Consider the following 95631-nt stretch of genomic DNA (forward strand, 5'->3'; position numbering starts at 1 on the left):
TGAACCCCTCGGCAGCCTGGTCGGGCGTGTTCTTCCCGAACAGCACCTGTTCGGTGTACTGCTTCACGAGCGCCTCGATCGCGCTGCCACCGGCGGGCGTGACGGTCGGCGGCTCACCGATGTCGTCGGCGAGGCCGTCGAGGAACTCCACGACCGCCTGGTCCGTCTCGGCCAGCTTCGGCGTGATGTACTCGCGGATCTTCGTGTTCGCCGGGACACCACGCTCGGTGAGGAGCGAGTCGGCGGCCGTCTCGCTGTTCGCGAGGAAGTCGATGAACAGCGCGGCTTCGGCCGGGTGGGCGGTCCGGGCGGACGCCGACCAGTACATCGACGGCTTGTAGTAGGCGGAGCCGTCGGCGCCGCCGTCCACGGTCGGGATGCGCAGCAGCTCGAGCGGCGAACCGCTCGCCTCGGTGAGTGCCGTCAGCTGGCTGTTCCACCAGGGGGCGAACGCCGCGGCGTTGGTCGCGGTGAAGGACTCCGCCAGACCGCCGGCCTGCTTCTCGACGATCGCCGAGGCGGACGGCGTCGCGCCGTCGTTCACCAGCTCGAGGAGGTAGCTCCACCAGGACGCGAGCGTCTCGGGCTTGATGGAGACCTCGCCCTTGTCGTTGTAGAGCTCGTCGCCGTGCTGGCGTGCCCAGTTGTTCAGGCCGCCGTCCTCGAAGCCGAAGGGCTGGAACCCGTAGATCGATCCGCCACCGGCCGCCGACACCTGCTCGCTCAGCGCGGTGAAGTCGTCCCAGGTCCAGGTCTCGTCGTCGGGCATCTCGATGCCGGCCGACGCCAGCAGGGTCGGGTTCACCACGATGGAGTAGCTCGTGATGCCGGACGGCACGCCGTAGAGCGAGTCGTTGACGGTCCCCGAGGTCAGCGTCTCCTTGGGGAAGTCGCTGAGGTCGAGCTGGTCGCCGACGGTCTTGAGGTCGAGCAGTGCACCCCGGTCGCCGTAGGTGGCGATGTACTTCTCGTCCATCTGGATGATGTCGGGGGTGTCGTTCGCCGCCGTCTCGGTGGCGAGCTTGTCCCAGTACCCGGCCCAGTCCGTGAACTGGGGCTCGATGGTGATGTTCGGGTACTCCTTCTCGAAGGCCGCGATGACCTCCTGGGTGGCCGCCGTGCGGGCGTCGTTGCCCCACCAGGTGAACCGGAGGGTGACGGGCTCGTCGGACAGTTCGGTCGCGGCGTCGCCTCCGGCGCTGCAACCGGCGAGGAGGAGCGCGGCGACGGCTCCCGTCGCGATGAAGCCGGCGGCTCTGCCGTGCTTGCTGATGCTCATGCTGTTCCCTTTCGAATCGATCGATGCGGATCCGGTGTCGCTGGATCCGGTGCTGCTGGGTCTGGTGCTGGTCGGGCTGGTACAGGTGTTCTGGTGCCGTCGGTCGGTGAGGACCGCGTCACTTGCCGCCGGTCGTCGCGATGCCCTTGAGGAGGAACCGCTGACCGAAGAGGAAGACGAGGAAGATCGGGAGGAGCGACACGACACTCATCGCGAACATCGGCCCCCACGAGGTCGACGATTGCGCGTCCATGAAGGCCCGCAGCGCGAGCGGCACCGTGTACATCTCGGGCTTCGTCAGGTACAGGAGCTGGCTGAAGAAGTCGTTCCACGTCCAGATGAAGGTAAAGATCGCGGTGGTCGCGAGCGCCGGGACCATGAGGGGCAGGATGATGACGCCGAAGATGCGGGGGTGGCCGCAGCCGTCGATGCGGGCGGCCTCGTCGAGCTCCTTCGGGATGCCGCGGATGAACTGGACCATGAGGAAGACGAAGAACGCGTCGGTCGCGAGGATCTTCGGCAGGATGAGCGGCAGGTACGTGTTCACGAAGCCGAGCTGGGAGAACATGATGTACTGCGGCACGATGATGACGTGGATCGGCAGCATCAGCGTCATGAGCATCGCCGCGAACCACCACCGCTTGCCGCTGAACTTCAGCCGGGCGAAGGCGTACGCCGCCATCGAGCAGGACACGAGGTTGCCGACGATGCAGCCGAGGACGATGAGCACCGAGTTCAGCAGGAAGACGTGGAACGGTTCCGAGAGGGTGTTCCAGCCCTCGCTGTAGTTGCTCACCTCGAAGCTGTCGAGGACGATGCCCGGGTTCCGGAAGATCTCCTCCGTGGGGCGGAGCGAGGAGACGACGAGCCAGATCACCGGGTAGAGCATGATGAACCCGACGAGGATGAGCCCGACGTGCTTCAGCACGGACTTCCAGGGCGACCACCCGCGTGCGCGGCGGTACTGGCGTTCGGCCTGCTTGGCCTCGCGACTGCGGTTCTTGCTGTCCGTCGTGATGGACCGTGTGGTCAGCGTGTCAGTCATCGTAGTTCACCCAGTATTTCGAGGCCCAGAAGTTGATCGCGGTGAAGACTCCGATGATGAGGAGCAGGAACCAGGCCATGGCCGAGGCGTAGCCCATGTCGAAGTTCGAGAAGCCGCGGTTGTAGAGGTACAGCGTGTAGAACAGCGTCGAGTCGGCTGGGCCGCCCGTTCCGCCCGACACGATGAAGGCCTGCGTGAAGGCCTGGAACGCGTGGATGATCTGCAGCACGAGGTTGAAGAAGATGATCGGCGTGAGCAGCGGCAGGGTGATCTTGGTGAAGCGCTGCCACTTCGACGCCCCGTCCATCTGCGCCGCCTCGTGGTACATGACGGGGATCTGCCGGAGGCCGGCGAGGAAGATCACCATCGGCGCACCGAAGGTCCACACGTTGAGCGTGATGAGGGTGGAGAGGGCCGTCGACGGGTCGGCGATCCAGCTGCGTCCTTCGATGCCGAAGATCGCGATGAACTGGTTCACGAGGCCCTCGCCGCCGAACACCTGCTTCCACAGCACGGCGATCGCGACGGAGGATCCGAGGAGCGACGGCAGGTAGTAGACGGACCGGTAGATCGCGAGGCCGCGGAGCCCGCGGTCGAGGAGCGCCGCGAGCGCCAGTGCCGCCGCGAGTTGGAGCGGCACCGAGACGAAGACGTAGACGAAGGTCACGCCGAGCGAGTTGTGGAGTCGCTCGTCGCTCATCATCCGGATGAAGTTGTCGAACCCGATGAAAGTCGGCGCCTGCAGCAGGTTGTACTTCGTGAAGGACAGGGCGAGCGAGGCGACCATGGGGCCGACGGTGATGACCGCGAGGCCGATGAGCCAGGGCAGGAGGAACAGGTACGCCGCCTTGTTGTCGCGGCGGTTGTCCTTCTTGATGAAGGCCTTCTCGGCCGCGGTCTGTGGGCGCTTGCCTGCGCTGAGCTTGCGGAGCTCGCCGAGCGCGCTCACCGAGTGCCCCTCGTGAACGTCGTCCTGGGCGCCGTTGCAACTGCACGGTACACGTCGGACCTCCTTGTCGATCGTCGTTGATGACACTGCCGGAAAGCGTTTCCCGGCTGAGCTGCATCAAGTTCTATCACGGCCCCGACGACCGATGCAACGATTCATCCGGCATCGTTGCGCGAATCCGGATCGGTTCCGCGGCGATCGCAAGAATCCCTTGCCACGTCGTCGCCTCTCGTTCTACAGTGACCGGTAAACGCTTTCCTGACGGCATCGTCGCCGCAGGGCTACAACGCGATCGAGAGAAAGAGCCACCGTGTCAGAGCAGACCATCGGGATCATCGTCAACGGCGCCACCGGGCGCATGGGCTACCGGCAGCACCTCGTGCGGTCGCTGCTCGCGATCCAGGAGCAGGGCGGCGTCCAGCTCTCCGACGGCAGCCGTCGTCAGATCGAACTCATCCTCGTCGGCCGCAACCAGGCGACCCTCGACGAACTCGCCGCGAAGCACGGTGTCGAGCACACCTCCACCGACCTCGACGCAGTCCTCGCCGACCCGCGCTGGGACGTCTACGCCGACTTCCTCGTCACCAAGGCCCGCGCGACGGCACTCCGCAAGGCGATCGACGCCGGCAAGACGATCTACACCGAGAAGCCGACGGCCGAGACCTTCGAGGAGGCCCTCGAACTCGCGCGCCTCGCGGCCGAGGCCGGCGTCAAGAACGGTGTCGTGCACGACAAGCTGTACCTGCCCGGCCTCCGGAAGCTCAAGCGACTCATCGACTCCGGCTTCTTCGGCCGCATCCTCTCCGTCCGTGGCGAGTTCGGTTACTGGGTGTTCGAGGGCGACTGGCAGCCGGCGCAGCGCCCCAGCTGGAACTACCGCTCCGAGGACGGCGGCGGCATCGTCGTCGACATGTTCCCGCACTGGAGCTACGTGCTCGAGAACCTCTTCGGCCGGGTCGAGTCCGTCTACGCGAAGGCGACGACCCACATCCCGGAGCGCTTCGACGAGCGCGGCTCGGCATACGCGGCGACGGCGGACGACGCCGCCTACGGCATCTTCGAGCTGGAGGGCGGCGTCGTGGCCCAGCTCAACTCCAGCTGGACCGTCCGCGTCGACCGCGACGAGCTCGTCCAGTTCCAGGTCGACGGCACGCACGGTTCCGCCGTCGCCGGACTGTTCGGATGCAAGGTGCAGCCGCGGAACGTCACCCCGAAGCCGGTGTGGAACCCCGATCTGGCCGACGACCACGACTACGCGGCCGACTGGCAGGACGTCCCGACGAACGACGTGTTCGAGAACGGCTTCAAGACGCAGTGGGAGGAGTTCCTCCGCCACGTCGTCGAGGACGGCCCGTACGAGTTCGACCTGCTCGCCGGCGCGCGCGGTGTGCTGCTCGCGGAGCTGGGGCTCGAGAGTTCGCGCACCGGTCGTCGTCTCGACCTGCCGGAGGTCACGCTCGGAAGCACTGGCGACATCGCCCGCGCGGACGAGGAGCTGGCGTCCCTCGAAGCGTCGGTCGCCCGATGACCAGCGTCCGCCTGCTCTCGGCGGAGGGCGAGGTCACGTCCCTCGACCTCCGCGAACCGGTCGCCGCCTCGCGCCCCACCGCCCCGCTGTCGAGTCGCACCGCATATGCGGCCGCCCACGTCGTGCCGAAGGCCTGGGGCGAGAACGTCCCCGGTGCCCCGGCGGACCTCGACTGGGATGCGACCCTCGCCTACCGGCACCACGTCTGGTCCTTCGGCCTCGGCGTCGCCGACGCGATGGACACCGCCCAACGCAACATGGGGCTCGACACGGCCGCCACCCGCGAGCTGATCACGCGGAGCGCCGCCGAGGCCGGATCGGTGGGCGGGGCGCTCGTCGTCGGCGTGAACACCGACCACCTCGCCGAGGAGCAGGTCTCGCTCGACGCGGTCGCCGACGCCTATCTCGAACAGCTCGCCTTCGCGGAGGACACCGGGGCCGGGACGGTCCTCATGGCGAGCCGCCACCTCGCGCGCGCTGCTCAGGGTGCCGACGACTACCGTCGCGTCTACGACCGCGTCCTGTCCGCGGCGCAGTCGCCGGTGGTCCTCCACTGGCTCGGCACCGCGTTCGATCCGAGCCTCGCCGGATACTTCGGGTCCACGGACGTCGCAGCCGCCTCGGACACCCTCCTGCGGATCATGGCCGACAACGCCGATCACGTCGCCGGGGTCAAGATGAGTCTGCTCGACGCGGACGCGGAGATCGCCGTACGCCGCCGACTCCCCTCCGGGACCACGATGTTCACGGGCGACGACTTCAACTACGTCGACCTCATCGCCGGCGACGAGCAGGGCCACTCCGACGCCCTGCTCGGCGCGTTCACGGCGATCGCCCCGGCGGCCTCCGCGGCGATCCAGGCCCTCGACGCGGGCGACCCCGCCGGGTACGAGCGGATCCTCCGCCCGACCGAGGCCCTGTCCCGTCAGATCTTCGCCGCGCCCACCTATTACTACAAGACGGGCATCGCCTTCCTCAGCTGGCTGAACGGACACCAGCCGGCGTTCTCGATGGTCGGTGGCCTGCACGCGGCGCGCAGCCTCCCGCACCTGTCCGAGATCGTCCGCCTGGCCGACGCCGCCGGAGCACTCGAGCACCCGGAGCTCGCCGCCGAGCGCTGGACAGGCCTGCTGCGCACGGCCGGGGTCGTCGGCACGCTGACCACGGCGGGAGGAGCCCGATGAGCACCACCGCCCTTCGACAGGCTCAGGGACCGGTGAGCGGCGGCACCACCCCGCACGCGCGACTCTCGGTCAACCAGGCGACCATCAAGTACGCGACCCTGCCCGAGGCCGTCGCGGCCGTCGCAGCCGCCGGCGTCACGAGCTTCGGCGCCTGGCGGGAGCCGGTGCAGGAGTACGGCGTCGCCGCGTCCGCCCGACTCCTCACCGATGCGGGCCTGCGTGTCTCGAGCCTCTGCCGCGGCGGGTTCTTCACCATGCCGGAGGCGCCGGCCCGCCGCGCCTCGATCGACGACAACCGCACGGCGGTCGACGAAGCCGCAGCGCTCGGCGCCCCGGCCCTCGTCCTCGTCGTCGGCGGCCTCCCCGAGGGGTCCCGCGACATCCTCGGCGCCCGCGAACTCGTCCGCGACGCGATCGGTGAACTCGCCGACCACGCCCTCGAGTCCGGGGTCCAGCTCGCCATCGAACCGTTGCACCCCATGTACGCGTCGGATCGCGCCGTGGTCTCGACGCTCGGTCAGGCGCTCGACATCGCCGAGCAGTTCGCCCCGGAGGCGGTCGGCGTCGTCGTCGACACCTTCCACCTCTGGTGGGACCCGCAGGTCCTCGAGCAGATCGCCCGTGCTGGCGCGACCGGCCGGATCTCCAGCTACCAGGCCTGCGACTGGGCGACCCCGCTGCCGGCGGACGTCCTGCTGGCCCGGCACTACCCGGGTGACGGCGTCGTCGACTTCGCCTCGCTCACCCGGGCCGTCGAGGCGGCCGGGTACACCGGCGACGTCGAGGTCGAGCTGTTCAACCAGGAGATCTGGGACGCCCCGTTCGACGCGGTGGTCGCGCGCACCGTCGAGACGTTCCGGTCGGCGGTCGTCCCGCACCTCGATCCCCCTGATGCCGCGGATCTCCACCCCTGATCCCCACGGCCGCGCTGTGGCAGAGTGTGTCTCAGCAGCCGCCAGTACGAAGGAGCACCATGACGGTCGACGACCACCGTGCGACGCCGGTCCCGCCGACGCTGCACGACGTCGCCCGTGAGGCGGGGGTGTCCCTCGCCACCGCGTCGCGCGCCCTGAACGGCAGCACCCGCACGGTCAACGAGACCTTCCGTCGCCGCGTGCTCGACGCCGCACTCCGGTTGAACTACACGCCGAACCTCTCCGCCCAGGCGGTCGCGAAGGGCCTGTCGACGACGATCTCGCTCCTCGTGAGCGACATCGCCGACCCGTACTTCTCGTCGATCGCGGCGGGGGCGATCCGTGCGGCCGACGAACAGCGCATCGCCACCACGATGGCCGTCACGCATCGCGATGCGGAGCGGGAGCTGGAACTCGTGCGGGTGCTCCGGGGGCAGCGACCGCGGGCGATCATCCTGACCGGCAGCCGGTGGGACGGTGTCGCCTCCGAACATCGGCTGGCCGAGGAGCTCGCGGCGTACGAGTCCACGGGCGGCCGGGTGGTGCTCGTCTCGCAGCGCACGCTGCCGTTCGCCACGGTGCAGCTCGGCAACGCCACCGGCGCCCGGGAGCTGGCGCGCGCCCTCGTCGCCGCCGGGTACCGTCGGTTCGCCGTCATCGCGGGTGACGACCGGCTCCTCACCGCCCGCGAACGCGTGCGCGGCTTCGCCGACGGCCTGGCCGAGCACGGGATCGCGATCCACCCGTCGAGGATCGTCCGGGCGGACTTCAGCCGCGACGGCGGGCGCCACGGTGCCGAGCAACTCCTCCAACAGGGACTCGACGGCGTCGAGCTGGTCTTCGCCGTCAGCGACGTCATGGCCATCGGGGCGATGTCCGCGTTCCGCGCGGCGGGACTCTCACTGCCGGCGGACCTCGCGGTCGCGGGCTACGACGACATCGCGACCTCGCGCGACGTGACGCCCGCGCTCACCACGGTCGCGGTGCCGCTCGAGGCGGTCGGCGAGCATGCGGTCCGGCTCGCGCTCGACCCGGCGACGGACAGCACCACGGTCGAACCGGTCGGCGCGACCGTCGTGCTCCGCGAGAGCACCCCGCCCCGCACCTGAGCGGCCAGTCCTTGCCCCTGTCCGGTTCACCATTCAGGAGCGCGGCGGTGAGCCGTGCGTGACCGTCGTCGGATACGGCCGACGCGCCGCCGGCGTCCTGAGTTGCGAACGCGGACGGACGAGTAGCGCTCCGAGCTACTCGGCGACGTGCTCCTGGAACCAGGGCGTGTAGGCGGCGACCTTCGTGCGGAGGCCGGCGGCGGCGACGAGCCGCTTGACGTGTTCGCGGACGTTCACGGTCGCGACGCCGATCACGGTCACACGGTCGAACGGGACGGCGTCCTCGATGAGCACCTCGGCCCGGCGGAGGGCGCCAGTGTCCTCGTCGGTGGCGAAGCGCTGCACCATGCGGTCGGCGGTCATCGCGTTGGCGCCGATGCTCGTGAGCACGTGGGACGCGTCACCGTCGGCGACCACGACCCGTGCGCGGGACGGCCGGCCGGTGTCGGCGTCGAACTCGCCGGGGTGCACCGAGGCGCCGTCGATCGTGGTGACGAGCACGACGTAGTCGTTCACCGCGGAGGCGAGCGCGTCGGCGGACAGGCGGATGTCGCCCTCGCCGGCGCGGATCCCGGCCCAGAGGTCGGCGTCCGGCGTGAGGAAGAAGGGGACGAAGTCGGCCGGAGTCAGGCCGTCCGTGCCCGCGAGGACCATGGTGCGGCGTGCGTCGCGGTGGCTGGGGGCGGCGATGTCGACGACGGGGCCGTCGGGGAGGGCCGCGGACGCGACGGGGAGGATGCTCCCGGTCTCGAGGATGCGCTCGAGGTTGCGGATGTGGGTGACGTGGTACAGGCGCTGTTCGCCGACGCGCACGACCGGCAGCGCGGCGGCGGCACGGGTGGCCGTCTTCGTGGTCGCGGCGGCGCGGACGCGGGTCGGGGCCGGCTCGCGCAGGGAGGGCGCGACGGTCGATCGACGGACCTTGGGGGCCGGCGCTTCCGCCACCGGCACCTCACGCGGCGGGGGTGGGAAGCAGGTCGCGCAGAGGCCGTTGTCGAAACCGTGTTTGCATTCGTCGCTCAAGAGAGTCCTTCTGCAGTCTCCGGCTCCGAGACACGAGGAGCGGTCACTGGGGGGACGAGCCGAGACGTACGCATCAAGGGTACGCGGCTTCGGCGCCCTTCGCGCACGCGGTCGGCACCGGAGGGGGTCCGACCGGAGTCCCCTGGGCACTGCAGCGATGCGTGGGCGACGCTACCCCCCACGCACCGCAGCACTACCCAGGCGACGGCGGTCCCACTCACCCGTCCGCGCGGGACGGCTCCGGCCGACGCACGCGTCGCGCGACGACGACGGCCGCGACACCGGCGAGCAGCGCGATCGCGAAGCATCCGGCGAAGGCGACCCCACCCGAGGCGACCCACCCCGCACCCGCGAGGCCGACGGAGCCGTCGAGCGCGGTGAACGCCAGCCCGGTCGCGGCGAGGGCGAGCGCACCGCCGATCGCATCGCCGATCGACATGGCCGCGCTGTTGAACCCCTGCGAGCGCTCGTCCGAGTACGCGAGCGTCATGACGCTGAGCCGCGGGAACATGAGCCCCATCCCGCCACCGCTCACCACCCAGGCGGCGATCGGCACCACCGGCGGCAGGCCCAGGAGCGCGGCGAGCAGGGCGACCGCGACGGCGACCGTCACGAGGGACGAGCCGATCTGCACGGCGTTCGCGTTCGACAACCGGTCCCCCAGTCGTCCCTGCAACCAGGAGGACACCGACCACGCGATGGCCCCACCCGTCAGCGCGAGTCCGGCGAGCGCCGGGGTGAGCCCGTGTTCGCGGGTCAGCAGGTACGGCACGTAGACCTCGGCGCCGAAGAACGCGGCGGAGGTGAGGCCGCGGACGAGGATGACGGTCGGCAGACCCCGCCTCGCCGTCAGCGTGCCGAGCGGGACGAGCGGACGGAGGGCGAGGATCGCGACCACCGCGCCGACGATCGGGAGGAGCCAGGCGGTCCAGCCGGAGAACTCGGTCGAGACGTTGACCGCGAGCACCGCCGCGGCGACGAGGACGGCCCAGCCGAGCCGTCGGACGTCGGCCGCGTTCGTCGATCCGGGCGCCACCGTCCGGCCGCCGGTCGCCGCCGCTTCCGCCGCCTGCCGGTCGGCGCGCTCGACCGTCGCCGCGCGCAGCATCCGCAGGGCCGGGAGGAGCAGGACGGTCGCGATCACCACGAGCCCGACTACACCGAGGAACACCCAGTGCCAGGTGAACTGCTCGGCGACGACGCCGGCGAGGAACGGTCCGATGAGCGAGGGGACGACCCACGCGGCGGCGAACCCGGCGAAGATCCGCGGGTGGAGCGCGGGCGGGTAGATGCGAGCGACGAGGACGTAGAGCGCGACCGTCATCGCCCCGGAGCCGAGGCTCTGCACGAGTCGCCCGGCGACGAGCGTCCACATCGTCGTCGCCGTCCCCGCGAGCAGCAGCCCCACGATGAACAGGGCGACCGAGGCGAGGAGCGGCTGGACCGGTCCGATGCGGTCGGCGACGGAGCCGGCCGCGACCATGCCGATGACACTCACGGCGAGCGGGCCGGCGAAGGCGAGGGCGTAGAGCTGCTCACCGTCGAGCTCGGCACTCACGAGCGGCATGATCGTCGTGACGGCGAGCGATTCGAACGCGCCGAGGAAGACGAGCGCACACGCGCCGATGGTGATCAGGAGGAACCGACGTCCGAAGATGCCGTCGTCGGTGGTCTCCGTCGGCACGGGTGTCGGGGAGGTCTGCGGGGAGGCTGCGGTCACGGATCCGAGCCTAGAACCTCAAGTCGAGTTGAGGTCAAGCCGTGATCCGGATGGGTACCCGCTCCCCGCTCCCGTCCACAATTCAGGACGCGCCCGGCGCGCCGCGGGCAGGCGGCTTCGTCAGCGCCGGACACGCCGAGGCGGTCCTGAATTGCGAACGGAGACGAACGGGACGGGAACGGGGGCTCTGACGACGGCTAGTGCTTGGCGCTCGCCTTGACGACCTTGGCGAGGGCTCGGTCGAGGTCGGCGATGAGGTCGGAGACGTCCTCGATGCCCACCGACAGTCGGACGACGTTCTCCGGCACGGCCAGCTCGGTGCCCTTGACCGAGGCGTGGGTCATCTGCGCCGGCAGCCCGATGAGGGACTCGACGCCACCGAGCGACTCCGCGAGCGCGAACAGCTTTGTCTTCTCGACGAGCCGCTTCGCCGCAGCGGGGCCACCGACGAGCGCGAGCGAGAGCATGCCGCCGAACCCGGACATCTGCTTGGCGGCGAGCTCGTGGCCGATGTGGCTCTCGAGACCCGGGTAGTACACGCGCTCCACGGCCGGGTGGCCCTCGAGGTGCTCCGCGATCGCCTGCGCGTTCTCGCTGTGCTGGCGCATGCGGACCGCGAGCGTCTTGATGCCGCGCGTCGTGAGCCAGGCGTCGAGCGGCGCCGAGACGGCTCCGGCGGCGAACTGCACGAAGCCGAGCTGTTCGGCGAGCTCGTCGTCGTTCATGATGATGGCGCCGCCGAGGACGTCGGAGTGTCCGCCGATGTACTTGGTGGTGGAGTGCACGACGATGTCCGCACCGAGCGAGAGCGGCTGCTGGAGCGCCGGGGACGCGAAGGTGTTGTCGACCACCGAGAGCACCTCGTGCCGGTGGGCGAGGGCGGCGAGCGCCGCGATGTCGCTGATCTTCATGAGCGGGTTGCTCGGCGTCTCGACCCACAGCAGCTTCGTGCGGCCGGGGATGATCGCCGCTTCGACGGCCGCGAGGTCGCCGAGGTCGACGACGGTGTGCTCGATCCCCCACGCGCCGTGCACGCGGTTGATGAGGCGGTAGGTGCCGCCGTAGACGTCGTTGCCGATGACGATGTGGTCGCCGGGGCGGAGCGCGGTGCGGATGAGCGCGTCCTCGGCGGCCAGGCCGGAGGCGAAGGAGAAGCCGTGCTTGGCGCCCTCGAGGGCGGCGAGCTGGGTCTCCAGCGCGGAGCGGGTCGGGTTCGCGGAGCGGCTGTACTCGTAGCCGCCGCGGAGCCCGCCGACGCCGTCCTGCACGAAGGTGGAGGTCTGGTAGATCGGCGGGATGATCGCCCCGGTGGTGGGGTCGAACTCCTGGCCGGCGTGGATGCTGCGGGTGGCGAAGCCGTGGTCGTGCTTGCTCATGGGTGACTCTTTCGGTTCAGGATGCGGGGGTGTCGGATGGGGCCGTCGGACGGGCCGGGGTCAGGCGCAGGCCCGACATCGTCCGGCGTCCGGCAGGCGGCGTGGCATGCCGTCCATCGTCAGCCCGCCAGGTAGGTGAGCAGGTCGTGCCGCGTGATGACGCCGACGGGCTTGCCACCGTCGGTCACGAGGAAGGCGGGCGCTGAGCCGAGGGCCGTGCGGGCCGCTGGGATGGACGCACCGACGCCGATGAGCGGCAACGGCTCGCCGACGAAGCCGCTCACCGCGTCCGTCATCGAGGCGGTGCCGCTGAACACAGCGGCCATGAGGCTGGCCTCGTCGATCGCGCCGGCGACCTCACCCATCACGACGGGCGGTTCGGCGCTCAGGACGGGCAGCTGGGAGACGCCGTACTCGGTCATGATGTCGATGACGTCGCGGACGGTGTCGCTCGGGTGCACGTGCACGAGACCGGGCATCGTGTCGCCCTTGCCTCGGAGGATGTCGCCGACGGTGCGGTCGTCCGCGACCTCGCTGAAGCCGTACGACTCCAGCCACGAGTCGTTGAAGATCTTGCCGAGGTAGCCGCGGCCACCGTCCGGCAGGAGCACCACGACGACGGCCGACGCCGGGAGCTCGCGGGCGGCGACGAGCGCCGCCTGGACGGCCATGCCGCTGGACCCGCCGACGAGCAGCCCCTCCTCGCGGGCGAGGCGACGCGTCATCGCGAACGACTCGGCGTCCGTGACGGCGATGATCTCGTCGGGGATGGACGGGTCGTAGGCCGACGGCCAGAAGTCCTCGCCGACGCCCTCGACGAGGTACGGGCGTCCGGTGCCGCCCGAGTAGACCGAGCCCTCCGGGTCGGCGCCGATGATGCGCACGCCGCCCTCGGAGACCTCCTTGAGGTACTTGCCCGTCCCGGAGATGGTGCCACCGGTGCCGACGCCGGCGACGAAGTGGGTGATCTCACCCTCGGTGTCGCGCCAGATCTCAGGACCGGTGGACTCGTAGTGGCTGAGCGGCCCGTTGGGGTTCGCGTACTGGTTGGGCTTGAACGCGCCAGGGATCTCGGCCGTCAGGCGGTCGGACACGCTGTAGTAGGAGTCGGGGCTGTCCGGTGCGACGGACGTCGGGGTGACGACGATCTCGGCGCCGTAGGCGGTCAGCACGTTGCGCTTGTCCTCGCCCACCTTGTCCGGCAGGACGAACACGCACCGGTACCCGCGCTGCTGGGCGACGAGCGCGAGGCCGACGCCGGTGTTGCCGGAGGTCGGTTCGACGATCGTGCCGCCCGGCTGCAACTGCCCGGACGCCTCGGCGGCGTCGATGATGCGCGTCGCGATGCGGTCCTTCGAGGAGCCGCCCGGGTTGAGGTACTCGACCTTGACGAGCACCGTGGCGGCGATGCCCTCGGTGACCCGGTTGAGCTTCACGAGTGGCGTGTTCCCGATGAGATCGAGGACGGAGTCTGCGTAGTTCATGTCTGCAATCTGTTCCTGTGGTGCGTCACCGCACGACTCTCGCGTGCGTCACCGGATGGCTGGGACGGCTGAGGCGGCATCCCGGAGGGGACGGTTCAGCGGGGACAGCAGGAACACGACAGGCGGAGACGCATGTCGCCCAGCCTACCCGGAGCGTCTGCGGAGTGCAGCCTGATGACGCGGCCGATCCCGTCAGCCGGCGGAGGGCGTCAGCGGAGGGCGACGAGGTGTGGCCGCGGGCCGAGTGCCGCGACACCGGCGGCGAGCACGCGCACGACGAGCGAGAGCACGACGAGCACGCCGATGACCGCGAGGATGACGACGGCCAGCAACAGCACGGCGACGATCGCGGGCAGCCGGCGGAGGGTGAGCTCGACGGGCCGACGGGTGGTCGTGCCGTCCTGCCCGGCCGGCGTCCGGTGGCCGTCCCCGGCCATCGCCGCAGCGACGAGTTCGAGCGTCGCGCGCGCACCGGATCCGAGTCGAGCGGTCGAGCTGCTGAGCGCCTGAGGCATCGCATGGCCCTTCTCGTCGAGTGGATCGGTGTGCGGGTGGCTGGGGAACTCGACCGTAGCAGCCGGGTGCCCCGTTCGGGGGTGTCGGAGATCATTCTGCCAGGCGGACCTGAACGGCCGGTGACCCGCTCGCGGCCACCCGGTGGACCACCGCCGGCCTCCGTAGACTGGACACATGTCCGTCTCCGGCCTCTCCTCCGTGTCCCAGGACTACCTCAAGACGATCTGGACGACCTCGGAATGGGCGGACGAGTCCGCCACCGTCAAGCTGCTCGCGGACCGCATGGGCGTCCGGCCGGCGACCGCCTCCGACGCCGTGAAGCGATTGGCGGCCCAGGGGCTCGTCGTGCACGAGCCGTACGGCAGCATCGAGCTCACGCCGGCCGGCCAGGCGCACGCCGTCGCGATGGTCCGTCGGCACCGGCTGATCGAGACCTTCCTCGTCGAGATGCTCGGCTACGGCTGGGACGAGGTGCACGACGAGGCGGAGATCCTCGAGCACGCGGCGAGCGACACCATGATCGAGCGCATCGACGCCGCGCTCGGTCACCCCATTCGCGATCCACATGGTGACCCGATCCCCTCGGCGGACGGCACCCCGCACCGGCCGGACGCCATCCGGTTGAACGAGGCCCCGTCGGACAGCGCCCTGACGGTGTGCCGCATCTCCGACGCCGACCCGGAGACGCTCCGCCACCTGAGCACGCTCGGCATCGTCCTCGACACCGAGCTCGCCGTCGACGACCACCGCGCCTTCGCCGGCGAACTCGAACTCCGCCTGACCGCGACCGGCACGCGTCTCACGCTCGGACGCCTCGCCGCCGACGCCGTCTGGGTCACCGTCGCCGGCTGATCGTCCAGCACCCCACCGCCGCGGCTGGCCGCCCCAGCCACCCGACGGCGATCGTCGATGCGACCGTCAGCCGAAGAACGTCAGCACGATGAGGGCGACGTTCAACGCGACGATGAGCCCGACGACGACCCAGGCGAGCACCCTCGTGACGAGCTGGTCGACGTGGACGCCCATGATCCGTCGGTCGCCGGTGTACCGCACGAGCGGGATGAGCGCGAACGGGATCCCGAGGCTGAGGAACACCTGGCTGAGCACGAGGGCGGTGGTCGGGTCGATGCCCGCCGCCAGGATGGCGAGCGCCGGGATGAGCGTGATCACCCGTCGAGCGAGCAACGGGATGCGCACCTTGAGGAGCCCGCCCATGATCGACGCTCCCGCGTAGGCGCCCACCGAGGTCGAGGCGAGACCTGAGGCGAGCAGGCCGATGGCGAAGATCACGCCGATCACCGGCCCGAGCGCTGCGGTGATCGCCGCATGCGCGCCCTCGATCGAGTCCGTCCCCTCGACACCGCCGAGCGATGCGGCCGCGAGCAGCAGCATCGCGATGTTCACCGCCCCGGCGAGGACGAGTGCCGCCGCGACGTCCCAGCGGGTCGCCACGATGAGTCGACGGATGGCGCCGTCGCTCGTCTGGACGCCGTGCCGGTCCCGGCTGAGCGAGGAGTGGAGGTAGATCGCGTGCGGCATGACCGTCGCGCCCAGCATGCTCGCGGCGAGCAGGACCGTCGCCGTGCCCTCGAACCGCGGCACCAGGCCGCCGGCCGCGGCGCCCCAGTCCACGGGACTGACGAACAGGCCGGCGAGGAAGCCGACCGCGATGACGGCCAGGAGTGCCAGGATCGCGAACTCGAAGTGCCGCTGGCCGTACCAGTTCTGCACGGCGAGGAGCACGATCGAGAAGACCCCGACGATGACGCCGCCGAGCACGAGCGGGATCCCGAAGAGCAGGTACAGCGCCACCGCGCCACCGATCACCTCGGCGAGGTCGGTCGCGGCGGCGACGAGTTCCGCCTGCACCCAGTAGAGCCGACGTGGCCCGGTGCGCAGTCGTGAGCCGAGGAGCTCCGGCAGGCTCTTGCCGGTGACGAGTCCGAGCTTCGCCGAGAGGTACTGCACGAGCACGGCCATCGCGTTCGCGGCGACGAGCACCCACACGAGCAGGTAGCCGTACTGCGCTCCCGCCGTGAGGTTGGCCGCCACGTTGCCGGGGTCGACGTAGGCGATGGCGGCGACGAAGGCGGGGCCGAGGAGGAAGAGGAGCCTCGGGCCACGGGGTGCGCGGGTCTTCGGAGCGGAGAGGTCGGTGGTCACACGGGCCATGTTAGCAAGGCCGATCTACATTTGTTAGACCGCCCTAACACTGGGATTCCTCCAGCGTCTGCTTGGATGAGGCTGAGAATCGACTGCGCATCATCGGGTGCCCGGACGGCACCGAGAACGCCGTCTGGTTCGATAGTTACGCATACAACTTTTCGAGAGGCCCCCGTGACCCCCGCAGCAGACCGCCCCAAGAACGCTCCCGTCCCGCCCGCCGTCAAGCAGCAGAGCGCGAAACAGGAACGCGAGGCCCAGCGCCAGGCGAAGGTCGCCGCGTTCAAGCAGGCGCAGAAGCGCAAGAACCGCAACCGTCGCATCGGTGTCTGGGCCGGCGTCGTCGGCGGCGTGGCCGTGATCGCGGTCCTCATCACGAGCGTCATCCTCACCCTGCCGAAGAACGCCAGCTACCCGGGCGGTGGCACCGGCACGGGAGCCGACATCGCCGGCGTCGAACTGTTCACGAACACCTCCGAGCACGTCGAAGGCACCGTCGACTACCCGCAGAACCCGCCGGCCGGCGGCCCGCACAACCAGTACTGGCTGAACTGCGGTGTCTACACCGAGGAGCAGACCAACGAGAACGCGGTCCACTCCCTCGAACACGGCGCGATCTGGGTCACCTACGACCCGTCCATCAGCGACGCCGAGCTCACGAAGCTCAAGGAGCTGCTCCCGACCACGTACGTCGTGCTGTCGCCGAAGTCCGACCTCCCCTCCCCGATCGTGCTGAGCGGCTGGAACTCGCAGCTGCAGGTGAACAACGCGAGCGACTCGCGCATCGCCGACTTCTTCGAGGAGTTCTGGAAGAGCAACAACGTCCCGGAGCCCGGCGCGGCCTGCACAGGCGCGATCGACGGACCCGGCAAGGTCTGATCCGGTGACGACCGAGCCCTCCGCAGCAGTCCCGCCGGACGAGATCGAGGACGACGGCGGCGTCAGCGACGAGGAGCTCGCCGCGTTCGACGCCGAGCAGGCCTCGGGGGGCTCGAGCCGCACCCGCATCGTCATCGCTGCGATGGCGATCGTCGCGATCGTGGTCGCCGCGGCCATCGGGTTCTCCGTCGGCCGGCTGAGCACGCTCGCCGATCCGACCCCCACGACGACGAGCGCGGAGGCCGGCTTCTCGCGCGACATGCAGGTGCACCACAACCAGGGTGTCGAGCTCGCCATGATCATCCGCGATCGGACGGACGCCGTGGACGTCCGCACCCTCGCGTACGACATCGCGACCACGCAGGCCCAGCAGTCCGGGCAGCTCTACGACTGGCTCGTGCAGTGGAACCTGCCGCAGGGCTCACGCCAGCCGGACATGACCTGGATGACGCTCCCCACCCTCGCGGGCGCCAGCGGCCACGCCCACGGCGGTGACTCGTCGACGCCCGGCACGAGTCACACCCCTGGCGATCCGATGCCCGGCCTCGCCACGCCGGCGCAGATCGACCAGCTCACGGCGTCGTCGGGTCTCGAGGCCGAGCGGCTGTTCCTCACCCTGATGATCGCCCACCACCGTGGCGCGGTCGAGATGGCGGAGGCGCTGCAGCCGCGGACCACGAACGCGACCGCCCTCGCGTTCGCCAGTGCGGTCATCGCGAGTCAGCAGGCCGAGATCGACCTCATGACCCGCATGCTCGACGACCGCGGAGGCCCGGTCCCCCTCGCCGACTGACCCTGCGCGGGAGCGATGGAGGTCCTGGGAGCTCTCCGACGAGGTCTAGCCAGAATCCGCCAGAGGGCCGAGAATGAGCGGTACGCCCGAGTGGGCCCGACGAACAGGAGCGACGCATGGGAATCGAAGACATCACCAAGAAGGCTCAGGAGTTCCTGAACGACAACAAGGTCAAGGACGCCCTCACGAGCCAGCAGGCCGAGGACATCAGCGACAAACTGCTCGGCGGCGTCGCCGACGCGGCGAAGAAGGTCACCGGCGGCAAGTTCGACGAGCAGATCGACGGTGCCCGCGACGCGGCCGACAAGGCCGTCGGCACGGAGTAGTCCGAGCTCGCACCACCCGATCGGTCGGCCGACGCACCACGTGCGGCCGGCCGATCCGTGTGTCCGGCGTCAGACGCGACGTCCGACAACCCCGGCGGCGTCAGCTCGCTTCGGCGTCCGTGTCGACGGCCGTGCTCCGGAACCGGTCGAGGGCGATCGCCACGAGCTCCGGTGCCGACAGATGCGTGTCCTGCATGAGGTCCGACAGCACCGCCGAGGCCCGGCCCGTGAGCGTCAACTGCACGTTGGTGGAACGGTCCTCGTCGACGCCGCTCAGGGTGCGACGGCGTTCGCCCAGGCTGAGGATGGCCGAGCGCAGGTAGGTGCGGCTCGCGACCGTGTCGATCTCCCAGCGGCCGGACCGACGGCTGGCGATCACGTTGCCACGACGGATGTTCGTCATGAGCGACGCCCGACTCACGTGGAGCCGTGCTGCGAGTTCGGCCGTGCGCACGGGACGCGGGAGGTCGTCGATGAAGTCCTCGACGAGCGCCTCCTGCAGCAGCTCCCAGGCGACGTCCGCGGGGAGCGGTGCATCGGCCGTGCCACTGTCGGTCGTCAGCGGATCCGCCCACCTGGTCGTGGGGGCGTCGCGTTCGGTCATCGTCATCGCCCCTCCAAGGATCTGGCGCTCGAACCTCAAGCATGGACGGTGCCTCGGGAAAGCGCGTCCCCCAATGCGGGTTGCCCGCGTTCGCGGGGTGCCGCCCGCGAACGACGCACCCCGCCTGCCTCGGGCAGACGGGGTGCGGGTGGCGATCGGCGGGATCAGCCGCGGTTCGCGACGGGCCGCGCGGCCGCCGGACGCGTCCCCCCGAACAGGATCCGGTAGCTGAATCCGGCGATGAGGGCGCCGATGACCGGGAACACGATGAACACCCACACCTGCGCCAGCCAGTCGCCACCGGCGAAGACGGCCGTCGCGATCGAGCGGGCCGGGTTGACCGATCCGTTGTCGATGGGGATCGCCACGAGCAGCAGCAGCGTCAACGTGGCGCCGATCGCGATGGGCGCGAAGCCCGGCGCCGCCCGGTTGTGGGTCACGCCGAGGATCACGTACAGGAAGACCGCGGTGATGACGACCTCGACCACGATGGCCGACACCAGTCCGAACCCGCCCGGAGAGAGCTCACCGAAGCCGTTCGAGACGAAGCCGCTCGAGACCGCGCGGTCGAGGAAGCCGTCCGGCCCGCCGGCCGCCAGGCCGAACACCGCGAGCGCGCCGAGGAACGCGCCGACGAGCTGGGCGAGGACGAAGGTCCAGGTCGCGCGCCAGGGGAACCGGCCCGCAGCGGCGAGGCCGAGCGTCACGGCCGGGTTGAAATGCCCGCCGGAGATGGGGCCGAAGGCGTAGGCCGCGATCGTCACCGAGAGCCCGAGAGCGATCGCCACCCCGAGGAACCCGACGCCGAGGGGGTTGGAGGTCTCCTCCCCGAAGAACGCGGAGAAGGTGGCGGTGCCGACGAGGCCGAAGACGAGGAGGAAGGTGCCGGCGAGCTCGGCGACGAGCTGCGCCATGGTGGTCGGTTCGACAGAGGGTTGGACTTCCGGTGAGGACATCTGGTCTCTTCTCGCTCGGGGTGACGACGGGGACACGGTCGGCTGGCGGGAACCGCGTCATCAGCAGACTATTGCCACCCGTCCCGAGCGGCACAGTCCTGAGCGTCGCGCGGGGCCGTCGGTCAGTGGACTTCGAGGTCGTGCAGCGGCACCTGCAGCCGGAAGACGTGTTCCATCGCGAGCTCCGCGCCCACGGCGTCACCGGCGGCGATGGAGGACCGGAGGTGCGGGTACCCGACGCGGAGGTCGGCCCATTCGACCGTCTCGGCGGAGCGGGTGGCCGCGAGCCGATAGGCGAGCGCGCCGATCACGTCCGCGGTCGCCGCGACGAGCACCGGGTTCGCACAGTGCTTCAGGAACCGGTCGACGAGGCCCCAGATGCACCGGCCGTGCGCGTCGGCGTCCTCGGCCTCGACCGTCGCCATCGTGTGCTCGACGAAGGCGATGAGCTCGGCCCGCTGCCCCGCCGTGAGCGTCGGCACGGTGACCCGGACGACCCCGCTCACGAGGGCTCCGAGCGTCTGGAGCACGGCGGTCCGGTCCTCGACCCGTGGCTGCGCGACCCGCGTGTGCCGCTGCGGGGCGGTCTCGACGAGCCCGAGGTGTTCGAGCGCCAGCAGGGCGGCGCGCACGTCCTGCGCCGGCACCCCGAGCCATCCCTGCAACTCCTCCTCGATGAGCAGCTCGCCCGAGGCGAGCGTGCCGTCGAAGATCGCGGCGCGGATCCGGTCCGTCGCGTCACCGGGTACGGCACGGGTGCCCTGCGGCTGGACGGGGTTCGACATCTGGTTCACGCTCCGGTGGTGACGACGGCTGGCTATCGGCCGATGGTACCGCGGACGATCCCGGCTTCGGCGAGCGCCGCCTGCGCCTGCCGGTGCTTGTGGTCGATCGAGGCGCCGATCTCCTGGGCGAGCCGGGGTCGGGTGCGGACGAGCCGGTCGATGGTGGACAGGGGCATCCTCAGGACGAGCGCGGTCCCGTCAGCGATCGCGGCGGCCATGGCGACCTCCCGGGTCAGGGCCGTCTGGCCGATGACGTCGCCTGTGCCGAGACGCTGGAAGGTGATGAGCCCGTCCTTCGTCGGGACCGCGAGGTGCACGCCACCCTCGATGAGGAAGCGGATGGCGTCCGGGACGGCCCCGGCGGCCTGGACGGTCTCCCCCGGCCCGTACCGCTCGAGCGTGCAGCTCCCGGCGAGCTGGTCCAGGTCCTCCTCGCGTGCGTGGAGGGTGGGGGCGAGGGTGCCGAGCGCCGCACCCAGTCGTTCCGGGGTCGCGATCGGGTCGGTGCCGTCGCCGTCGAGCGCGAGGCCGCGGCGTCTGGCCGCGTACCAGAGCCAGGCGCGGAAGCGGGCGACGGCCTCGTCGGCGGTGGACGGGCCGGACACCGGCAGCGTCACCGTGAACCGTGCTGCGCCGAGGTAGGCGGCGGACACCTCGTCCGACGGTTCGAGCATCGGGAGTGCCGATGCGACCTCCCGGAGCAACCGCAGCACCTCGTCGGGCGGGTCGTCGGTTGCGAAGGTCACCTCGACACTCGCCGTGAACGCGCCGACGGGCTGGCTGAGGTTCGTGAACGAGGCCCCCGCGAGCGAGGAGTTCGGCACGATCTGGATGCCGTTGCCGGTGTCGAGGTGCACGGCGCGCCAGTTCACCTCGACCACCCGGCCACGGACACTGCCCGTGTCGAGCCAGTCACCCAGGCGGAACGGCTGCTCGAACAGGAGGAGCAGCCCGGAGATGACCCCGCCGACGGCGTTCTGGAGGGCGAGGCCGATGACGATCGAGGTGACGCCCAGCGCGGTGACGAGCCCGCCGATGTCGGCTCCCCACACCCAGGAGAACAGGATCGCCAGGCCGATGAGGATGAGGGCCAGTCTGGCGAGGTCGACGAAGATGGACGGGATCCGATCGCGCCAGGATCCCTCCTCGGCGTTCGCGAACAGGGCGACGTTGAACGCCGACAGGATGAGCAGGATCAGCAGGAAGCCGAGGAGCGTCCCGACGATACGCACCCAGGTGATGTCGTCCGCCCGCGCCGTCGCGAACACCACCAGGGCGAAGACCGCGCCGACCGGGACGACGAAGTTGCGCAGGAGGCGGACCGGTTTCGCCGCGGCACTCCCGCGACGGCTGAGCGCCCCGAGCACCTCGGTGAGGACGATCAGCAGCACGGGGACGCCGACCGCGAGCCCGACGGCCCACGGGAACCACGGTTCCTGCCACACCTCGGTCACGACGTCGGCCCTGCGACGACCCGCCAGACGGCCTGCGGACCCTCACGTGTCTCGACCGTGCCGGCGGCCTCGAACGTCACGGTGTCCTGCAACCGGTCCCTGACGCGCTGACTGACGAAGATGCCCGCCGTCCCGGCCACGGACTGCACCCGGTTGGCGAGACTCACCGCGTCGCCCCACATGTCGTAGGCGAGACTCGTCCGACCGACGAGCCCGCTCGTCACCACGCCGGCGTCGACGCCGACCCGCAGGGTCAGGTTCGCCTGGTGCTGCGCGTTGAACCGTTCGACGATCGTGCGCATCTCCAGCGCGAAGTCGAGGGTGCGCCGGACGTTGTCGACGCGCGGGACGATCAATCCGCAGCTCGCCAGGTACCCCTCCCGCAGCGTCCGCACCTGCTCGATACCGAGGCGTTCGGCGGCTTCGTCGAAGCTGCGGACGAGACCGTTCAGGAGGGAGAGCTCCCGTTCGGAGTCGAGCCCCCTCGTGAGGTCGTCGAACCCGACGAGGTCGGCGAAGATGACCGACACGTCCTGGTGGACCTCGGAGATGGTCTCCTCCCCCTCCTTGTACCGCTTCGCGACGGTCGCGGGCATCAGGGTCAACAGCAGCCGCTCGTTCTCCGCACGCTGCTCGTCGATGAGCTCCTGCTTCACCCGGAGGCTCCGGCTCATGTCGTTGAACGCCGCACCCAGGTCGCCGAATTCGTCACGCCTCGTGTTCGGCACCTCGACGCTGTAGTCACCGCCGGCCACGCGCCGGACCGCACCGACGAGCGATCGCACCGGGCGGGCGAACACCTGGGCGAGCAGGAGCGAGAGGAGCGACACGACGACGATGATCGCGAGCACCGAGATGATGAGGTTCCGGGTGAAGTCGGTGACCGGGGCGAAGGCCTCGGCGGAGTCGATCCGGGCGACGAGCACCCACTGGAGCCCGTCGATGTCGACCGGTGTGTAGGCGGTGAGGTTCTCCTCGCCGAGATAGCCGCGCCCGATCGTCGTGCCCGTCTCCCCGGCGAGGGCCCGCTCGACCGAGACGGTGCGGGTCGGTTGGATCTGGATGGTCCCCGCGACGGCGACCGCGCGGGCTGCCGTCTCGGGCGGTGTCCCGGCGGCGATGGCGGTGCGTTCGTAGGCTTCCGGGTCCTCGATCAGCAGGCGGGACGTCGAGCGCATGAGCTGGTCGGGGCCGGCGAGGTAGGTCTCGCCGGTCTGGCCCAGGCCGTCCTGTTCCCATTCGCCGGACCCGGTCATGATGTCGTTGATCGCCTCGATGGGGACCTGCAGCGCCATCACCCCGTCGATCCGCCCGTTCTCGCCGACCGGGGAGAAGATCCACTGCGTCGGGACGTTGAGTGACGGCTGGTACCGCTCGAAGTCCGTGATGCCGACGTAGTCGATCGCGTTCGACCGGAGCGCAGCGGTGAAGCCGTCCTCGAGGACGCCGCCACGGTAGGGCCCGGTGAGCACGTTCGTGCCGAGGTCCGGCCCCTTGTACGCGCTGTAGACGACGTCGCCCTCGTCGTCGATGAGCAGCGCGTCCTCGTACCCGAAGCGGTCGATGATCTCGCGGAAGTAGTCGTGGTATCGGGCGTGGACGGCCGACCAGGCGCTGCCGTCGCCCGCGTCGTCGACGGTGATGGCGGTGTCGTAGTCGAGGTCCTCAGGCGTGTAGACCGACTGCAGGTAGGTCTCGGCCGGATTCGTCGGGATGAACGCCGACGGGTCGGCTTCGTCCCCGGTTCGCTCGGCGAGCTCCGGTGCGAAGGTGTCCTCGTAGAACGACGTCACCGTGGCTGTGCGCGCCGGGTCCTCAGGCTGCTCCTCCAGTTCGTGGAAGGCGTCGTGGAAGCCGTTCATGGCGTCCACCACCGTGGTGCCACGGGTGTAGACGACGAGCGAGTCGCGCGTCTGCTCGTAGTAGTTGGTGATCTCGCGGGCGCGGGACTCCCGTACCTCGGTGAGCCGCTCGAACGACGCCTGCCGGAGCGAGTCGCTGCCGGACAGGTAGCCGACGATCCCGGTGACGACCGATGCGCCGACGCTGACGAGCAACAGCATGACGAGCAGCTTCGACTGGATGCTGAAGCCCGGGCGACCGAACCGACCACGACCGAGTCCACGGCTGCGGGCCGCGGAGGACGGCACCGGCGGGATCGGCGGCCCCGGCGGGTCGGTCGGCGCGGTGGCGTCGGGCGAGGATCCGGATGGTGCGTCCACAGCTGCGGTCATCGACGAGTCCCCTACTCGATCCGGCGGTGCGCGGTCGGACCCCCTCCTTCGGGGGTCACGATGGCGCTCACTCTAGCCACCCGCGACCCGGGCCCACAATGGCTGGACCACGGTTGTCCGAGAACCGCACGATGGCGGCCAGCGCGCGTCCGAACGGTCCGGCGCGGCGGGCGCTCGGTGTCCGTGCCGTGCGTCGCGTGACGCCCGGATCAGGCGGTGACGGCCTGCTGCGCGTAAAGGGTCGCGTACACGCCACCGGCCGCGAGAAGCTCCAGGTGCGTGCCCTGCTCGACGATGCGCCCGCGGTCGAGGACGAAGATGACGTCGGCGTGCACGATCGTCGACAGGCGGTGGGCGATCGAGACCGTCGTGCGTCCGCGGGTCGCGTCGTCGAGGGCGATCTGCACCACCCGCTCCGAGATCGTGTCGAGGGCGCTCGTCGCCTCGTCGAGGATGAGCACCTCGGGATCCTTCAGCAGCACGCGCGCGATGGCGATGCGCTGCTTCTCCCCGCCCGACAGGCGATATCCGCGTTCACCGACGAGCGTGTCGTAGCCGTCTTCGAAGCGCATGATCGCCTCGTGGATGTTCGCCGCCCGGCAGGCCGCCTCGAGCTCCTCGGCGGTCGCGTCGGGCTTCGCGTACCGGAGGTTCTCCGCGATCGTCGCGTGGAAGAGGTAGGTCTCCTGGCTGACGATCCCGATGCGTGACACGAGCGACGCTTGGGTGACGTCGCGGACGTCGGCCCCGGCGACGGTGACCCGGCCGCCGGAGACCTCCTGGAAGCGCGGGATCAGGTAGGAGATGGTGGTCTTCCCGGCACCCGACGGCCCGACGAACGCCGCGAACTGTCCGGGTTCGATCGTGAACGAGACGCCGTCGAGCGTCGGGGTGGAGTCGTCCTGTGCGTCCGCGTACCGGAAGGTGACGTCGTCGAAGCGGATCGCGGGGGCGGTGTCCGGAAGCGGCGCGGCCCCTGGGCGGTCGGCGATCGACGGTTTGAGGTCGAGGTACTCGAAGATGCGCGCGAACAGGGCGCCGGAGGTCTGCAGGTCGAGGGCGACGCGCATGACGCCCATGAGCGGGAACAGGAGGCGCGCCTGGATCGTCGTGAACGCGACGATGGAGCCCGCGGTGACGTCGGTCACGCCCCCGGTGATGAGGTAGCCGGCGACGAGGTAGACGATCGCCGGGATCGACGACAGGAAGATGTTGACCATCGCGAAGAACCACTGGCCGCTCATCGCCTGGCTCACCTGGAGGCGGATCTGGGTGCGGTTCTCGGCGCTGTAGCGTTCGACCTCGGTGTCCTGGCGGTTGAAACTCTTCGCGAGCAGGACCCCGGAGACGCTCAGCGCCTCCTGGGTGATCGCCGTCATCTCCGACAGGGACTCCTGCGTCTTCGTCGCGATGCGCGCACGCACCTGGCCGACCCGACGCTGGGCGACCACGAGGATCGGCATGAGGATGAGCGCCACGATCGTCAGCTGCCAGTTGAGGATGAGCATGGCGACGAGGGCGGAGATGACGGTGACGGTGTTGCCGAGCACACTCGACACCGTGTTGGTGAGGACGTTCGCGACGCCACCGACGTCGTTCTGCAGCCGCGACTGGATGATGCCCGTCTTCGTGCGGGTGAAGAAGCTCAGCTCCATCGCCTGGAGTTGCGAGAACAGTTTGATGCGCAGGGCGCCCATGACGCTGTTGCCGACGGTGGCGGTGAGGTAGGTCTGCCAGACGCCGAGGAGGGCCGCGATGATGAACAGCGCGATCATGACCCCGACGATCTCCGCGAGGGCGACGAGGTTCGGCGCGCCGCCGTCGGTGGGGAACAGCCCGACGTCGAACGCCTGCTTCACGAGGAGCGGCGGCAGCACCGCGAGGGCGGCGCCGACGACGACGAGCACCATCGTGAGGATGATCTTCGCGCGGAACGGGACGAACAGGGCGACGATGCGCTTCCCGAGGTCGGGGATCCTCGGAGCCTCGGCGTTGAGCGCCTTCTGCGCCTCGGTGTCGCCGCCGCTCACGCGGCTGCCGGCGCGGGGCCCGCCACCCCCGGGGGCACCACCGCGTGGTCCGCCCCGTCCCCCGTGCATGCTCATCCCGCCACCTTATCCCCGCCCACCGACCTCCCCGCCCCCGGTCCTCGCCCGCCGGTTCACAACTCAGGAGCGACCCGGCGTTTCGCCTCCGTTTGTGTGCCCACTGGCCGACGCGCCGCGCCCGATCCTGAATTGTGGACCGACACGAGGGCGCTCCACAGCCGGTCGATCTGCCCCGATCGATACGCCGACACGAGGACGCTGGCCGCCTCCGGAGGTGAGACGACGACGCTGAGGTGATGATCGGACTCGCGAGCGCAGTCGAGCGCCTGGGACAGGTGGTGACTCGGCGTGAACTGATCGACCACGGTTTCACGGGACGACAACTGACCTTCGCAGTGGCGACCGGCCTGCTCATTCGTCCGCGCCGAGGCTGGTACGCGGCTCCCGACGCAGATCCCGCCTTGATCCGTGCCGTCCGGGTGGGTGGCCGCCTGGGCTGCGTCTCCGCCGCGGAGCGTCATGGCTGGGCCGTCGCACGGAGGGGCGAGCTGCATGTGAGCCTTCCGGAGAACGCCTCACGACTCCGCCACCCCGACGATCGGACGACGTACCCCAGTGCCGAGGAGTTCCGAGACCTGCAAGGTCTCGTCCTGCACTGGCACTCGCCCCTCTCCAGACATGACCGCCCGAAGCTCCTGACCTCGCCGTACGAGACCACCCTGCAGATCGCGGCCTGCCAGCACCCGGACATCGCCGTGGCCGCGTTCGACTCCTTCATCAACGTCGATCCGCGCGGTGCAGCACATCTCGAGGACTGGTTGCGGGAGCTCCCCCGCCGCTTCTTCGACGCCCTCCCCCGACGAGAGAGCGGCTGCCACAGCTTCCTCGAGACCATCGGTCGGATCCGCCTCGAGCGCGTGGGCATCCGCGGAGTACATCAAGTACCCATCGCAGGAGTTGGGCGGGTCGACCTCGTCCTGGGAGGGCGGGTCGTGATCGAGTGGGACGGACGCGAGTTTCACGACACACCCGATGCCCACGAGCAGGACCGGTGGCGGGACGCGATGCTCGCGATCCGCGGGTACCGCGTCCTCCGCTTCACCTACCGGATGGTCATGGACGACTGGTACGCCGTCGAAGGCGCCGTTCGTTCGGCTCTCGCCGAGTCGTGAACTTCTCCGGCCGTTCAATGCGCCGCTGCAGGTGTCAGACGGTCCGCAACTCAGGAGCTTCACCGCGTGTTGCGACCACCATCCGTTCAAACGGGCGGGGCACGCCGCACCTTGCCTGAATCGTGAACACTGCCGCCGAACTCCCCCACCCACGTCTCTGTTCACAACTCAGGACGGACCCGGCGCGTCGACCGTCGTAACCCGGCGACAGACCCGACACGCGGACATCGTCCTGAATTGTGAACCACAGAGCGGCCCGCAGACGCACGGACGCCCCGGGAGCGTGAGCTCCCGGGGCATCGGCACACCGACGACGCTGTCGATCGGAGGATCGAACCGCGGCGTCGGGTCAGCCCTTCGTCGAACCGGCGAGGAGCCCGCGGACGAAGTAGCGCTGCAGGGCGAAGAACACCACGAGCGGCACGAGGATCGAGATGAACGCACCGGCCGTGAGGAGGTGCCACTCGTTCCCTCGGGTACCCGTGATCTCGGCGAGCAGCTTCGTGATCGGCGCGACTTCACCGTCCGCGAAGATGAGGGCGACCAGGAGGTCGTTCCACACCCACAGGAACTGGAAGATCGCGAAGGACGCGATGGCCGGCATCGTCAGCGGGAGCACGATCCGGAAGAAGATCTGGCCGTGACCGGCACCGTCCACCCGGGCCGCCTCGATGACCTCGCCGGGGATCTCCGCGACGAAGTTGTGCAGCAGGAAAATCGCCAGCGGCAGCGCGAACATGGTGTGAGCGATCCACACCTGCGCGAACGTGCCGCTCGCGTCCAGACCCTCACCGACCTGCAGACCGAAGACGTTCAGCCCACGGGAGAACGTCGACAGCAGCGGCACGAGGGCCATCTGGATCGGCACGACCTGCAGGGCGAACACCATGATGAACAGGAAGTTCTTGCCACGGAAGTCGATCCACGCGAACGCGTACGCCGCGAGGCTCGCGATCACGAGCGGGAGGAGCGTCGCCGGGATGGCGATGGCGATCGAGTTGACCCACGACCCCGCCAGGTTCAGCGTCGAGTTACCCGCCTGGAGCACCTGCACGTAGTTGTCGATGGTGACCTGGAAGTCGGCGAAGATCGTCCACCAACCGGTGGTCTTCACCTGCTGCTCCGGCCGGAACGAGGAGACGAAGAGTCCGAACGTCGGGATCGTCCAGAGGACGGCGATCACGACCGCGGCGATGGTCGCGCCACGGCTCGTGAGGCGCTTCTTCGTCCGGCGGCTCGCGGCCTCGATGCCGCGCTCACCCTGCTCGAGCTGCTTCTTGGTGGAGTCGTCGATCGGTAGTTCGATCGGCTGCACAGCACTCATCGGATCTCCCTCTGCTTCTTGATCTGCCGCGCGTTGTAGATGACGATCGGCAGCACGAGGATGAACAGGATCACGGCGAACGCCGCACTCCGGCCGTTCTCGAAGTTCTTGAACTGGGTGTACATCTCATTCGCGATGACCGAGGTGCCGTTGTTGCCGGCGGTCATGGTGCGGACGATGTCGAAGACCTTCAGCGACGCGATCGAGATCGTCGTCACGACGACGACCAGCGAGGAGCGGATACCGGGGACGATGACGTTGGTGAAGCGCTGCCAACCGTTGGTGCCGTCGAGCTCGGCGGCTTCGATCTGCTCGGTCGGGACGCCCTTGATCGCGGCGGACAGGACGACCATCGCGAATCCGGTCTGCACCCAGATGAGCACGACGATGAGGAACAGTGTGTTCCACGGTTCGTTCTGCAACCACTGCACCGGGGTGCCGCCGAACCAGACGACGATCTGGTTGAGCAGACCGATCTGGGTGGCGTCCGCCTCGCGGTAGGCGTAGATGAAGCGCCAGATGATGGACGCTCCGACGAAGGAGATCGCCATCGGCATGAAGACGAGGATCTTGAAGTACTTCTCGCCGCGGGACTTGTCGATGAACACCGCGTACGCGAGACCGAACGCCGTCGACAGCGCGGGGACGAGGAGCACCCAGATGATCGTGTTGACGACGGTCCGGATGGCGCTCGGCTGGGTGAACAGCCAGATGAAGTTGTTCAAGCCGACGAAGTTCTTGCCCGAGGCCGACATGAACGCGGCGATGGTGGTGTTGATCGTCGGGAGGATGAGGCCGATGAGGAGCAGCAGGAACGCCGGTGCGAGGAAGCCGACGAGCTGCACGAGGTAGCCGACGCCCTTCTTCGACCGGTAGTCGAGCAGGAAGAGCACCCCACCGAGGACAGCGGCGACGGCCGCGGCCCAGAGGAAGGAGCCGAAGAACAGGACGACGATGACGGGCACCAGGACGCAGAACGCCAGGCGGATGACCGTGTAGAGCGTGCCCTTGCGCGGAGCGATGTCCACGAAGAAGAGGAGGAGGGCGACCACCGCGGCGAAGGCGATGACGACGATCGGGATCTGGGCGAGCGGTGGGAGTCCGCCCAACCAGTTGAGGAAACCTGACATAGCTAGCCTTTCGAGTACGGCGTTGGACCCTGAGTGAACCCTAGGGGGATCCACTGCCGAGGCGGAAGCGTCGGAGGGTGATCACCCTCCGACGCTTCCGCTCATGAGCAGCAGTTCCGGTTGTCGACTACTCGGCGGACGGCCAACCGGCTTCGATGTCCTTGAGCACCTGGTCGGTCTCGTCGCCGTTGATCCAGTTCACGAGGCCCTTCCAGAAGGTTCCGGCGCCGACGGCACCGGGCATCAGGTCGGAGGCGTCGAAGCGGAACGTGGTCTTCTCGTCCTGCAGGATCTCGATCGCCTGGCTGAGGATCGGCGTGGAGGCGTTGGCCGGGTCGAGGCCGTTGTTGGCGGAGATGACGCCACCCAGCTTCACGCGGCTGTTCGCCCACTCGGCGCTCGACAGGTACTCCTGGACCTTGACGGTGCTCTCGTCGTCGCTGAACGCGCCGACGATCTCGCCACCACCGGTGACGGCGGTCTCGCCCTCTTCGATGCCGGGGGTCACGAAGGCCCACACGTCACCGTCGGGAGCGACGGTCGCGCCGGCGTCCTCGAGGAAGCCGGAGAAGAACGACGCCTGGTGGTGCAGCGCGCAGGCGCCGGACGCGAGTGCCGGGGCGACGTCGCCGAACTCCGTGGAGTTGATCGAGGTCACGTCACCGAAGCTGGCGTTGACGTATTCCGGGTTCTTGAGGATCTCGCCGGCCGAGTCGAAGGCTTCCTTGATCTTCGGGTCGGTGAACTTGACCTTGTTGGCCACCCAGTCGTCGTAGACGTCCGGGCCCTGCTGACGCAGGACGAGGTCTTCGATCCAGTCCGTGCCGGGCCAGCCCGACGCGTCGCCGGAGCCGAAACCGGCGCACCAGGGAGCCGCACCGGTCTTCTCCTGGATGGTCTTCGTCACGGCGAGCAGCTCGTCCCACGTCTTCGGGACCTCGACGCCCCACTCGGCGAACTTCGACGGCTGGTACCAGATGAGACCCTTGACGCTCGCCATGAGCGGAGCGCCGTACAGGGTGTCGTTGACGGTGCCGTAGCGGGCCCAGTCCTTCGACCAGTACTTCTCGACGTTGGCGGTGACGCCCTCGGGCGCGGGCTTCAGGTAGTCGCGCTTGGCGAGGTCGGCTAGGAGGCCGGGCTGCGGGAAGATCGCGAGGTCGGGCGGGTTGCCGCCCTGCGCGCGGATACCGATCTGCGACTCGAACTCCTTGGAGGACTCGTACTTGATCGTGATGCCGCTCTCCTTCTCGAAGTCGGCCCAGCTCTGCTCGAGCAGCTCCGCCTCGGTGTCGGCGATCGTGCCGTAGATGGTGACGGTCTTGTCGTCGTCGCCACCGCCACTGCTGCCGGATCCGCCTGAACAGGCGGTGAGCGCGACGCCCGCGACGGCCAGGACGGCCAGCGGCAGGGCCGTCCGGCGGGTCCGAATGAAACTCATCTGTGTCCTCCTCATTGAGTGCTGCAGGTTCGAACGACTCCAGGGTCGAGCCGTTCCGATGATGCACTGGTGCGGAATCGTTCCGGATGCGGAACCGTTTCCATGCGTCAAAGTACTTCACCGCGGACCAGGATGCAAGCACGAGAACATAACGAAATAGACAGTGAGAGCGCTCCCACCGAAATCACGCGGATTTGCGCCGGAATCGTGGCCGAGCCGTTATGGATCCGTTCCATGCCCGTGTTCCAGGTCCGTTCCAGATTCGCTATGGTGGTGCTACCCAACGGAGGGAGTCGGCATGAGTGGTGCCATCAGCGATGTCGCGGCCCTCGCCGGCGTTTCGAAAGCGACGGCCTCGCGAGCGCTCACCGGACGCGGATACGTGTCGACCGAGACGCGCGAACGCGTCGTCCAGGCGGCGGCCACGATCGGCTATGTCGCGTCACCGATCGCCGCGAGCCTGTCCACCGGACGCACCCTGGCGATCGGGGTCCTCACCTCGTTCCTCAACCGCTGGTACTTCGGGGAGGTGCTCGAGGGGGCTGAGAGCGCACTGCGCGCCAGGGGCTACGACCTGACCCTGCACCACCTGCCGCCGGACGCCGCGGACCGCGACCGCATCTTCGACTCGTACCTCACGAACAAGCGCTTCGACGGCATGATCTCGATCGGCATCGAGGCCTCGCAGGACGAGATCGCCCGCCTGCTCGCGAACCCGAGGCCGCTGGTCTCGATCGGCGGGAACATCCGGGGAGCGCACTCGATCAACATCGACGACCAGGCGATCGGGCGGGAGGCGACGGAGCATCTCATCACGCTCGGGCACACCCGCATCGCGCACATCACCGGTCACGACGCCGAGTTGCAGACGGACACCGTCCACGGCCGACGGCTCGCCGGCTACCTGGCGGCGATGGAGGAGGCCGGCCTCGCCTCCACCGTGCACGTCCTGCCGGCGGTCCACTCGCTGCCCGGCGGCTACGAGGCCGCGGCCCAGCTGCTCCGCGACGCCCGGATCCGGCCGACGGCGGTCTTCGCGTCGACCGACGAGGTGGCGATCGGCATCATCATCGCCGCCAGACGCCTCGGGATCACCGTTCCGGCGGAGCTCTCGGTGATCGGCATCGACGGGCACTCCTACGCGGAGATGTTCGCGCTGACGACCTTCGAGCAGGAACCCAGGGCGCAGGGTCGTCGCGCCGTCGAGATCCTGCTCCAGGATCTCGAGGAGGGCCGTCGTCCCCAGGACCCCGACGGCGAGGCCGGTGGCGACGCGGTCACCGAGGTGCAGTGGCCGACGCGGCTGATGATCCGGCAGACCACGACGCGGCCCGAAGGGGCGGAGTGAGCCTCCAGTCCACCTCCGGGCCTGCCGGAGCGGTCAGCTCGCGTCGGCTGCGGTGATCGCGATGGCCTCGTCGACGTCGCTCTCCACGGGTCCGTCGACCCGGGCGAGGTGCTTGCGGCCGATGACGACGATGAGCAGGGCGACCACGATCGACGCGGCGGCCACGTAGTACGGCGCGGCCGGCGAGACGAGCTTCGCGATCTCCGCGGCGGCCGGAGGGGCGATCGCTCCCCCGAGGAACCGCACGGACGAGTAGGCGGAGGACGCCACGTTGCTCGGCAGGTCCGTCGCCTCCATCACGGCCTCGGTGAGGACGGTGTTCATCACGCCGAGCAGGAGCCCGCCGACGACGATGCAGACGATGAGACCGGCCGTCGACTCGACGAGGAGGCCGCCGACCACGAGGTCGAGTGCCAGCAGTGGCAGCACCAGCTTGATGACCGAGGTCCGGCGCATCCGGGCGGTGAGCAACGGCGCCACGAAGACGCTCGTGATCGCCAGCGCGACGCCCCATCCGAAGAAGGTGAACCCGAGTCCCATCGCGTCGAGCCCGAGCGGGAACGGCGAGTACGCCAGGAGGGTGAAGAAGCCGATGTTGTAGAAGAGCGCTGCCGCGGCGAGGATGCCGAGCGACGGGATCGCCAGGGCACGGAACGGCGCGGACAGTTTCAGCGGCGTCGGCTTCGGCCCCTCCGTCTTCAGTAGGACCACGATCGCGATGAACCCGACGGCCATGAGGGTCGCGGTGCCGAAGAACGGCCACTTCCACCCGATCCCGCCGAGGAGGCCACCGAGGAGCGGGCCGATGGCGATGCCGAGCCCGAGCGCCGCCTCGTAGAGGATGATCGCGTTCGCACGACCACCGCTGGCCGCACCGACGATGGTCGCCAGCGCGGTCGAGATGAACAGGGCGTTGCCGAGTCCCCAGCCGGCACGGAAGCCGATGACGGCGCCGACGGAGTCCGACAGCCCGGCGAGCAGGGCGAACACCACGACGAGCGCGAGGCCGATCAGCAGGGTGCGCTTGGCGCCGATCCGGCTCGAGAGCCAGCTCGTGAAGAGCATCGCGATGCCCGTGACCAGCAGGTAGCTCGTGAAGAGCATCTCGGCCTGTGTCGGGGTCGCCTGCAGGTCTTCGGCGATGGCGGGGAGGATCGGGTCGACGAGGCCGATGCCCATGAACGCGATGACGCTGGCGAAGGCGACGGCCCAGACGGCCTTCGGCTGGTGGAGGATCCCGGCGAGCCCTCCGCCGTGGCCGTGTCCACCGGCGGCGTTCGAGGTGGCGATCGGGGTGACGGGGTGCGCAGCGGTGTCCCGGCTCATGCGGTCAGCTCCGAGGCGACCTCGACGGCCACGCGTTCCTGGATGATCTCGACCGTTCGCGCGATGGCGGCGAGGTCGTCGTCGCCCAGGTCCGTGAAGGCCGGCTCCAGGGCGTCGGTGAGTTCGTCGCGCCAGGCGAGCAGGGCCGCGGTCCCCTTGGGGGCGATGGCGATGAGCCAGGCTCGGTGGTCGTCGACGTCGGCGATGCGCTTGATCCAGTCGCGTTCGTCGAGGCTCTGGACGAGCTTGGTCATGGTGGGCTGCGAGACCCGGCTCTGTCGGGCCAGTTCGCCGACCCGGACCGGTCCGACCGTGGTCAGCACGGAGAGCGTGCGCCAGACTGCTGGCGATTCGGAGGATCCGGTGGCCTGGGCGGCAAGGCGGGTGAGCCGGTGCGATGCCGTGATGAGGTCGCCGAGGATCGTGTGCAGGGGGGAATGCGTGGTGTTCTCGGTCATGATGTGACCAGTATACATAGCTCAGCTATGCATCTCCCACCGGCCGGTCCCCGACGCGGGTTCACGTCGGGGACCGGCTCGTCGTCGGGTCAGCGCATCCAGGTGGTGAAGGACACGGTGACCCGGGGATCCGGAGGACGGGCGTCGGCGGCCCGCTCCGGTCGGTCGGGCACGGATGCGAGCCGCGCCCGGATCCAGGTGGTGATGGCACGCCAGCGTGCGTGGGTGTTCATGGTGATGGGTTCTCCCGATTCGGGCACCGCATCGAACACCACCCTCACGGGGAGTGGGACGACGACGCGGATGCCTGCGTGAACCGTCGACGAACGTCGTCGACGGGTGCAGAGCATCCGCGCGTGCGTGCGGAGAGCGGTACGACGAATCGCGGGCCCTCCGGTTAACGGACGGAGGGCATCGCTCCCGAACGGATCGGGGGCGATGCCCTCCGATCACGGATGTCTCTGCTGAGTGCGTGCAGCACTCGTCAGGAAGATCCGCGATCGTCAGCGGCGACCGACCGGAGTCGGGCGCCAGCCCAGTGGTTGTCCCCCGTAGGGGACCGACTACTTGAGCGTGACGGTGGCGCCGGCAGCCTCGAGGGCTTCCTTCGCCTTGTCAGCGGCTTCCTTGTTGGCGCCTTCGAGGACGGCAGCCGGAGCGCCGTCGACGAGAGCCTTGGCCTCGCCGAGGCCGAGCGAGGTGAGCTCGCGGACCGTCTTGATGACCTGGATCTTCTTGTCGCCAGCAGCCTCGAGGATGACGTCGAAGTCGGTCTTCTCTTCGACCTCTTCAACAGCAGCGCCTGCAGCAGCCGGGCCGGCGACGGCGACGGGAGCAGCAGCGGTGACCTCGAAGGTCTCCTCGAACAGCTTGACGAACTCGCTGAGCTCGATGAGCGTGAGCTCCTTGAAGGCGTTGATCAGTTCTTCGTTTGACAGCTTTGCCATGATTGTTCTCCTTGTTTCATGCCCTGCAACCGCTTCACGCGGCGTACAGGTACGGGGTTGATTGTTCGCGGAACCGAATTACTCGGCCGCGGACTCCTGCTTCTCGCGCAGCGCCTCGACCGTGCGAACGGCCTTCGAGAGCGGTGCGTTGAAGAGGTAGGCAGCTCCGAACAGCGAGGCCTTGACGGCGCCGGCAAGCTTGGCCAGCAGCACTTCACGGGACTCGAGGTCGGCGAGCTTGCCGACTTCTTCAGCGGTCAGCGGGTTACCGTCGAAGTAACCGCCCTTGACCACGAGGAGAGGGTTTGCCTTGGCGAAGTCACGAAGAGCCTTCGCGACGGTGACCGGGTCACCGTGCACGAATGCGATCGCGGACGGACCGGCGAGCTCGTCGTCGAACGACGAGATGCCGGCGTTGTTCGCCGCGATCTTGGTCAGCGTGTTCTTCACCACGGCGTAGGTTGCGTCCGCACTGATGCTCTTGCGCAGGGTCTTGAGCTGAGCAACAGTGAGGCCGCGGTACTCGGTCAGCAGAACGGCGGTCGAGCTCTGGAACTTCTCCGTGAGTTCGGCAACCGAGGCTTCCTTGTTCGCCATGGCCACTCCTTTTCGAATCTTGTATGCGTGCAGCGGAGGCCGCACGCATCAACCGCCGGGCCGGCGAAGGGTTCGGGCATGAAAAAAGCTCCGGCGCAAGCGCACGGAGCTGGGGAGAGGCGAGCCTCGATCAGATCTTCATACACCTGCGCTGGACGTCTCGTCATGAGAACCTTCGACTGTCTCGTTTGCACGCGACAGTGACCGGCGGTCTTTGGTTTCCACCACCGTAGCACACGCCGGAGCACGGCGGAGACGCTCGGAGCACGCCGGACCACCCTCGCCGCGCGATGTCCCCGGTGGCCGACATCATGGAGGCATGCTCCAGACACTCGCCATCGCCGGCTACCGGTCCATCCGCGACACGGTGCTGCCCCTGCACGGTCTCGACGTGGTGACCGGATCGAACGGCTCCGGGAAGTCCAACCTCTACCGCGCGCTCCGACTCCTCGCGAGTGCGGGCGACGGCGACGTGGTCGGCTCCCTCGCTCGCGACGGCGGGCTCTCCTCGACCCTCTGGGCTGGACCCGAGCACGTGCAGCACGCCGCGGCCGACGGCGGGACCCCGGTCCGCGGGACGAGACGCTCGGGTCCGGTCAGCCTGCTCCTCGGCTTCGCGACGGACACCCTCGGCTACCTCGTCGACCTCGGCATCCCACAGCCCTCCTGCACCCTGTTCGGTCGTGACCCCGAGATCAAACGGGAGCAGATCTTCGCCGGCGCGCTGGCCAAGCCGAGCAGCCTGCTCGTCGACCGACAGGGGCCGTCGGTCCGCGTCCGTGACGGGTCCTGGCGCCCGGCCGGCCGGGCGCTCGGGGTGTCGGAGAGCATCCTCACCGAGTTCTCCGACGCCGACGCGACGCCCGAGGTCCTGCGCATCCGGAGCCAGGTGCGCGGTTGGCGGTTCTACGACCAGTTCCGGACCGACCGCGACGCCCCGGCCCGCACCCCGCAGGTCGGCACGCGCACCCCGGTGCTCGGGCACGACGGATCGGACCTCGCGGCCGCGGTGCAGACGATCATCGAGTCCGGTGGTGCCGACCGACTCGACGCCGCCGTCGACGAGGCCTTCCCCGGCAGTCGCCTCCGGGTGCGCGCCGATGACGCGGTGTTCCGCCTGGAGTTCGAGCAGCCCGGCATGCTCCGGCCCCTGTCGGCCGGCGAGCTGTCCGACGGGACGCTCCGCTACCTGCTGCTCGTCGCGGCACTGCTCACCCCGCGCCCGCCGGAGCTCATGGTGCTGAACGAGCCGGAGACCAGTCTCCACGGCGAGCTCCTGCCGCACCTCGCCCGGCTCATCACCGCGGCGAGCGCCGACACCCAGCTCATCGTCGTCTCCCACGCCCGCCCACTCATCGACGCGATGCTGGAGGCCGGCGACGTGCACGAGCACCGCTTGGTGAAGCAGCTCGGCGAGACCCTGGTCGCGGACCAGGGCCTGTTGTCGACGCCGCCGTGGGCCTGGCCGTCCCGGTGACGCCTTCGTGCCCGCCGAAGGCGTCTAGGAGCGGTCGGCCTGCTTGCCGAGGAAGCGGTCCGAGCCGTAGCTGAGGATGAAGAATCCGATCAGCTGGAAGAGGATGAGTCCGAAGACGCGGAACACGGTGCTCTTGTCGAACTGCTTGCCGATGTGCCATCCGACGACCCAGCCGAAGACGATGTTCACGAGCGGGATGAAGTACAGGATCGTGGCGGCACCCGTGAAGCCGGCGAGCTTCACGACGACGTACCAGTTGTAGATCGGGATGAGCGCGGTCCAGCCCGCGCGACCGGACTTCTCGAACATGCCCCATACGGATGCGACGAAGAGCACGTAGCCGATGATGCCGCCGAAGACGTTGGCGGGGGCGTTCATGAACTCGATGGCGGCACGACCGTTGTCGTCCGCGGCGAGCAGGATGGTGTCGATCACGGTGGTGGCGCTCCTCGTCGTCGTCGCGGTCGACCGACCGCCTCATCCGACGAATGTAGCGTGCTGGTCACATCCCGGACCAGCGGGTGCGCATCAGACGCTCAGACCGCCCGGGCGGTGCGGGCGGCGTGCACGAACGACCGGATGAGCTCGGGGGACTTCACCCCGCGCGACGACTCGACCCCACTCGAGACGTCGACCCCCCACGGGCGGAGTTCCGCGACGAGACCGGCGACGTTCGCCGGGGTCAGACCGCCGGCGAGGATCCAGGTGCGGGTCGGCGGATTCGCGGTGAGGGCGATCGTGTCGAAGGTCTTGCCGACGCCCGGGTCGGGTGCGTCGAGGAGGAGCAGTTCCTCCGCGAAGGCGGCGCGCTCTGCGGCGTTCTGGGACGCGTAGCGCACGGCCGAGGTCGCCCGGAGGGTCCGCCACCCCATCGCCTGCAGCTCGTGGAACGCCTCGGGCGGTTCGTCGCCGTGGAGCTGGACCGCCTGCACCCCGGCCTCACCCGCGATGCGCGAGACCTCCTCGACCGACTGCCGCCGGAACACCCCGACGGTGAGCACGTGCTCGGGGACGTCGGCCACCAGCGAGGCGACGATCTCCGGCTCGACGGTGCGGGGCGATCCGGGCGCGAAGACGAACCCGATCGCATCGGCCCCCGCTTCGACCGCCGCCGCGACGCTCGACGGTTCCGACAGCCCGCACACCTTCACCCACATGGGGACCACGCTACCCGGCCGCACGCGCATCACTCCCCCGCTCGGACAGGCCCGGCCGGAGCCGCGGCGGCCGGCAGCTCGACCCGGAACACCGTGCGTCCGGGGACACTCTCGACCGAGACTGAACCGTGGTGCGCGGTCACGACGGCGTGCACGATCGCCAGCCCGAGGCCGGTGCTCCCGGTGGCCCGTGACCGCGAGTCGTCGCCGCGCACGAAGCGTTCGAACAGGTTGGGTTGGAGGGCCTGGTCGATCCCCGGCCCGTCGTCCGCGACGGTCAGGACCGCGAGCTCGCCGCCTGGGCCGCTCTCGATCGCGAGCCCCGTCCGCACGGTCGTCCCGGCCGGGGTGTGCGTCCGCGCGTTCGCCAGCAGGTTGACGATCACCTGCTGCAGGCGCGACGCGTCCCCCGTGACCAGCACGGGCTCCTCCGGGAAGTCGAGTTCGAAGACGTGCCCGGGACCGGCGACGTGGGCGTCGCCGACCGTGTGGATGACGAGTTCGGTGAGGTCGACGGGGCGCTTGGCGAGCTCCCGTCCCTCGTCCAGACGCGCCAGCAGCAGCAGGTCCTCGACGATCGTCGTCATGCGGCCGGCCTCGGAGCGGATGCGGCCGAGCGAGTGCGTCACGTCCTCGGGGAGCGTGTCGGACCTCCGGGCGGCCAGCTCCGAGTAGCCGGCGATGGACGCGAGCGGCGTCCGCAGTTCGTGGCTCGCATCGGAGACGAACCGGCGGACCTTGTTCTCGCTCGCCTGCCGTGCGTTGAGCGCGGAGGAGACGTGGCCGAGCATGCGGTTGATCGCCGAACCCACGCGGCCGACCTCGGTCCGCGGGTCGGTGTCGGAATCCGGCACCCGGACGGCCAGCGCGACCTCTCCACGGTCGAGCGGGAGTTCCGCCACGACGGCGGCCGTGGCGACGACCCGGTCGAGCGGGCGGAGCGAGTACCGGACGATCGCGAATGCGGCCAGGCCGGCGAGGAGGAGGACCACGACGCTCATGATCGCGATGAGCGTGACGAGCTGCATGACCGTCGACGTGACCTCGGAGAGCGGCAGCCCGATGACCCTCGTGGCGCCGCTCGCGTCGGTGACGGCGACGACCCGGTATTCGCCGAGGTAGGCACCGAGGTCGATGGTGGACGGGCGGCCACCGGCGGAGACCGTCAGGATCATCGCATCCTGGCTCTCCGTGCACGGGACGGTACTGCCGTCGGCGTTGAGGTAGCCGGCGTTCACGATCGTGCCGTCGACGACGATCGCTCCGAGCGCCCCAGGCCCGAGCCCCGGGGCGCCGATGAAGGCCGGAGGTTCGCGGGTTCCGCCGCCGTACCCGCCGGGCAGCTCGGAGTCCGGCGCCGCGTCGGGGGTCGACAGCTGGCCGTTCCGGCCGTAGTCGACGATCCGCTCGGCGGCCTTCGTGAGCTGGTTGTCGACACCCTCGGTGAGGAGGCCGTTCACCGCCACGGCACTCGCGACGCCGACGACGACGCTGCCGAGCGCGAGCAGCCCCACGACGACGACCATCAGGCGTCGACGCAGCGTCCAGGGCGCGCGCTTCGGGTGGACGGAGCCGGCGGTCGTCGCTGCCGGGTCGGCGGCCGGGGCGCTCGTGGTCACGAACCGACCGTCGGGATCTTCAGCATGTAGCCCGCGCCGCGCACGGTGTGGATCATGGGCTCGCGCCCGGCGTCGATCTTCTTCCGGAGATAGGAGATGTAGATCTCGACGACGCTCGCCCGACCGCCGAAGTCGTAGCTCCACACCCGGTCGAGGATCTGCGCCTTACTGAGGACCCGACGCGGGTTCCGCATGAGGAACCGCAGCAGCTCGAACTCGGTCGCGGTGAGCTCGATGGACTCGCCGTCTCGGGTCACCTCATGGCTGTCCTCGTTCAGCACGAGGTCGCCGACGATGATGTCGGGGCCGGATTCGTCCGCGGCGAGGAGGGTCGATCGGCGGATGAGACCGCGGAGTCTGGCGACGACCTCCTCGAGGCTGAAGGGCTTCGTGACGTAGTCGTCTCCCCCGGCGGTGAGGCCGGCGATGCGGTCGTCGAGCGAGTCCTTGGCGGTGAGGAACAGCACGGGCACGTCGCTTCCCGAGGTGCGCAGGCGGTTCAGCACCTGCAGCCCGTCGAGGTCCGGCAGCATGATGTCGAGCACGACGGCGTCCGGTCGGAAGTCGCGGGCGATCGTCAGCGCCTCCCGACCGTCGGCGGCGGTCCGGATCTCCCATCCCTCGTACCGCAGAGCCATCTGCAGGAGGTCCGTGAGGGTCGCCTCGTCATCGACGACGAGCACTCGCACGGCGGTGCCGTCGGCCCGCTTGAGTGCGCTTCGCGCCGCACCGGACGCCTGGGTCTGCATGTTCACGCGTTCAGTATTGGCCCCGACCCTATGAGCTGTCCATGAACCGGCCAGACGGATGCTGAGCCTGCTTGGAGCCGACGGAGCGCCCGTCGGGGGCCTGGGCCGATTCATAGCGTCGCCGAGGCGCAGGCCAAGTGAGCCTCCGTAGCGTCCGGTCCGAGTCATCCGCGACGTGCGGATCGTCGGCGCCGCGCAACGGGATGCCGACACGTGGACCAGGAGCAGAAGGAAACGCAGACATGTTCGGAACGTATCTCCGGCGGGAACTCGTCGGTCGTCGCAAACAGACCGTCATCATCGCCATCGGGATGGCGCTCGCCATCGCCCTCGTGATCATCGTCAACTCCGTCGCCACCGGCGTGAAGACGGCTCAGGCGTCCGTGCTGGAATCCGTCTACGGGGTCGGAACGGACATCACGGTCAGTCAGGCCGCCGAGGCGCCGACGGAGGGCGGCGGCCCCGGCCAGACCTTCGACTTCGGTTCGGGCGACGGGGCGACGAGCGACGGGACGACGACCGTCGACCAGTCTCGGCTCGAGGCGGCGCGTGGCACGTCGACCTTCGATGCGACGGCGCTCGACACGATCACCGACGTCGCGAACGTCGAGGCCGCGGCAGCCACGTTGTCGCTCACGAACACGACCTTCACGGGCGAGCTGCCCGACGTCTCCCAGGCGCAGGGCTCCGACGGGACGGCAGGCGTGCCCGGCGGTGACGCGACCGGCGCGACCCCGCCACAGGGCGGTCCGGACGGCGCGGGCGGCAGTTCCTTCGGCATCGACTCCTTCACGGTCCTCGGGCTCGACCCCTCGGGCGACGCCGTCGGTCCGCTCTCGGCCGTCACGCTCAGCGACGGTCGCTCGCTCGCAGCCGACGACGCCGGCGCGGACGTCGCCGTCCTCGACGCCGCCTACGCCACCGAGGCGGGGATCGCCACCGGCGACACGATCGACCTCGCGGGCACCACGTTCACGGTGGTCGGCACGGTGACCGCCTCCGGAGCCGACGCCACGACCGCGTCGAACGTCTATATCCCCCTCGACGTCGCGCAGACGCTCGCCGGGCTCGACGGCCAGGTCAGCGACGTGTACGTGCAGGCCGCCTCGTCGACCGACATCACGCAGGTCCAGACGGACATCGAGACGGCACTGCCCGACGCGACCGTGAGCACCCAGGAGGAGCTCGCGTCCACCGTGTCCGGCTCGCTCGCCTCGGCATCGACGCTCGTGTCGAACCTCGGCACCTGGCTGTCGCTCATCGTGCTCGCCGCCGCGTTCCTCATCGCGATCCTGTTCACGATCTCGGGCGTCACCCGCCGGACCCGCGAGTTCGGCACGCTCAAGGCGATCGGCTGGAGCAACCGGCGCATCGTCGGCCAGGTCGCCGGCGAGTCCGTCGTGCAGTCGCTCATCGGCGGCGCCGTCGGTGTCGCGGTCGGCCTCGTCGGCATCCTCGTCGTGAACCTCGTCGCCCCGACACTCAGCGCGGCGGCGACGACCTCCGGCGGCGGCGGGTTCGGCGGCCCCGGCGGCGCCGCGGGCATGCCGTCGGACGCGACGGCGGGAGCGGCCGGTGGGTTCGGCGGCGCCCCGGGCGCGGCGACCGCGACCACCACCGACATCGTCCTCCAGGCGCCCGTGACCGCCTGGATCATCGTCATCGCCGTCGGGATCGCCATCCTCGGCGGGCTGCTCGCCGGTGCCATCGGCGGGTGGCGCGCCGCACGACTCCGTCCGGCCGAGGCGCTCCGCTCCGTCGCCTAGGCGATGCACCGGCCGCCGCCGGCGGTCCGCTCCCCGCCCATCCGGCGGTCCCACGCAGCACTCCACCCAGCAGAACGAAGGACCCCATGTACACGATCACCGGCCTCACCAAGCAGTACCGCCAGGCGAAGCGCTCCGTCACGGCGCTCGACGGCGTCGACCTCGAGATCCCCGACGGCCAGCTCGTCGCCATCCAAGGCCCGACCGGCGGCGGCAAGTCGACGCTCCTCCAGATGCTCGGCGCGCTGGACCGACCGACCGCCGGCGGCATCTCCCTCGCCGGCGACGACCTCTCGACGCTCAGCGAGACGAAGCTCGGGAGGATCCGCGCCACGGAGATCGGCTTCGTGTTCCAGGGGTTCAACCTCATCCCCACGCTGACGGCGCAGGAGAACGTCGAGATGGCGCTGGTCCCGATCGGCACCCCGCGGGCCGAACGTGAGACGAGGGCCAGAGCGGCGCTCGCGTCCGTCGGACTCGCGGAGCGGGGTTCGCACCTCCCCACCGAACTGTCGGGCGGGCAGCAACAGCGGGTCGCGATCGCCCGTGCGCTCGTCAAGGAACCCCGAGTGCTGCTCGCCGACGAACCCACCGGCAACCTCGACGAGGAGACCCGCGACGAGATCATGGACCTCCTCGAGGGCCTGTGGCGCGACCGCGGGCTCACCGTCGTCATCGTCACGCACGACTCGGCCGTCGCGAAGCGCGCCGAGCGGCGACTGCACATCGCGAACGGAACGCTCAAGGACGTCACGACTCGGCGCTGACCGCTCGGCCGGCTCGGGGAGCGGACTCCCTCCACTCCCCGAGCCGCCCCTCCCCGGCCTCTGTGCCTGTCGCAGGGCAACGGGAATACCCCACCGTCGCGATTGGTTGACACTGATCAACTACTTGTCATATAGTTGACGCATATCAACTACTTGATGTCATCACGATCGCGGAGCCCATGTCTACCAACACCACTGCAACCGTCACGCCCGGGCGGGCGGACAACGGCATGACGCATCGCCAGGTGCTCGAGGCCCTCTCCGGCCTCCTCCTCGGCATGTTCGTCTCGATCCTCGCCGGAACCGTCGTCTCCACCTCGCTCCCCCGCATCATCTCCGACCTGAACGGCGACCAGACCGCGTTCACCTGGGTCGTCACCGCGACCCTGCTCGCCACGACCGTCTCCACCCCGATCTGGGGCAAGTTCGCCGACCTCTTCAACCGCAAGCTGCTCATCCAGCTCGCCCTCGGGATCTTCGTCCTCGGTTCGGCACTCGCCGGCTTCTCGCAGGACACTGGCACGCTCATCGGCTTCCGTGTGCTCCAGGGCCTCGGCGCCGGCGGACTCACCGCGCTCAGCCAGATCATCATGGCCGACATCATCAGCCCGCGTGAACGCGGCCGCTACATGGGCCTCTTCGGCGCCGTGATGGCCGTCGGCACCGTCGGCGGCCCGCTCTTCGGCGGTCTCCTCACCGACTCCCTCGGCTGGCGCTGGAACTTCTTCGTCGGCGTCCCCTTCGCGATCGCGGCGATCTTCCTCCTGCAGCGCACGCTCCACCTGCCGAAGCGGACCGTCGGCAAGGTCAAGATCGACTACCTCGGTGCCGCGCTCATCGCGGGCGGCGTTTCGCTGCTGCTCATCTGGGTCACGCTGGCCGGTACGCAGTTCGAGTGGGCGAGCTTCACCACGCTCGTCATGGTGGGTGTCTCCGTCCTCCTGCTCGCCGCGGCCGTCATCGTCGAGATCAAGGTCGACGAGCCGATCATCCCCATGTCGCTCTTCAAGAACCGCACCTTCACCCTCGCGGTCATCGCGAGCATCTCGGTCGGTGTCGCGATGTTCGGCACCTCCGTCTTCCTCAGCCAGTACATGCAGCTGGCCCGCGGTGCCACGCCGACCGAGTCCGGTCTGCTGACCCTCCCGATGATCGGCGGTCTGCTGATCGCCTCCATCGTCGTCGGGCAGTTCATCTCCCGCTTCGGCCACTGGAAGCCGTACCTCATCGTCGGTTCCATCCTGCTCACCGTCGGCCTGTTCCTCATGAGCACGATCCACTACGACTCGAACTACCTGCTCGTCTCCGTCTACATGTTCGTGCTCGGTGCGGGCGTCGGCATGGTCATGCAGAACCTCGTGCTCGTGGTCCAGAACGACGTCCTGCCGCAGCAGCTGGGTACGGCGAGCGCGGGTGTCGCGTTCTTCCGGAGCCTCGGCGGCACGATCGGCGTGTCGGTCATGGGCTCGGTGCTCGCCACGAAGGTGACCGACATGCTGTCCGACCGCCAGGACGACCTGCAGGCGGCCATCGTCGCCCTCGGTGCTCCCGGTGCCAAGATCGCCGAGACGCTGTCGAGCGGCACGATCCCCAAGGTGAGCACGCTGCCGGAGTCGGTGCGGACGATCATCGAGTCGGTCTACGGGGACGCGGTCGCCGACATCTTCCTCGTCGCCGCGCCGCTCGCGATCCTCACGATCCTCGCCGTGATCTTCCTGCCGAACAAGAAGCTCGGTTCGAAGAACGCGGTGCAGCGCATGGCCGAGCAGGGTGGCGGGGAACCGGCACTCGTCGGTGCCGCCACCGGTTCCGTCTCGACCGCGACCGCATCGACCTCGACCCAGTCGTTCGCGACCGGTGCGCTCGACGTGGCCGAGGCCATGATCGGTGGCGAGGCCGACACGCGGCTGGAGCGCGGACGCGACGAGGACGTCGACTCGCGTGCCGACGCAGGCACCGGGGCGCACAGCCCCCGCCACGGTCGCTAGTCCGTACAATGCGAACGATGTCCATCGATCACGACGCCCAGGCCGGGCCGGCCGCTGCCGACGACGCAGCGGCCGGCACCGCGCACGATCTCGCGATCGGGGCGGTGGAGGAGCAGTTCGCCCTGCTCATCAATCGCATCCGCAACGGCATCCGTGATCGGGCCGAACGGATCTCCCCCGGACTCCAGCCGGCCGGCTACAAGCTGCTCAGCATGGTGTCGCGTTCCGGAGCAGTGCGTGCCGGTGCCCTGGCCGAGATGCTGGCGATCGACAAGAGCGCCGTGAGTCGGCTCGTCCACCAGCTCGAGACCCTCGGCCTCGTGACGAAGACGCCGGACCCGGAGGACGGCCGTGCGAGTCTCGTCGTCGCGACCGCCGAGGGCGAGCGCCGGATGGAGTCGACACGGGCCAACGACCAGGCGATGCTCTACCAGCAGCTCTCGTCCTGGGACGAGGCGGAGGTCCGCCGCCTGGCCGAGCTGCTCGCCAAGCTCAACGACACCCTCTGAAGTCCCGTTCTCAGGAGTCCTCCGGCGCGCCGGGCTCGCGAGCGGGCGACGCGCCGAGGAACTCCTGAGAACGGGTCAGCGCCAGCTGTGCTTCGGGTCGTAGCCGAGGACTTCGCGGGCGTGGTCGATCGACAGCAGCGTCCCGTTGCCCGCGATGTCGCCGTTGACGGGCACGTCCGGGAAGACCTCGGCGACGAGCTCGGTGTTGTCGCGCGACATGACCGTGTCGGCGGCCGCGATGATGAAGCGGTCGAAGCCGGTGGCCTGGTGCTCGAGCGCGAGGCGCACGGCCTGCGCGCCGTCACGGCCGTCGATGTAGCCCCACAGGTTCCACTTGCGGAGCGTGGCGTCGGCGTCGAACGACGGGAACGCCGCGTAGTCGGCCTCGTCCATCACGTTCGAGAAGCGGAGGGCGATGATCTTGAGCTCGGGGTGCCACCGGGTGAGTTCGATCGCGAGCTGCTCCTCGAGGTGCTTCGACAGCGAGTACGTCGACTCGGGTCGGGCGGCGTAGGCCTCGTCGACGGGGATGTACGGCGGCGGGGTGTCGAACGGCAGACCCAGGACGGTCTCGCTCGACGCCGTGACGATGTTCGTGATGCCCGCCTTGATGGCGGCGTTGAACACGTTGTAGGTGCCGATGATGTTGTTCTGGAAGGTCGCCGTGTTCGTCGAGAGCCCTGGCGCGGGGATGGCGCTCAGGTGGACGACCGCGTCGAACCCGTCCGGCGCCTGCTCGTCGACCCCGGTGAGGGCGTCGAACACCTGCCCGGCGTCGCGCAGGTCGATGCGGACGAAGCCGTCACCGCGTTCCCCCGCCTGGTCGAAGTTGATCACCAGGTGGCCGTGTTCCCGAAGATGGCCGACCACTGTTCGCCCGAGCTTGCCCGAGCCTCCCGTCACTGCGATTCTCATGCGCCCATCCTGGTGCATCGGCCCGGAAAGCGGCGACGGGTTGACCGATCACCCAGGAACCGGCGACCGGCGGAATGACGGACGGCCGGTCGGCGTTGGACGAAGCGTGAAGCTCACCCTGTACACCTCCGCCTTCTGCGCCCCCTGCATGCAGGCTCGCGCCGTCCTGGCCGAGGTCCCGGCGCTCGTGGCCGGCGCCGTCGTCGAGGAGCGCGACGTCGCATTCCGGTCCGCGGAGGCCGAAGCCGACGGCATCCGGTCCACGCCGACCGTCATCATCACGAGCGACGACGGCACCGAGGTGTTCCGCGCCACCGGCGCACCCACGCTCAACCAGGTGCTCGTCGCCGCGGCGAAGGCGCTGTAGCCCGCCGACCGCCCTTCGACAGGCTCAGGGACCGGGTGGAAGCTCCAGCGACAACGCCCTACTGCGTGCTGAACGCGGCGTCGAAGGACTGCTCGGGGAGCTTCCAGAGCAGCTTCCGGATGTACCCGACCGCCTCCTCCGCTCCGTGCAGGCGGTCCATGCCGGCGTCCTCCCACTCGATGGAGATCGGTCCGGCGTAGCCGATGCTCGACAGGGCGCGGAACGCGTCCTCCCACGGCACGTCGCCGTGACCGGTCGACACGAAGTCCCAGCCACGACGCGGGTCACCCCAGGGCAGGTGCGAGCCGACGATGCCGGCGTGCCCGGTCGCCGGCCGGATCCGCGTGTCCTTGCAGTCGACGTGGTAGATGCGGTTCGCGAACTCGACGATGAAGCCGACGGGGTCGACGCCCTGCCACATCATGTGCGACGGGTCCCAGTTGAAGCCGAACGCGGGGCGGTGGTCGATCGCCTCGAGGGTGCGGACGCTCGTCCAGTAGTCGTAGGCGATCTCCGAGGGGTGCACCTCGTGGGCGAAGCGGACGCCCTCCGCGTCGAACACGTCGAGGATCGGGTTCCACCGGGTCGCGAAGTCCTCGTAGCCGGCGTCGATGACCGAGGCCGGGACGGGCGGGAACATCGCCGAGTACTGCCAGATCTTCGAGCCGGTGAAGCCGACGACCGTGTCGACGCCCAGCTTGCGGGCGACCCGGGCCGAGCGCTTCATGTCCTCGGCCGCGCGCTGCCGGACGCCCTCCGCGTCGCCGTCGCCCCAGGTGTAGTCGCGGACGATCGCCTGGTGGCGGAAGTCGATCGGGTCGTCGCACACCGCCTGCCCGGTGAGGTGGTTGGAGATCGCGAAGACCTCGAGTCCGTGCCGGTCGAGGATGTCGAGGCGCGACTGCAGGTAGGCGTCGTCCTCGTCGGCCCGCTTCAGGTCGAGGTGGTCGCCGGACGCCGCGATCTCGAGCCCGTCGTAGCCCCAGGACGCAGCCAGTCGCGCGACCTCCTCGAACGGGAGGTCGGCCCACTGCCCCGTGAACAGCGTCACGGGAAGTCGCCTCGCGTAGGGCTTGTCGGTGGTGTCGGTCATGCGGTGATCCTCGTCTCGTCATCGGTGGAGGTGGCGACCGGGGTCCAGGCGCCGGTGTCGGCGGCGTCCAGGACCGCCTCGGTGATACGGGCGGCACGGAGGCCGTCCGCGAAGACGGGCAACCCGTCGGGGGCCTGCCCGGCCATCGCGGCGTAGCTGTCCGCGATGAAGGCGTTGAACGCGTCCTGGTAGCCCATCGGGTGGCCCGCCGGGATGATCGACAGTCGTGCGGCGTCCGGGTGCAGCTGGTCGGCGTCGCGCGGGAGCAGCTGCGTGCCGGAGCGGCGTCCCAACCACAGTGTCTCGGGGGCCTCCTGGTCGAAGCCGATGCTCAGCTCGGTGCCGGCTACCTCCAGGTGGAGACGGTTCTTCCGGCCGGGCGCGAGCTGTGAGACGAGCAGCGTCCCGATGGCCCCGCCCTCGAGGCGGATGACGACCGCGGCGGCGTCCTCGGTGGTGACCTCGGGGGTGTTCGCGCGCTCGGCGAAGAAGGTGCGGACCGTGGAGCTCAGCTCCGTGATGCGCGCCCCGGTGATGAACTCGATGAGGTCGACGAGATGCGAGCCGATGTCCGCGAACGCGCGCGAGCGCCCGCCGGCAGCCGAGTCGACGCGCCAGTTGTCGTCCGTCTGCGCGAGCAGCCAGTCCTGCAGGTAGGACCCGCTGATGGTGAGCAGCGTCCCGAGGTCACCGGCCGCGACGCGCGCCCTGGCCTCGCGGACGAGCGGGTGGAACCGGTACACGAACGGCACGGTGCCGACGACGCCGGCCTCCGCGGCGGCGGTCACGAGCCGCTGCGCGGTCTCGGCGTCGGTCGCGAGCGGCTTCTCGCAGACGACGTGCTTGCCGGCGGCGATCGCCGCCAGGGCCTGTTCCGCGTGGAGGGCGTTGGGCGTGCAGACGTGGACCACGTCGACCGCCGGATCGGCGAGCATGGCGTCGAGCGACTCGTACCCGCGCTCGAACCCCAGCTCGCCGGCCACCTGACGCGACCGCTCGGGTGTCGAGGCGACGACACCCACCAGCCGGGCACCCGCTGCGCGAGCCGCCCGGCTGTGGACGGTGGCCATGAAGCCACCGCCCACCACCGCGATGCCGGGAGCCGTCACGGTCATGCTCCGAGGGAACGGTCCGCCGGGGTCCACGCCTCGGGCAGGGCCGGAGCGAGTTCGACGGTGCTCACGACGTCGACCGAGGTGCGGCTGAGGCCGGACTCGGCGGTCGAGACCATGACGTCGAGCACGTGGTAGGCGAGCTCACCCGAGGCGCGCTCCGGGCGTCCGGCGCGGATCGCCTGCGCGAGTTCGACGACACCGGTCCCGCGACCCTGCGTGGGGCCGGTCGACGGGATGGACTCCGGCTCCTCGCCACCGCCGTAGACGAGCAGCTCGCCTTCGAAGGTGTTGGGGTCGGGGACGACGAGCGTCCCGGTGGAGCCCGCGACCTCGAACTGCGTCCGTCCGAGCTTCGAGTCGAAGCTGAACACGCTCTGCGCGAGCTGGCCGCTCTCGAACTCGAACAGGGCGCTCACGTGCGTCGGCACGGTCACGTCGAACGACTGTCCGGCGCGCGGACCGGAGCCGATGGTGCGCTGCGGGAACGCCTGCGAGGCCAACGCCGTGACGCGGGCGATCGGGCCGAACAGCTGCACGAGGGCGGTGATGTAGTACGGGCCGATGTCGAAGAGCGGGCCGGCACCGTCCTGGAACAGGAAGTCGGGGTTCGGGTGCCAGGACTCCGGGCCGGGGCTCTGCATGAGCGTCAGGGCCGTGAGCGGCTGGCCGATCCCGCCGGCCTCGACCAGACGGCGGGCGGACTGGATGCCGGCACCGAGGAAGGTGTCGGGCGCGGTCGCGACGCGGAGTCCCTTGGCGTTCGCAGCCTCGAGCAACGCCTGGCCGCTCTCGCGGTCGAGCGCGAAGGGCTTCTCGCTCCACACGTGCTTGCCGGCGTCGAGGATCTGCATGGCGACCTCGACGTGCACCTTCGGGATCGTCAGGTTGACGACGATCTCGATCTCGGGGTCGGCGAGGAGTTCGGCGACCGATCCGTGGCCGGGGACACCGTACTTCTCGGCCTGCGTCTTCGCCCGCTCGAGGTCGAGGTCGGCGACGAAGCGGACGTCGAGGTCGGGGAAGGTGACGAGGTTGCTGAGGTACTGGTCGCTGATGACGCCGGCGCCGATGAGGCCGACACCGACCGTTCCGGTGTTGTCGCTCATGCCTGGACTCCGTTCGTGGTGAGGTAGGTGAAGCTCTGTTCGAGCCCCTGGAAGATGTCGCCGTCGAAGGCGTCGAACTCGACGACGCGCAACGCCTGCGGTGCTGCGTTGATGATGTCGAGCACGGGGACGACACCGGCGCCCGCCGGCAGCTGCCTCATCGTGTCGCGCGAGGCGTCGCCGTCCTTGACGTGGATGAACCGCACCCGGTCGCCGATGGTGGCGAGGACGTCGACGGCGCGGCGCCCGCCGACCTCGACCCAGTAGGTGTCGACCTCGAACACGACCGCGGGGTCGGTGATGGCGGCGAGGTGCTCGAGCGGGCTCGTGCCGGCGACGTCGCCCTCGAGCTCCCACCAGTGGTTGTGGTACCCGACCTGCACCCCGTGGCCGGCGGCGACCTGGGCCGCCGCGTTGAGGTCGTCGGCGATCGAGGCGACCGAGTCCGCCGTGGCGAACCGCTCGACGGCGATCGCGGGGTCGATGAGGACGCCGACCTGCTGCTCGGCGGCCGCGCCGAAGACGGCCGAGAGGTCGATGCCCTCGTCGATGACCTTGCCGTGCGCGCTCGGCGTGACGAGGCCCGCATCGTGGATGTCCTGCAGGCTCACACCGGGACCGAAGCCGAACGGCTCCGCCTGGCGGAATCCGATCTCGGTGAGGCGCTGCAGCGCAGCGGCACGGTCCGCGCTCAGCGGCTCCCGTACCGAGTAGAGCTGGACGGAGAGGTGGGAAGTCGACACGATGCTCCTCAATGATGATGGTGTCAGGCAGCCGCTGCTGCGTGATCCAGGCTAGCCACACTTCTGTCGGTGGTCAAACAAAAGTCCATCGCCCATCGTCGCTCGCTCGGCGACGAATACCGCCGGAGGCCGAAGTGTGCGGGACAATGGAGTCGTGAACTCAGCCCTGCTCTCCCGGATCGTCGCTGACTCCAGCGACCGCATCTCGTGGCTGCGGGCACGGTCGCGGGGGATCACCGCGACCGACGTCGCGACCCTCTCCACCCCGGCCTCCATCCAGCGCGCGGCCGACGCGAAGCTCGGCGGCACCGGATTCTCCGGGAACGCCTTCACCGACCACGGGCGTGCCCGCGAACCCGAGATCGCCCGCTGGGTCGCGGCGACCCACGGGATCAACCCCTCCTCGGCGCTCTTCCGGGCGGAGGTCGAGCACCGCCACCTCGCCACGCCCGACGGCATCGCCGTCACCGAACGTGGTGCCGTCGTCCTCGCGGAGATCAAGACCACGACGAAGTCCTGGCGCTCGATCCCGCGCAACTACCTGCGCCAGGTGTGGTGGCAGCAGTACGTGATCGGCGCGGAACGCACGCTCGTCGTCTGGGAGGAGCACAAGGACTTCGTCCCCATCGACGACGAGCCGCTCTGCCGCTGGGTGGAGCGCGACGACACCGAGATCGCGAAGCTCGTCGGCCTGGCGAACGCCCTCATCGATGAGCTGTACCACCGCACCAATCCGGCCGCCCGGCGCCCGGTCCTGCCGGAGCCCAGGCCCGCCGCCCCGGCCCTCCGGGAGCCGCTGCTCAGCCTCGACTTCTGACGACAAGTCGACAGAAGTCGGTCGAGATGGTTGACTGTGCCCCATGAACGAGCCGCAACGCCCCTCCCCCGGAGCACCGGGCGCCGGCGACCTCTTCCAGCTCTTCCGGAGCGGTGAGGCGCGGACGAAGTCCGAGCTCTGCACGCTCACGGGACTCGCGCGCTCCACCGTGTCCCTGCGCATCGACGCCCTCGTCGACGCCGACCTCCTCCGCCCGGCCGGGGAGGCCGCGTCCTCAGGGGGCCGCCCGCCGGCCCGGATCGCGTTCAACCCGCTGGCGCGCGTCGTGGTCGCCGTCGACCTCGGCGCGACGCACGGGACGGTCGCCGTCACCGACCTCGCCGGCTCCATCCTCGCGACGAGTCGAGCCGAACTCGAGATCTCCGCCGGCCCGGAACCCGTCCTGGACTGGGTCGTCGAGGCGGCGACCGCGCTCCTCGCCGACCCGCTCGCCTGGACGACGCCGCAACCCACCGCCCCGCTCGTCATCGGCGTCGGCGTCGGGCTGCCCGGTCCCGTCGAGCACTCCACCGGCCGCCCGACGAATCCGCCCATCATGCCCGGATGGGACCGCTTCGACGTGCCCGCCTACATCCGCCGGACGATCGACGTCCCGGTCCTCGTCGACAACGACGTCAACGTCCTCGCCCTCGGCGAGCACGCGATCTCCTGGCCGGACACGGACGACCTCGTGTACGTGAAGGTCTCGACGGGCATCGGTGCCGGCATCATCGCCGGTGGCGAGCTGCAGCGGGGCGCCCTCGGTGCCGCGGGTGACATCGGTCACGTCCAGGTTCCCGTCGGGCGCGACTCACCCCGGCCGGTCGACGACGAACGCGACCTCGAAGCCATCGCGAGCGGACCCGCGATCGCGACCGCGCTGCGCGCCCAGGGGGTCGAGGCCTCGAGCAGCCGCGACGTCGCCGCCCTCATCCGTGCGGGTGACCGCGCGGCGATCGAGACCACGCGGCAGGCCGGCCGCGAGATCGGCGAGGTCCTCAGCGTCGTCGTCAACCTCCTCAACCCCTCGGTGATCGTCCTCGGCGGCACCATGACCCGGGCGGGCGGTCATCTCCTCACCGGCGTCCGCGAGGTCGTCTACCGTCGCTCCATGCCCCTCGCCACCGGCCACCTCGGCATCGTCACGTCCACGGCCGGCGAGGAGGCCGGTGTCCTGGGAGCCGCGATCATGGTGCTCCGCGAAGCCCTGTCGGCGCCCGCCGTCGACGCGATGACTCAGCCGCGGAGCCCGGACGCCGTGTCGAACTGAGGTGCGTCCTCCTCCATCGAGGTGACGCCCCCGCCGTCGTCCGACCGCCCGACGGTGAGCGCCTCCGCCAGCCCGTACCCGACCAACCAGAGCAACGCGATCGTCATCGCCGCGAACTCCAACCAACTGCCCACCTGCTGCCCGATCTCGGCGAGCGACAGCAGACCGCCGATGCCGGCGACGACCGCGACGGCTGCACCGGCCACCCACGACACGCGCCGGACGACCCGGAGCCGGGCACCGATCGCGGAGCCGATCATGGCGAGGCAGGCGAGCGTGAATCCGAGGACCGCGAAGGAGATGTGCACCGCGTCCTGCACGGTGAACAGCGGGCTCGAGGGGATGGGGCACTCGTAGGTGCAGGTCACCTGCGAGGCGACGAAGAAGCAGACGCTCGAACCGGCGACGAGCAGCCAGGGGACGAGGACGCCTGCGATGCGGGACCGCTGCGGACGTCCACGGCCCGGGCGCGCCGCCCGCTGCAGGGCCACCGCGATGCTGAGACCACCGACCGCCACCATGAGGAGCGCCGCGTTGAACACGGGCGCCGTGACCTCGCCGGTGGCGCCGAGCCCGCTCACGTAGCTGTTCTTGGCCAGGCTCAGCCGCGCGGCCCAGATCAGGATCGCGGCGACTACGACGAGGACGCCACCGACGGTGGCGAACACGAGGGCGGGTCGGCGGCGGGCTCGCGAACGGGTGCCGGCGGCGAGGCCCGGCATGGACGACATCGTGCGGCTCACCCTCGGATCAACCGGGTCCGACTGAGGGCGATCACCGCGCACCCCATGAGGCCGATGAATCCCGCGATGGCGATGATGTACACGATGACCGCACCGACCCCGCCGGGCTGAGCCGGGTTGAGGAACGGGTACGGGTACCAACCGACGATCGCGCCACGGATCATCGTGTACACGGTCCAGACCAGCGGGAACGCGATGATCCCCCACACCTGCCGCCACTCCAGCCGGGACTTCCCGGGCGTGACGATCCAGACCACCACCAGATAGATCGGCGCGATGAGGTGCAACACCTCGTTCGACCACCCGAGGGTGTGTCCCTGGTCGAGCTGGATGCCGCGGAGCAACAGGTTGTAGACCACCCCGGTGGTCGCCATGTAGGTGACGACACTGCCGAGGAGGAGGTTGTACCAGGCGGGATCACGTCGCATCCGGAAGCAGAAGCCGGCGCCGATCAGGAGCACGATCGCACTCAACGCGTTCGAGAGGATCGTGAAGTAGCTGAAGAAGTTCACGACGAAGTCCACCGGCGCATCGCCGAACGACAGCGTGTAGACGAACTGTCCGACGATCGCGGCGATGATCACCCCGCCGGCGAGGATCCTGATGACTCCGAACAGTGCACGCATGGCGCCACTGTATCGGACCGACCGCGCGGCCCCGCAGTACCCGACACCAGTCGTGTCCCTCGAGGTGGGGGAATCGTTTCCACCCAATTGACACCGCCGTAACAGCGCCGACTCATTCGGCGGCTTTGATGAGAACAGAGCCGGACCACGTGCCGGAGCGAGACTCGTCGCCGAGCCGACCTCCGTCGGGTGGAATGTTCGGGGGACGAACGACGAAGGAGTACCCGATGCGTCAAGGAGCCGGACACTCGTGGTCGCTGGCGACCACCACTGATGCGGTCAAGCCGGCACCGGAGCACATGCGGGCCGCGGTGATCGACACGGTCGGCAGCCCCGAGGTGTTCCACATGCAGACGGTGCCGACGCCGAAGCCCGTGATGGCGGAGTTCCTCGTCCGCGTCGTCGCCGCCGGAGTGAACCCCATCGACGCGAAGACCCGGTCGGGGCGAGGGGTCTCCTCGGCCATCGCGACCATGCCCGCCGTCCTCGGATACGACTTCAGCGGCATCGTCGTGGAGTCGCCCTTCCCCGCAGCCGGCCTGCTCCCGGGCGACGAGGTCTACGGGATGACCGCGTTCCCGCGGACCGGCGGCAGTTACGCGGAGTACGTCGCCGTCTCCTCCCTGAGCCTCACGCGGAAGCCGACGACGCTCTCGCACGTCGAGGCCGCCGGGGTGCCCCTCGCCGCGCTCACCGCCTGGGGCATGGTCGTGGACGTCGCGAAAGCGCACGAGGGCCAGCGCATCCTGATCCACGCGGGCAGTGGTGGGGTCGGCCACTTCGCCGTCCAGTTCGCCGCCTACTTCGGAGCGCGGGTGATCGCCACCGGCTCCGGCCGGAACGTGGGCTGGTTGCGGGAACTGGGCGCGCACCAGGCCGTCGACCACGACGCCGTGCGGTTCGAGGACGTGGTCTCGGAGGTCGACGTCGTGATCGACCTCATCGGCAACACGGTCGACGACACGGGGACACGATCGCTGTCCGTCCTGCGTCCGGGCGGCCTCATCGTGAACGCGCCGACGGGGTCGTGGCCGACGCTGGTCGAGGATGCCCGAGCCGTCGGCGTCCGGGCCACGACGTTCCGGGTCGCCCCGGACGGCTCGACGCTCGACACCATCGGGCGTCTGCTCGAGTCCGGCGACGTCCGGGTCTTCGTCGACCAGGTGTTCGAGCTCGACGAGGTGCACCAGGCCCACACCGTCCTCGAGGGCGGTCATGCCAAGGGCAAGATCGTCCTGAAGGTCGCCGACGGCTGAAGCCGCCCTTCGACAGGCTTATGGACCGGGGTGGTTCACCCCGGAGACCCGTTCCATCACGAAGTCGTCGTGCCGCTCGGAGCCGACGAGGAACGTCTTGCGGCCGACGACGACGAACCCGCTCTTCTCGTAGAAGCGGATCGCCCTCGCGTTCTGCTGGTTGACGCCGAGCCAGACCGAGGAGGCGCCGTGCTCGAGGGCGTCGTCGAGCGTCGCCTCCATGAGCACGCGGGCCACGCCGCCACCATGCCCGTCGGCGAGGACGTACAGCTTGCTGAGCTCCACCGTCGGCCGGGGCGTGACCACGGCGAGGACGTCCGGGTCGGTCGGCTCGCCGAACACGAGCATCGTGTATCCGATGGCCGTGCCGTCCTCGGCGAGCAGCAGGCGCACCGCCCGGTCGGGGTTTCCGAGGTACTCCTCGAAGTGTTCCAGGGTGAAGTGCTGCGCGATGAACGCGTCGATGTCCGCCGGCGTCGTCCCAGGAGGGCACGCCAGCCCGAAGGTCGCGGCGGCGAGCGTGGAGAGCGTCGCCGCGTCGTCGGCGGTGGCGGGACGGGTGGAGACCATCCCCGCATCCTACGGGGTCGCCTGACGGTGGGAACGACGCTGCCGGCGGGAACGACGAAGGCCCGGTCGCACTGCTGCGACCGGGCCTTCGTACGGGTGTGACTAGATGGAGTTGACGTCCAGCGGGATGCCGGGGCCGAACGTGGTCGACACGGCGCCCTTCTGGATGTAGCGGCCCTTCGAGGAGGACGGCTTGAGGCGGAGGATCTCCTCGAGCGCGGTGTTGATGTTCTCCTCGAGCTGCGCGGCGTCGAACGAAGCCTTGCCCACGACGAAGTGCACGTTGGAGTGCTTGTCGACGCGGAACTCGATCTTTCCGCCCTTGATGTCGGACACGGCCTTGGCCACGTCCGGCGTCACGGTGCCGGTCTTCGGGTTCGGCATGAGGCCACGCGGACCGAGGACCTTTCCGAGACGGCCGACCTTACCCATGAGCTCCGGGGTCGAGACCGCGGAGTCGAAGGAGGTGTAGCCCTCGGCGACCTTGGCGATGAGCTCGTCGCCACCGACCTCGTCAGCGCCGGCCGCGATGGCGGCCTCTGCTGCCGGGCCCGTCGCGAAGACGATCACGCGGGCGGTCTTGCCCGTGCCGTGCGGGAGGATGACCGTGCCACGGACCATCTGGTCCGCCTTGCGCGGGTCGACACCGAGCTTGAGGGCGACCTCGACGGTGCTGTTGAACTTGGCGGAACCGGTCTCCTTGGCGAGAGCGACTGCCTCGTTCGGCGTGTAGAACTTGTCAGCCTCGATCTTCTCGACTGCGGCCCGGTAGGCCTTCGACTTCTGTGCCATGTGCGTTCTCCTATGAGAAATGTGGTCATCTGCGCCTGGCCGGCGCTGCCACGAGTGAAAAAAGAGTCGTGCGCGGGTGTGGCCTGGATGGCTCACCCGGTGCGGATCGGAAGGACTAGCCCTCGACCGTGATGCCCATGGAGCGGGCGGTGCCGGCGATGATCTTCGCGGCTGCGTCGATGTCGTTCGAGTTCAGGTCGGGAGCCTTCTGCTCGGCGATCTGACGGACCTGCTCCTTGGTGAGCTTCGCGACCTTGACGGTGTGCGGGGTACCGGAGCCCTTGGCGACGCCGGCGGCCTTCTTGATGAGCTCCGCTGCGGGCGGGGTCTTCAGGATGAAGGTGAACGAACGGTCCTCGTAGACGGTGATCTCGACGGGGATGACGTTGCCGCGCTGCGACTCGGTGGCCGCGTTGTACGCCTTGCAGAATTCCATGATGTTGACGCCGTGCTGACCAAGGGCGGGGCCGATGGGGGGAGCGGGGTTCGCGGCGCCGGCCTGGATCTGCAGCTTGATGAGACCCGTGACCTTCTTCTTCGGTGCCATGTTTCTTCCTTCTTCTGGGGTTCGAGCACCATCGGATGATGTGTGCTCTCCCGCGCGCCCGTCGGGCGGCGGTGGACTGGGGAGCCTGGTGAGCTAGAGCTTGGTGACCTGGTCGAAGCTGAGCTCGACCGGGGTCTCGCGCTCGAAGAGGGAGACGAGCACCGTGAGCTTGCCGCTCTCGGGCTTGATCTCGCTGATCGATCCGGGGAGACCCGCGAACGAGCCTTCCTTGATGGTGATCGTCTCGCCGATCTCGAAGTCGACCTCGGCGGGGATGACACGCTGCTGCGTGGCGCTGCCCTTCGTGCCGGAGCCCTTGGCGGGCGCGGTCTCCTTGACCTCGACGAGCGACTTCAGCATGTTGAAGGACTCTTCGAAGCGGAGCGGCGTCGGGTTGTGGGCGTTGCCCACGAAGCCGGTGACGCCAGGCGTGTGGCGGACGACCGACCAGCTGTCCTCGTTGAGGTCCATGCGCACGAGCACGTAGCCGGGGATCCGGACGCGCGTGACCATCTTGCGCTGACCGTTCTTGATCTCGACGACGTCCTCCATGGGGACCTCGACCTGGTAGATGTAGTCCGCGACCTCGAGCGTCGACTTGCGCTGCTCGATGTTGGCCTTCACCTTGCGCTCGAATCCGGCGTAGGAGTGGATGACGTACCACTTGCCCGGCAGGAAGCGGAGTTCCTTGCGGAAGGCGTCGTAGGGGTCTTCCTCGGTCTCTTCAGCGGGCTCGGCGTCGGCGTCGGCTTCGGCGTCGAGCGGCTCGGCCTCTTCCTCGGCGATGGCCTCGGCGGCTGCTTCGACCTCGGCGGCCTCGTCGAGCTCGAGCGCGTCGTCGACGACGGCGTCGGCCTCGGGGTCGACGGCTTCCGCCATCGCGTCGAGCATGGCGTCGAGGTCGACCTCGGTGTCGCCGGTCTCTTCGACGTGGACGGCGTTGTGCTCAGCGGGGTCGACGGAGTGCTCGTCGGCCGAGAGCACGTTGCCCTCCTGGGCCTCGTCGTCCTCCGAGGACTGCTCGGCAGCGGTTGCCCAGTCGACGTCGTTCGAGTTTCGCTCAGACACTGATTTCCATTCCGTTTCTGTTGTGCGGATCACGGTTGATCCCGGCCGCGGCGCCAGAGGCTGGCGCGTGACGGCGGTGTCGCCGTCGGTGATGATGGAGCCCGGGTACCGGGCCGGAGCACCGGAACCTGAGCGGGACTAACTCGCGGTGCCGAACACCAGGGTGACGACCCAGGCGAAGACGAAGTCGATGCCGTAGACGAGGGCCATCATGATGCAGACGAAGATGAGCACGACAGCCGTGTAGCTGAGGAGTTCCTTCCGCGTCGGCGTGACGACCTTCTTGAGTTCCGCGAAGACCTGCTTCAGGAACAGGACGATGCCCGAGAAGAAGCCGCGCCGTTCGGCACGGTCCGCCTTCGCCTTGACGACGACGTCCTCACCGGGCGTGTCGGTACTCTTCGGGGCCACTCGTTACACCTTTCGTGTGCCGGTGCATATGCACCGACTCGCAGGGCGGACAGGACTTGAACCTGCAACCTGCGGTTTTGGAGACCGCTGCTCTACCAATTGAGCCACCGCCCTTCAGTGCTGTTGCACTGGAGGGGTCGAATCTACCCCGACTTGCTGCACCATGCCTGACATCACGAGGATGGAAAACAGGCGCAGAAAATCATGGCAGATTTCAACTACCTCCATCCAGTGTACGGCACGGCTGCCCGGCTGTAAAACCGGCGAACGCCCTTCCCGCGGGACGTGTCGCTCACTGCCGGCCGGCGGCGGCGTGATCGTGCGCCTCCGTAGCCGAGAGGACCTGGTGGGAGATCGCGATCGTGTCGAGGTCTCCGACGAACCAGGAGGACGTCGGGGCGTTCGGCCAGTCCGCGGGCACCTCGTCGAAGCCGATCCGCCAGTACCCCAGCATCTCCCCCGTGAGCGCGGCGGGATCGGTCCCCACGAGGTCGCCGTCGAGGTACAGCGCCATGCCCGTCTCCGGCGACGACGTCGCTGCGACGTGGTGCCAGGCGCCGTCGGCGACGGACTCCGCGGTGGTGATGGCGTGCACACCCGTGTTCAGGATGCCGAAGTTCAGGTGCCCGTCCGGCCCGATGTAGACGTGCCGGTCGCTGACCGCGGACCCCGCCCCGTTCTGGTTCCCGAAGCCCAGCACCTCCCCCTGCGCCTGACTGGTCCGGAACCAGCCCTCGAGACTGAACGCGAGCGGGGCGACGGCCGGCATGTTCATCGTGATCTGCGTGCGGCTCGAGCCATCCAGGCGGACGAACGGGCTGTCGCCACACCCACCCGCGACCCGTGAGGCCTCGCTGCCGAGCGAGGCGGCCCACGGCCCGGTGCCGTGGTTGATGACCTCAGTCCCCGCAGGCTCGTTGAAGTCGAACTGGATCACCGGCGCACTGAGCGGCGCGTTGAAGCAGGAGAAGGTGCCCGCGGCGAGACGGTTCCCCGCCGACTCGGTGCTCGCCGCCCACGTCGCTCCGGCCGTCGGCAGGACGGACGAGACGGCGAGCGCCGCAGCGAGCGCCGCGCCGGCGATGGGGAGTGCGGCGCGGAGCGGATGCTGCAGCGATCGGGCTCCGCCCTCCTCGTCGAGGAGTCGGCGCGTCCCGAGGACGGCGCCACCGACCCCCACCGCGAGGAGACCGGTGAGCGCGAGCGGCACCCAGTCCCCGGCTCGCGCCCAGACGGTCGGAAGGCCGATGAAGGGCACCCGGAGGACGGCGACCCCACGCACGGCCGCGTCGTCGACCAGGAGTCGATCCGGCTGGCGATTGGCATCACCCTGCAAGCGCAGACCGCCGGCCTCCCGCTCCACCAACCGGTGGAGGAGGAGTGACCCGTCGGTGGCCGGATCGTCGACGAGCACCACCTGACCGCTGCTCACGTCCTTGCCGTCGATCGGCATCGAGACGACGATGTCGCCGGTGAGGATGCGCGGTTCCATCGAGCCGGAGGCCACCGTCGTCGGCATCCAGCCCGCGAGCCTCGGTACCGCGGCCCACGCGAGGAGGCACAGCGCGAGCAGGGCGAGGACACGGGCGCCGAGTGCGACGACGGTGAGCACCTGCGGCCAGAGGCGCTGGCGGAGCGATGTGTCGTTCACGAGGACTCCAGGGGTGTCGAGGGCGGCGGGTGGAGGAGGCGACGGCGGGTGCCCTCGGTCTCGGACCGAGGGCACCCCGGTCGGGTCAGGACGTGGCCGTGCGACCCTCCCAGACGAGGTCGACGGTGGCGGATCCGCCCTGGACCGTGTTGGGGGCGTCGGCGGTCAGCGTGTAGGAGACCTTGAAGACGCGCTCCTCGCCACCACCGGCGGACGCCCACGAGCCGATCCCTGAGGCGTGGTCGACGGCGGCGGAGGCGAGAGCGGCCAGGGTGCCGCTGTAGACGGTGGCACCCGACGCCGCCGGGACGAAGTCCTCGCAGGACCCGTACCCGCCGCCCTCGCCTTGCACGATCTCGAGCCGGAGGTACTGGTCGAGGCCCTTCTCCTGAACGGCGTTGTCGGTGTAGAGGCGGATGTCCGACTCGAGCGATCCGTCGGAGGTGATCGCGATGCAGTTCTCGCCGACCGAACCGGGCTGGAGGTCCTCGGCGGCGAACATGGCCGCGCCGGAGTCGTCGTCGGAGAGCGCGATCGATCCGGCACTCCAGGCGTTGCCGGGGTTGTCGGTCGAAGACGTGAAGGCGGAGTAGGACGCGGTCGAGACGATGACGCCGCTCGCCAGGACGGCGACGGGCAGTGCAGCCCAGCGGACGAGGCGGCGGGAGCGGGGGGACAGAACGGTGGTCATGGGGATTCTCCAGAGTCGGGCCGAGATCGGCTTGGGTTGTTGGTATTAATATTTCACATGTGCAACTGAAATACAACACCTGCTGGAGATTTGATAGCGTGGGGATCGTCAAGACGGATTCGACCTCGGGGGGACGATGAGCAGCGCAGACGAACACGGACCGACCACGACCGGCGCGGACGGCGAGCACGACCGCCGGATCCCTGCGCGCTTCGCGGACGACAGCCCGCTTCCGGGAGCCTCACCGCTCCAGGCCTTCGGCAGATTCTGGGCGCGCTACCCGATCTTCACGGGACGCGCGAGCCGCAGTGAGTTCTGGTGGTGGACGCTCCTCAACGCGGTGATCGCCCTGGCACTCCTGGCCATCGGGCGGGCCGTCGACGTCTCCACCGGCATGACCTCGGCGTTCTGGGAGGGCGACCTCTCCGAGGGGCCGGCCTGGGGTGCCCAGAGCGTCCTGTACGGGATCTGGGGACTCGCGACGATCATCCCCGGTCTGTCGCTCGGCGCCCGACGCATGCACGACACCGATCACAGCGGGTGGTGGCAGCTGATCGCCCTGGTCCCGATCTTCGGGTGGTTCTTCTTCATCTGGCTCGCCGCACAACCGAGCGACGAGGGTGGCGCACGGTACGACACCGGGCCGCACCGTGACGCCGAGCGGATCAGGCCGACTCCCCCGAAGTGACCCGCCGGGTCGGGCGGACCGTATCGGTGAGCGCGGCCACGACGAGCGCCGCGGTGCAGAGGCACCCGAGGGCGAGCTCGCCCAGGTTCGGCACGACGACGGCGGCGAGCGCACAACCGGCGAGCGCGGCGAGCCCGACGAGCGGGGCGACCGGCAGGGCTCGGTCGACGACGAAGCGGAACAGCAGGAGGCCGACGAGGTACAGCGCCGGGCCACCGACGATGACGACGCCTCCGGCGAGCTCGACCGCGGCGGCCGGCCGGTCGAGGATCTCCTTGTCTCCCACCGAGACGAGCACGATCCCGGCCACGATGACGACATGGGCGTAGCTGTAGCCGTCTCGCGCGATGCGTCCGAGACGACCCGGACCGCGGCGTGCGGGCTGATGGTCCTTCGCTCGGTCGGCCTCCTCCTCGGCTGCCTCCACCGCGTGTCGCCCCACGGCCTCGGTGCGGTGGAAGTACAGCCACCACAGGGCGGCGGCGGAGACGAAGGCGCTCAGCATCGCGACGACCGCCTCGGGTGAGGTCTCGAGTTCGACGAACGCGAACCCGGTGACGAGCAGCGATTCACCGATGGCGATGATGATGAACAGGGACGCCCGCTCCGAGAGGTGCGCACCGGAGAGGTCCCAGCTCTCGACCTCCGACCGTTGCATGCCCGGGAGGCGGAAGCCGAGCGCCCCACCGCCGTACTCGATGGCGACCGCTGCCACCCAGAGCGGGAGCTGCCACTCGGAGGGCACCAGGGCGCCCGCGATCCAGAAGACCCCGGCGAGCGCCGCCCAGACGAGGACGCGGGCGAAACTCAGGGCGACGTCGCGGTCGTGCCGCCAGGTCGCGACCACCATGAAGAGGGTGCGGATGAGCTGCAGCACGACGTACGCGACCGCGAACGCCAGCGCGCGGTCCGCGAAGGACGCCGAGACCGAGACCGCAGCCACGAAGGCGAGCAGTCCGAAGCCGATGAGGGCGAGCCGTACGGCGAGGCGTTCCGGGTCGAGCCAGTTCGTCACCCAGCTCGTCGAGACCCAGGACCACCACAGCGCGAGGATGAGGACGACCGACTCGAGCGCCGCGGTCACGCTCTGGTCGTCGGCGATGAGCTTGCTCAACTGGGTGAGCGCGAAGACGAAGACGAGGTCGAAGAAGAGCTCGACGAAGGTCACGCGCTCGGCGCGCTCGCCCGACTCCGGACGGCGGAGGTCTGCGGCGAGACCGAATCGAGGGGCTGGCATCTCCGTATCCTGACAGGCTTCGCCAGGATCGCCCGCCAGGCGGGACCCCGATGGGACCCGGTACCGACGCCTCCCCCTCGGATTCGTCGGTACCGGGCCGTGCTCGCCGCGAGCTGCGGGGACAGAGCTCGACGAGCACGCATTGAGCTTAGCGACTGGAATGCGAGAAGCACAAGGTTCAGAAACCTCATCGGAATACCGGTCCACGATCCAGGGTTGCCTCCTGAGGCTGCGTCGTCCGCGCACCGCACCCCCACGAAAGGCACCACCCGCATGGATCTCTTCGCCCCCGTCCGTCTCGGCGACCTCGAACTCGCCAACCGCGTCGTCATGGCACCCCTCACGCGGATGCGTTCCGGTGCCGACGGCGTCCCCGGCGACCTCGTCGCCGAGCACTACGGACAGCGCGCGGGCCTCGGCCTCATCATCACCGAAGGCACCTACCCGAGCGCCGAGTCGCGTTCCTACCCGGGTCAGCCTGGGATCGTCACCCCCGAGCAGGTCGCCGGCTGGCGCGGTGTCGCCGACGCCGTGCACGGCGCGGGCGGTCTCATCGTCATGCAGCTCATGAACGGCGGCCGGGTCTCGCACACCGACATCACCGGCACCGACCGCATCGTCGCGCCGAGCGCCATCGCGATCACCGGCGAGGTCCGCACCCCGGCCGGCGCACAGCCGTACCCGGTTCCGCACGCCCTGACGACCGAGGAGCTCGACACGGTCCGCGACGAGTTCGTCCAGGCCGCCCGCAACGCGATCGAGGCCGGGCTCGACGGCGTCGAACTCCACGCCGCCAACGGCTACCTGCTCCACGAGTTCCTCTCCCCCGTCTCCAACGTGCGCACGGACCGCGCCGGCGGAAGCCCTGAGGCCCGCGCCGGGTACGTCGCGGAGGTCGTCCGCGCCGTGGCCGAGGCCGTCGGCGCAGCACGCGTCGGCATCCGCATCTCCCCGATGAACGGCGCCGGCGACACGGCGGAGACCGACGAGGCTGACGTCCGCGCCACCTACGGCTCACTCCTCGACGCCCTGGCCCCCCTCGGGCTCGCCTACCTCAGCATCCTCCACGAGGAGCCGGCCGGTGCACTCGTGCAGGACCTGCGCGGTCACTTCGGCGGCAACCTCATCGTGAACAGCGGCTTCGGCACCGTCACGACCCGCGAAGAGGCGATCGCGCTCGTCGAGCACGCACACGCCGACGCCGTCGCCGTCGGTCGTCTCGCCATCGCGAACCCGGACCTCGTCGAGCGCTGGGCCGGCGAGCACGAGGAGAACACGCCGAACCCGGCGACCTTCTACGGCGCCGGCGCCGAGGGCTACACCGACTACCCGCGCCTCGCGAGCTGATCCGCTCGAGGTGAGGCGCCTCGTCGTTCCGCGGACCGCGGCGTGACGGGGCGCCTCAGCTCATTCCACTTCAGGTGGGGCGTGGGCCTCCAGGAACTCGTACACCTCGACGGGGTCGACCCCGGGGAACGAGCCCGTCGGCAGTGCCGCGAGCAGACTCGTCGGGGTCCGCGCCGCCGGCCAGGCCTGCCCGGCCCAGCGTTCGGCGAGCGCCGGTGACGCTCGACGACAGCACCGCTCGTCCGGGCAGTTCGACGTGGCCCGATGCGGCGTCTCGCGGCCTCGGAACCACTTGACGTGCGCGAACGGCACCCCGACACTCACCGAGTACTCCCCCTCCTTCGCCCGCTCGATGCGCGAGGTGCACCAGAAGGTGCCGGTGTCCATGTCCGTGTACTGGTACCAGGGGCTGAAGCGGTCCTCCACGTCGAAGACCGTCCTGGCCGTCCAGTTGCGGCAAACCGGCGAGCCCTCCACCGCACCGAGGACGTCGGAGGGGAAGGTCACGCCGTCGTTCTCGTACGCCTTGATGATCGTCCCCGACTCGTGCACCTTCATGAAGTGCACCGGGAGACCGAGATGCTTCGTCGCGAGGTTCGTGAACCGGTGTGCGGCCGTCTCGTAGGACACGGCGAACGCGTCGCGCAGGTCCTCCATCGAGATGCGTCGCAGCTGCTTCGCCGCGCCGAGCACCCGGACGGCGTCGCGCTCGGGCAGCAGCAGCGCGGCCGTCAGATAGTTGGTCTCGACGCGCTGCCGCAGAAAGTCGGCGTAGTTTCTCGGCTCCTCGTGCCCGCAGAGGTGACTGGCGAACGCCTGCAGGATGGGTGACCGCGAGTCGCGCGACACCGACGGCTCGGTCGGCAGGTAGATCCGCCCGTTCCGTCGATCGGTGACCGATCGTGTCGAATGCGGCAGGTCGGAGACCGAGTGGAGCGAGAACCCGAGGTACTGCGCCATCTCCGAGACGGTCTGGTGCGAGACCGGACCACCCGTGTAGCCGACGGCGTCGAGGAGCCCCTTCGCGACGGCCTCGAGCTCGGGGAAGTAGTTGTCGGCGGCCCGCATGTCCGCCCGCAGGGCCACGTTCGCCCGGCGCGCCTCCTCCGGCGTCGCTGCCCGTTCACGATGGAGTCTCGCGACCTCGTCGTGGAGCGCGAGGACGGCACGCAGGGTCTCGTCGGCCGTTCCCCGTGAAACACGGATGGGCGTGATCCCGAGCGCGGAGAAGACCGTGCCCCGTTGTGCCCGCTCGACGGCGATCTCCAGGGCGGCCCGCTCGCTCGGCGGCTCGTCGCGGAGGAGGTCCTCGACCGTGGTGTCGACGGCCGCCGCGATGAGGCGGAGCGTCGCCAGGCTCGGCTCGCGGTGCCCGTTCTCGACGGCCGACGCCTGCGACGGAGCGCGGTCCATCGCGCGGGCGAGGTCGTCGAGCGTGAGTCCGGCGCGCAGGCGGGCGTCACGGATCCGACGCCCGAGGACGAGGGCGTCGGCGTGGGCGGGGGCGGCGTCGCCAGGGGAGGCGGAGCCGGGTGGAGCAGCGACGGTGCTGGTCATGGGGATCATGCTCACACGGCCCGGTAGTTCCGGCAACCAGAAGGTCGGCCGTTCTTCTGCTCACGGATCACGGACATCGGGGATCCGGCGGGCACAGGATCGGTCCCACAGCATCTCCAGACCGACCGCATCCGACCCTCAGGAGCCACCGTGAGCAACGCCGCCACCAGCCCATCCGACCACCACAGCCCGCTCCGTGCCGGCGACCAGACGCAGACCGCCGAGGAGCTGCAGGAGGAGTGGGACACCGACCCGCGCTGGGACGGCGTCCGCCGTGATTACACCGCGGCCGACGTCATCCGCCTCCGCGGCGGCGTCCGCGAGGAACCGACCCTCGCCCGTCGGGGCGCCGAGCGACTGTGGAACCTCCTCCACACCGAGGAGTGGGTGCCGGCTCTCGGAGCCCTGACCGGCAACCAGGCCGTCCAGCAGGTCAGGGCAGGCCTCAAGGCCATCTACCTCTCCGGTTGGCAGGTCGCCGCCGACGCGAACCTGTCGGGACAGACCTACCCCGATCAGAGCCTCTACCCGTCGAACTCGGTGCCCGCGGTCGTCCGCCGGATCAACAACGCCCTCCTGCGAGCCGAACAGATCGACTTCGCCGAGGCACCCCTCGGCGAAGCCCCGGGACGGGAGGCGATCGACTGGCTCGCCCCGATCGTCGCCGACGCGGAAGCGGGCTTCGGCGGCCCACTGAACGCCTACGAGCTCATGTCCGGCATGATCCAGGCCGGCGCGGCAGGCGTGCACTGGGAGGACCAGCTCGCGGCTGAGAAGAAGTGCGGCCACATGGGCGGCAAGGTCCTCGTGCCGACGGGCCAGCACATCCGGACGCTCAACGCGGCACGCCTCGCGGCAGACGTCGCCGGTGTCCCCACCGTCGTCATCGCCCGCACCGACGCACTCGCCGCCACGCTGATCACGAGCGACATCGACGAACGCGACCAGCCGTTCCTGAACGGGAACCGCACCCCGGAGGGCTTCTACGAGGTGGAGAACGGCATCGGTCCGGTGCTCGCCCGCGGCCTCGCCTACGCGGAGTACGCCGACCTCCTCTGGGTCGAATCGGCGGAACCCGACCTCGGCCTCGCCCGTCGCTTCGCCGAGGCCGTCCACGAACGGTTCCCCGGTAAGAAGCTCGCCTACAACTGCTCCCCGTCGTTCAACTGGCGGTCGCACCTCGACGACGCGCAGATCGCATCCTTCCAGCGCGAACTCGCCGCGATGGGGTACGCCTTCCAATTCATCACCCTCGCCGGCTTCCACGCCCTCAACCACTCGATGTTCACGCTGGCGAGCGACTACCGGGAGCGGGCGATGAGCGCGTACGTCGACCTCCAGGAGGCCGAGTTCGCCTCAGCAGCCCACGGCTACACCGCCACGAAGCACCAGCGGGAGGTCGGCACCGGCTACTTCGACCTGGTCGCGACCGCACTCAACCCCGGCAGCGCCACCCTCGCCCTCGCCGGATCGACCGAGGAACAGCAGTTCCACTGAGCCCTGCCCCACCCATCACCACCTCCATCCGAAACGGAGTCACCCCATGAACACCATCCTCGCCTCCCCGCCCACGCCCACCACGGCACCGGTTCCGACGAAGCGCACCGGCCCCGCCATCGAGGTGATCGGTCGACGCCTCGACCGCTCCGAGGAGATCCTCACGCCGGACGCCCTCGCCTTCCTCGCCGAGCTGCACCAGCGGTTCGCGGGCGCCCGGCACGATCGCCTCGCCGAGCGCATGCGCCGACGATTCGAGATCGGCAACGGCCGTGACCCGAAGTTCCGCGACGACACCGCCGCGATCCGTGAAGACGCCTCCTGGCGGGTCGCCGGTGCCGGTCCCGGCCTCGAGGACCGCCGGGTCGAGATCACCGGTCCGACCGATCCGAAAATGACCATCAACGCGCTCAACTCCGGCGCGGACGTCTGGCTCGCCGATCAGGAGGACGCCACGAGCCCGACCTGGGCCAACGTCATCGGCGGGCAGCTCTCACTCCGCGACGCGATCCGCGGCGAGCTGACGTTCACGAACGAGGCGGGCAAGGAGTACCGCGTCACGGCGACCGAGACACCCACGATCGTCATGCGCCCGCGCGGCTGGCACCTGGTCGAGAAGCACCTGCGCTTCGTCGACCGCACGGGCGCCTCCATGGCGGCGTCGGGGAGTCTCGTCGACTACGGCCTGTACGTGTTCCACAACGCCGAGGCCCTGATCGCCGCGGGCCGAGGGCCGTACTTCTACCTCCCGAAGCTGGAGTCGAGCGAGGAGGCGAAGCTCTGGGACGACGTCTTCACCTTCACGGAGGAGCGCCTGGGACTGGTGCACGGCACGATCCGTGCGACCGTCCTCATCGAGACGCTGCCGGCGGCGTTCGAGATGGACGAGATCCTGTTCGCGCTCCGAGACCACTGCGCCGGGCTGAACGCCGGACGGTGGGACTACATCTTCTCGATCATCAAGCACTACCGCGGTCGCGGTGCCCGCTTCGTCCTACCCGACCGGAGCGAGGTCACGATGACGGTGCCCTTCATGCGGGCGTACACCGAGTTGCTCGTGCAGACCTGTCACCGCCGCGGCGCGCACGCGATCGGCGGCATGTCGGCCTTCATCCCGAACGGCCGGGACCCGGAGGCGACGGCGCGGGCCATCGAGAAGGTCTCGGCCGACAAACGACGGGAGGCGGCCGACGGGTTCGACGGGACCTGGGTGGCGCACCCGGGACTCATCCGGGCCGCGAGGGACGAGTTCGACGCGATCCTCGGCGAACGCCCGAACCAACTGGACCGACTGCGGGAGGACGTGTCGGTCACCCCGGCGCAGCTCCTCGGCGTGCGCATCGGTCGTGCCGTCACCGACGCCGGCCTCCGCGACAACGTGTCGATCACGGTCCGCTACCTCGACTCCTGGCTGCGCGGGGTCGGCGCGGCGGCCATCGACGGACTGATGGAGGACGCCGCGACGGCGGAGATCAGCCGCTCGCAGATCTGGCAGTGGATCCACCAGGACGTCGCGACGGACGACGGCCGGCCGATCACCCGCGAGCGGGTCGAAGGCCTCCTCGACGAGCTGCTCGTCTCGCTCCCCCGGACCGCCGAGGACCGCTTCGACGACGCCGCCGAGCTGTTCCGCGAGGTGGCGCTCCGCGACGAGTTCCCGACCTTCCTCACCGTGCCGGCGTACACCCGCCACCTGGTCGACCCGGCGTAGGTGCGCAACGTCCAGCGCTCCTGCCCGCCGCTCGTCGTCGGAAGCCGCCCGGAATCCTTCCGGGGACCGACGGCGAGCGGCGGTGCATCCGTGCTCTGGCCGCCCCGCGACCGACACCGTAGAGTCGGGCGTATGACCCACAACGTTCAGGAAGCGATGCCCGCCCGATTCCCGTCGGTCGGAACGACCTCGCCGGAGACGCAGGCGATGCCACGATGGAACGCGTCGAGCCGATACGGTGCCTCGCTCGTGGCCGTCGTCCTGGGTGGCTACCTCGCCATGCGCGGCGGATTGAATGTCATGTGGCTCCAGTCGGACGCCGACGTCATCGGCACCCTGCTCCTCCAGTTCTTCGTGGGCGGCACGGTCCTCATCGCCGGTGCCCTGATCGCCCCGGCCTCCCTGGCAAGACGCGTGCTCGCCTCTGCGGTCGTCGTCGCCGGTCTCGCGGTCCATGCGTTCGGGTCGGCGACCGCGACCAACGCGACGCCGCCGTTCCTGCTGTACGGATCGATGTCCTTCGCGATCGGCGCCTTCACGGCTGCCGCGGTCTGGTTGATCGTCCGGGGCCGGTCCCTGCCGACTTTCGTCCTCCTGCTCGCCTTCGCCGCCATGCCGCTGCTGACCGAACGCCTGACCCACACCGGCTGGTCGGGCGTCACCCGTGAGGACCTCCTGACGGGCGTCTCCGCCGCCATCGGCGTCGGTGTGGCCTGGGCGGCAGCGGCCGTCGACGGCGCCCGGTCCCGATAGGGTCCGTTCCGCGTCACGCACTGTCCTCGCGACACCGGGTTGGGTACGCTCGGAGTCGTGCCTGAATCGACCTCCACGCCCCGCCTGTCCACGAAGATCGCAGCGATCGCCGAGTCCGCCACGCTGAAGGTGGACGCGAAGGCGAAGGCCCTGCAGGCGCAGGGTCGCCCCGTCATCTCCTACGCGGCGGGCGAGCCCGACTTCCCGACGCCGGAGCACATCGTCGAGGCCGCCCTCGTCGCCGCGCGCGACCCGAAGGCGCACCGGTACACGCCGGCCGCCGGGCTGCCCGACCTCCGCGCGGCGATCGCCGAGAAGACGCTCCGCGACTCCGGTCTCGAGGTCGACCCCGGCCGGGTCATCGTCACCAACGGCGGTAAGCAGTCGGTGTACGAGGCGTTCCAGGTGCTGCTGAACCCCGGCGACGAGGTCATCGTGCCCACGCCGTTCTGGACCACCTACCCGGAGGCCATCGCCCTGGCCGACGGTGTCGCGGTCGACGTCTTCGCCGACGCCTCGCAGAACTACCAGGTCACGGTCGAGCAGCTCGAGGCGGCGCGCACCCCACGCACCAAGGTCCTCCTCTTCGTCTCGCCGTCGAACCCGACCGGCTCCGTCTACTCCCCCGAGCAGACGAAGGCCATCGGCGAGTGGGCGCTCGAGCACGGCATCTGGGTCATCTCCGACGAGATCTACCAGAACCTCACCTACGACGGCGTCCGTGCGACGTCCATCGTCGAGGCGGTCCCCGAGCTCGCGGAGCAGACCCTCCTCGTCAACGGGGTGGCGAAGACCTACGCGATGACCGGCTGGCGCGTGGGGTGGACCGTCGGCCCGGCGGACGCCATCAAGGCGCTCGGCAACCTCCAGTCGCACCTGTCCGGCAACGTGAACAACATCGCGCAGCGCGCGGCGATCGCGGCCCTCACCGGCCCGCAGGATGCTGCGGAGGCCATGCGCGAGGCCTTCGACCGTCGTCGCAAGCTCATCGTCGAGGAACTGAACAACATCGACGGTTTCGCGACGCCCACGCCGCAGGGCGCCTTCTACGTCTACCCCGACGTGACGGCACTGCTCGGCCGGACGTTCGGCGGTGTGACGCCCACGACCTCACTCGAGCTCGCGGACCTCATGCTCGACCAGGCCGAGGTCGCCGCCGTGCCTGGTGAGGCGTTCGGGCCGTCCGGGTACCTGCGGTTCAGCTACGCACTCGGCGACGACCAGCTCCTCGAGGGCGTCCAGCGGCTGCAGCGCCTCTTCGCGTCCTGATCCGTCGTCCGCCCGCCGGTATGCGGTGGGCGGACGTTCGGCTGGAAGACGACGTCGCCGTCAGATCGTGACGCCGACCACCACGGGTTCGGGCTGCAGGAGCACACCGAACTCGGCGTGGACCCGCGCCTGCACGAAGCGGGCGAGCTCGGCGATCTCGGTGGCGGTCGCGCCGCCTCGATTCGTCAGCGCGAGGGTGTGCTTCGTGGAGACCGCGGCGTGCGATCCGGGGAGCGCGAACCCACGACGGACCCCGGCCCGCTCGATCAGCCAGGCCGCCGACAGCTTCGCCAGCCGCTCCACGGGAGCCGGCCGGGGAGGGTTGACGACCTCGCCGAGTGGGAAGACGTACTCGGTGTCGTCGTCGGCCGGCGGGTCGACGGGCCACCAGGGAGCGTCACCGGGGAGCGAGCGGGCGACGTGCTCGGACACGATCGGGTTCGTGAAGAACGATCCGGCGCTGGCGGTGTCGGGGTCGTCCGGGTCGAGCACCATGCCCTTCGAGGCGCGGAGCGCGAGCACCGTCGTGCGCACCTGCGCCAGACGGACCTGCTCGCCGACCTCCACGCCGAGCGCGAAGGCGAGCTGCTGGTAGGCGATCGGCGCGGCGAGACCGTCGACACCGACGTCGTCGAGCTCGATGACGATCGCGACGACCACACCCGACCGTTCGGGCTCCCCACCGCCGTGACGCTTCAGGACCGACGTCCGGTACCCGAGGCCGAGCTCGGCGGCGGGGACGCGCTCGACGGTCTGCGACTCCTCGTCGAGCAGATCGACCGCGACGAGCGACGACACGATCTCCTGTCCGTAGGCGCCGATGTTCTGGACGGGGGCCGCCCCACAGGATCCCGGGATACCGGAGAGCGCCTCGATGCCCGCGAAGCCGTGCTCCACGGTGTAGGCGACGAGCGCCTCCCAGTCCTCGCCGGCCTGCACCCGCAACCGGACGCGTCCGGCGGGAGCCTCGAGCCGTTCGATGCCGCGGTTCGCCGCCCTGATGACGGTGGCCTCGACCGGCTCGTCGCCGACGAGGAGGTTCGATCCGCCCCCGAGCAGCAGCCATTGCTGGTCGGTGTTCCAGACGTCGAGCACGGCGTCGATCAGCTCGGCCTCGCTCGTGCACTCCACGAAGGCTGCGGCGGGCCCACCCACCTGCAGGGTGGTGAGCTCGCGCAGACTGATGGTGTCGGTCATGGCGCTCCGCAGCTCAGGCGAAGCCGACGACGAGTTGCGCCTTGCCGAGCACCGTCTGCTCGGCGAAGGTGACGGTGAGGTCGATGCGTGCGGTCTGCGCGTCCGCGTCGAGCTTGCCGACCTTCGCGACGATGTGGAGTTCGGCGCCGGTCTCCGGGTCGACGACGACCGGGCGCGTGAACCGCACCTGGTAGTCGAGCACGCGGCCGGGATCGCCGATCCAGTCGACCACCGGCTGCGCGGCGATCCCCATCGTCAGCATGCCGTGCGCGAGGACGCCGGGCAGCCCGACGGACGCGGCGACGTCGTCGCGGTAGTGGATCGGGTTGAAGTCGCCCGAGGCACCGGCGTAGCGCACGAGCGCGTCGCGAGTGAGGTGGACCGTCCGCTCGGCGACGACGTCGCCGACGGCGGGCATGGCGGGAGTCGTCTGCTGCACGTCGCTCATCCTTCGTCTCCTCGCACCACGAGCGTCGAGGTCGCGGTGACCACCGGCTCGCCGTCGGCGTCGGTCATGACCGAGTCGCACGTCACCATGGAGTGGCCGCCCAGGGACTTGATCGAGGTGACCGTCAGCTGCGCGGTCAGTTCATCGCCTGCGACGATCGGGCGGTGGTGCACGAACCGCTGGTCGCCGTGGACGACCCGACTGAAGTCGATGCCGGCGTCCGGCTCGGCGAGGAGCTGCTGCAGCGTGTGCTCCTGCACGACGACCGCGAAGGTCGGCGGCGCGACCACGTCGGCGTGGCCTGCGGCGCGTGCCGCTTCCGGGTCGAGGTTGATGGGGTTCGTCGCGAAGACGGCCCGCGAGAACTCGCGGATCTTCTCGCGTCCGACCAGGTACGGGGCTACGGGCGGGAAGACCCGACCGGCGAGCTCTGGGTTCACTGACACGCCCTCCAGCCTACCCGCTGGCCCGGCGAGGGGGTCTTGGAGCCGGATCGACGACCTGGGTGATCAGGAGCGCTTCAGCGCCTGGAACACCATGCGGATCGCGATGACCACGAGGAACGCCGCGAAGAGCAGGTTGCCGACGAACGGCGGGACGACCGACGCGACGATGGCGCCGAGCGCGGTCGTCGTGCACGCCGCGACCCCGATGATCGCCGCGGCGCGGAGGTCGACGTTGCCACGCCGGACGTTGCCGACGGTGCCGGAGATCGCGGTCGGCACCATCATGAGCAACGACGTGCCCTTGGCGATGAGGTCGCTCGCTCCGAACAGCAGGATGAGCATCGGCACGACGACGACCCCACCGCCGATCCCGAGGAGTCCCGACAGGACGCCGGTCAGGAAGCCCAGGAGGATGAGGCCGATGATCGAACCGACGTGCAGATCGATCTCGGCGGTGCGGGACGGGACGATGAGGAACAGGGAGACCACGACGACGAGCAGGAAGCCGATGAAGCCCCACTGGAGCGCCTTCTTGGGGAGCTTCGCCAGCAGATAACTGCCGAGCTGGGCGCCTCCGATCGCGCCGGCCGCCAGCAGGATCGCCGCCACCCAGTCGACCGTGCCGTTCACCGCGTAGGAGATGACCCCGACGAGCGACGTCGGGACGATCGCGGCGAGCGAGGTCCCAGCGGCGAGCCGTTGCCCGAACCCGAGGAGGAACACGACGGCGGGGACGATGAGGATGCCGCCGCCGACGCCGAAGAGCCCCGACAGGAACCCGGCGGTCAGGCCGATCCCGATGAGCCAGGCGATGCCGGACGCGGATCGGACCGGACGGCCGGTCGTGTCGTCTCCGGTCACCGTGCGGTGGGGCCGGAGAGCGCCGTCTCGAGGGACGGGGTGGTGCGAGCGGTTCCGGCGTCGAGGAGCGACCAACCGGTGTCGGTCGCCTCGATGACCGACACGGAGCAGTTCTCCAGCGGTGGGACCGTCGTACCGGAGAGGTGGCTGAGGGTGAGGCGGATGAGGGTGCCGTGGCTCACGACGAGGACGTTCTGCCCGGGGAAGTCGCGTGCGATGGCGTCGATGCCGCGGAGTCCGCGTTCGATGACCGACTCCTCGGTCTCGAGGTTCGGGTACTGGTGGTCTGGCCAGTTCTCGAGGACCATCTGCGCCGTCGCGCCCTCGGCGTCGCCGTAGTGGCGCTCGACGACGTCGGGGTAGGTGGGGCCGAGTTCGAGTCCGAGCGCGTCCGCGATGATCTGCGCGGTCTCGCGTGCGCGCCCCAGTGGGGAGCTGACCACGACGTCCCAGGTGCCCGTGAGGCGAGGGGCGACCGTGGCGGCCTGCTCCCGCCCCGTGTCGTTCAGCGGGATGTCCGTCGTCCCCTGCAACCGTCGTTCGAAGTTCCAGGCGGTCTGTCCGTGACGGACGAGGGCGATGGTCATGTCCCAAGCCTAACCGCCGACGGCGCACGCATCACCGGCCAGGGCCGGCCTCACCGTTCGGTGTCGCTCCCGGCTTCCGTCGCCCAGCGGATCCGGATGGGGCCACGGACGGTCTCGCGGTCGACCGCCTCGTCGCCCTGGGTGATCCGCACTCGACCCTCGTCGACGAGACGCCAGGCGACCCGACGGGTGTCGTTCATGAGCTCGCGCCACTCCTCGCCGCCGACGGCACGGGCGGCGTCGGACGGGCAGATGGACGAGGTGACGGCGCGCTTGCCGAGGAGATCGAGGATGGTCGCCTCGAGGACGGCGTCGTCGACGGCTCCCCGGCCCTGCGGCTGCACCCCTGTGTCGTCACTCATGGCATCCAGTATGCGCGCTCTCCTGCGGCGGCGTCCCGGAGCCGGCGACGCCGGACGGGACACCGCTCACCGGAGCAGGCCTCAGGCGAACTGCGCGTAGAACGCCTCGGGGGCGTTGGCGAGTGACGCCTTGACCATGGCGCTCCAGTCGTCGACGACGACCTCGGCGACACCCTGCTCGACGCCGTCGAGGCTCGCCCGGGCGACGTCCACCGGGTCGACCATCGGCCCCTCGTAGCCCGCCATGATGTCGGTGTCGGCGGCACCGAGGTGCAGTCCCTGGACAGAGACCCCCTTCGGTGCGAGTTCCAGACGGACCGCGTTCGTCATGTTCCACTCCGCCGCCTTGGCCGCGGCGTATCCGCCGGAACCCGGGTGGGCGAACCAGCTCAGGGCGGAGAGCACGTTGACGATCGCCCCGCCCCCGTTCCCTTCGATCACCGGAGCGAAGGCACGCACCATGGCGAGGTTGCCCCAGTAGTGGGTGTCCATCTCGCGACGCGCGTCGGCGAGGTCGCCGGTCAGCATCGAGCCCTGCGTGGCGATGCCGGCGTTGTTGACGAGCAGCGTGACGTCGGTCGCGATCGCGGCCGCCGCCTCGACGGAGGCCTGGTCGGTGATGTCGAGCTGCAGCACCTCCACGCCGGGAATGTCGACGAGCTCGGGGCGGCGCGCGGTCGCGTACACCTTCGCGGCGCCGCGCTCGAGCAGCTGGGTGACGAATCGGCGCCCGATGCCCCGGTTCGAGCCGGTGACGAGTGCGACGGATCCTGCGATGTCCATGATTCCTTCCCGCGTGCGGGGCGATCCCGCAGCAGCCTGGTTAGGCTAAGACCTCACATCAATGTCAGGTGCAAGCCAGGAACGGAAGATCGATGCGCATCGGGGATCTCGCGGCTCGGACCGGGGCGAGCGTCCGCTCGCTCCGCTACTACGAAGAGCAGGGGCTGCTCACCGCTACGCGCACGACGAGCGGCCAGCGCCACTACGAACAAGCGGCGGTCGAACGGGTCGAGCTCGTGCAGCAGCTCTTCGCGGCCGGCCTCCCGAGCCGCACCATCGTGCAGCTCCTCCCCTGCGTCGACGCCGGGGTCGCGACGCCGGAATCGCTTGAGCTGCTTCGGACCGAACGCGACCGCATCACGGCGCAACTGGCGGACCTCGAGGCGGCGCGCGCCCGCCTCGAAGCGGTCATCGACATCACGCTCCACCCGACGCCCGAGCATTGCCCGGCCCTGCGCGAGGAGCATCAGGTCGAGTTGGACGCCGCCTGAGCCCCTCGGCCCGTCTCCGACGCGGTCGGTCCGTCGCGGCTACCATGACCAGGTCGGAGGTCGAGGACACAACCGGTGGCCAGCCTTCGCGGTAGCCGAGACGGGGGTCAGCGATGAGTGCATCCGAGAGCCAGGGACAGACGAGTACGACCGAGTCGGTCGCGGCGCAGGCGGCACGCACCCGGCTCGAACAGCGCGTGGCGAGCATCGAATCCATCCTGATCACCATCCCCATGTTGCTGCTGGAGGTCGCGCTCATCCTCTCGCTGTTCGTGCCGTTCGCCAGTCAGACGACCGACGACGAGGGCACGGAGGTCTTCAACCTCTTCTTCTTCCTCGCTGGTTTCGCCGATCGCGATGACGACGGTGATCCGGAGGCCGCCTCGATCCTGTTCGCGAGCGCGTTCCTGGTGCTCATCCTGGTGATCATCGCGGCGATCTGCACCACCCCGGTGTTCCGGGGGAGCCGGACCTCCGCCCGGGCGGGTGCCACGGCCGTGACCGTCATCATCGTGCTCATCCTCGGCAACATCGGTGCCTGGATGGTGATGCTGATCGGCATCTTCGCGGACTCGCCCTGGGAGCTCGGGCCGGCGCTCCCGCTCCTCAGTATCGGAACCCTGCTGGCGGCGATGATCGCCTTCTCCCCGGGGTACCGCAGCATCTGGGACCGGTGAGGCGGCCCGGTCCCGTCCAGGCGACGGACGCCACCTTCCCGATGGGGAGTGCTGCCCATGCGGTGAACCACTCCGACGCCTGTCGCCTTGCCATACTGAACCCGTGAACGGAACCGACAACACCTCGACCGGCGTGCTCGAGGAGTACCGGTGGGCCGTCGAGGCCGAACTCCAGAACACCCCGTTCATCGTCACGGACGTCCCGGGTGGGTTCCGGGTCGGGTTCGACCTCGCGAACGCCCACTGGTTGGACGTCCTCCAGCTGAACGAGGTGTCCGACAGCATCACGTACACCGTCCGCGTGGACGAACGACGACGGCGCTTCAGCATCACCGACACCCTTCGCACCATGGGCTGGTCGGCGGGCGCCGCCGGATTCGTCCCACGGCTGTCGTGGTCGTTCTCCTGGCAGTCGGGTCGGGTCCGCTACGGCCGGGTCATCATGCTCGGCATCGCGCCCGGCGGGTTCGAGGTCGCGTTCAGCCCCGAGAACGAACGCGCACGGATCCGGGAGATCGGCGAGGAACTCGGCCTCCGCCCCCGGATGGCGCCGCATGCCCGCATCGGCATCTGGGCTGCGGTCGGCGCTGTGCTGCTCGGCCTGCTGGTGCCCGCTGCGATCATGCTCGGGGGCTCCCTGACCGGGACCCACTGAAACGGGGACGCTCGGCGAGGATCTCAGCTCCCGCGGATACGCAAAAGGCCCGGAAGCCCGGGCCTTGCGTAGCAGGAGAGAGATTCGAACTCTCGACCTCACGATTATGAGTCGTGCGCTCTCACCAACTGAGCTACCCTGCCACGTCTCTCCGTATGCCGGCGAGAGCAGTGACGGAGAGAACGAGCCCCGAGCGGGACTTGAACCCGCGACCTCTTCCTTACCAAGGAAGTGCTCTACCACTGAGCTATCGGAGCGCGAACCAGACCGCTCACGCGGAAATGGCACCAGTAGAGACTAGCATCCCCGGAGGCGTGCTTCGTACACGCTCTCGGATCATTTGGCCGCGAAGGTGTCGGCGGCGTGCACGACCTTCGCGAGGTACGAGGCGGCGCCGTTGTACGAGCCGATCGCGGCGACCCAGTCCGCCTCGATCCGGAGGTCGCGCCCGCCATGGCAGAGGTAGCCCGCCGCGGCGAGCGCCGCGTCGTCGATCTGCTGCGGGTCCGCGACGCCGTCGCCGTTCCCGTCCGCTCCCCACCGCTCCCACGTCGAGGGGATGAACTGCATCGGACCGACCGCGCGGTCCCACCGGGCGTCGCCGTCGAACGCGCCGCCGTCGGTGTCCGAGACGGCGTCGAACTCGGTTCCGGTGAGTGCGGGCCCGATGATCGGCGGGGTCGCTCGACCGGCGGCGTCGAGGGCGCCACCGAAGATGGTCCCGTGCCCGGACTCGACGCTCCCGAGCGCGGCGAGGGTGTTCCACGCGATCCCGCACTCGGGTCGCGCCTGCGCGGTGGCCAGTGCCGCCCCCGCGTAGGCGGACATGGCGCGTTCCGGGATACCGAGGCGCTGCGCCGTGGCCGACGCCCACGTGAGGTCGACGCGATCGGTGATGGCGGCAGGAGCCGTCCCGGCCGAGCCCACCGCCGGGATGCCGGGCCCTTCGACCGCGGCGTGGGGTGCGGTCCCGAGGGTCGAGTCCCGCACCTGCGCCTGCCTGACGAGTTCCGGCCCCCAGGTGACGACGGCGACGATGACGGCGAGCCCCACGGCCACGGCTGCGAAGGCGACGACCCAACCCATCGGGGCCGACTGCAGGCGCCTCCGACCGGGCCTCCGGTTCGGCCGCTTGGCGGCACTGCGCGCGCCGACGGTCCGCGACCGTGGCTTCGGAGCCGACCGGGTGGCTCCGCTCCGGGTCCGCGCGGAGGCTCGCGGCTTCGATCCGGCGGGCCGGCGACCGCTGTTCCCCTTCGCCGACGTCACCACCCGTCCACCGTAACCGAGGGCGGCGACGGGGCGACTCGTCAGGGCTGTGGTGCGGCCTTCGCGGCGTTCTTGGCCTGGCGCTTCGCCCGCAGGTCCTTCGCGACGGCGACACCCTTCTTGGCGGCGGCGTTCGCCTTCGTGCTCGCCCGCTTGGCCCCGTCGAACTCGGAGGCGAGGACGGCGAGCCCGCCGACGGCGATGAGCGCCCCAGGGCCGGGCAGCGGGATGAGCGCGACGCCGAGGGCGACCGTGCCACCGCCGACGACCCCGACACCCGCGCGGTAGACGCGGTTCGCCGTCGGGTTCCGGCGGATGATCCCGCGGGTGGTCCGGGCCGCCGAACCGGCGACCCGCCCCGCCTGCGCTCCGACGCGCTTGGCCGTGCTGCGGGCGGTGCTGTCCGATTCCGTCGTCATGTCCCCACTCTAGGCAGCACCTGACGGGTCGTCACCGGGAATCCGGTGCGAATCGGGCCCCGGTCGACGCGCGGCGGGAGGCCTCTGCGATGGCCTAGGGTAGCGACATGGACTCCGCCCTCCCGACCTCGTCGGCGACCGCAGCTCAGCATGCCTCCCCCGCAGGAGGCTCCACCCCCGGATCGGAGTGGTGGCGTTCCGCCGTCATCTACCAGATCTACCCCCGCTCCTTCGCCGACGCGAACGGTGACGGTCTGGGCGACCTGCCCGGCATCACCTCCCGCCTCGGCGCCCTCCAGGAACTGGGCGTCGACGCCATCTGGCTGTCCCCCTTCATGACGAGCCCGCAGAAGGACGCCGGCTACGACGTGGCCGACTACTGCGACGTCGATCCCATCTTCGGCACGCTCGCCGATTTCGACGCGATGACCGCCGCCGCCCACGGCGCCGGTATCCGGGTCATCGTCGACCTCGTCCCCAACCACTCGTCGACCGCGCACCGCTGGTTCCGGGAGGCGCTCGCGGCCGGACCGGGGTCCGAGGAACGCGCCCGCTACATGTTCCGCGACGGCAAGGGCGAACACGGGGAGCAGGCCCCGAACAACTGGGAGTCCGTCTTCGGCGGTCCGGCCTGGACGCGCGTCGTCGAGGCGGACTGTACCCCTGGCCAGTGGTACCTGCACATCTTCGACTCCTCGCAGCCGGACTTCGACTGGACGAACCCGTGGGTGCGGGAGCAGTTCCGCGGCGTCCTGCGCTTCTGGCTCGACCGCGGCGTCGACGGCTTCCGCGTCGACGTGGCGCACGGCATGATCAAGGCCGACGGGCTGCCCGACTACACCCCGCCCGCCGAGGGTGGCAGCATGGGCGGCGCCTCCGTGGACGCGTCACTCGAGGCCGCCGGCACCGGGCCGGAGTCGTGGCCCGAGACCGCTCCGTACTGGGGCCAGGACGGCGTCCACGAGATCTACCGCGACTGGCACGACCTGCTCGCGACGTACGAGGGCGACCGCGTCCTCTGCGCCGAGGCCTGGGTCGACCCGCTCGACAAGATGGCGCTCTGGGTGCGACCCGACGAGATGCAGCAGGCGTTCAACTTCCCGTACCTCGAGACGCCTTGGAACGCGGCGGCACTCAAGACGGTCGTCTCGGAGTCGCTGCGGGCCTTCGCCCAGGTCGGCGCACCGAGCACCTGGGTGCTGTCGAACCACGACGTCGTCCGCCACGCCTCCCGCCTCGCGCTCACGGAGGAGAACCCGCAGGGCTACGGCGTCGGGCCGAACACCCCCGGCAAGCCGGACCGCGCACTCGGCCTGCAGCGTGCTCGCGCCGCAACCGCGCTCATGCTGAGTCTCCCCGGCGGCGCCTACCTCTATCAGGGCGAAGAGCTCGGGCTTCCGGAGGTCATCGACCTCCCGGACGACGCCCGTCAGGACCCCACCTGGTTCCGCACGAACCACGAGCGCTACGGGCGCGACGGCTGCCGCGTGCCGATCCCGTGGGAGGCCGGCCACCCCGCGTACGGCTTCAACACGACGGGCGCCTCCTGGCTGCCGCAGCCCGACGACTGGAACGACTACTCGCGCGACGCCCAGGCGGGCATCCCCGGGTCGACGCTCGAGCTCTACCGCACGCTCCTGCGGCTGCGTCGAGAGCACGGCCTGGGCCTCGGATCGGTCGCTTGGATCGAGGGCGCTCCGGAGAGCATCCTCGCGCTCACGAACGGCACGGTCACGGTCGTCGCGAACACCGGCGCGGACGACGTGCCGGTCCCGTCGTCACTCGCCGAGTCGTCCGTCCTCGTCGCGAGCGGCCCGTTCGACGGCACCACGATCCACGGCGACACGACGGTCTGGTTCACGACGCCGTAAGGGCCCAGCCCTGCACGCTCCTCGTGCGCCGCAGCGACGGCACACGAGGAGCGGATCCGGCTCAGTGGTGGAGGATCGCGACCGAGTGCGCGCCGAGACGGATGGAACCGTCCGAGGTGACGACCTCGCCGAAGCTGTCGAGCAGATCATCGACCCGCAGCGGCAACTCCACGGCTTCCGTCCCGAAGTTCACCGCCAGCGTGGCCGAGCCACGACGCAGCACGAACGAATCGGTCGACTCGTCGGCGACCGCCGTGGTGTCGGCGAACGCCGGATCGGTGAACGCGGGCACCGTGCGCCGCAGCTCGATCAGGCGCCGATACCAGGTCAGGAGCCGCGCATGGCGACCCTGCGACCGTTCGGACCAGTCGAGGATCGAGCGTCGGTACGTCTCCGGGTCCTGCGGGTCGGGTACGTCGGCCTCGTTCCAGCCCATCCGGGCGAACTCGGCGATGCGCCCCTTCGCCGTCGCCTCACCGAGCTCCGGCTCGGGGTGGGAGGTGAAGAACTGCCACGGGGTCGACGCCGCCCACTCCTCGCCCATGAAGAGCATCGGCGTGAACGGTCCGAGCAGGGTGAGGGCGGCGGCGATGGCCAGCTGACCGTCGTCGAGGCTGGCCGCCAATCGGTCGCCCACGGCACGGTTGCCGATCTGGTCGTGGTTCTGGTCGGAGACGACGAGGCGCCAGCTCGGCGTGCGCTCGAGGTCGATCCGTCGGCCGTGGTGCCGCTTCCGGAAGCTGGACCAGGTCCCGTTGTGGAAGAACCCCTCCTCCATGACCTTGCCGAGCGCACCGAGCGGCGCGAAGTCGGCGTAGTACCCGGACACCTCACCGGTGAGGGCGACGTGGAGGGCGTGGTGGAAGTCGTCGCTCCACTGGGCGTCCAGCCCGTAGCCGCCGGAGCCGCCGGGCCCACGCGGGGTGATGAGCTTCGGGTCGTTGAGATCCGACTCGGCGATCAGCGTGAGCGGCCGGTTCAGATCCGCAGCGAGCGCGTCGACGGCCGCGTCGAGTTCCTCCAGGAGGTGGACCGCCCGGGTGTCGTGCAGCGCGTGGACGGCGTCGAGCCGCAGACCGTCGACGCCGTACTCCTCGAACCACATGAGGGCGCTGTCGATGATGTACCGGCGCACCTCGTCCGAGTCGGGGCCGTCGAGGTTGACGCTGTCGCCCCAGGTGTTGCCGGCGCCGTCTGCGAGATACGGGCCGAATCTGGGCAGGACGTTGCCGGACGGGCCGAGGTGGTTGTACACGACGTCCTGGATCACGGCGAGCCCGCGCTCGTGGCAGGCCCGGACGAAGCGCCGGTAGCCCTCGGGTCCGCCGTAGGCCTCGTGGACGGCCGACCAGAACACGCCGTCGTACCCCCAGTTCCAGACGCCGTTGAAGGCGTTGACCGGGAGCACTTCGACCGCGTCGACGCCGAGTTCGACGAGGTCGTCGAGTCGCTCGATCGCGCCGTCGAAGGTGGCCGCTTCGGTGAACGTGCCGATGTGGAGTTCGTACAGCACCGCGCCGATGAGCGGCCGTCCCCGCCAGCCGGTGCCGTCGGAGGGCGCGGGGTCGGATGCGACGACGCGGGACAGGCCGTGGACGCCGTCCGGTTGGCGACGCGACCGCGGGTCGGCGATCGGCCCGTCGCCGTCGAGGACGTAGCCGTAGTCGGTGTCGACGATCGCGGCGCGCGGGGCGTCACCGTCGAGCGCGACCCACCATCCCTCCGCCACCGCGTCGCGGCTCATCGGGAAGCGGTCGTCGCCGAGCACCAACTCGACGCGCTCGGCGATCGGTGCCCAGACCCGGAAGCCGTCGGCTGGGCTGGTGGTCGTGCTCGTCATCGCGGTGACTCCTCGTCTCCAGATGTGGTGGTGGTCGGTTCGGTGTGCTCATCACCGTCGGCGATGGTGAGGACGGCGACCGGGTACTGCTCGAGGAGCGCGGCGACGGAGACCGGTCCGCCTGAGATCTCGCGGCCCGTCAGCACCTCCACGTAGCGTCCCTCCGGAAGCTCGACGTTGGTGTTCTTCCACCCGCCGCGCTCGGCGAGCCGGAGGGACAGGCGGGTGGCGATCGTCACCACACCACCGCGGGAGAAGGCGAGGACGTGATCAGCAGCCGCACCCTCCGCGGCGAGCGCCGTGTACTCCGTGTACCGCTCGGGGTGGCTCCGGCGGAGTCGGAGCAGCCGTGAGGTGACGAGGAGCTTCGCGGCTCCGTCGGCGGCGACGGGCGGGAGCCACCCGTCGTCGAGCTTCGCCAGCAGCTCGCGGCGCTCGGCGTAGTCGACGGCCCTGCGGTTGTCGGGGTCGACGAGGGACCGGTCCCAGAGTTCGCTGCCCTGGTAGACGTCGGGCACGCCCGGCATCGTGAGTTGCACGGCCTTCGCCACCAGGCTGTTCGTCCAGCCCGCAGCTTCGACGTCGGCGACGGCGTCGAGCAGCGCGGCGTTCGCGCGACGGCTGTCGTAGAGCCCGTCGACCGCGGCGTGCAGGGCGACTTCGAAGGCCTCGTCCGGTGCGGTCCACGTGGTCGAGTCGCCGGCCTCGCGGGCCGCCTTCTCCACGTAGGCGTGCAGGCGTTCGCGTTCGATCGGCCAGGCACCGACGGCGGCCTGCCAGACGAGCTGTTCGAGCTGCCGGTCGGGGAAGCCGTTGCTCGTGTGCAGGGCGACCGCGTGCTCGGCCCACCGGTCAGCCACTTCGCTCAGCGCGTCGATGCGGGCGCGGACGTCCTCGCTGCGCTTCGTGTCGTGGGTGCTGAGCGTCGTCATCGACGACGGCCACTCCGCCTGCCGTCGTGCCTGACGGTGGTGGAACTCGGCCACGCTGATGTCGGTCTCCGCCGGGTCGCCACCGACCTCGGTCAGCGAGGTGAGCGCGGTGTACCGGTAGAACGCGGTGTCCTCGACCCCCTTGGCCATGACCATGCCGGAGGTCTGCTGGAAGCGCGCGGCCAGTGGGTCGGCCGGGTTGCGGAGCCGCGGCGCGAGGGCGGCGAACGCCTCGGCGAGCTCCGGCCTGCGGGTCTCCGCGGTCTCCAGGGCGGCGTCCAGGTACTCGTCGCCGAGCGGCAGGTACGAGCGGTACACCGGGAACGCCGTCAGGATCTCGGCCAGCGCGTCGACGGCCTCGTCGACCTCGGGGACGAGACGGGCGAGCCGTCGGACCTCGGATCCGAGGATGCCGTCCGCGATGCCGCGCTTGGTGGTGTGCACGAGCTCGTCCCACGCGTCGCGCGTGAGTTCCACCCCGGCCAGCTCCGCCAGGACCGGGAGGCCGGTGGAGTCGACGAGGACCCGGTCGACGTCGCCGAGCGCGTCGTACCCGGTCGTGCCGAGCGTCGCCCATTCGGCCGGGAGGTCCTCTTCGCCTTCGAGGATCTTCTCGACCCAGATCGGCGCCCCGCCGATGCGTTCGGACAGGCGGTCGAGGTAGGCACCCGGATCCAGGAGGCCGTCCGGATGGTCGACGCGGATGCCGTCGGCGATCTTCTCGTCGAACCAGCGGCCGATCTCGACGTGCGAGCCGTCGAACACCGCGGGGTCCTCGACGCGGATCGCGGCGAGCGTGTTCACGGCGAAGAAGCGGCGGTAGTTCAGTTCCGCGTCCGCACGACGCCAGTTGACGAGCTCGTAGTGCTGACGGTCGTGGACCTCGCGTGGCGTCGCTCCGTCGTCCGCTGTCCCGGGTGCGATGGGCAGGCGGTTCTCGAAGTACCGCAGCTCGCCGTCCTCGATCGTGAGGTCGTCGAGGGTGCTGTGGTCGCCCTCGTCGTCGCCGAGGATCGGGATGCGGATCCTGCCGGCACCCGACTCCCAGTCGACGTCGAACGCGGCGGCGTGCTCGGCCTCGCGGCCGTGCTGGAGCAGGTCCCACCACCAGGCGTTCTCGACCGGGGTCGCGACCCCCATGTGGTTCGGGACGGTGTCGATGAGGACCCCGAGTCCGGCGGCGTGCGCGGCTTCGGCGAGCGCCGTGAGCCCCTCGGCGCCGCCCCGCTCGGGGTCGACCGTGGTGTGGTCGACGACGTCGTACCCGTGCGTCGATCCGGGCTCGGCACGGAGGATGGGCGAGAGGTACACCCAGTCCGCTCCGAGGGCCTGGATGTAGTCGACGATGGCGGCGGCGTCCTGCAGCCGGAAGTCGGCGGTCAGCTGGAGCCGGTAGGTGGAGACGGGCACGGTGGTCATGAGGTGACCCCCGACCGCAGGAGGGTGAAGGACGTGCCCTGCACGATCACCGTCGTCGAGCCCTCGGCGAGCATCTGCTCGGGGTCGCTCGACTCGACGAGGGTCCACGGCTGGCCGGGAGCCTTCGGGAGGGTGAACTCGACGCCGTTCTCGGCCGCGTTCAGCAGGAGCGCGAACGACGCCGACCCGGCGTGCCGGAACACGAAGGTGATCGAGCGGGCGTCCGGGTTCTCCCAGTCGTCCTCCGAGAAGGGTTCGTCGTCGGACCGCGTGATGAACACGCGGTCGTCCGCCTTCGAGCCGGGGCCCTGACGGAACCAGTCCGGTCGGAGGGCCGGCTCGGCCGTACGCAGTGCGATCATCCGCTTGGTGAAGCCGAGGAGCTCCTGGTCGGCGTTCTCCCAGTCGAACCAGGACACCTCGTTGTCCTGGCAGTAGGCGTTGTTGTTCCCGCCCTGCGTGCGGGCGATCTCGTCGCCGCCGAGGATCATCGGCACGCCGGCCGAGAGCAGCACGGTCGCGAGGAAGTTGCGTCGCTGACGGTTGCGGCGGGCGTTGACCGCCGGATCGTCGGTGGGACCCTCGGCGCCGTTGTTGCTCGAGCGGTTGTCGCTCTCGCCGTCGTTGTTGTCCTCACCGTTGGCAGCGTTGTGCTTGGCTGCGTAGGCCGTGAGGTCCGCGAGCGTGAAGCCGTCGTGCGCGGTGACGAAGTTGACGCTCGACAGCGGCGAGCGACGCGACGCCTCGTAGACGTCCGGGCTGCCGAGGACGCGCTGCGACATGGTGCCGAGCACGCTGTCGGCGCCATTCCAGAAGTCGCGGACGTCGTCGCGGAACTTCCCGTTCCATTCCGACCAGCTCGCCGGGAACCCACCGACCTGGTAGCCCGCGGTGTCCCACGGCTCCGCGATCATCTTGATCGGCGCGAGCACCGGGTCCTGCTCGATGAGCGAGAGGAAGGCGCTGTGGATCTCTGCGGAGCCGTCCTGCCGGGTGAGGGTCGTCGCGAGGTCGAAGCGGAAGCCGTCGACGTGCATCTCGGTCACCCAGTAGCGGAGCGAGTCCATGATGAGGCCGAGCGCCGCCGGGTGGCCGACGTTGACGCTGTTGCCGGTGCCGGTGGTGTCGAAGTAGTGCTCGCGGTCCTCGTCGACGAGGCGGTAGTACGCGGCGTTGTCGATGCCCTTGAACGACAGCGTCGGGCCCATGTGGTTGCCCTCGGCGGTGTGGTTGTACACGACGTCGAGGATGACCTCGAGGCCGGCGGCGTGCATCGCCTTCACCATCGCCTTGAACTCGTCGACCTGGCCGCCGGTGTCGCCTGCGGCCGCGTACTCGCCGTGTGGGGCGAAGAAGCCGATGGAGTTGTAGCCCCAGTAGTTGCGGAGGCCCTTCTCCTCGAGGTGGCTATCCTGCACGAACTGGTGCACGGGCAGGAGCTCGACCGCGGTCACGCCGAGGTCGGTGAGGTACCGGAGGGCGGCCGGGTGCGCGAGACCGGCGTAGGTGCCGCGGATCTCCTCGGGCACCTCGGCGAGCTGCTTCGTGAAGCCCTTCACGTGCACCTCGTACACGATCGTCTCGGCGAGCGGGATCCGTGGCGCGACGTCCGCGCCGTCCGCGTCCCAGTCGAAGGACGACGGGTCGGTGACGACGCCGAGGGCGACATGACCGGCCGAGTCGGTGTCGTCCATCGACTCGGGGGCGTCCAGACGGTGGCTGAACTGCGCCTGGCCGAGGTCGTAGCGCCCGGTGATCGCCGTCGCGTGCGGGTCGAGCAGCACCTTCGCCGGGTTGTGCCGGAGGCCGTTGGCCGGGTCCCACGGACCGTCGACCCGGACGCCGTAGCGCATGCCGGGCACGAGGCCCTCGACGAGGCCGTGGAACACGTGACCGGTCCGTCGTTCGAGTCGGGTCTGCTGCTCCTCGCCGCCCTCGGGGAACAGGCACACGGTGACGGAGTCGGCGGTCTCGGAGTAGATGGCGACGTTCGCACCATCGCCCCGGAGGGTGACGCCGAGCGGATAGGGGGTCGAGAGCGTCATGGCGCCCTTTCACTCGAAGGGATCGATCGTTGATGAGACCGTACACCGGCCGGCTGACTTCCCCGGAAGCGCGCGAAACGTGGTAGGGCGGGAGCTGACGGGGTCAGAACGCGAAGATGCCGATGGCCACACCGATGGCGAGGCCGGCAGCGGCCGTGGCGCCGGCGAGCAGCAGTGCGATCCGCGGATCGACGCCCCGCTCGGTCACGAGCCCGAGACGCGCGCGCACCCGGCGGACGCGTCGGACACGGGATTCCGACCAGATCTCGCGCAGGGTCGAGGCGACTTCGTGGGCCGCCGGCCGGTCTTCCGGGCGACGGGCCGTCATCGAACGCAGGAGCGGGTGCCAGGCGGCCGGCAGCTCGGGCGGGATCACGGGATCGCGGTGCAACCGGGCGATCGCGGACTCGACGAGCCCACCGTCGAACTCACGACGGCCCGTGATCGCCTCGAGCAGCACGAGGCCCAGCGAGTAGATGTCCGTCTCCGTGCTGACCGTGTCGCCGAGCGCCTGCTCGGGTGAGAGGTAGTTCGCCGTCCCGGAGATCGCCTCGGTGTTCGTCAAGCGGGAGCCGCCGATGAAGTGGGCGATCCCGAAGTCGGACAGCTTCACGAGGTTCGCGTGCCCGAAGGCGGCGATGTCGCTGAAGAGCATGTTGTCGGGCTTGATGTCGCGGTGGACGATCGACCGCGTGTGGATGAACGACAGGGCGTCGGCCACCTGGGCGCCGAGCGCAGCGGCATCGCGCGGCAGCATCGGGCCCGCCCGCAACTTGTCGGTGAGCGTGGCACCGGGGATGTACTCCATCACCAGGAAGCGGTGCTCGACGCCACGGTGGACGACGGAACCGGAGTCGTACAGCTCCACGAGACCCGGGTGGCGCAGTTCGCCGAGCAGGCGGATCTCGCGCTCCTGGCGGAGGCGGTCGTTCGCGGTCGCCGCCTCGTCGCGGAAGAGCTTCACGGCCACGGGTCGCGACAGGAGCTCGTCGCGAGCCCGGTAGACGTTCGCGGAACCGCCCGAACCGAGCTGCTCGCCGATGCTGTAACGGCCGTTGGACAGGCTCACGCCGGTGACGACCGTCTCGCTGTGCTCGGTGAACATGGCGGCGGGATCGGTCACCGATCCCGCGTGTGCCGGCGGTCGGTGCAGGGAGTCACTCACGGCCGCCCCTTTCACGGTGCAGTCGATGTTGGCCGCACCACCGCGTCGTCGGCAGGCTGTTCCAACGTCCACGCTACAAGGCGTTCGTCGTTCAGGTGGATTGACCCCGGAGTGTTGAGAAGCGTTACCGCACCTGGTAGGGCTCTGCAAGGCCGAGTCGCTCCCTTGTGACGCTCGGACCACCCGAGGAGCATGGAAGGACCGGGAACCCCGGACCGAGAGTCGCCAGCTGCGAGGAGCACCCATGTCCACTGTCGCCGAAACCGTCGTCGCCACGCTCGAAGCCAGTGGGGTGCAGCGGGTGTACGGACTGCCCGGCGATTCACTGAACGGGTTCACGGACGCCCTCCGGACCAACGGACGGATCGAGTGGGTGCACGTCCGCCACGAGGAGGCGGCCGCGTTCGCCGCGGCAGCCGAAGCCGAGCTGACCGGGGAACTCGCCGTCGTCGCCGCCAGCTGCGGGCCCGGCAACCTCCACCTCATCAACGGTTTGTTCGACGCGAACCGCTCGCGCGTACCGGTCCTCGCGATCGCCGCGCACATCCCGAGTTCCGAGATCGGCACGACCTACTTCCAGGAGACGCACCCGCAGGAGTTGTTCCGTGAGTGCAGCGTCTACGTCGAGCTCGTCTCCATGCCCGAGCAGCTGCCCCGGGTCCTCGAGATCGCGATGCGCACCGCGGTGGAACGTCGCGGGGTCGCGGTCGTCGTCGTGCCGGGCGACGTCATGCTGCAGCACGCGGTCTCCGAGCACGTCTCGGCGATCCGGGCGACGCAGCCGCGCATCCTGCCCGCCGCCCACGAACTCGATGAAGCGGCCCGCCTCCTGAACGCCGGCAAGCGCGTCACGATCCTCGCCGGTGCGGGTGTCAAGGGCGCCCACGAGCAACTCATCGCGACCGCCGACGCCCTCGGCGCCCCCATCGTGCACGCGCTCCGTGGCAAGGAGCACGTCGAATACGACAATCCCTTCGACGTCGGCATGACCGGACTCCTCGGCTTCGCCAGCGGCTATCACGCCATGCTGTCGTGCGACGTGCTGCTGATGCTCGGCACCGACTTCCCCTACCCCCAGTTCTTCCCCGAGGACGCGACCGTCATCCAGGTGGACATCCGGGGCGAGCAGATCGGCCGACGGCACCCGGTCGACCTCCCACTCGTCGGCACCGTCCGCGACACCCTCGACGCCCTCCTGCCGAAACTCGAACGCAAGACGCACCGGAAGCACCTCGACGAGGCGCTCAAGCACTACCGCAGCTCCCGGAAGGGCCTCGACGAACTCGCGACCGCCGACCACGACCGCCAGGCCATCCACCCGCAGTACCTCGCGAAGGTCATCGACGAGCTCGCCACCGACGACGCCGTGTTCATCCCCGACGTCGGTTCGCCCGTCGTCTGGGCGTCGCGGTACCTCACCATGAACGGACGACGCCGGCTGATCGGGTCCTTCAGCCACGGCAGCATGGCGAACGCGGTCTCGCAGGGCCTCGGCGCCCAGGCGTCGCAGCCCGGCAGGCAGGTCGTCGCGCTCGCCGGCGACGGCGGCCTCACGATGCTGCTCGGTGAGCTCATCTCGCTCACGCAGAACCGGCTCCCCGTGAAGGTCGTCGTCGTCAACAACTCCTCGCTGAACTTCGTCGAGCTGGAGATGAAGGCGGGCGGTTTCGTGAACTACGGCACGGACCTCCAGAACCCGGACTTCGCCCGCGTCGCCGAGGCGATGGGCATCCACGGTGAACGCGTCGAGCGGGCGAGCGATCTGGAGGGTGCCATCCGGCGTGCGTTCGAGCACGACGGTCCGGCGCTCGTCGACGTCGTGACGGCACGGCAGGAACTGTCGATCCCGCCGACGATCACGGCGGAGCAGATGAAGGGGTTCACGCTCTACGCGCTCCGCACGGTCATGTCGGGTCGGGGTGACGAACTCCTCGACCTCGCGAACACGAACCTGCTGCGCCGGATCCTGCCCGGACACTGAGCCGCGGCACGGCGGACACCCGTCGGCTCAGGAGCAGGATTCTCCCCCGGCTTCCAGAGACCGCCGGGTAGACTCGGTTCTCGTGTCCAGACTTCTCGTTACCGGCGGCGCCGGATTCATCGGCTCGAACTTCGTCCACTACGTCCTGAACAACACCGATCACTCGGTGACCGTCCTCGACAAGATGACCTACGCGGGCAACCGCGCCTCGCTCGACGGCCTCCCGGCCGATCGTTTCGAGCTGGTCGTCGGCGACATCCAGGACGCGACGCTCGTCGACGAGCTCTTCGCTCGCCATGACGCCGTCGTGCACTACGCGGCCGAGTCGCACAACGACAACTCGTTGCACGACCCCCGCCCGTTCCTCGACACCAACATCATCGGCACGTACACGCTGCTCGAGGCTGCTCGCAAGCACGGGACCCGGTTCCACCACATCTCGACGGACGAGGTCTACGGCGACCTCGAGCTCGACGACCCGGAGCGGTTCACGGAGCAGACCCCGTACAACCCGTCGAGCCCGTACTCGTCGACGAAGGCCGGCAGCGACCTCCTCGTCCGCGCGTGGGTGCGGTCCTTCGGCGTCAAGGCGACGATCTCGAACTGCTCGAACAACTACGGTCCGTACCAGCACGTGGAGAAGTTCATCCCGCGTCAGATCACGAACGTCCTCGGCGGCGAGCGTCCGAAGCTGTACGGCACCGGCGAGAACGTCCGCGACTGGATCCACGCCAACGACCACTCCTCCGCGGTGCTCACCATCCTCGACAAGGGGGTCATCGGCGAGACGTACCTTATCGGAGCCGACGGTGAGAAGAACAACAAGGACGTCGTGGAGCTCATCCTCACGCAGCTGGGTCAGTCGGCCGACGCCTACGACCACGTGAACGACCGCCCGGGCCACGACCTCCGCTACGCGATCGACTCGTCGAAGCTGCGCACGGAACTCGGCTGGACGCCGGCCTTCAGCGACTTCGAGGCCGGCCTCGCCGACACGATCGCCTGGTACCGCGACAACGAGTCCTGGTGGAAGCCGCAGAAGGCCGCCACCGAGGCGAAGTACCAGGAGCAGGGTCAGTAACCCTCCCCGTCACGAACGAAGGCCCGTCGGCATCAGCCGGCGGGCCTTCGTCGTGCAGGTCCCTGAGCGAAACCCCGACCCCTGAGCCGATCTCGTCTGGTCCCTGAGCCGGTCTCCTCTGGTGCCTGAGCCTGTCGAAGGGCACCCACCCACTCCCACTGTCGGCAGAAACACGAACGCCCCGCCCGGACTCGGGCGAGGCATTCGTCAGGTGGTGGGGTCCGCGACGTCAGTTGACGTTGGCGTACAACCACTCGAGCGGGTCGACCCAGGTGACGCCGTCGAGTCGGATCTCGAAGTGCAGGTGCGGTCCGGTGGACATACCGGTGGAGCCGGTGAGGCCGAGGATGGTGCCGACCTTGATGGCCTGCCCCTCGGTGACCCGGACGGAACCGTGCTGCATGTGCGCGTAGACGCTCGAGACGAGGCGACCGTTGATCGTGTGGTCGACGATGACGTTGACGCCGAGCGAGCCTTCGCCGTCTTCGACGTGGCGGACGACGCCGTCGGCGATGACCTGGATGGGGGCGCCGTTGCCGGGGTTGAAGTCCTGGCCGTGGTGGTCGCTGGAGCAGCCTGCGCAGTCGCGAGCACCGAAGCGGTCGCCGATGGTGACACCGACGGCGAACGGCCACTGGATGGTGCCGTTCGGGTTGTTGGTGAAGGTGTTGGCGGGGCGGATGCCCATCGCGGCGGCGGCTTCTTCGACGGTGCTCGTCGTGTAGTCGTCGCGGGTGAAGGTCAGTTCTGCCGAGCCCTCGCTGTCGAGCGACTGGGAGGCCTGGTTGCTGAGCCCGTTGCCGTCGCCGAGCTCGGCCTGGGATGCCTCGGCGACCGACGTCGCGACGTCTTCTGCGGTGAGGAGCGCGTTGGCCGGGACGGAGGTCGCGACGGCCATGAGGGCGACGAAGCCCATCGCGGCACCGGCGAAGATCTTGGTGGTGATGTGGCGCTTACGGGCGATGCCCGAGGGGCGAGGAGCGCCAGGCGTGGACGCCGGACGACTCGTGTTGCGGGGCTTCGTCGTCGACACGGGAGCGGAGGTGGCCCGGGTCGAGCGGCGCGGACGCGAGGCGTCGGCGAGGGGGATGTCGGTGTCGACGGGCACGGACGACGTCGGCGTGGTGGCATCGGGGGCGAGGGTCGGCTCGGCGATGAGCGACTCGGACTCGGCCGGCGCGAGGTCGGCGACGTCGGACGTGTGGACCGCCTCGATCGCCTCGGCGATCATCTCGTCGACGGGGTCGACGGCGGGAGCGGCCTCGGGCTCGGCGACGTTCGCCTCGTGGGTCGGGTCCTGCAGCACGGACTCCTGCTGCTCGAGGGCTGCCGCCGCCTGACGCTCGCGTTCGCGGAGTTCACGGCGGCTGAGGGGAGGCGTCTGCACGGGTGCAGTGTCTCGCTCGGCGGACGTGTTCTGCGGGTCCTGAGGGTCGGGAAGCACAGGGGTGTCCTCAGGGCTTGCATGGCGTGACAAGGGGGCGGGGGCCTTTCAACGGGGCTAGCAGATAGGGCGTGAAGTCCGTCCACGCGGGGGAACGCGGACGTAACGAATAGATAAATGCTAGCAACGGGAGCCTGAAAAAGCCATGGCAGTGCTCGGTTTTGTTGTGGAAAACCCTGGTCAGAGGCCATATGAGAGTTCTCTTATGAACGAGTCGCGACCGGAGCGTTTCGGGGCGTCCCTCGCCGCCGGGCCGACGGTTCAGCCGATGGACGAGGCGAAGCCCTGCTCGACGAGCAGGCGCTCGAGGACGTCGAGCAGTGGTGCGTCTGCGGCCATGATGAGCTTCGTGGTGGCGGGGGCGCCGTCGAACCCGGCGACCGTCGCGCCCGCTTCAGCCGCGACGAGCGCCCCGGCGACCTGATCCCAGGGCTTCAGCCCGCTCTCGTAGTAGGCGTCCAGGCGGCCGGACGCGACACTGCAGAGGTCGAGGGCCGCGGAACCGATCCGGCGGACGTCACGGAAGGTGCCGAGGAGTGCGCCGAGGACCGCGGCCTGTTCCATCCTCCGCGAGGCCGTGTACGAGAAGCCGGTGCCGAGCAGGGCGACGTTCGGGGCGACGCCCCGGTTCACCTCGAGCGTGCGGCCGTTGAGGTGCGATCCGGATCCACGGGCCGCCGTGTACGACTCGCCAAGCACCGGGTTCACGACGGCACCGGCGAGTGTGGTCCAGGTGGCGGGATCGGGTTCACCCTCGACGACCCCGATGCTCACGGCGTACGCGGGGATGTCGTAGAGGTAGTTGACGGTGCCGTCGATGGGGTCGACCACCCAGGTGAGGCCCGAGGTGCCGGTCGAGCCGCCTTCCGCACCGGTCTCTTCGCCGAGGAAGCCGTCGTCGGGGCGGGCTGCGAGGAGACGATCGCGGATGAACTGCTCGGACTCGCGGTCGGCTCGCGTGACGACGTCCTCGATCGAGGACTTGCTCGCGGCGATCTCGACGCCCTCGCGTCGTCGGCGCAGGATCAGCTCCCCCGCGTCGGTGGCGATGTCGGTGGCGATCTTGAGGAGCTCTTCGTGGCCGGTCACCACACCACCCTACGGCCGCCCGCCTCATGCGCCCTGGCCGGCCCGGTCGCCGAGGAGTGCGCACCCTTCGACAAGCTCAGGGACCGGACGTGGTCAGAACGGTGCGCGGTCCGGCTCGGTTCGATGGTGTTTGCCGTCGGGTGTCGTCCAGTCGAGCACTCCACCCGGTCGATGTTCAAGGCCCCAGCCGGGGAGGTGCTTCATCCGGTGGTGATGTCGGCAGAGACAGGCGAGATTCCCGACATCCGTCGTCCCGCCGTCCTGCCAGGCGACGGAATGGTCGAGGTCGCAGGCCCTGGCGCGCCTGCCGCAGCCGGGTGCCCGACAGGTGCCGCCTCGGAGGCGCACCGCCCGCTGGAGATCGGCGGGAACTCGGTACTGGCCGCGGCCGACGGAGAGGACGGCTCCGGTTTCGGGCTGGACGAGGATCCGGGTGAAGGAGGGTGCGTTCACCGCGATCCGGGCTGCGGTCTCGGGATCGATCGGCCCGTATCCGTCGAGGGTTGCGGGTGCGTCGGAGAGGCCGGCCATGCTGAGCGCCGGGACGGTGATCTGCACGGTGGGCTTGATGTGTTCCTGCACTTC

At 69.7% G+C, this 95631-nt stretch carries 90 protein-coding genes and 3 tRNA genes; 31 read left to right on the plus strand and 62 right to left on the minus strand.

The annotated features are described in order from the left end of the window. From ASE44_RS00885 to ASE44_RS00895, 3 genes are all read right to left on the minus strand, one after another. A partial coding sequence (locus ASE44_RS00885; protein WP_082455580.1) for an ABC transporter substrate-binding protein occupies positions 1 to 1279 on the minus strand: 1279 nt, incomplete at its 3' end. 118 nt (positions 1280 to 1397) lie between these two features. Then, positions 1398 to 2324 carry a carbohydrate ABC transporter permease gene (locus tag ASE44_RS00890; protein ID WP_082455582.1) on the minus strand — a complete coding sequence of 309 codons (927 nt, stop codon included), beginning with the start codon at positions 2322 to 2324 and terminating at the stop codon, positions 1398 to 1400. Then, on the minus strand, positions 2317 to 3273 hold the full coding sequence (locus ASE44_RS00895) for a carbohydrate ABC transporter permease (protein ID WP_056014187.1): 957 nt from the start codon (positions 3271 to 3273) through the stop codon (positions 2317 to 2319). Before ASE44_RS00895 ends, ASE44_RS00890 begins: the two co-directional genes overlap by 8 nt. A 358-nt stretch (positions 3274 to 3631) precedes the next feature. Between ASE44_RS00895 and ASE44_RS00900 the strand changes: the two genes are divergently transcribed. From ASE44_RS00900 to ASE44_RS00915, 4 genes are read left to right on the plus strand one after another with little or no spacing between them, the layout of a single operon-like run. Further along, the gene (locus ASE44_RS00900) at positions 3632 to 4801 is read left to right on the plus strand and encodes a Gfo/Idh/MocA family protein (protein ID WP_056777053.1); all 1170 of its coding nucleotides are present in this window, start codon (positions 3632 to 3634) and stop codon (positions 4799 to 4801) included. Continuing rightward, positions 4798 to 5985 (plus strand): dihydrodipicolinate synthase family protein, encoded by a 1188-nt coding sequence (locus ASE44_RS00905; RefSeq protein WP_056776558.1) that lies wholly within the window; start codon positions 4798 to 4800, stop codon positions 5983 to 5985. The genes ASE44_RS00900 and ASE44_RS00905 overlap by 4 nt, the downstream gene beginning before the upstream one ends. Then, entirely contained in the window at positions 5982 to 6899 is a 918-nt protein-coding gene (locus ASE44_RS00910; protein ID WP_056776562.1) for a sugar phosphate isomerase/epimerase, read from the plus strand. The genes ASE44_RS00905 and ASE44_RS00910 overlap by 4 nt, the downstream gene beginning before the upstream one ends. Positions 6900 to 6958: 59 nt before the next feature. Further along, entirely contained in the window at positions 6959 to 8008 is a 1050-nt protein-coding gene (locus ASE44_RS00915; RefSeq protein ID WP_056014181.1) for a LacI family DNA-binding transcriptional regulator, read from the plus strand. Between the two features lie 135 nt (positions 8009 to 8143). Here the strand turns inward: ASE44_RS00915 and ASE44_RS00920 are convergent, their stop codons facing one another. From ASE44_RS00920 to ASE44_RS00940, 5 genes are all read right to left on the minus strand, one after another. Continuing rightward, positions 8144 to 9031: a DarT ssDNA thymidine ADP-ribosyltransferase family protein gene (locus ASE44_RS00920; RefSeq protein WP_056914177.1), complete on the minus strand. Its 888-nt coding sequence runs from the start codon at positions 9029 to 9031 to the stop codon at positions 8144 to 8146. 217 nt (positions 9032 to 9248) lie between these two features. Then, complete coding sequence (locus ASE44_RS00925; protein WP_369817165.1) at positions 9249 to 10751, minus strand: MFS transporter; 1503 nt, start codon at positions 10749 to 10751, stop codon at positions 9249 to 9251. Positions 10752 to 10948: 197 nt separating this feature from the next. Next, positions 10949 to 12127, minus strand: a complete 1179-nt coding sequence (locus ASE44_RS00930) for a cystathionine gamma-synthase (protein WP_056776568.1) — start codon at positions 12125 to 12127, stop codon at positions 10949 to 10951. A gap of 119 nt (positions 12128 to 12246) precedes the next feature. Next, entirely contained in the window at positions 12247 to 13611 is a 1365-nt protein-coding gene (locus tag ASE44_RS00935; RefSeq protein WP_056776570.1) for a cystathionine beta-synthase, read from the minus strand. Positions 13612 to 13820: 209 nt separating this feature from the next. Beyond that, positions 13821 to 14126: a hypothetical protein gene (locus ASE44_RS00940; RefSeq protein WP_056014166.1), complete on the minus strand. Its 306-nt coding sequence runs from the start codon at positions 14124 to 14126 to the stop codon at positions 13821 to 13823. A 175-nt stretch (positions 14127 to 14301) separates the two neighbouring features. Between ASE44_RS00940 and ASE44_RS00945 the strand changes: the two genes are divergently transcribed. Beyond that, on the plus strand, positions 14302 to 14979 hold the full coding sequence (locus tag ASE44_RS00945; protein ID WP_056776574.1) for a metal-dependent transcriptional regulator: 678 nt from the start codon (positions 14302 to 14304) through the stop codon (positions 14977 to 14979). Positions 14980 to 15045: 66 nt separating this feature from the next. On the opposite strand, the gene ASE44_RS00950 is transcribed toward ASE44_RS00945, so the two are convergent. After that, positions 15046 to 16299 carry an Nramp family divalent metal transporter gene (locus tag ASE44_RS00950; RefSeq protein ID WP_056776577.1) on the minus strand — a complete coding sequence of 418 codons (1254 nt, stop codon included), beginning with the start codon at positions 16297 to 16299 and terminating at the stop codon, positions 15046 to 15048. Positions 16300 to 16464: 165 nt separating this feature from the next. Between ASE44_RS00950 and ASE44_RS00955 the strand changes: the two genes are divergently transcribed. The 3 genes from ASE44_RS00955 (at position 16465) to ASE44_RS00965 (ending at position 18288) form a co-directional block, all read left to right on the plus strand. Further along, a complete protein-coding gene (locus ASE44_RS00955; protein ID WP_056014157.1) occupies positions 16465 to 17169 on the plus strand; it encodes a DUF3105 domain-containing protein in 705 nt (234 codons plus the stop codon). Between the two features lie 4 nt (positions 17170 to 17173). Next, positions 17174 to 17962 carry a DUF305 domain-containing protein gene (locus ASE44_RS00960; protein WP_056776580.1) on the plus strand — a complete coding sequence of 263 codons (789 nt, stop codon included), beginning with the start codon at positions 17174 to 17176 and terminating at the stop codon, positions 17960 to 17962. A gap of 116 nt (positions 17963 to 18078) precedes the next feature. After that, on the plus strand, positions 18079 to 18288 hold the full coding sequence (locus ASE44_RS00965) for an antitoxin (protein ID WP_056014153.1): 210 nt from the start codon (positions 18079 to 18081) through the stop codon (positions 18286 to 18288). A gap of 100 nt (positions 18289 to 18388) precedes the next feature. Here ASE44_RS00965 and ASE44_RS00970 read toward each other — a convergent pair whose 3' ends face one another. The 6 genes from ASE44_RS00970 to ASE44_RS00995 all read right to left on the minus strand — a co-directional run bounded on the left by ASE44_RS00970 (position 18389) and on the right by ASE44_RS00995 (position 26420). Then, on the minus strand, positions 18389 to 18898 hold the full coding sequence (locus ASE44_RS00970) for a hypothetical protein (RefSeq protein ID WP_056776583.1): 510 nt from the start codon (positions 18896 to 18898) through the stop codon (positions 18389 to 18391). Positions 18899 to 19056: 158 nt separating this feature from the next. After that, positions 19057 to 19848, minus strand: coding sequence for an aquaporin (locus ASE44_RS00975; RefSeq protein WP_082455588.1), 792 nt, complete (start codon positions 19846 to 19848; stop codon positions 19057 to 19059). A gap of 122 nt (positions 19849 to 19970) precedes the next feature. Beyond that, positions 19971 to 20633: a GntR family transcriptional regulator gene (locus ASE44_RS18345; RefSeq protein WP_056776585.1), complete on the minus strand. Its 663-nt coding sequence runs from the start codon at positions 20631 to 20633 to the stop codon at positions 19971 to 19973. A 32-nt stretch (positions 20634 to 20665) separates the two neighbouring features. Continuing rightward, positions 20666 to 22087 (minus strand): mechanosensitive ion channel domain-containing protein, encoded by a 1422-nt coding sequence (locus ASE44_RS00985; protein WP_157579742.1) that lies wholly within the window; start codon positions 22085 to 22087, stop codon positions 20666 to 20668. Beyond that, positions 22084 to 24321, minus strand: a complete 2238-nt coding sequence (locus tag ASE44_RS00990) for an adenylate/guanylate cyclase domain-containing protein (RefSeq protein ID WP_200920986.1) — start codon at positions 24319 to 24321, stop codon at positions 22084 to 22086. The genes ASE44_RS00985 and ASE44_RS00990 overlap by 4 nt, the downstream gene beginning before the upstream one ends. Positions 24322 to 24530: 209 nt before the next feature. Then, the gene (locus ASE44_RS00995; RefSeq protein ID WP_056777063.1) at positions 24531 to 26420 is read right to left on the minus strand and encodes an ABC transporter ATP-binding protein; all 1890 of its coding nucleotides are present in this window, start codon (positions 26418 to 26420) and stop codon (positions 24531 to 24533) included. 503 nt (positions 26421 to 26923) lie between these two features. Here ASE44_RS00995 and ASE44_RS01000 point away from each other — a divergent pair. After that, positions 26924 to 27541: an endonuclease domain-containing protein gene (locus ASE44_RS01000; RefSeq protein ID WP_162235719.1), complete on the plus strand. Its 618-nt coding sequence runs from the start codon at positions 26924 to 26926 to the stop codon at positions 27539 to 27541. A gap of 349 nt (positions 27542 to 27890) precedes the next feature. Here ASE44_RS01000 and ASE44_RS01005 read toward each other — a convergent pair whose 3' ends face one another. The 3 genes from ASE44_RS01005 to ASE44_RS01015 all read right to left on the minus strand — a co-directional run bounded on the left by ASE44_RS01005 (position 27891) and on the right by ASE44_RS01015 (position 31436). Beyond that, positions 27891 to 28865, minus strand: coding sequence for a carbohydrate ABC transporter permease (locus ASE44_RS01005; RefSeq protein WP_056014140.1), 975 nt, complete (start codon positions 28863 to 28865; stop codon positions 27891 to 27893). Next, a complete protein-coding gene (locus ASE44_RS01010; RefSeq protein WP_056014137.1) occupies positions 28862 to 29995 on the minus strand; it encodes a carbohydrate ABC transporter permease in 1134 nt (377 codons plus the stop codon). Before ASE44_RS01010 ends, ASE44_RS01005 begins: the two co-directional genes overlap by 4 nt. 127 nt (positions 29996 to 30122) lie before the next feature. Beyond that, positions 30123 to 31436, minus strand: coding sequence for an ABC transporter substrate-binding protein (locus ASE44_RS01015; protein ID WP_056014135.1), 1314 nt, complete (start codon positions 31434 to 31436; stop codon positions 30123 to 30125). 298 nt (positions 31437 to 31734) lie between these two features. Here ASE44_RS01015 and ASE44_RS01020 point away from each other — a divergent pair, with 298 nt between their 5' ends. Next, the gene (locus tag ASE44_RS01020) at positions 31735 to 32784 is read left to right on the plus strand and encodes a LacI family DNA-binding transcriptional regulator (RefSeq protein ID WP_056014132.1); all 1050 of its coding nucleotides are present in this window, start codon (positions 31735 to 31737) and stop codon (positions 32782 to 32784) included. Between the two features lie 33 nt (positions 32785 to 32817). Here the strand turns inward: ASE44_RS01020 and ASE44_RS01025 are convergent, their stop codons facing one another. The 5 genes from ASE44_RS01025 to rplJ form a co-directional block, all read right to left on the minus strand. Beyond that, positions 32818 to 34110 (minus strand): MFS transporter, encoded by a 1293-nt coding sequence (locus ASE44_RS01025; protein ID WP_082455590.1) that lies wholly within the window; start codon positions 34108 to 34110, stop codon positions 32818 to 32820. Next, entirely contained in the window at positions 34107 to 34568 is a 462-nt protein-coding gene (locus ASE44_RS01030; protein WP_056014129.1) for a MarR family winged helix-turn-helix transcriptional regulator, read from the minus strand. Before ASE44_RS01030 ends, ASE44_RS01025 begins: the two co-directional genes overlap by 4 nt. An 89-nt stretch (positions 34569 to 34657) precedes the next feature. Beyond that, a complete protein-coding gene (locus tag ASE44_RS18350) occupies positions 34658 to 34801 on the minus strand; it encodes a hypothetical protein (RefSeq protein WP_157579743.1) in 144 nt (47 codons plus the stop codon). A gap of 330 nt (positions 34802 to 35131) precedes the next feature. Then, entirely contained in the window at positions 35132 to 35515 is a 384-nt protein-coding gene (gene rplL, locus ASE44_RS01040; RefSeq protein WP_056014124.1) for a 50S ribosomal protein L7/L12, read from the minus strand. A 78-nt stretch (positions 35516 to 35593) separates the two neighbouring features. Further along, positions 35594 to 36112 (minus strand): 50S ribosomal protein L10, encoded by a 519-nt coding sequence (gene rplJ, locus ASE44_RS01045; RefSeq protein ID WP_056014121.1) that lies wholly within the window; start codon positions 36110 to 36112, stop codon positions 35594 to 35596. 319 nt (positions 36113 to 36431) lie between these two features. Between rplJ and ASE44_RS01050 the strand changes: the two genes are divergently transcribed. Further along, positions 36432 to 37589 carry an AAA family ATPase gene (locus ASE44_RS01050; RefSeq protein WP_056776595.1) on the plus strand — a complete coding sequence of 386 codons (1158 nt, stop codon included), beginning with the start codon at positions 36432 to 36434 and terminating at the stop codon, positions 37587 to 37589. Between the two features lie 24 nt (positions 37590 to 37613). Here the strand turns inward: ASE44_RS01050 and ASE44_RS01055 are convergent, their stop codons facing one another. The 4 genes from ASE44_RS01055 to ASE44_RS01070 form a co-directional block, all read right to left on the minus strand. Continuing rightward, positions 37614 to 38024, minus strand: coding sequence for a DUF5684 domain-containing protein (locus ASE44_RS01055; RefSeq protein ID WP_056776598.1), 411 nt, complete (start codon positions 38022 to 38024; stop codon positions 37614 to 37616). 101 nt (positions 38025 to 38125) lie between these two features. Next, complete coding sequence (locus tag ASE44_RS01060) at positions 38126 to 38746, minus strand: phosphoribosylanthranilate isomerase (protein ID WP_056776600.1); 621 nt, start codon at positions 38744 to 38746, stop codon at positions 38126 to 38128. A gap of 29 nt (positions 38747 to 38775) precedes the next feature. Beyond that, a complete protein-coding gene (locus tag ASE44_RS01065) occupies positions 38776 to 40365 on the minus strand; it encodes a cell wall metabolism sensor histidine kinase WalK (RefSeq protein WP_056776604.1) in 1590 nt (529 codons plus the stop codon). After that, on the minus strand, positions 40362 to 41114 hold the full coding sequence (locus ASE44_RS01070) for a response regulator transcription factor (protein WP_056777068.1): 753 nt from the start codon (positions 41112 to 41114) through the stop codon (positions 40362 to 40364). The genes ASE44_RS01065 and ASE44_RS01070 overlap by 4 nt, the downstream gene beginning before the upstream one ends. Positions 41115 to 41356: 242 nt before the next feature. Here ASE44_RS01070 and ASE44_RS01075 point away from each other — a divergent pair, with 242 nt between their 5' ends. The 4 genes from ASE44_RS01075 (at position 41357) to ASE44_RS01090 (ending at position 46144) form a co-directional block, all read left to right on the plus strand. Beyond that, positions 41357 to 42880, plus strand: coding sequence for an ABC transporter permease (locus tag ASE44_RS01075; RefSeq protein ID WP_056776607.1), 1524 nt, complete (start codon positions 41357 to 41359; stop codon positions 42878 to 42880). A gap of 86 nt (positions 42881 to 42966) precedes the next feature. Then, positions 42967 to 43647 (plus strand): ABC transporter ATP-binding protein, encoded by a 681-nt coding sequence (locus tag ASE44_RS01080; protein WP_056776609.1) that lies wholly within the window; start codon positions 42967 to 42969, stop codon positions 43645 to 43647. Positions 43648 to 43877: 230 nt separating this feature from the next. Next, positions 43878 to 45635 carry an MDR family MFS transporter gene (locus ASE44_RS01085; protein WP_082455593.1) on the plus strand — a complete coding sequence of 586 codons (1758 nt, stop codon included), beginning with the start codon at positions 43878 to 43880 and terminating at the stop codon, positions 45633 to 45635. A 17-nt stretch (positions 45636 to 45652) separates the two neighbouring features. Then, the gene (locus ASE44_RS01090) at positions 45653 to 46144 is read left to right on the plus strand and encodes a MarR family winged helix-turn-helix transcriptional regulator (protein WP_162235720.1); all 492 of its coding nucleotides are present in this window, start codon (positions 45653 to 45655) and stop codon (positions 46142 to 46144) included. A gap of 75 nt (positions 46145 to 46219) precedes the next feature. On the opposite strand, the gene ASE44_RS01095 is transcribed toward ASE44_RS01090, so the two are convergent. After that, entirely contained in the window at positions 46220 to 47059 is an 840-nt protein-coding gene (locus ASE44_RS01095) for an NAD(P)-dependent oxidoreductase (RefSeq protein ID WP_056776613.1), read from the minus strand. A gap of 106 nt (positions 47060 to 47165) precedes the next feature. Here ASE44_RS01095 and ASE44_RS01100 point away from each other — a divergent pair, with 106 nt between their 5' ends. Beyond that, on the plus strand, positions 47166 to 47426 hold the full coding sequence (locus ASE44_RS01100; RefSeq protein ID WP_056014101.1) for a hypothetical protein: 261 nt from the start codon (positions 47166 to 47168) through the stop codon (positions 47424 to 47426). Positions 47427 to 47484: 58 nt separating this feature from the next. Here the strand turns inward: ASE44_RS01100 and ASE44_RS01105 are convergent, their stop codons facing one another. The 4 genes from ASE44_RS01105 to ASE44_RS01120 are packed head-to-tail and all read right to left on the minus strand — an operon-like array spanning position 47485 to position 51483. After that, a complete protein-coding gene (locus ASE44_RS01105) occupies positions 47485 to 48519 on the minus strand; it encodes a sugar phosphate isomerase/epimerase (protein WP_056776616.1) in 1035 nt (344 codons plus the stop codon). Continuing rightward, entirely contained in the window at positions 48516 to 49634 is a 1119-nt protein-coding gene (locus ASE44_RS01110) for a Gfo/Idh/MocA family protein (protein ID WP_056777071.1), read from the minus strand. The genes ASE44_RS01105 and ASE44_RS01110 overlap by 4 nt, the downstream gene beginning before the upstream one ends. Continuing rightward, positions 49631 to 50740, minus strand: coding sequence for a Gfo/Idh/MocA family protein (locus ASE44_RS01115; protein WP_056014096.1), 1110 nt, complete (start codon positions 50738 to 50740; stop codon positions 49631 to 49633). Before ASE44_RS01115 ends, ASE44_RS01110 begins: the two co-directional genes overlap by 4 nt. Next, entirely contained in the window at positions 50737 to 51483 is a 747-nt protein-coding gene (locus ASE44_RS01120; RefSeq protein WP_056776619.1) for a sugar phosphate isomerase/epimerase, read from the minus strand. Before ASE44_RS01120 ends, ASE44_RS01115 begins: the two co-directional genes overlap by 4 nt. 154 nt (positions 51484 to 51637) lie before the next feature. Here ASE44_RS01120 and ASE44_RS01125 point away from each other — a divergent pair, with 154 nt between their 5' ends. Both ASE44_RS01125 and ASE44_RS01130 read left to right on the plus strand, forming a co-directional pair. Continuing rightward, positions 51638 to 52300: a YqaJ viral recombinase family protein gene (locus ASE44_RS01125; RefSeq protein ID WP_056776623.1), complete on the plus strand. Its 663-nt coding sequence runs from the start codon at positions 51638 to 51640 to the stop codon at positions 52298 to 52300. A 43-nt stretch (positions 52301 to 52343) separates the two neighbouring features. After that, the gene (locus ASE44_RS01130) at positions 52344 to 53570 is read left to right on the plus strand and encodes an ROK family transcriptional regulator (RefSeq protein ID WP_056014088.1); all 1227 of its coding nucleotides are present in this window, start codon (positions 52344 to 52346) and stop codon (positions 53568 to 53570) included. Here ASE44_RS01130 and ASE44_RS01135 read toward each other — a convergent pair. Both ASE44_RS01135 and ASE44_RS01140 read right to left on the minus strand, forming a co-directional pair. After that, positions 53537 to 54313 carry a DUF998 domain-containing protein gene (locus ASE44_RS01135; RefSeq protein ID WP_082455595.1) on the minus strand — a complete coding sequence of 259 codons (777 nt, stop codon included), beginning with the start codon at positions 54311 to 54313 and terminating at the stop codon, positions 53537 to 53539. The two genes, ASE44_RS01130 and ASE44_RS01135, sit on opposite strands and share 34 nt — an antisense overlap. Further along, positions 54310 to 54939: a Pr6Pr family membrane protein gene (locus ASE44_RS01140; protein ID WP_056014082.1), complete on the minus strand. Its 630-nt coding sequence runs from the start codon at positions 54937 to 54939 to the stop codon at positions 54310 to 54312. Before ASE44_RS01140 ends, ASE44_RS01135 begins: the two co-directional genes overlap by 4 nt. Before the next feature lie 227 nt (positions 54940 to 55166). Here ASE44_RS01140 and ASE44_RS01145 point away from each other — a divergent pair, with 227 nt between their 5' ends. After that, positions 55167 to 56195 (plus strand): NADP-dependent oxidoreductase, encoded by a 1029-nt coding sequence (locus ASE44_RS01145; RefSeq protein ID WP_369796522.1) that lies wholly within the window; start codon positions 55167 to 55169, stop codon positions 56193 to 56195. A gap of 18 nt (positions 56196 to 56213) precedes the next feature. Here the strand turns inward: ASE44_RS01145 and ASE44_RS01150 are convergent, their stop codons facing one another. The 8 genes from ASE44_RS01150 to ASE44_RS01185 all read right to left on the minus strand — a co-directional run bounded on the left by ASE44_RS01150 (position 56214) and on the right by ASE44_RS01185 (position 61925). Continuing rightward, positions 56214 to 56765, minus strand: coding sequence for an N-acetyltransferase (locus ASE44_RS01150; protein ID WP_056776629.1), 552 nt, complete (start codon positions 56763 to 56765; stop codon positions 56214 to 56216). A gap of 102 nt (positions 56766 to 56867) precedes the next feature. Next, positions 56868 to 57557: a 50S ribosomal protein L1 gene (gene rplA / locus ASE44_RS01155; RefSeq protein ID WP_056014076.1), complete on the minus strand. Its 690-nt coding sequence runs from the start codon at positions 57555 to 57557 to the stop codon at positions 56868 to 56870. A gap of 115 nt (positions 57558 to 57672) precedes the next feature. Beyond that, complete coding sequence (gene rplK / locus ASE44_RS01160) at positions 57673 to 58104, minus strand: 50S ribosomal protein L11 (protein ID WP_056014074.1); 432 nt, start codon at positions 58102 to 58104, stop codon at positions 57673 to 57675. Positions 58105 to 58197: 93 nt separating this feature from the next. Next, on the minus strand, positions 58198 to 59172 hold the full coding sequence (gene nusG / locus ASE44_RS01165) for a transcription termination/antitermination protein NusG (protein ID WP_056014071.1): 975 nt from the start codon (positions 59170 to 59172) through the stop codon (positions 58198 to 58200). A 138-nt stretch (positions 59173 to 59310) separates the two neighbouring features. Beyond that, entirely contained in the window at positions 59311 to 59583 is a 273-nt protein-coding gene (secE, locus tag ASE44_RS01170; protein WP_056014068.1) for a preprotein translocase subunit SecE, read from the minus strand. A 41-nt stretch (positions 59584 to 59624) separates the two neighbouring features. Further along, positions 59625 to 59697: transfer RNA gene (locus ASE44_RS01175), tRNA-Trp, on the minus strand. A 178-nt stretch (positions 59698 to 59875) separates the two neighbouring features. Continuing rightward, positions 59876 to 61234 (minus strand): LamG-like jellyroll fold domain-containing protein, encoded by a 1359-nt coding sequence (locus ASE44_RS01180; protein ID WP_056776632.1) that lies wholly within the window; start codon positions 61232 to 61234, stop codon positions 59876 to 59878. 85 nt (positions 61235 to 61319) lie between these two features. Further along, the gene (locus ASE44_RS01185; protein ID WP_056776635.1) at positions 61320 to 61925 is read right to left on the minus strand and encodes a hypothetical protein; all 606 of its coding nucleotides are present in this window, start codon (positions 61923 to 61925) and stop codon (positions 61320 to 61322) included. A gap of 136 nt (positions 61926 to 62061) precedes the next feature. On the opposite strand from ASE44_RS01185, the gene ASE44_RS01190 reads away from it, so the two are divergent. Further along, the gene (locus ASE44_RS01190; RefSeq protein ID WP_056776639.1) at positions 62062 to 62613 is read left to right on the plus strand and encodes a DUF805 domain-containing protein; all 552 of its coding nucleotides are present in this window, start codon (positions 62062 to 62064) and stop codon (positions 62611 to 62613) included. On the opposite strand, the gene ASE44_RS01195 is transcribed toward ASE44_RS01190, so the two are convergent. Further along, positions 62591 to 63850, minus strand: a complete 1260-nt coding sequence (locus ASE44_RS01195; protein ID WP_056776642.1) for a low temperature requirement protein A — start codon at positions 63848 to 63850, stop codon at positions 62591 to 62593. The genes ASE44_RS01190 and ASE44_RS01195 overlap by 23 nt on opposite strands. Before the next feature lie 273 nt (positions 63851 to 64123). Here ASE44_RS01195 and ASE44_RS01200 point away from each other — a divergent pair, with 273 nt between their 5' ends. Continuing rightward, positions 64124 to 65197: an alkene reductase gene (locus ASE44_RS01200; RefSeq protein WP_056776645.1), complete on the plus strand. Its 1074-nt coding sequence runs from the start codon at positions 64124 to 64126 to the stop codon at positions 65195 to 65197. Positions 65198 to 65257: 60 nt separating this feature from the next. On the opposite strand, the gene ASE44_RS01205 is transcribed toward ASE44_RS01200, so the two are convergent. Beyond that, positions 65258 to 66754 (minus strand): helix-turn-helix transcriptional regulator, encoded by a 1497-nt coding sequence (locus ASE44_RS01205; protein WP_157579744.1) that lies wholly within the window; start codon positions 66752 to 66754, stop codon positions 65258 to 65260. Between the two features lie 150 nt (positions 66755 to 66904). Between ASE44_RS01205 and aceA the strand changes: the two genes are divergently transcribed. The 4 genes from aceA (at position 66905) to ASE44_RS01225 (ending at position 71984) form a co-directional block, all read left to right on the plus strand. Then, complete coding sequence (aceA, locus tag ASE44_RS01210) at positions 66905 to 68251, plus strand: isocitrate lyase (protein WP_056776652.1); 1347 nt, start codon at positions 66905 to 66907, stop codon at positions 68249 to 68251. 46 nt (positions 68252 to 68297) lie between these two features. After that, positions 68298 to 69962 (plus strand): malate synthase A, encoded by a 1665-nt coding sequence (gene aceB / locus ASE44_RS01215; protein WP_082455597.1) that lies wholly within the window; start codon positions 68298 to 68300, stop codon positions 69960 to 69962. Positions 69963 to 70094: 132 nt separating this feature from the next. Next, the gene (locus ASE44_RS01220; RefSeq protein ID WP_157579745.1) at positions 70095 to 70715 is read left to right on the plus strand and encodes a hypothetical protein; all 621 of its coding nucleotides are present in this window, start codon (positions 70095 to 70097) and stop codon (positions 70713 to 70715) included. A gap of 57 nt (positions 70716 to 70772) precedes the next feature. Next, entirely contained in the window at positions 70773 to 71984 is a 1212-nt protein-coding gene (locus ASE44_RS01225) for a pyridoxal phosphate-dependent aminotransferase (RefSeq protein ID WP_157579746.1), read from the plus strand. Positions 71985 to 72044: 60 nt separating this feature from the next. On the opposite strand, the gene ASE44_RS01230 is transcribed toward ASE44_RS01225, so the two are convergent. From ASE44_RS01230 to ASE44_RS01260, 7 genes are all read right to left on the minus strand, one after another. Further along, positions 72045 to 73181 (minus strand): UDP-N-acetylmuramate dehydrogenase, encoded by a 1137-nt coding sequence (locus ASE44_RS01230; protein ID WP_056776661.1) that lies wholly within the window; start codon positions 73179 to 73181, stop codon positions 72045 to 72047. 13 nt (positions 73182 to 73194) lie between these two features. Further along, a complete protein-coding gene (locus ASE44_RS01235; protein ID WP_228507299.1) occupies positions 73195 to 73629 on the minus strand; it encodes a MaoC family dehydratase in 435 nt (144 codons plus the stop codon). Continuing rightward, a complete protein-coding gene (locus ASE44_RS01240; RefSeq protein WP_082455599.1) occupies positions 73626 to 74075 on the minus strand; it encodes a MaoC family dehydratase N-terminal domain-containing protein in 450 nt (149 codons plus the stop codon). Before ASE44_RS01240 ends, ASE44_RS01235 begins: the two co-directional genes overlap by 4 nt. Positions 74076 to 74138: 63 nt before the next feature. Next, a complete protein-coding gene (locus ASE44_RS01245) occupies positions 74139 to 74936 on the minus strand; it encodes a sulfite exporter TauE/SafE family protein (protein ID WP_082455601.1) in 798 nt (265 codons plus the stop codon). Beyond that, positions 74933 to 75523: a histidine phosphatase family protein gene (locus tag ASE44_RS01250; protein WP_082455603.1), complete on the minus strand. Its 591-nt coding sequence runs from the start codon at positions 75521 to 75523 to the stop codon at positions 74933 to 74935. The genes ASE44_RS01245 and ASE44_RS01250 overlap by 4 nt, the downstream gene beginning before the upstream one ends. A 50-nt stretch (positions 75524 to 75573) precedes the next feature. Further along, entirely contained in the window at positions 75574 to 75885 is a 312-nt protein-coding gene (locus tag ASE44_RS01255) for a DUF3253 domain-containing protein (RefSeq protein WP_056776664.1), read from the minus strand. Between the two features lie 81 nt (positions 75886 to 75966). Then, on the minus strand, positions 75967 to 76668 hold the full coding sequence (locus ASE44_RS01260; RefSeq protein WP_056776666.1) for an SDR family oxidoreductase: 702 nt from the start codon (positions 76666 to 76668) through the stop codon (positions 75967 to 75969). A gap of 92 nt (positions 76669 to 76760) precedes the next feature. On the opposite strand from ASE44_RS01260, the gene ASE44_RS01265 reads away from it, so the two are divergent. The 3 genes from ASE44_RS01265 (at position 76761) to ASE44_RS01275 (ending at position 78491) form a co-directional block, all read left to right on the plus strand. Then, positions 76761 to 77159: a MerR family transcriptional regulator gene (locus tag ASE44_RS01265; protein WP_056776668.1), complete on the plus strand. Its 399-nt coding sequence runs from the start codon at positions 76761 to 76763 to the stop codon at positions 77157 to 77159. A 113-nt stretch (positions 77160 to 77272) separates the two neighbouring features. Beyond that, complete coding sequence (locus ASE44_RS01270) at positions 77273 to 77836, plus strand: hypothetical protein (protein ID WP_056776672.1); 564 nt, start codon at positions 77273 to 77275, stop codon at positions 77834 to 77836. 103 nt (positions 77837 to 77939) lie between these two features. Beyond that, on the plus strand, positions 77940 to 78491 hold the full coding sequence (locus tag ASE44_RS01275; protein WP_056014028.1) for a hypothetical protein: 552 nt from the start codon (positions 77940 to 77942) through the stop codon (positions 78489 to 78491). Positions 78492 to 78560: 69 nt separating this feature from the next. On the opposite strand, the gene ASE44_RS01280 is transcribed toward ASE44_RS01275, so the two are convergent. The 4 genes from ASE44_RS01280 to ASE44_RS01300 all read right to left on the minus strand — a co-directional run bounded on the left by ASE44_RS01280 (position 78561) and on the right by ASE44_RS01300 (position 80179). Then, positions 78561 to 78634, minus strand: a tRNA-Met gene (locus ASE44_RS01280). Between the two features lie 42 nt (positions 78635 to 78676). After that, positions 78677 to 78748 (minus strand) — tRNA-Thr (locus tag ASE44_RS01285). Positions 78749 to 78827: 79 nt separating this feature from the next. Then, positions 78828 to 79577, minus strand: coding sequence for a lytic transglycosylase domain-containing protein (locus ASE44_RS01290; RefSeq protein ID WP_082455605.1), 750 nt, complete (start codon positions 79575 to 79577; stop codon positions 78828 to 78830). 224 nt (positions 79578 to 79801) lie between these two features. Next, a complete protein-coding gene (locus ASE44_RS01300) occupies positions 79802 to 80179 on the minus strand; it encodes a PGPGW domain-containing protein (RefSeq protein WP_056014019.1) in 378 nt (125 codons plus the stop codon). A 107-nt stretch (positions 80180 to 80286) separates the two neighbouring features. Between ASE44_RS01300 and ASE44_RS01305 the strand changes: the two genes are divergently transcribed. Further along, entirely contained in the window at positions 80287 to 82050 is a 1764-nt protein-coding gene (locus ASE44_RS01305; RefSeq protein ID WP_056776680.1) for a glycoside hydrolase family 13 protein, read from the plus strand. A gap of 61 nt (positions 82051 to 82111) precedes the next feature. On the opposite strand, the gene treZ is transcribed toward ASE44_RS01305, so the two are convergent. The 4 genes from treZ to ASE44_RS01325 all read right to left on the minus strand — a co-directional run bounded on the left by treZ (position 82112) and on the right by ASE44_RS01325 (position 89451). Further along, on the minus strand, positions 82112 to 83890 hold the full coding sequence (gene treZ / locus ASE44_RS01310; protein ID WP_056776682.1) for a malto-oligosyltrehalose trehalohydrolase: 1779 nt from the start codon (positions 83888 to 83890) through the stop codon (positions 82112 to 82114). Continuing rightward, entirely contained in the window at positions 83887 to 86241 is a 2355-nt protein-coding gene (gene treY, locus ASE44_RS01315; RefSeq protein ID WP_056776685.1) for a malto-oligosyltrehalose synthase, read from the minus strand. Before treY ends, treZ begins: the two co-directional genes overlap by 4 nt. Then, positions 86238 to 88286: a glycogen debranching protein GlgX gene (gene glgX / locus ASE44_RS01320; RefSeq protein WP_056776687.1), complete on the minus strand. Its 2049-nt coding sequence runs from the start codon at positions 88284 to 88286 to the stop codon at positions 86238 to 86240. Before glgX ends, treY begins: the two co-directional genes overlap by 4 nt. Positions 88287 to 88389: 103 nt before the next feature. Then, on the minus strand, positions 88390 to 89451 hold the full coding sequence (locus ASE44_RS01325; RefSeq protein ID WP_056776690.1) for a serine/threonine-protein kinase: 1062 nt from the start codon (positions 89449 to 89451) through the stop codon (positions 88390 to 88392). Positions 89452 to 89695: 244 nt separating this feature from the next. Between ASE44_RS01325 and poxB the strand changes: the two genes are divergently transcribed. Together poxB and rfbB are read left to right on the plus strand one after the other, a co-directional pair. After that, a complete protein-coding gene (gene poxB / locus ASE44_RS01330) occupies positions 89696 to 91432 on the plus strand; it encodes a ubiquinone-dependent pyruvate dehydrogenase (protein WP_056776693.1) in 1737 nt (578 codons plus the stop codon). 82 nt (positions 91433 to 91514) lie between these two features. After that, on the plus strand, positions 91515 to 92513 hold the full coding sequence (rfbB, locus tag ASE44_RS01335) for a dTDP-glucose 4,6-dehydratase (protein ID WP_056013996.1): 999 nt from the start codon (positions 91515 to 91517) through the stop codon (positions 92511 to 92513). Between the two features lie 229 nt (positions 92514 to 92742). Here the strand turns inward: rfbB and ASE44_RS01340 are convergent, their stop codons facing one another. The 3 genes from ASE44_RS01340 to ASE44_RS01350 form a co-directional block, all read right to left on the minus strand. Continuing rightward, on the minus strand, positions 92743 to 93900 hold the full coding sequence (locus ASE44_RS01340; RefSeq protein ID WP_157579747.1) for a M23 family metallopeptidase: 1158 nt from the start codon (positions 93898 to 93900) through the stop codon (positions 92743 to 92745). A 318-nt stretch (positions 93901 to 94218) separates the two neighbouring features. Further along, positions 94219 to 95046 carry an inositol monophosphatase family protein gene (locus ASE44_RS01345; RefSeq protein ID WP_056013989.1) on the minus strand — a complete coding sequence of 276 codons (828 nt, stop codon included), beginning with the start codon at positions 95044 to 95046 and terminating at the stop codon, positions 94219 to 94221. A gap of 93 nt (positions 95047 to 95139) precedes the next feature. Continuing rightward, positions 95140 to 95631: HNH endonuclease signature motif containing protein (locus ASE44_RS01350; RefSeq protein WP_157579768.1), on the minus strand; the 492-nt coding region annotated here is incomplete at its 5' end.

The sequence above is a fragment of the Plantibacter sp. Leaf1 genome (assembly GCF_001421315.1).
Taxonomy (GTDB): domain Bacteria; phylum Actinomycetota; class Actinomycetes; order Actinomycetales; family Microbacteriaceae; genus Plantibacter.

Bases quoted from the DNA above. Each gene is read 5' to 3' on its own strand.
- ASE44_RS00890 (WP_082455582.1), bottom strand. From the start codon at position 2,324: ATGACTGACACGCTGACCACACGGTCCATCACGACGGACAGCAAGAAC.
- ASE44_RS00900 (WP_056777053.1), top strand. From the start codon at position 3,632: ATGGGCTACCGGCAGCACCTCGTGCGGTCGCTGCTCGCGATCCAGGAG.
- ASE44_RS00905 (WP_056776558.1), top strand. From the start codon at position 4,798: ATGACCAGCGTCCGCCTGCTCTCGGCGGAGGGCGAGGTCACGTCCCTC.
- ASE44_RS00910 (WP_056776562.1), top strand. From the start codon at position 5,982: ATGAGCACCACCGCCCTTCGACAGGCTCAGGGACCGGTGAGCGGCGGC.
- ASE44_RS00915 (WP_056014181.1), top strand. From the start codon at position 6,959: ATGACGGTCGACGACCACCGTGCGACGCCGGTCCCGCCGACGCTGCAC.
- ASE44_RS00930 (WP_056776568.1), bottom strand. From the start codon at position 12,127: ATGAGCAAGCACGACCACGGCTTCGCCACCCGCAGCATCCACGCCGGC.
- ASE44_RS00935 (WP_056776570.1), bottom strand. From the start codon at position 13,611: ATGAACTACGCAGACTCCGTCCTCGATCTCATCGGGAACACGCCACTC.
- ASE44_RS00940 (WP_056014166.1), bottom strand. From the start codon at position 14,126: ATGCCTCAGGCGCTCAGCAGCTCGACCGCTCGACTCGGATCCGGTGCG.
- ASE44_RS00945 (WP_056776574.1), top strand. From the start codon at position 14,302: ATGTCCGTCTCCGGCCTCTCCTCCGTGTCCCAGGACTACCTCAAGACG.
- ASE44_RS00950 (WP_056776577.1), bottom strand. From the start codon at position 16,299: ATGGCCCGTGTGACCACCGACCTCTCCGCTCCGAAGACCCGCGCACCC.
- ASE44_RS00965 (WP_056014153.1), top strand. From the start codon at position 18,079: ATGGGAATCGAAGACATCACCAAGAAGGCTCAGGAGTTCCTGAACGAC.
- ASE44_RS00970 (WP_056776583.1), bottom strand. From the start codon at position 18,898: ATGACGATGACCGAACGCGACGCCCCCACGACCAGGTGGGCGGATCCG.
- ASE44_RS00975 (WP_082455588.1), bottom strand. From the start codon at position 19,848: ATGTCCTCACCGGAAGTCCAACCCTCTGTCGAACCGACCACCATGGCG.
- ASE44_RS18345 (WP_056776585.1), bottom strand. From the start codon at position 20,633: ATGTCGAACCCCGTCCAGCCGCAGGGCACCCGTGCCGTACCCGGTGAC.
- ASE44_RS00990 (WP_200920986.1), bottom strand. From the start codon at position 24,321: ATGACCGCAGCTGTGGACGCACCATCCGGATCCTCGCCCGACGCCACC.
- ASE44_RS00995 (WP_056777063.1), bottom strand. From the start codon at position 26,420: ATGCACGGGGGACGGGGCGGACCACGCGGTGGTGCCCCCGGGGGTGGC.
- ASE44_RS01005 (WP_056014140.1), bottom strand. From the start codon at position 28,865: ATGAGTGCTGTGCAGCCGATCGAACTACCGATCGACGACTCCACCAAG.
- ASE44_RS01010 (WP_056014137.1), bottom strand. From the start codon at position 29,995: ATGTCAGGTTTCCTCAACTGGTTGGGCGGACTCCCACCGCTCGCCCAG.
- ASE44_RS01015 (WP_056014135.1), bottom strand. From the start codon at position 31,436: ATGAGTTTCATTCGGACCCGCCGGACGGCCCTGCCGCTGGCCGTCCTG.
- ASE44_RS01020 (WP_056014132.1), top strand. From the start codon at position 31,735: ATGAGTGGTGCCATCAGCGATGTCGCGGCCCTCGCCGGCGTTTCGAAA.
- ASE44_RS01025 (WP_082455590.1), bottom strand. From the start codon at position 34,110: ATGAGCCGGGACACCGCTGCGCACCCCGTCACCCCGATCGCCACCTCG.
- ASE44_RS01030 (WP_056014129.1), bottom strand. From the start codon at position 34,568: ATGACCGAGAACACCACGCATTCCCCCCTGCACACGATCCTCGGCGAC.
- ASE44_RS18350 (WP_157579743.1), bottom strand. From the start codon at position 34,801: ATGAACACCCACGCACGCTGGCGTGCCATCACCACCTGGATCCGGGCG.
- rplL (WP_056014124.1), bottom strand. From the start codon at position 35,515: ATGGCAAAGCTGTCAAACGAAGAACTGATCAACGCCTTCAAGGAGCTC.
- rplJ (WP_056014121.1), bottom strand. From the start codon at position 36,112: ATGGCGAACAAGGAAGCCTCGGTTGCCGAACTCACGGAGAAGTTCCAG.
- ASE44_RS01050 (WP_056776595.1), top strand. From the start codon at position 36,432: ATGCTCCAGACACTCGCCATCGCCGGCTACCGGTCCATCCGCGACACG.
- ASE44_RS01060 (WP_056776600.1), bottom strand. From the start codon at position 38,746: ATGTGGGTGAAGGTGTGCGGGCTGTCGGAACCGTCGAGCGTCGCGGCG.
- ASE44_RS01070 (WP_056777068.1), bottom strand. From the start codon at position 41,114: ATGCAGACCCAGGCGTCCGGTGCGGCGCGAAGCGCACTCAAGCGGGCC.
- ASE44_RS01075 (WP_056776607.1), top strand. From the start codon at position 41,357: ATGTTCGGAACGTATCTCCGGCGGGAACTCGTCGGTCGTCGCAAACAG.
- ASE44_RS01080 (WP_056776609.1), top strand. From the start codon at position 42,967: ATGTACACGATCACCGGCCTCACCAAGCAGTACCGCCAGGCGAAGCGC.
- ASE44_RS01085 (WP_082455593.1), top strand. From the start codon at position 43,878: ATGACGCATCGCCAGGTGCTCGAGGCCCTCTCCGGCCTCCTCCTCGGC.
- ASE44_RS01090 (WP_162235720.1), top strand. From the start codon at position 45,653: ATGTCCATCGATCACGACGCCCAGGCCGGGCCGGCCGCTGCCGACGAC.
- ASE44_RS01095 (WP_056776613.1), bottom strand. From the start codon at position 47,059: ATGAGAATCGCAGTGACGGGAGGCTCGGGCAAGCTCGGGCGAACAGTG.
- ASE44_RS01105 (WP_056776616.1), bottom strand. From the start codon at position 48,519: ATGACCGACACCACCGACAAGCCCTACGCGAGGCGACTTCCCGTGACG.
- ASE44_RS01110 (WP_056777071.1), bottom strand. From the start codon at position 49,634: ATGACCGTGACGGCTCCCGGCATCGCGGTGGTGGGCGGTGGCTTCATG.
- ASE44_RS01115 (WP_056014096.1), bottom strand. From the start codon at position 50,740: ATGAGCGACAACACCGGAACGGTCGGTGTCGGCCTCATCGGCGCCGGC.
- ASE44_RS01130 (WP_056014088.1), top strand. From the start codon at position 52,344: ATGAACGAGCCGCAACGCCCCTCCCCCGGAGCACCGGGCGCCGGCGAC.
- ASE44_RS01140 (WP_056014082.1), bottom strand. From the start codon at position 54,939: ATGCGTGCACTGTTCGGAGTCATCAGGATCCTCGCCGGCGGGGTGATC.
- ASE44_RS01145 (WP_369796522.1), top strand. From the start codon at position 55,167: ATGCGTCAAGGAGCCGGACACTCGTGGTCGCTGGCGACCACCACTGAT.
- ASE44_RS01150 (WP_056776629.1), bottom strand. From the start codon at position 56,765: ATGGTCTCCACCCGTCCCGCCACCGCCGACGACGCGGCGACGCTCTCC.
- rplA (WP_056014076.1), bottom strand. From the start codon at position 57,557: ATGGCACAGAAGTCGAAGGCCTACCGGGCCGCAGTCGAGAAGATCGAG.
- rplK (WP_056014074.1), bottom strand. From the start codon at position 58,104: ATGGCACCGAAGAAGAAGGTCACGGGTCTCATCAAGCTGCAGATCCAG.
- ASE44_RS01185 (WP_056776635.1), bottom strand. From the start codon at position 61,925: ATGACCACCGTTCTGTCCCCCCGCTCCCGCCGCCTCGTCCGCTGGGCT.
- ASE44_RS01190 (WP_056776639.1), top strand. From the start codon at position 62,062: ATGAGCAGCGCAGACGAACACGGACCGACCACGACCGGCGCGGACGGC.
- ASE44_RS01195 (WP_056776642.1), bottom strand. From the start codon at position 63,850: ATGCCAGCCCCTCGATTCGGTCTCGCCGCAGACCTCCGCCGTCCGGAG.
- ASE44_RS01200 (WP_056776645.1), top strand. From the start codon at position 64,124: ATGGATCTCTTCGCCCCCGTCCGTCTCGGCGACCTCGAACTCGCCAAC.
- ASE44_RS01205 (WP_157579744.1), bottom strand. From the start codon at position 66,754: ATGACCAGCACCGTCGCTGCTCCACCCGGCTCCGCCTCCCCTGGCGAC.
- aceB (WP_082455597.1), top strand. From the start codon at position 68,298: ATGAACACCATCCTCGCCTCCCCGCCCACGCCCACCACGGCACCGGTT.
- ASE44_RS01220 (WP_157579745.1), top strand. From the start codon at position 70,095: ATGACCCACAACGTTCAGGAAGCGATGCCCGCCCGATTCCCGTCGGTC.
- ASE44_RS01230 (WP_056776661.1), bottom strand. From the start codon at position 73,181: ATGACCGACACCATCAGTCTGCGCGAGCTCACCACCCTGCAGGTGGGT.
- ASE44_RS01235 (WP_228507299.1), bottom strand. From the start codon at position 73,629: ATGAGCGACGTGCAGCAGACGACTCCCGCCATGCCCGCCGTCGGCGAC.
- ASE44_RS01250 (WP_082455603.1), bottom strand. From the start codon at position 75,523: ATGACCATCGCCCTCGTCCGTCACGGACAGACCGCCTGGAACTTCGAA.
- ASE44_RS01255 (WP_056776664.1), bottom strand. From the start codon at position 75,885: ATGAGTGACGACACAGGGGTGCAGCCGCAGGGCCGGGGAGCCGTCGAC.
- ASE44_RS01260 (WP_056776666.1), bottom strand. From the start codon at position 76,668: ATGGACATCGCAGGATCCGTCGCACTCGTCACCGGCTCGAACCGGGGC.
- ASE44_RS01265 (WP_056776668.1), top strand. From the start codon at position 76,761: ATGCGCATCGGGGATCTCGCGGCTCGGACCGGGGCGAGCGTCCGCTCG.
- ASE44_RS01270 (WP_056776672.1), top strand. From the start codon at position 77,273: ATGAGTGCATCCGAGAGCCAGGGACAGACGAGTACGACCGAGTCGGTC.
- ASE44_RS01290 (WP_082455605.1), bottom strand. From the start codon at position 79,577: ATGGGTTGGGTCGTCGCCTTCGCAGCCGTGGCCGTGGGGCTCGCCGTC.
- ASE44_RS01300 (WP_056014019.1), bottom strand. From the start codon at position 80,179: ATGACGACGGAATCGGACAGCACCGCCCGCAGCACGGCCAAGCGCGTC.
- ASE44_RS01305 (WP_056776680.1), top strand. From the start codon at position 80,287: ATGGACTCCGCCCTCCCGACCTCGTCGGCGACCGCAGCTCAGCATGCC.
- treZ (WP_056776682.1), bottom strand. From the start codon at position 83,890: ATGACGAGCACGACCACCAGCCCAGCCGACGGCTTCCGGGTCTGGGCA.
- treY (WP_056776685.1), bottom strand. From the start codon at position 86,241: ATGACCACCGTGCCCGTCTCCACCTACCGGCTCCAGCTGACCGCCGAC.
- glgX (WP_056776687.1), bottom strand. From the start codon at position 88,286: ATGACGCTCTCGACCCCCTATCCGCTCGGCGTCACCCTCCGGGGCGAT.
- poxB (WP_056776693.1), top strand. From the start codon at position 89,696: ATGTCCACTGTCGCCGAAACCGTCGTCGCCACGCTCGAAGCCAGTGGG.